We start from the raw sequence: 115,343 nt of genomic DNA, 5'->3' as shown, positions 1-115,343 counted from the left end.
CTGCTTGCGGTGTTAACGCTTTACCCGATTTCCCAGATACTGATAAATGCGTTTTCCTACGTTGACTACGCAGGTGCTGAACGCCAGTTTGTGGGGTTGGACAATTTTGCCGAATTGATCGACGACTGGTTCTTCATCGGAGCCGTCGAAAACACCTTGGTGTTCTCCGTCATGGCATCGTTTGTACAAGTAGGCTTGGGTTTGCTCCTTGCGGTATTGTTTGACCGGGAATTTCCCGTTAAGCGCTTTGCGCTGCCAATCGTCATTTATCCCATGATGTTGTCGACGCTGGTGTGTTCGGCGATCTGGCGGGCCTGGTATCACTATGATTTTGGTTTCTTGAACAACGCGCTTGTCAGTCTTGGGCTGTCACCGGTGGAGTGGTTGTTTGATCCAAGTCTGGCGTTGTTTTCCGTCATGCTGGTGGATGTCTGGCAATGGACGCCCATGTCCTTTCTGATCATTCTGGCCGGATTGCAGTCGGTTCCCGCCGATATTAAGGACGCAGCATTAACTGATGGTGCCAGTGGCTGGCGCCGCTTTCGCTATATCACTCTGCCGCTGGTCATGCCGCAGATCCTGCTGGCTTTGCTGCTGCGGTCGATTGATACCTTCAAGTTGTTTGACAAGGTGTATGCACTGACGGGTGGCGGTCCGGGCAATAGCACCAGCACCCTTTCTTTGTTTATTTACAAACAGGGATTCAAGTTTTTTAACCTGGGCCTGGCTTCGGCAGGAGCACTAATGATGCTCTTGATTGCCTGTCTATTGAGTGCGGTATATGCCTGGCGTTATGTGGGGGCAAAATCATGATCCGTCACATAAAGCCCTTGGCTTTCTACATGGGGCTGGTATTGGTACTGTTGTTCTTCCTTCTGCCAATCCTGTGGATGATAGGAACAGCGTTTACCCCATCCGGAGAATACATCAGCAATAGCCTGAGTCTGTTGCCCGAGCACCCGACGATGGAACACTTCCGTGCTCTATGGAAAGATGGTTTTCCTGAACGCCTGGCCAATACAATAGTTGTGGCGGTAGGGGCCACGTTTCTGGCTCTGGTATTCGGGTTTCTTGCCAGCTATGCGCTGGTAAGGTTTGACTTTCCGCGATATCTGGACCACTCGTTTCTGCTGCTGGTATTGATGATCAAAATGATGCCGCCGATTGTCGTGGCCATTCCCCTGTTTCAATTATTGAAAGGTATCGGCATGTTGGATAGTTCATTGGGGCTGATCCTGGTGTATCAGGTCTATACCCTGCCTTTCTGTATATGGATGCTGCTGAGTTTTGTGCGGGAAGTACCTCTCAGCCTGGAAGAGGCGGCCTGTCTCGATGGTACCAATCTACCGAAGCGGTTACTGTATATCGTGTTGCCGCTCTGTGCTCCCGGTTTGGCAGCAACCTTTATCTTTACCCTCATCATGGCGTGGAATGAGTTTCTTTTTGCGCTGTTGTATCTCTCTACCCCCAGCCATTTCACATTGCCTCTCTACGTATCGAACTTTATTACCGAGAACGAAACCTATTGGGGGCAACTGATGGGCATTGGTCTGTTGTCTTCTTTGCCGATGCTGTTTATGGCCGGATACGTACAGCGTTACCTTTTACGCGGCTTCACCATGCAAATGAAATAGGATTTTCCAGATGGCTTCAGTGACTTTGCAAAACCTTCGAAAACGATTCAAAAACCAGGAAGTGCTGCGGGGGATTGATCTGCAGATCAGAGACGGTGAGTTTCTGGTGCTGGTCGGCCCTTCCGGCTGTGGAAAATCCACCTTATTACGCATGATTGCCGGGCTGGATTCAACTTCAGAGGGCTGTATCAAAATTGGAGAGCGAAATGTTAGTCACGTGACTCCCGCCCAGCGAGAGATCGCTATGGTGTTTCAATCCTATGCGTTATATCCCCATATGACGGTCTGGGACAACATGGCCTTTGGCCTCAAAATGGCAGGGATTCCAAAAGAGGAGCAGGTATTACGGATACAGCAGGCCGTGGATATTCTGCAACTGCATCCCTATATACATCGCAAACCGGCTGAGCTGTCCGGAGGTCAGCGTCAGCGGGTCGCCATCGGTCGCGCAATTGTGCGGCAGCCGGAGGTTTTTCTGTTTGATGAGCCCTTGTCCAATCTCGATGCCAAATTGCGGGATCAGATGAGGGTTCAGCTGATGGAATTACATCAGCGGTTGGGAACGACCATGATCTACGTTACCCATGATCAGAAGGAAGCGATGACCATGGCTGATCGAATTGTGGTGATGCGACAGGGCGTGATTGAACAGATGGGAACGCCTTTGGAGCTGTACGAAAGACCGGCCAATCGATTTGTGGCCGGATTTATCGGCTCCCCGACAATGAATTTTGTCCCGGTCAAGATGAAACACCAGAACAATGGTGAATCGGTTGTCACCTTACCCTGGTCGCAAGATATCCGGCTTGGCACTTGGTCTGCTTCGGTCAATAAAGATGAGAGGCTGGAGCTTGGTATACGCCCGCAGGGAGTGTTGTTGGACGACAGCAGCCCCTATCGGATGCAGGTGGATGTCACCGAACCGCTTGGCAATATGGTGTATGTTCATGGCCGTATCAACGGTGTTCGCCTGGTGGTGGAAACCCAAAAGGCTCCCAATCCGGGAAGTCAGGTGGGGATTCACCTGAACGATGCGATGTGCCATCTGTTCGATGGTGAAGGACAGTGTTTGCGTCAGGCGATGGAGCATATACATGCAGCTTGAGATTGTCGGATCCGGTGAAGCCTATGATCGTTTTCGGGTGAATGCCTCCGTATTGGTTGAGGATCAGGAGTATTGTCTACTGATTGACTGTGGACCGACCGTTCCCCAGGCTCTGTGGCGTCGGCAGCTACCTTCTGATGCAGTGGATGCAATCTATCTCACCCATATTCATCCGGACCATGCCTCAGGTATTACGGCGTTACTTAATCAGTGGGCATCTGCGGGGCGTTGCAAGGATCTGGAGATTATCTGCCAGCCTGACCAGCAGTCTCACCTGCGCTGGATGGCCGATTATGCTGCCTGGCCGGAACGCTTGCCGTTCAGCATAGGATGGCATGATGCGACCCAATTAACCGAATTGGGCCCCTGGCTTATGCGGACTGCTCAAACCCGGCACAGCATAACCAACCTTGCGGTGAGGCTGGATCAGAAACCCCGTGCGAGCGGAATGCGTGGAGCGTTGTTTTATAGTGGCGATGGACGACCGACCATGGAAAGCGCTCAGCTAATGACTGGAAGTGTTCTGGCGATGCAGGAGTGCTTTGCCCATCAGGATCAGGGTGAATCCAGTCATCACGGTGATTTACCTGAGTGTCTGCGTTACCAGCGCCTGGCCGAGCCTCATCAATTATTGCTCTACCATATTCAGGATGGATTGCACGGGGTTATCAGCGAAGCCGTTCAACATCGAACGGGGGTGGCAGTTGCCCAGGATGGAGAGCGTTGGTGTTGTATTTCAGGGAAACGATTGGATCTAAAGGAAGAGAGCTATGCAGCGGGATGATATTGAATCTATCGTCAGGCAGGCTGGACAACTGGCGTTGGATTATTTTCACCGCAGAGGAAGCCTGACTGTTGAGATGAAACATCGTCAGGATCTGGTCAGTGAGGCGGACTGGGCTGTTGAACAGTTCCTGAGAGCGCGTATACGCGAGCTTTTCCCCCAGGACGCGATTCTCGGAGAAGAATATGGATTTGAACCGGTAGCTTCAGATATATCAGCCCCCTCAGTCTCCTTAGATCTATCAAAGCCATCTGAGTTTGGCCAACCGGAAAACGATGCTGTCTGGGTCATTGACCCCATTGACGGCACCACAAATTTTCTACGAGGCATTCCAGAGTTTGCGGTCACCCTATGCCGGGTGGTTCAAGGGGAACCTCAACAAGGGTACATCTATCAACCATCGAAAGATGAAATGCTCAGTGCTGTCTATCAGCAAGGGGCCTGGTTCAATGGTCAGCCCTATAGAATCAACCCGAACCCGGTGACACCAGAGACAGCGCTTCTCGGAATTGGATACGGACTGAAATCGGACTGTCCGGAGCGAGCAATTGCGATGCTAACCCAATGGACAGATGCCGGTTGTCTGAGTCGTCAGGTTGGATCGGCTGCTGTCGGTTTGTGTATGGCCATTCTTGGTCAGACGGATGGTTTCTATGAACCTTTCCTCAATAGTTGGGATGCATTGGCCGGACAATTGATTGCCGTTGAGACCGGCTTGAACAGTTCATCATTCCTGTGTGGTGAAAAGCTGATGACTGGAGGCGCGGTGTGGGTTTCCCGTCCGGAGTTATTTGATCTGGTCGTCTTGGAAAAGGGAAAAGGGAAAAGGGAAAAGGGAAAAGTGAAAAAGCCGATGTCTGAAATAAGAGAAGGGTGAGATACCTGAAAATAATAGAAGGGCGAAATAGGATAAGGGTTAAATAGATGCAGGACAGGCGAGTTACTTCAGAAGATGTTGCCCGGCTGGCGGGAGTTTCCCGTTCCGCTGTCTCCCGCACTTTTACCCCGGGGGCCAGTGTTTCCGACACGACCAGAGACCTTGTGGTGCAGGCTGCGAGGAAGTTGGGTTACCGACCCAACGCCCTGGCCCGTTCTCTGACCGGACAGCAGAGCGGTTTGGTGGCTGTCGTTATGGCGGAGTTTACCAATCCTTACCAGTCCCAGGTGTTTTATGCGTTAACCCAGGCGTTGCAGAAACTGGACAAGGTGCCCATGCTGGTAACGCCAGATGAGACCGGCGATATCAATAGCTCTATGCAATTGGTGGGGGCCTATCAAGTGGATAGCGCCATTATTGCGGCAGGCTCATTGTCCCTACAGGCCACCCAGATATGTCTGACCATGGGGATTCCCTCTGTCCTGATGGGGCGTGACGACCCCTATGGCAAAATCTGTTCGGTACAGACCGATAATGAAATGATCGGGCAACTGGCTGCTGATCATTTACTCGCTTGTGGGGCTACCCGACTGGGCTATATTGGCGGGCCTCCTGATGGGCAGGCTTCCCAGGAGCGGGAGAAAGGTTTCTTTGAGCAACTGCGGAGAAGGGGAAGTGATCCTCTGGGGTATTGTGACAATCCGGATTACAGTTACCAGAGCGGCTTTCAAAGTGCATTGGCATTGTTGAAGCGTTATCCGAATCTTGACGGATTATTTTGTGCCTGTGATGCATTGGCCTTTGGAGCCATGGATGCCTTGAGGCAACAGCGTGGCATACATATCCCGGAGGATATTCAGGTGGTCGGTGCGGACAACGTCCCTATGGCCGACTGGCCTGGTTATCAACTGACAACGATCAGCCAGCCGATTGAACTATTGACCCAGGCTGTGATGGAAAATCTGCAGACTATTCTGAGTCAGGGACAGTCACTGGCCCGCTCCCGCCGGATTATGCCCTGGCTGGTGGCGCGCGCCACCACCAGGTCTTAGCGGATAGTCTATCCGCAAAAATGCTCTACATCGAATTCCAGGCGTTCGATCCTGTCCTTGATTTTGCGCATTTCTGAAATGGTATAACCGCTGCGTTCTTTCTGCCGCTTTTTGAGCTTTTCTTTTTCCAGATGATACTGAGCCCGTTCACATTGGCGGGTGTTATCTTCTGCATGGGAAAAAGTACTGGAGAGTCCCAGTGATAAGGCAATAGCCAGTGATATACCAACGGGCAGTAATAGTGAGGTCTTCATGACGCACTCCTTTGCTAGATAATTGACTTTAAATCACGTTCATCCGTGGCGCGAGAGTGTAAGGTGTTTCTCTCTTCCAGGTCAAATGCCAGGCTTTAAGGTCTAATATCGGATTGAGACATTACGTTTAGAGGCGTCGCAGGAGCTGGCGTATCTGGTCTATATCATCTCGCCTGGTTGAAATTTCCGTCTATAAGCGCCGGGAGTCATGCCGGTGAGTCGCTTGAATAATCTGCGAAAAAACGCCGGGTCCTCGTATCCCACCTTCCAACTGATGGCATCTATGGCATCGCTTTTGGTTTCCAGCAGATACTTGGCGTTTTCAATCCTGAGCCTTTGAACGTAATTGATAGGGGATAACCCTGTGGCTTTCTGGAAACGGCGGCTGAAGGTGCGTACGGAAATACCGGAAACTGTTTGCACATGTTCAACCGGGTTGGGGTGTCGGCTGTTTTCGTGCAGCCATTGTTGGGCTGATTGAATAATGGCATCGCCGTGTTGGGAGTTGGCCTGAAATATCACGTAGGGCGCTTGCCCGTCACTGTGCGTATTGAGCAGAAAAAACTTGGCACAGGTCTGGGCGGCATGGGGGCCGGCATAGCGTGAGATCAGATAGATCAATAAGTCATGCCAGGCCGCTGAAGCGCCTGACATGATAATCCGGCTGTCGGCTCCAGTGGCAATCAGCACTTTGCTGATATTGAGCCTGACTTTAGGGAAATGAGTCATGAACAGTCTTTCAAAAGCCCAGTGTTGAGTGGCTTCATAACCGTCCAGCAATCCCGTTTCAGCCAGTAGCATTGCGCCGGTACAGGCAGAACAGATCAAGGTGCCTTGCCGGTGCATGCGGAGAATCCACTCGGTGAGATCCGGATACGGATTACCTGGCCATTCCGGAGTCAGCAGATACAGGGAGGGAATCAGCAACACATCTGTTTGTTTGACATCGCTAAGACGGGACTGCAATGGTAAGGGCATGCCCATGACATTCTTGATGACCTGTCCCGGCGCCTTTATATTTCTCCAGACTGCATCAGGTGAGACAACTCGTGGTTTAAAAGATACCGGACCGGGAACCATGTGGCCGAAGGAGCTGAGTACACCATGAAGACCCGTCAGGGCGGAGGCATCGACTTCCGGGGTTGCTACGAGGCTGATATCGATAATCTGCTTTGGGGACATTTTCCTTCTCCGAATGGCAAAAATGCCTCGGTTTTGCACATTCTGCCTCTTATCAGCGCCCATCACAAACGGCATTCTAAACCTTAAAACTCCCATCTAAAGGAAGGAGGTATTCGATGAATGCAACATTTTCAGGGCCCCCCGCAGAAATCTATGACCGGCATTTTGTTCCCGCACTTTTCGGACAATGGGGGCGTGTCATGGTACGTGAAGCGGGCATTTCCCCCGGTAATCTGGTATTGGATGTGGCTTGCGGCACCGGCGCACTGACCTGCCATGCGGCAGACAGTACAGGTGGGGGGCATCTGGTCACAGGACTCGATATTAATGAGGATATGCTGGCTGTTGCCCGTGATAAGAAACCCACAATAGATTGGCGACAAGGAAGCGCGGAAGAGTTGCCTTTTCAGGATGAGAGTTTTGATGTGGTGGTCAGTCAATTTGGATTTATGTTTTTTGAAAACCAAGTGACGGCATTGAAGGAAATGATGCGGGTTCTCAAACCTGGAGGGCGTCTTGCCGTGGCGGTGTGCGATGCTCTGGATCATTCGCCGGGGTATGCGGTTTTGGCTGAACTGTTAAGTCGCTTATTTGGTGAGGACATTGCGCAATCGTTCAGAGCACCGTTCAGTTGCGGAGACCGTTCGCTGCTGTTGGAACGTGCGGAGTCTGCTGGGATTCATGTGTCCCGTTACCCGGATTTGAACGTGGCTCGTCATGACGGGAAGGTCAGATTCCCCTCTGTCCAAGCGCTGGTCTCCACAGAGAGAGCCTGTGTCTGGACTTTAGGAGGGTTGCTCGATAGTGAACAGTTCGAACGTCTGGCAGAGGAGGCAGAAGAGTCATTTCAGCCATTCCTGGTCGCTGATGGTCAGGTGGAATTCAACATGCCGGTGCTGATTCTGAGTACCACCAAGTCCTGAGGCATCGTGAATCTTCATCGCAGAAAGATGGGCCGCAGGACAATGAGACTAGATAGATGAGCCGCAGGATGATGAAACGTAGAGAGATGAGCCCATCTCCATCAAGCGGCTTCGGGCCCGCTCAAACTCGAACTGAAGGCTGCCTTGGGTGTACAGCTCATGAAGAGGTACTTCACTGGTGAGAAAGAGTCTGACGCGCTGGTCATAAAGCTCGTCTATCAGGGCTATAAAACGGCGGGCGGCATCGTCACGGCGGGACAGCATGACTTCCCGTTCACCGGTTTCACCGGAACCGACACTGCCGTCTTCCGTCCCTCTGGCTTTAATGCGTTCGTAGGCCGGGCCACTCAACGGGGGGACATTCAAAAGCACCACGGTTTCAAACTGGTTGGCGATCTCCATATAGTCCAGATGACTTCGAGGGCCTTCACACAATTGTGTAAACTCAAAACAGATATGATGCCGGGTCCGTGAAATATAGGGAATCTCTCTGCCAAGAATTGAGATTGCCGTTGTCGTACCCTCTGAGGCCGGTAAGTCGTGGTGTTTCAGTAGCTGATCTCTGGTTGCTTGTGCCTGGACGGCATCATTGACGACGAAATAAATATCATCCAATGCTTGATGGCGTTCTCGATGATCCTGCTGTCCCGATAAATGAATGCTCCGGGTGTGGGCGCAGATTGCATCGATGGCAGGCAGAAACCGGGCTCGTTGCAATCCATCTTGATACAGATTTTCCGGGGGAGTATTGCTGGTAGCCACCAGTACGACTTTGAAACTGAACAGGTATTGCATGAGCCTGCCCAATAGCATGGCATCGCCGATATCTGAGACGAAAAATTCGTCAAAGCATAATACTTGATATTGCCGGGAGAGGTTTCGTGCAATGATCTTCAGCGGGTCCGCCTCGCCTTTGTACTGATTAAGCTGTTGATGGACCATGGCCATAAAATGGTGGAAGTGTAGGCGCAGACATTTCTCTGAATTCAGGGATTGAACGAAGAGATCCACGAGAAAAGTTTTCCCTCTACCGACCTTCCCCCACAGGTATAGCCCCTTTATAACGTTACCGGCAGGGCGAATGATACTTCGACGGTGGGAAAGGTGGTGCAATTCCTGGTAGAGCTGATCCAACGCTTTCAGTGCTTCTTCCTGAGCCGGATCGTCACTGACCGCGGCACTATTGACCAGGTCTCGGTATCTTTTTAGAGGGCTGTCAGAGGACACTTGCATAGATGAATCGTGGAAGGTAAGCCAGAAGCAGATGACAACAAGGGTCTGAGTGTAATCCTTATTGCCGTGTCTGTCCTGGCTTTTCTGTCGGCGCTGCCTATTGATCCTGTTATAACTTCACAATCAACTTGCCTTCATTGGCACCGGTAAACAGTAGGTTGATGCCCTCGATGGCGCTTTCCAACCCTTCCAGTACATGGCTGCGGTATTGGATTTGTCCTTTCATCAGATAAGCGCCAACTTTTTGGGATAGTTCTCCAAAGCGGTGAAACTGATCCGGCATGGCAAATCCCTGGATAGACAGACGCTTTTTCACCACGTGGACCCAGCTTGGACCTGCTGCCGGTGTTGTCGAGTTGTAATCTGAAATCACCCCACAAACCACAATACGACCGAAGGTGTTCATATTGGCAAAGGCCGCATGTTGGATTGGACCACCGGTGTTTTCGAAATAGATATCAATTCCGTTGGGAGCGGCTTCCCTGACAGCTGTTTCAAGATCGGCCGTTTTGTAATTGATGGCAGCATCAAAGCCCAATTCTTCTGTCAGCCAGCGACACTTCTCGTCGGAACCTGCAACTCCAATGACTCGTAATCCTTCCGCTTTGGCAATCTGACCGACAATGGAACCTACAGAGCCTGCTGCGCCTGAGACCAATAACGTTTCACCTGCTTTGGGTTTAGCGATTTCCATTAAACCGTGATAGGCAGTGACACCCGGAAGAGCCAATACGGAGAGAATCGCTTCCGCCGGTAATTCGGGGGGCATCAGGGAAACGCCCGTACCGTTGCTGACCAGATACTCGGTCCAGCCGAACATCCCGGCGACCTTTGCTCCGACTGGGAACTGATCATTCTTCGATTCAACCACCTCTCCCACACCGCTGGAGCGCATGATATCGCCCAGTTCTACCGGAGCGATGTAGCTGTCGGTGGCTGCACTCATCCATCCCCGCATGGCAGGATCCAGAGACATATGGGTCTGTTTGATCAGGATTTCTCCGTCCCGGATCTCGGATGTTTCCAGCTCCACAAGGGAAAAGTTATCGGGTTCAATATTGGTTTCCGGTCTTTTGACCAGTTTGACGGCTTTGTAATTCATAGAAGGCCTCAATGTGTGATTGACCATTTAAATCAGTTGTTGATACGTCGGTTAATTGATGCATAGCTTAATTATTGTCGGTACAAAAGATAAACATGCTAAAATTCAAATTACTTTTGCAAAAATGGCAATAATGAGGATCAAGGCAGGATTTGCTTTGGGAACCCGATAAGAAAAAGAAAAAGAAAAAGAAAAAGAAAAAGAGAGAGCCAAAGTGGCAGAGAAAGAAATAGGAAGCGAGAAATAAGAGAAAACAAAAAATAGAGGAGCCAGAAGATAGACAAACTCAAAGCCTTGCGCTTTTTTGATCATGTGGGGAGGTTCGGTAGTTTTACTGAGACTGCCCGGTTCTTTGATGTTCCGGTTTCTAGTGTGACCCGCCAGATCCAGTCTCTGGAGGAAGCATTGGGGGCCAGATTACTGCACCGGACGACACGCATGGTTCGTCTGACGGAGATTGGGGAAATCTACCAACAGCACTGCCGACAGGTATTGGGTAGCCTGGATAGTGCTGATGAGCTGGTATCGAATTACCAACTGGAGCCGTCAGGAACATTGCACATCAGCTGCAGCCTTTCATACGGTGAAAACAGAATTGCGCCACTTTTGCCTGAACTCCAGACCCAATACCCGAAAATTCTGATCGACCTGGACCTGACCGACAGGGTTGTCGACATCCACCGGGACAATGTCGATATTGCCATTCGGGCCGGTCGTATACCCGATGAACGGATCATTGCAAAACACATCGACGACAATAACTTCTCCCTGGTCGTGTCACCAGCTTATACCGCGAAGTATGGCACTCCGAAATCTGTGGCGGAGCTGGCGGACCATAAGGCAATTTTCTACCGTACCCAAGACCAGGTATTACATTGGCAGGTTCAGATGAATGGTCGTTGGCAGGCGGTTGTGGTGCAGCCGGCATTGATTACCAACTCTGCCAAAATTATGCGGCAATGGGCACAAAACGGGGAAGGAATGGCGCTTATGCCCAACTGGGCGATCAAAACAGGCTTGGTTGATGAACTCCAGGTTTTGCAATTGGATCACTCGTTACATGTTTCCCAGGCTCCGAACCTGGGAATCTACTTGCTCTATCAGAAGCCGAAGTATGTGGTGCCCAAGGTGAAAGCTGCAGTGGATTTTTTTGTTCACCATCTTTCCCAATCGGTTTAGGTCTTTTTCGTAGGAGGATTCGCCGGAATCCCAGTGGCTTGGCCCTTATAGATCGTCTGTTCGTTTTGATTAATAGGCACTGCTTTATGAAAAAGTTGTCAGGTTTTCGCCTGGACAAACACCTTGATTCGGGCCTATATAAGGATCAATAGCCCTAAGGTTTTGGAGAGTATCCATGTCCGAAGAATATGAAAAACTGCATCCCATTCTGACAGAGGTAACCAGGACTTTTACTCAGTTATATGAGCACCGTAAAGATGAATCGGCCCGCCAGAAGCTGATCAAGCTAGAACAGCTGCTGGAAGAAAAACTGGCCGAAATTCGCGGGGTGAAGGAAAAATTAGAAAAAGGATAGAGGACTGGGAAAGTCGCAAGTTGAAGCATAGTTACGCTTGTCTGCTCAAATAATCCTTGTCCAGTGATATCCAGGAGACGCTCCGCTGAACCTGTCGAGACTCATTGCTGAGTCTTCGACAAATCTGCGGAGCCTTCAAGAGGTTACGGCAGAGCACTCGACAGGTTATTGCGGCCAAAGACCACCGATGTCTCGTTACCCCTGATTCACCAGCTCAGCCGGAATCTCTGTCGACTTTCGCCGAACAAAGGAAAGCCTGGCGATGCACCCGATAAATACCACCGAGAAAATCAGTCGTGCCCAGAGCACGCCAGACAGATCAGCCCCCATCAACATCACCAGCATGGTATCTTCGATCACACTGTGACACACACCCAGAAAGCCCAGGGTCAGAAAGATATCCCGTTGGCTGATGTGGCCGGACTTGGCCTCCCGAATCAGCAAGCCCGCACCAAATGTCAGACCCAGAACGGTTCCGATGACAGTGACATTCGCTGCAGCTTTTCCGATGCCAAGAACCCGCAATACCGGAAACAGCAGAAAATGAATCAGGCGTTCAATGCCCAATAGTCTCAACAGTCGAAGAATTCCCAGGAGCGATAGAATGATCGGGAATATCCATAACAGGGTCTGAATTTGATTCAATGCCCATCCGCTAAAGCTGGTATCCAATGTTCCTTCGGGCCGCCACAGCATCACACTGGGTTCCTGCAGAATATCAAAATAGCGATAGCTCAGGTTGACCAGAGTTCCAAGCAACAAGGCTCCACCAATCCTGATGGTTAAGGTTGCCCGCCAGTTGACTCCTACCGTCTTGGCCACCGCACCCTCAATGGGTAATGAGTGAGCCAGAAGCATAAGACATCCCAAAACTGTAGCCTGGGCGATCGTCAGCGGCTGTTCCAGGGGTAGGTTGAAAAAAACCAGCATCCCGGTGTACATGTTGGTCAGCAGAGTGGCTGCCCAGACCAACCCTATGGTGTCTGGTAATCCAAGCAGCTGCATGAACGGGGACAGGAGCTGAGCCAGTATTTTCGTGCCACCCATCATGTCCAGCAGCTTGACAATAATCAGCGCGGGTACCATGACCTTAAGTAAGGTCCAATAGACTTTGGCCGTCTCAAGGAACAGTTGCCTGCCTTCCTGTCCCAGCCTTTTTAATACATTCGTCATTTCCAATAAGTCCTTTGTGACAAATCAATTGTGGGATAACCCGGGGTTCCTGATGAAGAAAAGTATTGCCAGCAAGGTTCACATTGTAGGAAAGTGACGGATAATAATTTCTCAAGAATGGCTATTTGTTTTATCAAAAATTTGTTTTTTTGCCTGAATTTGAAATTTTATTAACCAAGACCGGGTGCTGTTATCCATGACTCAGGATGAACCCATCAACTTCTGCAAGGATCTCAAGGTATTTCGATGATGTTGGATCGGATCGACCGCCGGATACTCAATCAACTGCAACTGGATTGCAGTCTCACCAATGTACAACTGGCAGAAATCGTCGGGTTATCTCCACCGGCGTGTTTAAAGAGGGTGAAGCGCCTGACGGATGAGGGCTACATAAGCAAGAAGGTCGCTCTCCTATCTCCCGAGCATTTTGGACCATCCCTACATATGGTGGTGGAAGTGGTGCTGGTCAGTGATCAGCGACATGTAAACCAGGAATTCGCAAAGCGGGTTCAAGCCTCTCCGGAGGTCAAACAATGCTATCAGGTCACCGGCGAAATAGATTTCGTCCTGATTGTGATGGTGCCCGACATGCCTGCCTATGAGGCATTTTGTGAGCAGGTGCTGTATGCGGATCCCAATATGAGGAAATTTCGAACGCTGATATCGATTCGAAGGGAGAAATTTGAAACCTCTATAGATGTCGGGGAAGTGTAGCCAATAGCCATTGACAGGTCTCGGCAGATTCTAGGGAAACTTCCACTGGTCCTGGGTTACCTATCAGACAAGAGGCATTCATCCTATCTTGTTCGAGGTAAGTAAAAATGGCGCTGACGATTAAAGAGTTCAATTCTGCTCTGGACGGTATTTCAGAACAGGAGCCAGGGACTCAGGTATCACAACTGTTGGAAAGCTACAGGCAGGAGTTCAATCGGCAGTATCAGGAACTGTCGAAGAACGGTGGAAATATAGACGCATTGCAGGAACTCCTCGAAATGATCATGGCTCAGCTCCGATCAATCCTTCGACAGGACTCCTGGTCCAACGCCGGCGGGCAGTCAGACAGTAACCCATCAAGTATTCAGGTTGGTGCTTCTAGTCATTCAGCCAATAGTGGAAATGCAGCTAATAGTGGAAATATAGGCGGACATACCCTGAATGCTGTGACGGAGCCATCGTCAGTATCTGGTCCGCCCCCGACAACTTCCAAAACCGCGTCGATTGACTCATCTTCATTCAGTACGACAATGCCCGAAGGACGGTTGTCTGAGGACGAAGGCAAGCAGTTGGCGGTACAGGTGATGAATCGGCTGATCAAAGAGTACGGGCTCACCCCGGAGCAGGCGGCAGGCATCGTTGGAAATCTCTACATGGAGAGTGCGGGAATGAATCCGCATGCGAATCAGTTCTCGCAGTTCTCAGGCGGTGCCTCAAATCCCGACGCCTTTGGTGATCCTTCCGGTGCCCGGGTTCAGGATAATACCGGTTATGGTTGGGCGCAGTGGGGTGAGTCGCGCAAGGATGGGCTGATCCAATACGCCAAAGCGAACAATATGGATCCCGGCAGTTCTGCCGCTAATCTGGGTTTTTTAATGCAGGAATTGTCCTCGCCATCAGAAGGTCAGGTTATCCAGAGTCTGAAGAAAACCGAATCAGTTGAGGAAGCCATGATGGTATTCCGCCGGGACTATGAGAGAGCGGCGGTCGGAGGAGCGGCGGATGGGGAACGTCTTAACAGCGCCCAAGATATTTATGAGCTTTACATGAACCAATATGGGTGAGCCCGCGGTTTATTTGCAGATGTAGAAATATCAGGAGGCTAGTTGCTGCAATAGGTTGGGTTTGCAGTTATCGGAACGAAAGTGGAAACTAATGCAATTGAAACTTCCCCCTGAGTTCAGGTAACCGATGTATGACCGATAGACCGATTCCCTTTGATAACACCTACATCCGCTTACCTGAGAAATTCTATAGCCAGGAAATACCCACTGCTGTCGCCGCCCCTAAACTGATCAGATCCAATCCCGAGCTGGCAGAGGATTTAGGTATTGATCCTGAGTGGTTTGCTTCTGATGACGTTGTCAGTGTGTTTTCCGGCAATGCTGTTCTTGACGGCTCACAACCCATTGCAACAGTCTACGCAGGACATCAGTTCGGTAACTGGAACCCCCAGTTGGGTGATGGCCGTGCCATTATGCTGGGAGAAGTGATTGGTAAGAATGGTCAGCGTTATGACATCCAGCTCAAGGGTTCCGGCCAGACCCCGTTTTCCCGTATGGGAGACGGGCGGTCACCGCTGGGGCCGGTGATTCGGGAATATATCGTCAGTGAAGCCATGGCGGCGTTAGGAATTCCCACCACCAGGAGTCTGGTGGCTGTCGTCACCGGTGAACCGGTGGTGCGGGAATCGGTGTTGCCCGGTGCGATACTGACCCGGGTTGCGCGCAGTCATATCCGGGTTGGCCACTTCCAGTATTTTTCCGCCCGTCAGGATCTGGAGGCAGTAAAGGCATTGGCGGACCATGTGATTGAGAGGGATTTTCCAGAAATCGGGGAAGCCAATCATCCTTATATTGAGTTGCTTGAGAAGTCGATCAGCCGCCAGGCGCAGCTTATTGCGCAGTGGCAATTGGTAGGGTTTATTCACGGCGTCATGAACACCGACAATATGCTGATCTGTGGCGACACCATCGATTACGGCCCATGTGCTTTCATGGACGAATATCATCCCAATACCTGTTTCAGTTCCATTGATCATGGCAAACGTTACGCTTATCAGAACCAGCCGGCGATTGCTCAGTGGAATCTCTCCTGGCTTGCCCAGGCATTACTGCCGTTATTGGATGAGGATTCTTCCATGGCCATAGAGATTGCTCGTGAGAAGCTGAATGACTTTGTAGATGAATATCAGTTGGCCTATATGGAAGGTCTGCACCGGAAATTCGGACTGACCGTGATGACACAGGAATCCGTCAAGTTGGCTGAGGACTTCCTCAAATTGATGACCAGAGAGGCGGCAGATTTCACGCTGACATTTCGCCATTTATCAGATATCGCAGCGGATAGCGCAACTCAGCCACCAGTAGATTACCAACTACCGGAAAGTTTCACCGACCTTCTGAATCAATGGAAAGATCTTCACGGGCAGGAGGATGGTTCTCAAGAAGAGATTCAGAAGCGTATGTATACCGTAAACCCCGTATACATACCCCGTAATCACCTGGTCGAAGATGCCATCAAAGCTGCCCAGCACAACGGAGACTTACGCCCCTTCCACCGTTTGGTCGATACCCTGGCTGACCCGTTTAATCATCACCCGGACAATAATGACCTGACCCGCCCACCCGAGCCCCATGAAGTCGTTCTGCAGACGTTTTGTGGGACCTGAAATTCTTCAGAGGAAGTATTACTTAGAAACAACGAACCTTAGCTTTGCCGGTGTGACCTTGAAAATCAGGGTGTCGCTAATCACCCGGCTTTCTCCAGCCAGTAATTCAAACTCCTCTTCATATGCCCCTGCCGAAGTACCGGTTTTTGCGAATAATAAGGGTTTTGATAGGTCACCGATGACAATCAACTTCCCTGAGGTATTTTCTACGCCGGTATTGGTGACTTTGACCTCAAAAAGGCACTGTTTTTTCAAGCATTCATATTTCGCTTGCTCAATGACAATGGGCTCATTATTGATAATCAGCCATCTTGCGCAGAGCAAAACTGCAATTGTGCCAAGGAATATTGCATAAAATGGAAGTCTTCCAATTTTTCTGAGTGATTGTGGTATCTGCATCTACAGCGACTTAATGATCCTCAAACACTGCTAACCATTGCCGCAATGCCTTATTCAATCCGTCTTTTTGCTTCTCGGACAGCCCTTCCAGCAATTCTGCCTCTGCGTTGACATGCTGTTCCACGGCCAGGTTGATGAGTTCCAGACCTTTATCCGTTAGGGATACGTAGACGCTTCGTCGGTCTTCTTCGCTGTGAATGCGTTTGATCAGGCCTTTATCTGCGAGCTTGTCCAGTCGGTTGGTCATCGCGCCTGAACTCAACATCATCGAGTTGAATAGTTGCGACGGTGTCAGGGTGAAGGGGTCACCGGAACGTCGAAGGGTGGCCAATACATCAAACTCACCGGGCTTCAGATCGAAATCCTGATGACACTTTTCAATGGCGCGCGACGTATATTTATAAATACGGGAGAAGCGTCCGATAATTTCCATGGGCTGCATTTCGAGATCTGGTCGTTCCTTGTTCCATTGGGCTGCAATGCTGTCTACAGAATCCTGGTCGGATGATTTCATAATGGTGTTCTTAGTTATCTTAAGGTGAAGATACTTTACCTGAGGTTTTTGTCGCTGTATAGTTGCTGAAAATATTGTCTTTATATGGAGATACTTTATATGAATATTATCATGGCAATGATGGTGACGTTCCTCTGGGGGACTACGGCCGCAGCCACTCATATAGGATTCATGGATTGGCCGCCTCTAGCTCTCGCTACCCTGAGAGCGCTTCCTGCAGGCCTGATTCTGTTGGCGTTGAAACCCACGTTACCCAAGCCGGAACAGTGGAAGCCTATCCTGGCCAATGCAGCAATCAACATCACCCTGTTTTTCTCCCTGGTGTTTCTGGTGGCGCAAAATCTTCCCGCGACGCTGGCGGCGGTGGGGATGTCGGCCACGCCGCTTGTGGCACTGGTGGTCACCATGCTGGTCAAGCGGACCTTGCCGAGTCTGCCTCAGGCGGCGGTTGCGCTGTTGTTGGTTGGCGTAACATCCACGCTGTTTAATCCTTCCAGCGAAGGGATTACGGTGATAGGGATTGCTTCCATGGTTTCAGCCATGCTGGTCATGATTATGGGGAGTATGTATCTCAAACATGCCATGCAGACTATTGATTGGTGGACCATGGTTGTCTGGCAATTGATTCTTGGGGGGCTGATGCTGCTTCCTCTCGGGGCGATCCAGTGGTGGATGAATGCGGACCTTTACGCGACTGCCTTCAGCTTTGATGCTGATCGGGTGTGGACCGGCCTGTGGCTGGTGCTGGCCAATACAGCTCTTGCCTATGCGGTCTTCATGTGGGTGCTGACTCGAATCAACGTCGTACAGTTTGCCTTTGCCAGTATTGCCAATCCGGTTGGAGGTATTATCGTGGGAGCCCTGCTGGTGCATGAACAGTTTTCAACTCAGGAGTATCTGTTAATGCTGCTGATGATTGGAGCTTCTCTGGTGGCACAAATGTTGTCGCAGGAGAGAAAACCTGCGCGACTTCCGGAGCCTGCGATAGAGTCATGAAATTCAACATTGTCAGGGCAGAGCGGCGACGAGAAAACGCTCCGCTCGAGGCAACCTTGTTTCGAGTCAATTTTCTTTCATTGGAGGCTGGTATCCAGCTTTCCGCTGAAGTAGTCTTTTGATGGTCGGGCGATCTTCGTGGTCGCCGTTTTTCTAATTTGTTAATACGAAACACGATAAATTAGAAACGCTATTAAGAACAAATCACTATAAAAATATCACTGTGCCTGCAGGGCCGGGGTCGAGTAGTACAACAAGAAATGTCCGGAATTTCCGGGTGAAACTTTATCGCTACTCCAGGGAACTATCATGAAGCCCAAGCGCCACTCTGCCTCTTCCAAATCCACCTCCATGCCTTCGGTTGCCTATCTGTGCATGGAGTTTGCCATTGATTCCAAAATTAAAACCTACGCCGGTGGGCTCGGCATACTCGCGGGTGATTATCTGAAAGGTGCCAAAGAGGGTAAGTACCCGATTATCGGTATCGGGCTGAAATGGAAACAAGGCTACACCTCTCAAACTGTCGATGGCAGTGGGAAGGTGGTGGACTCCTTTAAAAATCATCCCTATGACAAATTCGAAGATACTGGGAAAACCGTGACGGTTACGATACGTCAGCGGGAAGTTGTCTGCCGTATCTGGCATAGCAAGGCATTCGGCATGAGCGAATTGATCTTGCTGGACACGGATCACCCGGATAATCCCGACAGTCTGATTACCGGCCAATTGTATGGGTGGTTTGGCGAAGAACGGGTGGCTCAGGAAATCGTTCTGGGTATCGGGGGTGTCAGGGCGTTGCAGAAGCTTGGCAAGGAACCGGATGTTTATCACTTCAATGAAGGCCATGCGGTATTGGCAGCCCTGGAGTTGATTCGCCAGAAGCGCGAGAAAGGAATGTCTCTGTCTAAAGCCAGGGAGGCGACTCGAAAACAATGTGTGGTCACGACCCATACTCCGATCAAGGAAGGCAATGAGTCCCATCCCCATGAACTGTTGCAATACATGGGAGCCAATCTCGGTTTAAGCGTTGAGGAAATGCATGAGATAGGTGGTACGCCGTTCAATATGACGGTAGCGGCATTGCAATTATCCCGTGCGACGAATGCCGTTGCCCAACTGCATGCGGAAACGGCGGAAAAAATGTGGGAGGAGGTAAAGGATCGTCAGCCCATTATCGGCATAACCAATGGTATCCATCGTGGCACCTGGGTAGATCCCCGCATCCAGAAGGTGAAAGGGAACCCGGACAAGCTGTGGAAGCTACATTCCGAACTTAAGTCTGATCTTATCGAGTTTGTCAGAGCCCGAACCGGAGTCTCTCTGGATCAGGATAAATTACTGGTTGGCTTTGCCCGAAGAGCCGCACCCTATAAACGATCCAACCTGATTTTTTCCGCAGGCAAGAAAGTGAGGGACGCATTGAGTTCCGGCAAAATCCAGATTGTGTTCTCCGGTAAAGCGCACCCCAATGACGACAACGGTAAACGTATCGTTGAAGAAATTTATGGCTACTCCCAGACAATGAAGGATAGCGTGGTGTTTCTGCAGGATTATGATATGGAAATTGGGGCCATGTTGACCCGGGGTTGTGATATCTGGTTGAACAACCCCCGTCGTCCGCTGGAGGCCTGTGGTACATCAGGTATGAAAGCTGCCATGAACGGAGTATTGAACGTCAGTATTCTTGACGGCTGGTGGCCGGAGGCATGTGAGCATGGGCTGAATGGCTGGGCTATCGGTGATGAGCAGGTGGCGGCAACGGCAGACAAGAAAGCTGTGGAAAAACAGGACAAGCGAGATGCAAAATTCCTGGCCGATATACTGCTCAACGAGGTTGTGCCCACCTATTATCACGATATGGACCGCTGGATTACCATGATGCAGCAGAGCATCAAAACGGTGACACCGCAATTTGGGGTAGAGGCGATGCTGAAGAATTATTATAAGAAACTGTATAAGGCCTGATAGTATCGACGTATGCAAATGCACGGCAGAAACTCATATAGAATCTGCCGTGCAGTTCGCTCAAACTAACTTAGAAGCTTGTCTGCGACCAGTCAGGAACGGATTCCAGATAGAACTTCTGGTTGTCGCCACCATGACAACTCCAAATCTGCCATTGTTCTGAGGATTCGGCACTACCACCGGGAATGTCCATGCAGTGACTGCCACCGTTATCCAGATTTTGGAATCTGCCGGATTCATTAACCTGCCATTTCTCAGAATTACCACCATCACAATCCCATAAGTGCATATCATCACCGTTATCGGCAGACCCGGTATTGAAGTCTACACAATATTGGTTGTTGCCTTTGGGTCTTAGTTGACCTTCGGCAGAGTAGACAAAGCGTTGGTTACTTCCATTGCCACAATTCCAGGAAATCAGGTCGCTGCCGTTGGAGTACTGGGCGTTTTCTACGTCCAGGCAATATTGTGGAGCCACCATGGGTTTGATTTTGAAGTAGCCTGGCAAACCGCGGCGTTTTCCCACCAGAGGAATGGAGGATTGGGTCCAGGAAGGCGTTTGGCTCGGCGCATCAATATTCCAACTGATCACGGACACTCCATGGGCGACGGCGATCCAGTTTGCGGCATAGGACGTGTTGGAAAAGTCGCCGGCTGAGCCCCACAGATGCATGATTTGCTTATACTCAGCCGCACGGTTCGCCGTTATCTGATAGTGGTCACCGGCCTTCACGTTGCCACAAAAGAAGTAGGTGGAATTGGAAGCGCTGATGGAATCGATGGTACCGGAAAACTCATCGGCATCTGCGGTATCTATATCCGGACACAGGAAGGTTGCCTGGGCTCCCAGACGGCTCATTAGTGCGCTTTCCATGCGGTCGTTAACATCACCGATATGTCCACCGGTCAGCACGACGATCAGCTTTCCTTTAAGCTCTGAAACGGTCGGCCAGCCAACGTTTTTCAGGGTGTTTCTGTAGTTGGACTGGAAATGTGGGTTCAGATGATTGATCAGATCCTGGTATTTGTAAAAGCGTGCACCGAGCCGGCTGGTGAGGTAGTTCGAAATATACTCGTCAAGTTGCTCGACCTCGGAGGCATACCAGGCATTGAGAGGATCCCAACTGGCTTTCATGTCGACAAACAACACCAGAGGTTGGGCGTTGGTGTGTGAATTCATCCAACTGACAATATCGTCAAGGCAGTGACCTAACTGATCGTTCTGTGCCGCACTGCAATTCTGGTTCTGCGGAGAAGCTTCGTGTGAAACGTAAGGACCTTTGTCCCAGCTCTCCCAGTCACCGCGATCAATAATATCCAGTTCAAGTGTTCTGTACCCTTGATCAAGCCAACCGGTCAGGTTGTTGCCATGTTCAAAGGTGTTGTGTGGCTGAATGTAGTAAAGCTCATCGAATCGATGGCTGTCAGTGGCCGATTTGGCCTGATAGGGAGGGTAAAAGGTGTCTGCTGATACTGAATAACTGACTCCGAGTGCCATCAGGGCCGCAAACACCCTAGGGCAGATCTTGGGCATAATCCGTGTGAAAAACATGGTCTACCTCTGTAGATTCTCACATCAGACGAATAACGCCGCTGCTTTGGGCCCGTCACCCAGGTAATACCCGCTACTCAACGGCATTTCGCTGATGTCATTATTTTTTCCAATGCCCAGAACCTTCAGTATGAGATTACTCTTTGATACCGATGATCCTGGAATGAGCGGTGGCTGCCACGGTGTCATCATGAAAAAGTAACGTGACAACGCGGTGAAGACGGCTTGAAGGTTTTTAGTGCATGGGCGTGCATGGGCGTGCAAGGCCGTGGCAGCGGAAGCCGGCCCTACGTGGCCGATAACGAGACACTAAGTGGCGTAATTTGAGAACTGGTATTCAATGTCATGCAGAAAAATTAAACGTTGTTCAATAAACTTTGCAATTCTCCCGCCACCGGACTAGCCTATTTTTTAGTCAGCTGGGAGTACCTGTTGTCCCGCAAAGGTAACCTGATCAGGCAGTGGCGGAGTGGATGCTGGCCCCTCGAACAGTTCATATAAAGGACTTAACTAATAACAAAATAGAGGACGCCTGATATGCATGTTAAAACAAAAATAAAAATGCTATGTCTCGCCGGATGTATGACCAGTTCGCTGCAGGCGGCAGCTGAGCTGGGCGATTATTCCGCATGGACAACCTTTCTCAATCTGTTCTCGCCGCAATCGGCGAATAATCCTGTCACGTCGGATCAGCGTGACGCGGAGCAATACCCGCTGCTTTCCAATCCCAGTGGTTTTGATGACGGCTTCAGTCCGGGGAACTATCTGGCCTGGCAGACGGTGCAACTACACCCGGACACAGGTGCGGTCTGTGGTAATGGATCGCCCTACAAGTTCTTCGTTAACCGGGTGGCCCATACCAGCAATATGATTATCTACCTGGAAGGTGGTGGAGCCTGTTGGGATTATGAAAGCTGCACCGGCCAGACCGGTATCCGCGGAGCACGTAATCCCAACGGAGTTCCGGACGACTATATGAGTCTGAAGAATCCCGGTGCCAGCATGGTCTCGCCGTTGGTGGTACGTTTACATCCCTGGACCCGCACGGAAACCCAGGGCTGGAATATGGTCTATGTACCGTACTGTACCGGCGACACTTATACCGGGGACAAAGTGGCCGTCTACGAGGACCCGAAAGGAGAAGCAGACCCACTCGTTTGGCATCACAACGGCGTGAAGAACATGCGGGCGATAGTGTCCTGGCTGAAGGACAATATCGAAAAACCCGGGCAGATGCTGGTAACCGGCTGTAGTGCCGGTGGCACGGGAACCCTGGGGAACTATTATCCCATCAGGCGGGATATGGATCCCAGCAAAGGATATATGCTGAATGATTCCGGACCGATCTATCCCGCCCCGGTCACCGGGTCCACCAATGATTACCCCTCATTGCCTTTGCATAATCGCATTCGTGATGTGTGGGGACTGGACGGTGACGGTAACGGGCCTCTTTACTACCTCAAAGGCAAAATGCCCACCCTGGATCTGAATAACCTGGGAACATTGACCACCGCCCTGGCAGATACTTTCCCTAATGACCGTCTTGGTCACACCCAGTTTTGGGAAGATCTGAATTATTCGTCCTACTCTTATGAGCGGTTCTATCCGGATATCTATAACGACCCTGATGCGGACAGCCGTGCAGAGAAGATCCATCAACGCTGGTACAAGGATACCGGCAATCTGATGGCGTCCCTGAATGGCTATGATAACTTCGGTTATTACCTGCCAAGGTTCCGGGGGGTCAACGAAAGCCATTGCACCACCATCATCGAATTCAACAACTCAGATATCCAGGAAGAAGGACTGGAGCTGGAGAACTTCGTTGATAATGTGATCTCAGGCTCCGGCACCGTCATGGAAGCGTCGGAAGAGGATACGGTGACGGATCACAACAAAGGATTTAATTTGCTGTATTGGTTGTTGGATCAATTACTGTAGTTGATATGGGGCGGACGTACCTGTCCGCCCCTTTTTGTTGACTGTCCACTGCTTCTTTGTGGATTGGATGGGACAAGGATAGATCCAGAGCTAGGTCCTCAGGTATTCCATGAGGAACCCAACAAAAATTATTAACCAACCGATAATCGATATATTACTGGTCAGCTTCGAAGTTTCTGCATTTTCTTTCAGATCCTTAAGAAAGTAGGATGGAGAGAAGCTCCAACCGATGAAGACAATTCCCATCCCCAAGTTTACATAGCCAACCCTGTTAAAATCGCCATCCAGAAGATGACTGGAGCCGATGAGTGAGAAAATAAATCCAATAAACAGAAATAGAATCTGTATAAGAGCTTTATTTGATTTCTCGGAGGCTTTGGTTCTCTGCATATATTAATTATCCAAAGTCTTTGGTGGTCTAAGTTACTGGCGCTAAGAATAGAAACCCTTCCAATATTCATCATGTGTGCAGTTGAAGTCGTGAGGAGTTGTTTTTCTCAAGAATTCGTATCTTTCACCAAGTGCTTCATTTGCTTTATTCATTGTGCATTTCGCAAAATCCCGATACTGCCTGATAAACTCCAACTTTCGGTTTTCTGTTATTAGTTTATCCAGGTGTTGCCATGGGTCATCTTTTTGATCAAAGGCCGTTGTCGCTGTTGCTTGATGAAAACGCAATTGCCATTGTTCCGCGGATTTTGTCCAGAGCGATGATCTTAGAGTATGTCGAGTGAAGGTTTTATCTTTTTCAACGCGGGCGGACTTGTAGGTGAGTAGAGCTACGCCTGGCGAAAGTACTGACACTGTAAATTCCTGAGCCCAGATTGAGTGACTTGAACTTTCTAGGGTCAAGTGATGCATAATCTCAGGCTTTGTGTATGCCTGACCTGAGCGGCCGAACTCGATGAACTCCTCATGCAGCAAAGCCGTGAGGCGGTCAGAGTTCTTCCGAATCTCGGGCTGGTGAAGCTCAACTTCAAGAGATTTCAGTAAGAACAGGAGGTGGTTATTGATCATCTATGCCAATAGGACTTTATATAATTCGAATTTCTGCCAGAGCAAATATTGTGGCAGAAATTCGAATGAATAGAGAGTCCACCATGATAGAAACGTAAAGAATCTACTCTCTCTATTCAATCACTCCACCTTATAAATCTCACTCCTCAACGCCTGTAACCGCTGAGCCAGATACTTATCCCGGCTCAATCCGTCCGGGTAGTGAGACATTTTCATTACCTCTTTCACAATTTCAGCTTCCTGTTTTTTGTAGCTGACAAAGCGGGGATCGGGGTGGTCGCGGTATTCCTGCATTCTTGCTTCGCTGAGTTGTTTGTATTGCTCGATCAAGGCCTGACCTTGCTCTTTGGCTTGCTCGGGGTCGGGGGAGAATTTCAACGCAGCGAGTTGCAGTAGAAGGGCTTCGGCAGAAGTGACTTTCTTTTCCTGTTCCAGGACGTGAACTTCGGCCATCAGTTTATCGAACCGCTCCCGCCGTGTCTGATCGTCCAGCTCGTCAGCGTGTTGGATCAGGTCCCGCATTTCATCACGGGTGTGGAACAGTGACTGATATTCTTCCAGCTTTTCCAGAGCCTCTTTGGGTAGCTGTGAACCTTCCTGGGCTTTCGTTGACGGGCTTTTCTGGGTATCAGAGGATTGGGTATCCTGAGCGGCAATGGTGGAAACTTTAGCCCTGGTTGTGGATGGGGGGACACTGGCGGGTGTTTGCGGCTCCGAAGGGAGTAGGGTGTATGCGAGCCAGCTTGCAACCACCAGCACTGCAGTGGAAATCAAAATGCGGATTTTTGTGGTCATGAGCAGTTCCCTGTCTTATTTTTATTGAACTTACAGCTCCCATTCATTATTGCGATTTTTCCAGGTGCTTAACACAGGATTGGCTCACACTTTTGAAGCGTTTGCGTTCCCATTTTTATTCTTCCCCATAACATCCACCAGTTTCTGGTCCAGTGCCAGGATTTGTTTAGCCATGTTTTCCAACAGAATCAGGCAGGTGTGTGGCTGGCTGCGAATCAATGAGGTGAATTCATCCATTGAAACAGCCATCACGGTACATGGCCGTTCTGCAATAACCGTCGCTGTCCGCGGCGTTTGGGTCAAAGCCGCCATGGCACCGAAGATTTCACCGGCGCTGACTTGCCCAACTTCCTGTCCTTGAACGTAAACAACAGCACGGCCGCTGATCAGGTCATAGACCTCTTCTGCCGGGTCCCCTTCCTGGATGATGGTTTCACCTTGTTTATAGTTTTTGAAAGATGCTTTGGTTTCTGGGGCCGTATCAAGGCCATTGCAGCAAGCCTCGGCAAAAAATGCGGATAGCTGCAAAAGATAGTTCTTGAATTGCGTGGAGCCGGTCGCAACCTCTTTAAAGGTTTTCTTGTCGATACGTGATAGGGTGACCGGGGTGACAGCTCGTATCGTGGGAAGAGGGAACCCAGTTAAAACCTGGATACCGACCAAATCTCCTTTATCGAAACAGTAAACGGCGTTTCCTTCGGTGACAGCGTCCAACTCGCCACTTTCGACAAAGTACAGGTAGTCGCCTTCATATTCCCGATAAAGATTGTCAGTCTCGTCGATATCGATAGTTTCGCACACCATTTTTATCGTATTGAAAAGGTGTTGGCTGGCTTGGGTGACGTCGGAACCCAATGCGTTGAGTTTTTCTGAGAAGCCATCAAGAAATTGCATTGTTATATTCCTGTACAGATCAAGTTTATGGGCTGGTTATTGCTTCTCCATCAGCAGAAGGCCTTCCACATGAGTGTTGGCGTCGTCATATTTCTGCAGGTCAAAACCTCCGGCAAAGGCATCTCCCGGTTCTACGAAAATGCCGTTGACTCTTCCGGTGACACAATTGGTACAGTTGATCGAGCCGCTGATTTGTCCATCTAGGACATCCATCGAGGCCTGGGCGTTTTCATAGACACCGTCCATCTGGACTGTCCAGTTCTGGTTGACGGTCATGACATTCAATGCTCCATTGGTGATATCTCCGGAATCGAAATCTATATCAAAGGAACCCGTAACTCCTGTAACGGCACCATCGGAGCCGGTACCAAGAAAATCCGGTGTGGCGGCGAATGTGGCTGTGCCGGTGAGGTTAGCCGTGTTAGCTGCTTCGGCGGTTAACCAATAGACGGTTTCTTCTTTCTTTTCCAATAATGAGGGTTGGTTCGGGTCCTGATAGACATATACGGGATTACTGGGGGAAGCATTCCAGACCCCCCAGCTTATGTTGTTGTGTCCACCAACATTTGGATTAAAGTTGGACAGCACGGCCTCACCCCGTCGTGCCACTTCGTAGTTCCCGAGATTGGACGGGTCAATAAACTCTGGAGGTGGTACTGATCCACCTGTGTATTCCACGTCAGGCACCAGGAATACCGGCTCTCCATTGGCGTCGTAGACAATTTTCATGGTGCCGGACTGGATATAATCGATGCCTCCGAAACCATAGGTTCCGGTCATGATGCCGCCTAACGAGTTCGAAAGATCCGTGTCGGTTGCCGTTGAGCTGGTGGTATCGAAGAATACAATGCCGAACTGCAGGGTCTCATCATTGGTGGTCGTGTAGAACTCAAGTTTGCCCGGATTCATGGTGGACTCCCGCACCCCTATGGGTGCGCCGGAAATCGTCAGCTCATCCTCGATATCTGCAATCAGGCTATTGATGTCGGTAATGTTGTCCTGCAGGGTAATGACCACATCAGTGGGTACAGGCGTCGAGCCGGGTATGTCGTGGTAATATTGGAGGCCGAAGTTGACAGAGCCGGCAGTGGAGTAATCATATGACGCTGGTGCTTGCATCGAAATGATCGTGGCCAGAATGACTTCACCTGGACCGGTAATGACAGCTGACCCCAGTGTAGAAGTCGTACTGATCTGATTGAATTCGTCTATTGTCAGACGGGGGTCATCAAGTGATGCGGTGGTCAACGGGTCAGTGCCGGTGAGGACGTCTGTCAGGTCGGGGTTGGTTTCAGTGAAGTTCAGGTCTTCCGGCGGGTTCAGCTCATCAATGGGATTGGTGGTATCCAATGCAAGAACAGGTTCTTCCTCAAACTCCGTTTGATTGGTTTGTTCCTGCGTATCGGTGAACTCTGAATTGGTTGTGTCATTGGGGGGACGGCTGTCTTCGCTCAGATTGGACGTTTCTCCCCCTTCCATGGGGTCGCTATTGTCCGCGACAGTGGTTCCACCATCCGGATTTTCTCCCTCTGTTGTCGATTCCTGGTCAGAAGATTGCTCGTCGGAAGATTGCTGGTCTGAGGGAGGTGGATTGGTCGGCGCTCTGCGTGCCTGATTGCCTAGCAGAGGAAGGCCCTGTTGCAGTTGTTGTGGAGGCTCGGCCAGTCCTGTGGGTGTCTGGCCGGGGGAAATTTCCGCATAGCTGAAGGGAACGTCCTGGCCCAGGTTGAGCTGTCCGGCGGGATTTTCCAGTTTGATACCTCCTTGCCATACCGCGACCAGCAACTTTTGTCCGATGACTTCCAAGGCCTCATAATGCGTGCCGCGAATTCCAATACTGGCCGCGTTGGTGGAAACTTTATAAGTGTCACTGCTGCCTTTACCTATGGACCCAGTGATAGTTCGGAAACCTCCTTCCAGCAGCTTCATGACGGCAGCACCGCCTTTGGCGTCATCCCCAGCTTCATATTCTTCAATCTGGAAGCGGGTGTTCTCGCGGAGCGTCATGACGGCCTTATCGGTAAAGCGTAGCTGTACCATTGAATCGCTGCCGGTTGTTAGCGTATCGCCCACATAAATAATCGAACGCCGTGCCAGCTCTCTCGATTCCCCCTCGTTGTCGATGGCATTGGCTGAGCCTTTGGCCATGATGACCTTTGCCGCTTCAATATTAGCGGCTTCCACCTGTTGGCAAAGAATGATCAGGCTGACCAACAGCCAGGTTGAGCGGGTAATCAGTTGCACATACATGGCACAAAGTCCTCTTATGGCACTTTCTTTTGTCGCACTCTCTTTTATCGCACTTTCTGTGTCGCACATCTTTCGTATCGCGCTTGTCTCTTGTTTCTCGTTGCGCTTTTCTGGATCTATCAAAATTTCTTACGGATTCTGAATTCCCCTTTCCAACGGGAGTAATCATACAGATCCAGGTTGCTCATATTCTTGGTGTAAGCCAGGTCCGCGATAAGGCTGAGGTCCTGTCCGAATTTCCATTCACCCCCTGCAGTTGCCTGATACGAATCGTCACTGCGTGTTTCTCCGAACACAGGATGCTCCGCCTTGTAGTGGGCGAAGTAACCGGAAGCGCCAAGGTAAGGCGTCAGAGTGGAAGATGCCTGATAGCGAATCTTATAACCGACACTGTTGAAATCCTTGACCAGATAAGCTCCCCCGTCCGTTCGTGGATTTTCGGTGCCTGTAATAAAGGTCAGAATGTGAAGGAACTTGTCGTAAGGTGCCAGCACCGCGAGGCTGATCGCGGGCTGGTAGGCATTCAGTAATTCATTGGCAAAGGAGTCTTTGATGGAAATCCCTGTATAGAGATAGGTCAGGGCATGTTCGCCCCATTGCTCTTTCCACTGCCCAAATAATCCGGAGCTGCGCTGATAGTCCTCTGAATCAAGCAAAATATGTTGATAGAAAGGGCCGGCTTGAAGTTCACGGTTGGTCAGAGAATGTTTCCAGAATCCGGAGAGTCGAAAGGTGTCCAGATCGTAGTCACTGTTAACGAAATTGTGTTTGTGGCGACTATCAAAGGTGAGATTGGCGGAATTGATCTGTGAAAACGGATGGCCATAACTTAAGTTGGTTAAGACCGTGGCATAGCCGCTTTCTGATTCAAGAGCGGAATCAGGCAGTTCGAACAGGCCAATAAATCGCTCATTGGTGGCATTGTTGATGTTGCTGTCGTAACCGGAACCAATATCTATATAAGCGCTCCAGAGCTTCTGCTGTTCATCCTGCCGATCTTCAATAGCCCTCAGAAACCTGCTGATATTGGTTTTGACCGCAACAGGTGGTTGGTTGGCGAGTACCTGTTGAAATTGTTCTCTCGATTTATCGTATTGTTTTAACTGATACAGCGTGCGGGCATATTCCAGTCTAAATCTGTCCTGTTCAGGGTAGAGGGCGACCAGTCGTTCGAAGATGAATTGCGCCTCGGGATAATGTCGGGTTTCTAGCGCAGACAGCCCAAAATAGAAATCAAAGTTTGGATCTCCCTCCATCTCATCCAGATGTTCAGCGCCGAACTGATAGGCTTCCTCATACTTGGAGCTGGAGTACAACTCCTTCAGGCTGGTGTTAATTGAACTATGCTTTATTGAGTCTTGGGCAACACAGAACAAAGACCAGGTGGCTGTAACTATCACCAGCAGGAGGCGTAGCAGGCGAAATTGCGGCGAAGTGATCATCCCTTTAGCTATCCATGTAGAAAGCCTTCGATGCCATTAAGTCTAGAAAGGGTAGATGATTTTTCCAGCAACTCAGTGAAACTGTTCGTAGCCTGTATGTAATTGTTCTGGCAGTTCAGGTTAATGAAGGGTTGCAGGCCTCAAAGGGATACAGCTGGAGACTCCCGAAGGAGATAGCGGATATCAACATTTCAGCATTCTCTAAACACTTGCCGGTCGTGCTGATTGCTGTACTGATCATGATCTGGCAATTGACCACTCAGGTGGGCGACCGCTCTATCCTGAATCGCCTTGACTACATCTTTTACGATTGGCGCGCTCAACTGGGGGCTTTCTTCGCTCCTCACAACGTAGGCGATGATGTCGTACTTGTGGATATTGACGAAGACTCCATTCTCCATGAAGGGCGCTGGCCCTGGAGCCGAACCAAAATGGCAGACATGGTGGCGAAGTTGAAGGAAGCTGAAGCCACGGTGGTAGCGTTTGATGTTGTATTTTCCGAAGCTGAGTCGATCGATTTTCTCTCGCCGGAAAGCGTCAGCGTTCCTCTCAGTCAAGAGGAACGCGTCCTGTTGGAGCGACTCGCCAAGAACTGGCGTGCTGATGATTTTTTTGCTCGGCAGCTGATGACTCTGGATGCTGTGCTGGGATTTTTCCTGCACACCAATATCTCTGTACAGACAGGCGTTCTACCTGATTCGCTGGTATCACCACCACCCCATCATGTGCTAATACGGGCAGTCGGCCACACGGCACCATTACCCGTGTATCATGACGCAGCCGCCGCTTCGGGGTTTGTGACAACCTTTCCGGATGCTGACGGTGTTATCCGCCGTACACCACTTTTAATGGAGGAGAACGGCAAGGTATATCCATCCCTGGCATTGGCGGCTGCCATGGCCTATCTGCTGTTGGATGATATTGATACCAGCTTTGTTCCAGTGGGGGATATTGAGGCCCTGTCACAAATCACGTTAACTGATTTGCCGGTGAATACTGACGCTTTGGGAAGAGTGTTGATTCCGTATCAAAAAGGGAGAGGGCAGTTTCGTTATATTCCGGCATGGAAAGTTCTTGCGGGAGAGCTGAAAGCGGGAGAACTAAACGGAAAACTGGTATTTGTGGGGACCTCCGCCATCGGGCTGGCAGATCTGGTCAGTACCCCCTTCGAAACGTCATTCCCAGGGGTGGAAGTGCAGGGACTGGTGGCACAGTCATTACTTTCAGGCGTATTTCCGCACCGACCAGTATGGGAGCCCGGAGCCTTGTTGGTATTTCAAATCCTGTTTTTGTTCCTACTAATGTGGGTATTTGCCGATCGGCGACCGGTCGCCATGGTGCTGTGTTCCACCGTCATCAGCCTGTTACTGGTTGCAGGCAATACAGCCGTATGGAGCCGTGGCCATCTTGAGTTTCCGCTGGTGAGTACCCTGATCATCGTGCAAGTCATTTTCGGTTGGTATCTGGTGACCGGATTCATCAGCGAATTTGCCACTGAACGACGTCTCCGGGAAATGTTTGCACAGTATGTCCCGCCGGAACATATCAATCGAATGCTGGATAACCCCGAGCATTATTCGCTGGAAGGTGACAGCAAGGAACTGACGGTACTGTTTTCCGATATCAGAAGTTTTACCACGATATCGGAGCAACTTTCTGCCTCGCAGTTGAAGAATCTGTTGAACATTTATTTCACCCCGATCACCGAAGCCATCTTTCGTAATGACGGAACCATCGACAAATATGTGGGGGATATGGTGATGGCTTTCTGGGGGGCTCCGGTTGATGATCCACGTCACCGGGAAAAAGCCATTCTGACCGCCATGGAAATGCAGGCGATTACCCGGAAAATCTCTACGGTATTGTCCGTGGAAGGGCTACCCCATATCCGGGTAGGAGTAGGCCTCAATACCGGGGTGATGAACGTGGGGGATATGGGCTCCAAATACCGCAAGGCATATACCGTGCTGGGCGATGCGGTTAACCTGGGTTCCCGGCTTGAAGGGCTGACCAAGTTTTATGGGGTGGACATTCTGGTAGGCGAAAACACCATTGAAGGAGTGGAAAATATTGTCTTTCGATTCTGCGACCGCCTACAGGTCAAAGGCAAGGACGTCGCTATTGATGCTTATGAGCCATTGGGTGAAAAAAGCGGCCTGTCGATTGAGGTGATGGAGCGCTTGAAACAGTACCGTCAGGCTATCCAGTATTACCGGGAGAGGTGCTGGCAACAGGCGGATGACCTGCTGCATAAGCTACAACTGGAAGAACCTGATTGCCGACTGTACCAGCTATACCGGCAGCGGATTGAGCAACTGAGGAATACTTCCTTACCTGAAGACTGGGACGGTGTATTCCGTCACACAAGCAAATAGCAATGAAACAGTCTTTGTGGGCAGAGGCCTCAATCTATCATACCTGCAAGTTGTCGGGTCAGTTCGGTAGCTGAAATCTCCTGGCACCCGCTGACATTCTGGCCTGCCCATAAAGGTGAAAAATCTCCTGAGCCATTTCCCTCTGCTGCAGATCTCAATGGTGCCACAGCGGGTGCGGCCAAGGGAAATGGTGCCACTGAGGAGCTCATGGGGCCTGTTTCCCGCATGAATCTGTTCACAATTCCCCTGGCAGGCTTGCCGGAAAATACATTGGTCAGTGCTGTATGGCGGGCTCCCTCGGATTTCAAAGCCCGTCTGTGAATAGCGGTTGTTGTGGCCTCCGGGCATAACAGATAAGCCGTACCAACCTGAGCCCCAGCTGCCCCCATACCGAGTGCGGCAGAAACTCCCTGATTATTGGCGATACCACCCGCTGCAACCACTGGTACACGGACTGCATCAAGTATTTGCGGCAAAAGTGCATAACTTCCCATTTGAGTGGTGATGTCATCTGTAAGAAACATCCCCCGGTGGCCACCGGCTTCCAGTCCCTGGGCGATAATCACATCCACCTCTCGTTGTTCCAGCCACAGGGCTTCCTCAATGGTGGTGGCCGAAGCGAGAATCTTGGCTCCCCAACCTTTGACCTGGTCCAATAACCCTGGTTCAGGTAGTCCGAAATGAAAGCTGACTACAGGTGGGCGAAACGCTTTGAGGACATCAAGCGACTCCTGACTAAAGGGCAGTCTGCCGGGACCGGAAGGAATAGAGTCCGTATCAATGTTGAACTCCCGGTAATAAGGAGATAGGACATTTTTCCATTGCTGCTCTCGTTGAGGATTTGGCTTGGGAATCTGATGGCAGAAAAAATTCACATTGTAAGGACGATCTGTCGCCTGTCGGATGGCCTCCAGTTCTTTTCGCAAATTTTCGCTGGTCAGCATCGCGCAGGGGAGGGAACCCAAACCACCTGCGTTGGATACTGCAACTGCCAGTCGATGATCCTGAACTCCGGCCATGGGGGCTTGAATGATGGGAAGCTCAATCCCCAGCAGGTGTCGAATACTCATGGAAAATTCCCTCCAATGGACAAAAAGGTCATGTATCACAAGGACTCATGTTAGCGAAAAAAGTTCCTGTATCCACCATAACGGAGAGTCAGGGTGGCTGATATTTGGAATAGATTTCCTGAATGTGTCTGAAATGGCTGACATCAGTGTCCGGCCAATCGGACGTATCTGACAGGTTGTATTGGAGAGTATCCGAATATCCATACAGTCAGGCGAGATACTCTGATTTCCGGCACTGCAAAATCGTCGTGATAGTCATCTAATATGCTGAAATGTTTGGAATTAAATGTTCGTGGACGTCGGGTTGCTTTGGGCTGAGTCGATCACTGATCACTGATCACTGGGCATTGGCCCTTCTCACATCACAAGAACAAGAAGGATTGAGACATGCTACTCAGTACGACGACACGAACCTTGGTTATGGGTGTTTCTATTTCTCTACTGGCAGGATGCTATGAACTGAATACCCGGCCTGATTATCTGGTGGGTGACATGAAAGTTACCCACTACGATGGAGTGACTGATGATTTATTAACTGCCGGGCTCGGCGTCAGTGGGCTGCAGGGAGCGGCACCGTTACCAGCAGACCCGCTATATCCCACCGTCGAAGAGCTTCGGAGATTGGCGATATACAATAACTACCGTGCGTTGATGGATACGACGACGTCAGGAGGTTTTGGCCGTCTATATGGCCCGAATATCGCTGAAGGTAAGGTGCTCTCCAGTGGAGGAAAAATTCCCGGCAAAGAGTATCAGGTATTAACCGATGAAAGCGGACATGGGCAGAACGTCACTGTAATGGTTCAGATTCCTGACAGCTTTGATCCTGATAACGCCTGCATCATTTTGGCTGCATCGTCAGGATCACGCGGTGTTTATGGGGCCATTGGAACCGCCGGGGAGTGGGGGTTAAATCGGGGGTGTGCAGTGGCTTATACCGATAAAGGCACTGGAAACGGTATGCATGATCTGGATTCGGATCAGGTGACGTTGATGGATGGTACTCTTGCCACCGCAGACACTGCCGGCAACCTTGCGCAGTTCAGGGCAACTGATTCCTCTCTCGACGAATACAAGGCTGCCTATCCCCATCGTGTTGCCTATAAACATGCTCACAGCGGCTTTAACCCGGAGAAGGACTGGGGGCAGTTCGTGCTGCAGGCGGCGGAAGTGGCGCTGTATATACTCAACCTGCCTGAAAACTATGGCCGGCAGGTATCAGAGGATTATGTACTACGAACCCTGACGGCGGAGAATACATTGGTTATCGCTGCCAGTGTTTCCAACGGAGGCGGGGCCTCGTTGAGAGCCGCGGAGCAGGATCGGAAAGGTATCATCGATGCGGTAGTGGTATCGGAGCCCAATATCACACCAAAGGCGGAACTTGCAGCCCGGATATCCGTGAAGCAAGGGGATATGCTGTGGAACCATGTGGGGAGGAGCCTGATGGACTACACCTCTCTTCTCGATCTGCTTCAGCCCTGTGCAAGTGTCGGTGCAGACCCGTTTGCAGTCCCTGCGGGAAGTGAGGCGCGTTGTCTGGCTTTGGCTGAGGCCGGTTTGCTGCAGGGAAGTGATATGGCTGAATTGGTGGCGGATGCACGACAGCAATTGCGGGATTATGGATTGGTACCGGAGCAGGACTTCACCCAGCATGCGAACAATACTATTCAGGTTCCACAATCCATCAGTGTCACTTATGCAAATGCGTACGGACGCTTTGGCGTTTCTGACAACCTGTGTGAATTTTCCATGGCCTTTACCGATAGTACCGGCAGTCCCGCAGTCGCGACCCAAGCTCAGCTGGCAATGGTGTTCGCTGGCGGTAACGGGATTCCACCGACGGCAGGCGTTCAACTCATCGACAACAAAACGGATTTATTAGACCGGCTTTCAAGCTCAGATCAGAATCTGGCGGGCCACCTCTGTTTGCGACACTTGGTGACTTCCTCGTCGCCTGAGGCGAAACGGGTGGCAAGAGGCATCCGTTCAATTGAAGCCGATCCACGGAAACTAAAAGTGCCGACCATCATTGTTCACGGGCGGGCAGATGCGATCATTCCGGTGAATCATGCTTCCAGGCCTTACGTTGCCATTGCTGAAACGCAAAGGTCCTCTCAGAATAATCTTCATTATGTGGAAGTATTGAATGCCCACCACCTGGACGTCCTGAATGGACTGTTTCCCGGGTACCAGACACGCTATATCAGTCTGCACTATTATTTCTCCCAAGCTCTCGACATTATGTATTCCCATTTACGGGAAGGTGGTCCGTTACCGGAACATCAGGTGGTTCCTACCCTCCCGCGCAGTGCGACGACCGATAGTATCGAACTGACTAATCTTCCTCCCATTCAGGTAACTGCGTCGCCGGACTGTGTCATCCGGTTTGTGAATAACTCAGTCCGGATTCCCCAGGATTGCCGTTGAGTTTGTCCCGCTGAGCTGATCTGAAAGCCGCTTCTTATGCGGCTTTCAGTGTTTATCATTCTTCTTGTCTGTCGAGGAGACCTTAGCCGCCATGACTGGTCTCATTCCATCCGCGCTTGATACATATCATCCGTGCTCACGCATTCTCACTTCAAGCCGGAATATTTCCTTCTATACTTAACGTAAGTGCCTGATGAATAAAAATGAGATCACCGGCGGTAGGCATAATTCCAGCTTTACGTTCAGGGGTGGAGATGTCCGACAACATTCCTATGCAATTTGCCGAAGAGAACGGTGAGTTCCGCTCGGAGTATTCAGAGAAATCCTGGCATATCCTGATCGTGGACGATGATCAGGATGTTCACGAATCAACGGTCTTTGCCCTTCGCCAGGCCCGAATTCTTGATCGGCCACTGGCATTTGATCACGCCTACACGGCGGCAGAAGCCATTGAAAAGCTGCAGGAACGACAGGATTATGCGGTGATCCTGCTGGATGTGGTGATGGAAAGCGAGCATGCCGGGCTTGGGCTGGTCAAAATTATTCGCCAGGACATGGGCATCACCGATTCGCGTATAATCCTCCGAACAGGACAACCGGGTTACGCACCGGAGACCGAGGCAATCCGTGAATATGACATCAACGACTACAAGAATAAGGCTGAGCTGACTCAGGCCCGCCTTTACACCACACTGACCGCATCGATTCGCACCTATTCCCAGATCACGGCTCTGGATGCCAGCAAACAAGGTCTGGAAATGATCGTCAAAGCCTCCAGTGAGCTGATGTCACTGCGGGGGTTTCATGAGTTTGCCAGCGGCATCATTACCCAGATTACCGCTTTGTTGGGAATTGTTGGCGACAGCCTGGTGTGCCTCAGGAGCTTTCCCAACCACCACGGTGAGCGTCAGGAAGACGACCCTTCCGAAAGACATTTTACGGTGATTGCAGCATCCGGGCGTTTTGATCATAGCCTGAATCGTCATCTGCAGGACATCAGTGACGAAAATATGCGGCGGTTGCTAACAGATGCCATTCAACAGCAAGCCCATGTTGTGGCAGAACACGCTACCGCATTGTTTTTCGCCAACGCCAGTGGTGACGACATGCTGGTCTACGTGGAAATTCACCGTCCTCTGGAAGAAACGGAAAAACAACTACTGGAAGTCTTCAGCGCCAATATTTCCATATGTCTGGACAATGTGGTGATGGTCGAGCGGCTGCATCGCTACGCATATTACGATTCATTATTAGGTCTGCCAAATCGACTGTACTTTGCCAGCCAGATTGACGAAGCGATTGGGAAAGGCCGGAAATCCCTGCGCATTGTCTTGCTGGACATCGATGGCTTTAGTGAGATCAATGACACTATCGGCAGCAAGCTGGGAGACAGCCTGTTAAAGATGGTTGGCGATCGTTTATGTTTCGCCTTTGGGCCTGAAGTTCTGGTCACAAGAATGGCCGGTGATCAGTTCGGGTTGATCGGAGAGGAAGCTGATCTTTCTCCTGATCAGGTGAAAGGGATATTTATCGAGCCGTTTAACGTTGAGGGTAACGAGCAATTGATATCGGTGACCCAGGGATGTCTGTCACTGTCAGAGTCAGGTGATTCTGCCAATGAAGCGATAAAACGCGCGAGCATTGCACTGAAGAGGGCTAAGGAAACTGTTCGGGGTGACAGTGTCGAATTCACCCGGGAAATGGAAATCGCGACACAGCGCCGGGTCAAATTGCTCCAAAGTCTCAGAAAGGCTTTTGATTACCGGAACCTGTTTCTCGCCTATCAACCCCAGGTCAGTTTGCAGGATGGCCAGTTAGTAGGGTTGGAAGCGCTAATGCGCTGGCGTACGGACAGCGGAGATATGGTTCCCCCGGATGACTTTATTCCCACGGCAGAAACCTCCGGTCTGATTGTTCCACTGGGAGAATGGGCATTTGCCCAGGCTCTGGATGAACTGGGGCATCTCAGTAAAAAATTCGGAGTACGTGTGCGTATGGGAATTAATGTATCCCAGGTACAGTTCCGCCATCCCGGATTTATTGCATCCTTTGCCTCAGTGCTGGAAAAAGCCCAGGTGGACCCTGGCCTTATCGAGCTGGAGATCACAGAGTCGGTCACCATGCTGGATCAGGATAAAGTGAAAAAAATTCTGAACCAGTTAAAGACATTGGGATTGACGATTGCCATTGACGATTTCGGTACCGGTTTTTCATCACTGAGTTATTTGCAGGAACTGAATGTTGATCGGCTGAAGATCGACAAGTCTTTTGTCTCCAAACTTTCGCAGGAAAAGCAGAGCAAGAGTATTCCTGAAATGATCATTCGCCTGGGACAGCAGTTTGGATTGGACGTGATTGCTGAGGGAGTGGAGACCCGAGATCAGGCAGATCTCCTTGTACAAATGGGATGCCCGGAAGCACAAGGGTTTCTCTATGCCCGTCCAATGGACCCCGGAGGGACGGAACGCTGGATTGAAAAGCACCTGGGCAAGGCTAGCCCTTAATCACCATGACGAATGTGCAGGGCGAAAACTCGCAAGCTCAGGGTCGTATTCGCCGGGGCTGGTCGCTCAAGTCGATTCTGTCCTTACAATTCCTGGTTGTGGGTGCCTTACCGGTGGTGGTCACAGCGCTACTGATTCTTTTCTTGTACAGCCCTCAGGTCACCGAAAACTTTAAGCAGAATCATCTGGCGCTTTCCCGCGCGATTGCCGGACAGGTCGGGGAACGACTGGATAATGCCGCCAGTGATCTCCGGCTTCTGCTGTCGCTGATGGAGCGGGAGACCTCTCCTGCTATCCAGCAGCATCTGATGGATAGCTTTGCAGGTAGCGAGTCGATATATGAAGCTATTTATTGGACAGATAAAAATGGACGGGTGACATTTGTCGGTTTACCACCGGCACAGCGCGCTCACCGCTTGGATCTTATTGCCCGCAACCTTGGGGATGAGGAGTTTTTTACCAAGGCGATTGTGTCCGGAAAGCCTTTATGGTCAGAGATCTATATGTCGACAGTAGGGGAACGGCAATCCATTGCCTATGTGATCCCTACCAGTGAGGGGGCTTTAATTGGTGAAACGGCCGTTGATCAGTTACCGGGCCTGATTAAAGACATCGCCGCAAGACACCAATTTACCATCATGGTATTGGATCAGCATGGTCACTTGATCATCCGGTCAGATGCGGCGTTGAGTCCACTAAGAATTGATATGACCGGAAATGAACTGGTCAGGCGTGCCTTGCAAGGTGAATCTGTCAGTTTGCCTTTCTCGATTGACGAGCGCAGTCTTTTGGGGTCTGGAGTTGTTATGGATTCGCCGCCCTGGCTGGTGATTTCTGCGCAGGAACAAAGTGCGCTCGATGAAAGCCGGCAGCCTTTATACAGCTTTTTGGCAGCAGCGATGATTGTTGGGCTGATCGGTGCCGCGATCATGGCGAGTCTGGTTACCCGCTTCTTAAGCCAACGTTTTGAAGTGCATGCCGCACTGGCGCAGACTCTCGCCGACGGAACCTATCAACTGCCTGAACAGGCGCCAACCCGTGTTCGTGAGTTCGACAGACTGGGAACGGATCTAGTGTCTACAGCAAGAGCCATCGAGTTAAGGGAGCGGGAAATTCGCGCTCTGAACGCTGACCTTGAAAAGCGGGTTGAAGCCAGAACCCATGACCTGAGCCAGACCAATGCGGAACTGAAAAGCGCCCTGCGTAACTTAACCTACACCCAGTCTGAACTGGTGCGTTCGGAAAAGCTGGCGGCATTGGGTGCCATGGTGGCGGGGATTGCTCATGATCTGAATACTCCCATAGGTAATGCTCTGATGGCCGGCTCATCGCTGCAGGAAGAGCTTGGCCAGGTCAAGGAAGCGGCTCGTAGCGGTAGTCTGACCCGGACTCAATTTGATGACCTGTTGCAACATACTCACACCGGCACGGATATTATTGTCCGAAATCTGGAAAGAGCATCGGAACTGATTCGCAGCTTCAAACAGGTGGCGGTTGATCAATCCAGCTCCCAGCGTCGCCCTTTCGAATTGCGGCAGGTGCTGGAGGAAGTGATTACCACTTTGCGGCCCGTGCTACGAAAATCTGTGGCAGAAGTTCACCTGAATGTTCCTGCCACGATACAAATGGATAGTTACCCCGGACCTTTGGGGCAGGTGGTCACCAATATCATCCAAAACTCGTTAATTCATGGATTTGAAGGTAAGGAGAAAGGGAGCATTGATATTGATCTGATGACGGTCGATGAGGAGATGGTGGTTTTCAAAATAAGAGACGACGGTGTCGGTATTCCTGAGGATCGTCTAAAGAGTATTTTTGATCCCTTTTACACGACGAGAATGGGACGCGGTGGCTCCGGTTTGGGGTTGCATATTGTGCATAATCTTGTTCAGAACGTATTAAGAGGGAAAGTGAAAGTAACCAGCACGCCGGGAAAAGGCGTTTGTTTTACTATCGAACTGCCCAAGGTCATACATGGGAATCAAGTGTTGAATGTTTGACTTAGTGTGAACAGGCCTAAATACACCCGATAACTATCCACGGCGGGAATTTCTATGGCAAAGCTAGAATTTCAGGCGATCTCCAAGCATTCCGATCAACCGCTAGAGGTATTTCTGCCTAATCACCACAACGGCTATACCCCATTGGAGCCGGGCTCCTTCCTGGAGTTTGAGCATTCATCTTTCGAGCCGGTTCCCTGGTATGCCATGTTGAGGAACATTCGCATTGCTCATGGTAATCACCTCTCGGGACGAATCTGTCTGCAAGTGGACGAGGTCACCGGCATGGCGGATATCGTGGAAACCTAGGACCTCTACCGACTAATAGTTTCAGTGGCCTGATGGTAAACTCCCGCCCATTAATGCAGTTATCGGAATGAACCAGATGCCCAAACTGAAAAGTATCCATCATGTTGCCATCATCTGTCAGGACTACAGCAAGTCCAAACACTTTTATACTCAAATCCTCGAGCTACCGATCATTCGTGAAACCTACCGGGAAGCCCGAGACTCCTACAAACTTGACCTGGCCATCGGCGATCACTGCCAGATAGAATTATTTTCTTTCCCCGAACCCCCTCCACGCCCCAGCCGTCCTGAAGCCGCCGGCCTGCGCCACCTGGCATTTGCCGTCGACGACCTGAACCAGACCATCGCTCATCTGGAATCTCACGGAATAGAAGTCGAACCTGTCCGGGTAGACGAACTCACCGGAAAACGGTTTACGTTTTTTCAGGATCCGGATGAATTGCCGTTGGAGTTGTATGAGGCGTAGAGCGAATTTCTAATATGCAACTCCATAGCTATTTGTTACTAGACTATCTTTCAGATGCACCTTCACGCATAGCGCAACTGTGTTCGGATAATATTGAGTTGATTTTTAATTTGCCCGCGCATCGCTTGTCGTTTGAAGAGCTAATGAAAGAGTTGGACTCTCTATACAAAAATGGACTTATTGACACTTTCTATGATGAAGAAACAATAAAGAGTGGCATGCCCTCCGAACAATCAAAAGATTGCTTCATTGCTCTTACGGAAAAAGGGGGAGCTTGCTGGGAATCGAGATTTGAACCAGCTTGGGAAAGCTATCTGTCTATAGAAGAAAAGTATAATGAAAATGGTGAATTAAACATAAGAGTTGGATGTAGCTCAGAAGACCTTATTGAAAAAATTCTGTTGCCTATTCTTAAAGAAAGGCATTTTGAAATATCTCTTATGCGCCCATGGAGTGCGACATACTGGAAATTATTAGATATTGGTTATGTTGCATCACTTCGCGTGCCTGATAATACATTTGACGATAAATATTTTGTACAGCATTTAGGGGTATGGAGAAGAAACTGGGATTTCTCAAGCAATGATCTAAAGCTAAAATAAAAGTCAATTCTCCCCCTGAATAGAGGGTGTTCAAAACTCTGTGACTTGGCTGACACAGAGTTTTGAACACCCTCTCTTTAAGTCACTCGATAATCTCCTACACATCAATCTCAAGCCCCGTCTGAACCTGCTATGGCCTTGAAACGGATCAAGAAAGAGAGCATTCAGCGATTGACATTAGCTGTCCACGACCCTAAAATTATACTGTATAAAAATACAGTATTTGATATTGAGTGGAAGAGTTATCTGGTCATAATTATTTGCATCGTCGTCAATCGAAATTGTTGACTATTCGATGTCGTGCGTGTGAGAAGCTAGAGTGAAGAGAAATTAATTGGATGCAGATATCGCTTATTTCGAATAGTCGAACTGCTCGGATAAATAAGCTACGAATGCAAATAGATGAGAGTTTCTTTTAATAACTCTCCCGGAGATCGCCGAGTCGAGCTATGACGATAGCAGCGGGTTATGCTCCACAAACATTAAATCTGTGGCCATTAATCAAGGAAACAGGGAACATTTTTTTGGATAGAAGGACGAAATCATGATGATTAGAGTACCCACGATGGTTGGGGGGAGAGCTTCTGTACTTACCATCAACATAAGGAGAATTTTTTTCGGCACGCTATTACTGTTAGCTCCTGTAGCAGCTTGTGGCGCTGAAAATGTTAACCTTCCTGGTCGATATTTAACATATCAAGATGCCACAGCTGCGGTTAAAAGTATGCCGAAAGATTCGAGTTATGTCGGAGGTACTCGTACTTGGCATGGAGGCGTGGCTCTACGATATTTTGGGACTTACTATAATGGTCAAAGTATTACATATTGGGCCAGTTTTTACGTCGATGGCACAACTTCCTGTCCAGAGGGAGACCAGTTATATTCTGATAATTCCTGTCATCCCGAACCAGAAAATGAGCCACCTGTTGAGTGCGGTGGAACGAACCCTATCGATGTCTCTAATGGTGTAAAACATCAAAAGGAAGTGGACTATTTGGACGGGACCACCGGTTTGCTGACGTTTAGTCGAAACTATTCCAGTTCAATTGGCGGCTGGCGGGATAATCACACCTCCAGTATTGAAAAGATTAATGCAAACAATCAGATTCCGTTTGATGCCTTTCTCAAATTGACTGATAGTGAGGGCAGTCCCACTCTTTTTCTGGCTCGTGGGAATTCAGAAATCGGTATAACCTACGTATCGAATAGTCCTGTTCACAGCAGCATTAATATCGACGAATCAAACAGTAAATCTGTTATTGGTGAAGATGGTATTTCAAGAACTTATAACGATCTAGGCGCACTGATACGGACCGAAACGGTCGGGACAGGTGCATTTGCCAATTATACCTATGAGGGACAAGAGACTACTGTAACAGACTACTTGGGAAGAGAATTACACATTACCAGAGATAGCGAAGGTAATGTTATTGAAGTTGTCACCCCTGCTAATGTCACCATCAATTATGAATATACCAATGGCAATCTAATCTCGCTTTCCAGTTCCGCTGGCATATCCAAGCAATACCACTATGAAGATGACCGCTTTCCCCATGCTTTGACAGGTATTACTGACGAAAATAGCGTGCGGTTTGCAACATGGCGATATGATGAGCAAGGACGGGCTATCAGCTCAGAACATGCAGGGGGAATGGAAAAAGTCACACTGGCATTCAATGCCGACGAATCCACAACGGTGACCAATGAACTCGGGAAAGAGACAACCTACCATTTTGCTTCGTTGTATGGTCAGAATAAGCCAACCAAAGTTGAGGGACATGCGTCCGCTAATTGCATTGGGGCTAATTCTTTCTATACCTATGATTCCAAAGGATACAAGGATCTCGTAACGGATTGGGATGGAAATGTCACCGACTACGACCTCGATGACCGTGGTTTGGAAATCCGCCGCGTCGAAGCCAAAGGAACACCGGAAGAACGCATCATCGAAACTGAGTGGCATGCGAACTTTCGACTCCCCATCAAAATCACTGAGCCGGACCGGATCACCGAATTTTCCTATGACGATAGCGGCCGACTGCATACAAAGACTGTTAAGCCAGTGGTAATTAATTGAGTAGACAGTAACGCAGTTCCTCAGATGAATAAGCTGCACAACCAATTAATTTAGAAGAAACCATCGGTTCAGTTTTAGCTGGGCTTACCAAACCTGCGAAAAATATATAGGAAGTGTTCTGTAGTGAGCATAAAAAAACTTATAGCGCCTAATTTAACGCCTGCAACCAAATTGGCTGCAACCATTATCGTGCTATTTATATGTGGCGGTAGTTCACTTGCTTTTGCGGTAGAAGATATTGTTTTACCGGGAAAATATTTGGATTACAGTTCTGCCAGTAATGCGGTTGCTTCAATGCCTAAAGATAGGAGTTATGGAGGTGGTATATGCTGCGGCCATCATGAGCCCGGATATAAAAAAGCATATCGAAGCGTAAAGTATAATGGTCAAGCAATCTCCTATTATGCTTCGTTTTATTATCCCGAAAGAACTACATGCCCCAGTGGCACAGTAAAATATTCTGATAATTCCTGCCGGCCTAAACCAACCGATCCTCCACCACAGGCATGTGCCGGAAATCCGATAGGTATTGCCAATGGTATGAAGCACCAAACTGAAATTGATTACCTTGACAACCTCTCGGGGATACTCACCTTTACAAGGAGTTATTCGAGTTCAACCGGGGCTTGGAAGCATAGCTTATCCAGCCTGGTCAGCGCTTATAGTGCTGAGGGCAAGTTACCTTTTAGTGCATGGGTATGGTCAACGGATCACCAGGGCAATCAGTCACTTTACCTTGCCAGGGGTAACTCTGAAGATGGCGTCACCTATGTTTCCAATACTCCTGTTAGTGAGGGGCTTAGTGTTGATAGTGGAAGTGTCGTTAATATTGATGGAGAGGGTGGGATTCGTAGACAGTATAACGCTAACGGTGAGTTGATCCGGGCAGAACAGTTAAGCAGCGGGAACTATGTAACATACACCTACAATGAAAATGAGATTATAGCCAAAGATAATCATAATAGAACTCTGCGGATCGGGATTGACTCTGATGGAACTTTGCGGAGTTTGACTACACCAGATAACAGTACGTACACCTACACTTATGCGGGCGATAATTTGGTAGTTGCAGCTCACTCAAATGGCAGTTCACGAACCTACCACTATGAGGATGAAAGATTTCCCCATGCACTCACAGGTATTACTGATGAGAAAGGTGTTCGCTATGCCTCCTGGACTTATGATGACCAGGGGCGAGCCGTAACTTCTGAACACGCTGTTGGTATCGAGAAAGCTATTCTAGTGTTTAATGGTGATGGCTCAACTACCGTTACCAATGAATTGGGTAAACAAACCGTCTACCACTTCCAGTCCGTATATGGTCTGGATAAACCAACGTTTGTGGAGGGAAGCGCCTCTACAAACTGCTTGGCGGCTAATTCCTCCTATACCTATGACAGCAATGGCTATAAAGATCTGGTGACAGACTGGAAAGGCAATGTTACCGACTACGACCACAATGACCGCGGCTTGGAAACCCGTCGCATTGAAGCCAAAGGAACGCCGGAAGAACGCATCATTGAAACTGAATGGCATGCGGATTTTCATCTCCCTATAAAAATCACTGAGCCGGACCGAGTCACTGAATTTTCCTATGACGATAACGGCCGCTTGCGCTCAAAATCCATCAAACCTGTGACCATTAATTAGGGAAACAGGGAACGTTATTTATCAGATAGAAGGACGAACTCATGTTGATGAAGAAATCCATTTTGGCGACGGCCGTTGCCACGCTGTTGGTCAGCTCGCCAGGCTGGGCTGACCGCACCTGGAACTATACCTATAATGAATTGGGACTGATAGAGTCCACTGATGGTCCTCGTACCGATGCCACAGATATGACCAACTATGGCTATGACGCAGCGGGCTATTTGACCTCGGTCACTAATGCCTTGGGCCAGATTACTACCCTTAGTGATTACAACGGCAATGGCCTGCCTCAGAAGATTACTGATGCTAACGGCACTGAAACCCTGCTGGAATACAACTGGCGTGGTCAGGTCATCAAGCGCACTACCCAAAGTACCGCAGGAAATGCAGTGACCAGCTTTACCTATGACCCGGTAGGCCAGTTGACGCGGATTACCCTGCCAGATAATCGCTACTTGGATTACACCTATGATGGCGCCAGACGGTTGACTGGCGTGAGCAATGGCGCGGGCGAAAAGATCGTCTACGAACTGGACGCCATGGGCAACCGCACCAAAACCGAGATTAAGGACGGGGCGGATAACCTGTACAAACTGCAGACCCAGGTGTTCGATGAACTGGGGCGGATGATCAAGAGTATCGGCGCCGCCGGTCAGGAAACCCGATATGGTTACGACACAAACTCGAACCTCACCAGTATTACCGATCCAAGGTTGAACACCACGACACAGGCTTTCGACGCCCTGAACCGGTTAATCAAGATCACCGACGCGGATCTGAAGGACACCCAGTACACTTACGACAGTCAGAGCCGGATCAACAGTGTCACAAACCCCCGTGGCCTGACCACTACCTATGAATACAACTACGCTGGGGACAAGGTAAAAGAAATCAGTCCGGATACCGGCACTACGACGTTTACCCATGACGACGCAGGCAATGTCCTGACCCGTACCGACGCCCGTGGTGTAGTCACCGAATACAGCTACGATGCATTGAACCGTTTAACAGAGGTTCGCTATCCGGCCAATCCCGGTGAAAACATCCACTACAGCTATGATGACACCAGCAATGGTAATAAGGGTATTGGTCGCCTCACAGGTATCGCTGATCAGTCCGGGAGCATCGTCTACCGCTATGATGACCGTGGTAACTTGACCCAGGAAACTCGGGTGGTGGAAAGTCAGCCATATTCGACCCATTACTTCTATGATCTGGCTAATAAGCTGACCAGGGTCATCTATCCAAGTGGCCGGATAGTGCACTATGACTACAATACCCTGGGGCAGGTGAACCAGATACGGACCCAGGAGAATGATACTGCACCGATCCAGGTGGTGATTCAGGATGTCAGCTATCTGCCCTTTGGTCCTCTACAAAGCCTTACCTATGGTAACGGTGAAATCCGTACCGTCACCTACGACCAGGACTACCAGCTCACACATATCCAGAGTACGGTACTGGACCGTCAATACGGTTATGATACGGCAGGTAATATCGATGCGGTTACAGACCTCCTGGACAGCAGCAAAAACCAGACCTTCCAGTATGACGCATTAGCTCGCCTGACTCAGGCTAATGGTGCCTATGGTGCCCTGAACTACGACTACGACGCGGTGGGTAACCGGACCAGCCGGACCCAGCAGAATAACGGTCAGACTATTAGTGAAACCTACACCTATGCCAGCGACAGCAATCGTCTGTTACAGGTGAACAAGGATGACAACGGTACCTCAAGCACCCGTACCCTGTCATACAGTGACGCCGGCAATATCACGTTGGACAAAGATACCCAGCGGGAATTGGCTCTGACCTACAACCAGCAGAACCGTCTGCAGGAAGTGAGCAAGGACGGTCAGCCATTGGCGACCTACGTTCACAACGCGCTGGGACAACGAGTCATAAAAGTGGCCACCGACCCGACGGCTAACCAGCACTTCCATTACGATCAAAATGGTCTGTTGATAGCCGAATCTACGCCTATGGGCTCTATCACCAGAGAAACCATCTATCTCAATGGCGTACCCGTTGCAGTTGTTGTGGCTGAGAGTCTGAATACGGCTCCCAGTGAGATTATCATCGACAATACCAGCTCAGGAGTAACGGTCTCAGGAACTTGGAGCACCTCCACTTGGTCGGCAGATCGCATCGGTGAAAACTACCACTATGTGGCAGCTGGAAACCAACCTGCGCGTTTTACCTGGGATACTCCGGTGGCGCAAGGTCTGTATAGAGTGTACGCCTACTGGAACAGCGCGAACTCAAGGACTTCCCGCGCCGCCTATACGGTGACCACGACGACGGGACCGCAAACCGTCGAAGTTTCTCAGCAGACTGGCGGGGGGCAGTGGAACCTGTTGGGGACTTTTACCTTAGGTACTAACGCTGAGGTGTATTTAACCGATGAAACAGACGGTTACGTGATCGCAGATGCCATCAAACTAGAATCAGCAGAGTAAACGGGTAGGGATACATGAATAAGCTGTTCAAAACTATTATCAAAACATTCGTATTTTTCCTTCTGTTTCTCAATGCAGAAGCGTTTGCAGATAGCCAGATCTACTATATCCACACCGATCACCTGGGCACTCCCCAGGTGATGACGGATCAGAACCAGAATGTCGTATGGGATATTGATCAGACCCCTTTCGGGGAAACGGTCAATGAATCAGGAAGCGTTGTCCAGCCTATGCGGTTTCCGGGGCAATATTCTGATCCTGAAACTGGGTATAGTTATAACTACTATCGGGATTATGATCCGAGTTTGGGGCGATATGTTCAAAGTGATCCGATTGGGCTGCGAGGCGGGCTGAATACTTATGCTTATGTTGGCGGAAATCCAATATCCCGAATTGATCCAACTGGAGAGGTTTTGTTGTGCTTAGTGCCAGGGATTGGCTGGGCCGTATGCGGCTCTGCCGCAAGTGCAGCCGCAGCAGCTACTGTAGAAGCTTGCGCCTTGGTGGGGACTGCTGCTTATACTGCATATCAGACTGCAAAAGCTTGGGGGGCATATAATGAGTCAGACGGAGGCGATGTCAGTAATGATGAGGGAGATGATTCAGAGGCCTATGATGACTATTGGGACAGTCTGACAGATAGAGCGCCAGAGAGATCAAACCCTTACGATGTTATACCAAGGTATGATGAAAATGGTGATCTTAAAGGCGCTACCACTTATGATGAGAAAGGAAATAGGCACCAGCAACATGAATGGGGTGATAATGTCCGTCATGGGGAGGGCTACCACGATTATGATAACTCTGGGTCTAATGGTGGATTTGGTAAAGGCTCAAGAGGCGATCATATCAGTTACTAGGCGTACAATATGTATACATATGTTAAGGATACCAATGATATTGAAAACTTTCTAAGGGAAGTAAGTTATTTTCATGATGCTCTTGTAAAAGAGCTATCGTGTGCTGGTCGGGGGTTCGTGGACAAAAATTTGTTAATGTACGATGACCTAAATCCATCTGACTGCCGACTGGTCATTCAGCAGCAGTCAGATCAATCCCCTTGTACAGAGATTATATTTGAGAATATATCAAAACTAGTTTTTGAGCCCTCGGTAATATTAGAGCCAGAGCTAGTTTTTGAAAAATCTCGAATTGTCTTTAGCTTTACTTCAAGTCGGCGTTCAGTAATTCCTCAAATTGTTGCTGACTCCATGAAGTACAGAATTTTAGGTAAAGACGTACTTGGGCGTAATTTGCTTTACACAAACCCTATTCCAGTTGGAGACGCGTGCCCCCCAAAAGTTCTCAAGGATCATTGGGTTGAATGTACGAAGTGTGGTGAAGTCTGGGAATATGCTGCATTAGAGCGAGCTAATATCCAATGCGGAAAATGTGGTGCCGTATATACACTTGAAAATCAACGGACTTAGTAAGAGTTATGAGCAGCGCCCAAGGGAGTTCAAAAACTCTGGGATGGTAGAATAACGGGGTTGCGTCTTATAGTTTACATGCTCTTTTTAACAGCCCCAGCAGGTAGTGTTTGCTGGGGCTTTGCACTCCACCACCAGGATTGGGCAATGGGGTCGCGTCTTACAATTTACATTCTCTGGGGAGAATAACGAGGTCGCGTCTTACATATACCTTCCCGCTTCGAAAGTCCCGACACCCCCCCTGTCGGGCATTTAACTTAGATTGTATTGTCCCTATCCAACAACCGTCACTAAAGCCACTCCAGCCTCCACACTATTCCAAACACCCAACCTCATCTTGTTCATCAGCCTATTAACAAGTCATTATATCTCTTTACCGCCGGTCTCTGGTTAGCGACTAAGAGACCGCCGCGTAAATGTGTAATCAGGAAGCATAATTAAAGAATAATAGGATGAAGTATGAACAAATCATTTTTTTCGATAATACTGGGAGTACTACTGGTGACGCTGCAGTCACTGAGTTATGCGGCAACCGAGGCGGGGTTTACGATCCGTGCTGGGGATCAGGAGGTGCAGTGGACTAAGAGCCAATTATTGAATCATCCAGCCAGACAACGACTGACAATTCCCCTTCTCAACTATCCGAATGAAAGTTTTTCCGTTGAGGCTGTCCCACTCCCTGTGCTGTTACAGGAGATAGACCTTACAGATTCTTCCGTGCTGATTTTCACCTGCCTTGATGGGTACTCCGGAGTGCTGGAGAAGAAGTATCTTCTGAATGAAGATCCTAATGCTGCCCGCGCATATTTGGCGATAGAGCCTGACGATAAAAAGTGGCCGCCATTGCCGAAGAGTGCGAACCCCTCCAAGCTTAGTGCCGGCCCTTTTTATCTGGTGTGGAGTGGCCCTGAGAAATCGGCTATTCCTCCGGAGTTCTGGCCCTACCAGCTTAGCTCCCTGGATGTGGAGGATGACTTTGCCAGTTTGTTCCCGGCGTTATTGCCCTCAGGATATCTTGCCGCCAATGATCCCGCGCGAAAAGGGTTTCAGGTATACAAGGCACGGTGTATGCACTGCCACCAGATTAACGGGCAGGGGGCGGCAAATCTGGGGCCGGACCTCAATGAACCGATGAGTCCCACTGAATACTTCAACGAGACCGCATTGAAACAATTTATTAAAGACCCAACGTCGGTACGTCAGTGGTCCGATATGAAAATGGTGTGGGTGAAGGATAATATCTGGCAAGACGAGGAGATAGATAACCTCATTGCTTACCTGAAGCACATGGCGGATAGGAGGTCCGACATGAAACAGGCTGCCAATTGAAATCTGTGGTCTGAAACGATGTGACATAATGGAGGAGGCCTAAGGTTTGGTTACAGGCCTTCCTCCAGTACCTCTTCACTTACCAGTCGATATAACCCCTCTCTGGATTCCTTCAGATATTGGGTATACTTACCAGAATCCTTCAGCTGTTTAAGACCACGATTAAAGCGTTTCAGCCTTTCCGGGCTTTCTGGTTTCAATTTGGAAAACAGCATGTGCATGGTGGTCAGAGGTTTGAGGGGGTGGGGGTTATGGGTGATTTTGTTGGCTTTTTCACTGGGAAATATGTCGCGAAGCTGTGCATAGCCGGCTTCAACATCGGAAGGGAAGATATCAATCCTACCCGCCAGGAGTTTTCGCCAGTTCAACTCATCAGAGTGGACCCATTCGATTTTAAACTCCCCGCGTTCAGCAGCGGTGACAAACTCCGCACCGTAGTTGTAGCTGTTCGTTCCGCCAATAGTCAGCCCGCGAAGGTCTTTCAGCTTTTGCCACTCAAAAGGCTTGGATTTTAAGTGAAAGAAGACATAACCGTATTCCCCAATGGCATTGCTGTACAAATGATGGGCTTCCCGTTCAGGTTTGTGACTCCAGGCAAATGAGCCGTCGACCAACCCTTGTTCGGACATCAATATCGTGCGTTTCCAGGGGAAAAACTGGAACACCACCTCGTCGCCGGCGGTCTCAAAAGCTTCCCTGACAATCCGGGCTGTCACCCCGTAATGCTTTAGCTGAGGGGAGATATACGGAGGCCAGTCTCCGGTCGCGATTGTGAGTGTCTCAGCCTTTGCAGGCAAAGCGCTCAGAAAAAAGCTCAATAATCCCGCTAGTACAATACCTATTCGATCGATTAGCATCATAAGGGTGCTAAGCCTGGGGCTTAGAGGTTGGGAGTACGCCACTAAGTATAGGCTCTACAATGGGAAAATGTCTGAAACCGCTATAATTTGCCGCACTTTGGTCTGGCGAAGTCATTAACCTTTAGCAGTATTTCAGCAAATTTCCCTTGGTATATACCTCTATCAATGTCTTTATTTAATGGTTGCTATACTTGCTAAGGGCCTGATTGCCAGGAGTGTCATTGATGTCAGTACTACGTTTGGTTTTACTCCCGTGTTTAATCATGCTGTTGTCACGGACGGTAATGGCCGAAAAAGTTGAATTGATGATCGGTTTGACCACCTCCGGAGGCGGGCACTATTTCGTTGATTTGCTTGAACAATCCCTTAAAGCCCAGGGGTATGATGTATCTCTCAGAGTAATTGAGGAGTTACCCCAAAGCCGTGTTGTTTACATGGTCACTCACGGTGATTTGTCGCTTACCTGGCTTCTCCAGACCAAAGAGCGGGATGAAAGCCTGGTGCCTGTGCATGTAGGTCTCACAAACGGCCTTATAGGCCATAGAGTGCTACTAATCCCTCCAGAGGCTCAAAGCCTTTACGATCAGGTGAATTCACTCGCCGATTTTCGGACGCTTGGTAAAGTAGGGGTGTTCGGGAAAGACTGGTTTGATGTAAAAGTGTGGAAATACAACCAGTTGAAGTACTTTGAACGTGAAGGAAGCTGGGAGAAAGCTTATAAGCAGGTAGCTTCCGGCAATCGAGGGGTGGACTACTTTTCCCGGGGAATATTTGAAGTGGTGGAAGAAGCGGACCAACATCCATACCTGAAAATTGAAGAACACCTTCTGTTTGTCTATGACCGGGACTTCCTGTTCTACCTAAGCAGCAGTGCGGCACACTACAAGCAGATCATTGAAGAAAGTCTGATTGCGGCCAGGGATAGCGGTTTAATGCAGGCACTTATCAATAAACACTGGGAAACCTCTTTCGACAGATTGGCTCTTGATAAGCGCGTTCGACTCAACTTGAATACTCCCTCTGATTAACTCTGCAGGTCTTGTTACCTCTGAGAATATAAGTCTCTCCCTAGCGATAGAAAACAGCTATCTAAAAACTGTACGGCTTCAACTTTTACCTGATTCGATTGATTGGAGGAGGAATAAAGTGAACTTAATCGGTTTTTGTGCGTAATCAATGAGCTGATAGATTAACCTGCCCATGTTCGTTGAATTCTGATCAAGGAGTTTTGCTATATGATCATCCTTCACCATCTTAATAACTCACGTTCACAGCGCATACTCTGGATGCTGGAGGAGCTGGAGTTACCCTATGAAATCAAACGCTACGAACGAGATTCCAAAACCATGCTGGCGCCACCCAGTCTGCGTCAGGTTCATCCTTTGGGCAAATCGCCGATTATTTCTGATGGGGAAGTGACCATGGCGGAATCTGGCGCCATCATTGAATACCTGGGGCAGAAGTACGGTGATGGGCGGTTAATCCCTGAAACCGGCAGTGCCGACTATCGTCAATACATTTACTGGATGCACTACGCCGAGGGCTCGTTGATGCCTCCGCTGCTGCTAAGGCTGGTGTTTGAAGCCATTAAAAGTAAACCGCTACCGTTCTTTATTAAACCCGTCGCCAGGAAAATCGCCGACGAAACCACGCGACAGTTCATCGCTCCCCAGATAAAAACTCATTTTGACTACGTGGAAAAATTTCTGGGAGAACACGAGTGGATGGCGGGGCACAAGCTGACAGGGGCTGATATCCAGATGAGTTTCCCCTTGGAGGCTTCTGTGGCGAGGGGAGTGGCAGACAGTTATCCGAATATTACCGCCTATGTGAAACGCTTTCAGGAGAGGCCGGCCTATCAAAGAGCCCTTCAGGCAGGGGGGGATTACGATTATGCCTGATCTGGAGCGGCATCCCAGGGAGGGCTGTCTCCACCCAGCTGCTGCTGCAAAAAGTCGATGAATACTTTAACTTTGGCCGGTAAAAAGCGGCGTTGTGGAAAGACCGCGTATATGGCGTGTAGAGGAAGAGGATAAGCCTCCAGCAATGGGATCAGGGTGCCCGATACCAGATCAGGGCCGACGATGAATGTCGGCATTTGGCAGATACCGAGACCGGCCAGAAGCCCGTTCCGTATCGCTTCACTGTTGTTGACTTGGTAATTTCCTGACGGCTTTATTTTGATGGGACCTTCCGGTCCCTTAAAGGTCCACTCGCTGCCCCCGCGGAAATAGGAATAGGTCATACAATTATGATTCGCCAGATCCTGTGGGGTCATTGGCGAGCCGTGACGAGCAACATAGCCCGGTGAGGCGCAAAGGACGCTTCGACAGGGGGCGAGTCTGCGTTGGACCAGGCTGGAGTCGGGCATATGTCCGATGCGGATAGCCATGTCGAATCCTCCGTCGACCAGGTCCACCATACGGTCTTCCATGATCATATCCAGCTTGATGTCAGGGTTTTCCAACAAAAACTGAGGGACCACAGGGGCGATGTGAAGACGGCCAAAGACCATGGGGACATTAATGCGCAAGGTGCCTTGTGGGCGACCCTGAAGGCGGGTGATGGCGTCTTCCCCCTCACGGGCCAGGCCGAGAGCTCTTTGCGCATAGTCATAATATTGCTCCCCTGCTTCGGTGAGGCTTAGCCGACGGGTAGTGCGGTGCAACAGACGAACTCCGAGACCTTCCTCCAACTGGGAAATGCGTTTGCTGACAGCAGACTTGGTTATCCCCAATCGTTTTCCGGCACTGGAGAAGCTGCCGGATTCAATGACAGCAACAAATACGGGAATGGCAGAAAAATGTTCCATAGAATAATAGTCAACTAATTCTCAACAATAAGTTTCCGCTTGAATGGATTATCGGTCAATGAAAAACAATATAAAGTGCCGAAATAGCCATTTTAGAGCGGATATGAATTGATGAAATTGTCTGTTGATTGGGGGCTGGCGCTGAGTGCCGGCATGTTGTTGGCAGTGATGATCGATGTGAACAGCCTGTTGGCTGCTCACAGCTCACCCATGACAGCCTCGTGGATTGCCCATGGCCTTGGAGCGGTGGGGGCCTTCATTCTGGTTCTGGCTTTCAGAGCCAGGCAGCAGTGGCATTGCAGGGCGGAAGAACTTGAAAAGGCTGGACCGGATAAGAAAATCAACAGTCCTTTCTGGTCTTATCTTGGAGGAATTCCGGGAGCTTTTACGGTGGTTTTGGCTGCTGTGACAGTGAACAGTCCGATTGGGCTGTCAGGATCTCTTGCGTTGATGCTGGTTGGACAGGTTCTGTTTGGAATGCTGTGTGATTATTTCGGGCTATTTGGAATACCCAGAAGGCAGCCGGCATTGAAAGATCTGAAGGTGGTCGGCTGCACGCTATCCGGCTCCGGGTTGATTATATTTCTGGGGGCATGAAGGATGTTGGGATATATCGCATTAGCTTTGCTAAATGGGGCATTCATCGGTGCCAGTCGTGTCATAAATGGCCGCTTAGGACTGTCGACAGGAGCAATGGGTGCCTCCCTATGGAACCATGTGATCGGTTTTTTGTTTTTGGGGGTTATTCTGACTGTTATCGGGGCCTGGCAATTTGACGTCGATATTCTATTTCCTCAAAGCTATTTTGGATCGGTGTGGAATGCTCCTTACTATGCGTATTTCGGCGGGTTTATGGGAGCGCTGTTTGTCGCAATGAATAGTTTTGTATTGCCTCGTATCGGCGCAATTCAGACCACTGTACTGGTGGTTAGCGGGCAAATGCTTGCAGGAATTTTTTTGAATGCCAATATGGAGTCTTTGTCACTTATTTCGGGAAAAATGGTCGGAGTTCTATTAATTGTGACCGGAATATATATTGGAAGAAAATAGCCAACCTGATAAAGCTCGGAAAATGACCCGCCTAGTTCTCAAAATTGATACTCCCGCTAATTTACAAACCCTCATGATTTCAAATACCTGCTGACAACCCTACTATTTGTCTAATCCTAGTAGAAAAGGTCTATCCCGCGGGCTAGAGGACCTGGCCGATTTCAATAAATGAACTGCGTTAATAGAATGCCCGCTCTGTGGTCTAGCGCGCATACGCAACCCCACAATCAACTAATACAAAAAAGGACTGACTTATGTTTCGCAAGAAAGCAAGAGTTGGAGTATTCATAGGGACCGCGTTAGCTGCTCATATGGCGCAAGCCGGTCTCCCGCCAGTGAAAGGGACGTTGGATGACCGTCCTGTACATGCGTACGAACATGTTGTCTCATCACGGCAGCAAACGGAATTGCCGCCACCAGTGATGACTCCGGAAGAGTCCAAACAGACTCTGTTCCCCATGATGGCCTCCAAGCAAATTGTGGCTGACTGTGATTCCCAGGGGCTGTCGGCGCTATCAGGGTCAGCACTGGTCAGAGCGATCCAGCAAGTGGATACCAGCTGCATCAATGATCTGTTCCAGGCGCGTGGTACCCTGGCTCACGATCTCTTCCAGGAATCCAAGATGATTTCTGTTGCCCAGGGTATGGCCAGTGAAGCAAGTCGTTACCAGGGTAATAACTCTAATGGTATGGAGCAGCTGATTCTGTATCTGCGTGCGGGATACTTCGTGCAGTGGTATCACCAGGATGAAGTTGGAGAGTACGGTAACGGGCTCAAGCAGGCATCTGCAAGCGCAATTTCTGCCTTTATGGACCGTGCCATGGGCTTCCTTCACCTGCGGGAAAATGCACCGATCCTCGGTGAGGCGCTGACCTTGGTGGATAGCTCCGCGAATCAGGGAACCTTTGTATATGACACGGTAACCTGGCTGCAGCTTCTGCAGGACAGGGCGGAAGTTGAAGATGCTTATGCCCGTGCGATGAACAGCATTTTCACGATCTATTTCCGTGGCCATAACAATGAGGACTTCAAGGCGAAGGTATTTAACGATTCTCGAGTTCCGAGAGCTTTATACCAGCTTATTCTGGATCATGGGGCATGGCTCGATGGCGACAATAACTACCTGGTATTGAATGCGGCCCGGGAAATGGGACGCTTTATGCAATATGGCGGCATTGGACAGCAGGTGGGCGATTGGGTCGCTGATTTGTTGCAGGAGTATCCGCTGTCCTCGAACCCGAATATCTGGTCATTGTTGGCTGGGGCCGTGGAGCTTTACGACAAAGAGAACTGTGATAAGTACGATGCCTGTAATGTGAAGGACCGTGTAAAGGATGCGGTATTGAACATCTGGCACGACTGCAGCTCTACCATCAGAGTCAATACTCAGGCCATGACGGCTGCACAGTTGACCTCTGCCTGTGAAACGTTGGGCAAGAGAGAAGCCATATTCCATGACAAGCTGAATACCGGAAATCAGCCGGTGGCTGACGATTTCAACGACCAGTTGGAGTTAGTGGTCTTTAAGAGTAGCTCTGACTACAAGGACTTTGGTTGGTTGTTATTCGGTATTGATACCAACAATGGTGGCATGTACCTGGAAGGAAATCCGGCGGATCCGAATAACCAGGCGCGGTTTATCGCCTATCAGGCGAGTTATGCGCCGGGTGAACACCATGTATGGAACCTGGAACACGAATATACCCATTACCTCGACGGTCGCTTCGATCTTTATGGAGACTTCGAGACCGGTATGACGGTTCCCACTGTATGGTGGACGGAAGGTCTTGCGGAGTATGTCTCCAAGGAGCATGACAATCCGGCTGCGGAGGAACTGGCCAGAAAAGAAAAGGTCGCACTCTCAGAAATTCTGCATAACACCTACGACAGTGGTGTCGACAGAATCTATCGCTGGGGATACTGGGCCGCACGCTATATGCTGGAACAGCGCCCCTCTGACACCACCCAGATTCTGACCTGGTTCAGAGCCGGTGACTTTGAGAGTTTTGATGCATGGTTGAACTCCCTTGGCCAGCGCTATGACGCTCATTTCGCCCAATGGCTGGAAGCCGTTCTGAATGGTGACGACGGCGGAGATGATGGGGGCGATGACGGCGACGACGATGACGGTGATGATGGTGGAGACGACGGCGGTGATGACGGATCTGATGATCCTCGCGCATTGCAGCCAGGGAAGCCGAAACACCTGGATGCGGGAGCAGGAACTCAAGCCTACTACTACATGTTTGCCCCTCGTGGAACTGACCTGCTGCACCTGTTGACCAGAGGCGGTAATGGTGATGTTGAAGTCTATATCAAACACGATGGCTGGCCGACAACCTCTGACTATGACCAGAAGTCCGCATCAGGCAATGCGAACAACAGCTTGCAGGTATCTTCACCAGAAGGCGGAACCTACTACCATGTCTTGCTGACATCCAGCTCCGGCTACGACGATCTATGCGTCACCGTTGGATTGGATGAAGAGCCGACTGATTGCGGCGGCGGAAGCAGCTCTGATGATTCTGATCCTCAGCTGACATCGGATCAGGTCAGAAACGGTCTGTCCTCTGAGTATGGTGAGTATTTCTGGTTCTACGTCCCGGAAGGCTCTAATTATTTTGAGCTGTCGACCTGGGGTGGTTCAGGCAATGCGGATGTGTATGTGAGCAACTCCGGATGGCCCGATGCGAATAGCTACGATCAGCGCTCTAACCGTGGTGATAACTATGAAAAAGTTCTAGTGAATAACCCGGTTGGCGGCACCTATTACCATGTATGGGTGAAAGCCGAAGAAAGCTATGACAATCTCAGCCTGCGGTTGGTGCTGAGATAGTATTGAAACTCCGGTGGGGGAAACCCTGCCGGAGTCTTTTTGAAAGGTATGATTTTCAGGTGGTTTCCCGAAGAATAATCTGGGTTTCCAAAATTGATTTTTCCTCCAGCTTTCCTTCAATCAGCCTTCGTGCTGCTTCATGGCCTTTTTCAAGACATTGTTGATACACCGTCGTAACCGCGGGATGATAGGTTTCCGCTTCCGCTATCCCATCGAAGCCGGCGATTCGGATATCCTCGGGAATCCTGAGGCCTGATTTCAAAGCAACCCTGACAGCCGTTAAAGCGATCAAGTCACTCATGCAAAGCAATAATCGCGGTCGAGGGTGGTAGGCCAATACTTCTTTAACAGCCATTTCCGCATACTGGGGAAAGTTGAACGGAATGGTCCATATGCGTTCCACCGGTATTTCCTGCCCGGCATCTGAAGCCGCTTGCAGATAGCCCTGCAGTCTGCGTCGGCTGATGGATTCCGATTCACTCAACAGTTCTTCCGGGGTAATCCGGCAGACGCGGTCGGTTTCAATCAGGCGGAGTCCCAGAACAGCAATCTCCGTTTCATCACCGATCACAGACTGGGTGAGGTTATAAGCACCTCCGAAATTATCCACGTTGACCGAGCCGTAGGGCTCATGATCAAAGTCTACCGTGATCATCGGTTTATCAAGGATCGCAATGCGGTCAAAAATTTCGGGATCTCTGGGAGAGCCGTAAAAGATAAAGCCGTCAGCGAATCCTTCCATGTTGGTCTGAGGGCTGTTGGCATCATTGCCTGGAATCAACAGCAGGTTAAGATGATTCTGAGCCAGAATATCTGCCACACCTTCCAGGAACAGATTCGCTACCGGATCGGAAAAGCTATAGCTTAGCGAGTCGCTCAGAACCACGCAGATATTTCCTGTCTTCCCTTTGCGCAGCATACTCGCCGCCGCGTTGGGGCCATGATAGCCAAGCCGTTTGCATTCACTCAGAATACGTTCTCTGAGGCTTGCGGATAATTGATGTGGTTGGTTAAAGGCGTTGGATATGGTGGCAGGAGAAACCCCCAATATTTTGGCGATTTCCTTTTGGCTGATTTTTCGGGAATGCGGTTTAGTCATTTACCGTTACTTGGTTAGTAATCGTTGCTTCTTATAAGGCAGTGTAAGGGCCTGTCAAACAGTGATGGGTCATATACTGGTCGTAAAGATACTTTATGTGTCTCTGGTTTTACAGTCGGATCATTCATCCAATCTGAGTTTTCTGGAATTAAAAAAGGCAGGACACACATTGTGTTGTGGTCCTGCCAAGGCTTTTCCAGGAAGACTTTTATTAATGGATATGGCAGGTAATTATCAGAACCAGATCTCCATTTGAGCACCAAATAACCAGGTGCCGCCGTCATATGGCGTGTTGGCAAAAGTGTCTTCTTCGAGGGAGTCGCCGAATCCGTTCAGATCATCATCCCAATCGATATAGGAGGCCATGAAGCGGATTTCCGGACGGTTGAAGAAGCCGCTGTTGGTATCCAGTTTGAATGTGGGGGCCACAGTTACTTTGTAGAATCCGCCGGATGCTTTTTCAGATCCTTCTTTCAAATCCATGTATTGGTAGGTGGATTCGTACACCATTTCAAAATTCTGGGTCAGTTCGTTGGCCAGGCGTACGTTGAAGGATGCCCAGGTAGCTTCGTCTCCTTTGGCATAACGGTCGTCGCTGTTTTCCACAAACAGGGCTGGAGCAATGCGCCAGTCGTCGCTAAGGTCAGTGACCATGTAGGCAAATGCCCGGACTGTGCTGGCATCTTCTGTTACATCGCCTTTTGCGCCGATCGCTTTAGGCTCGCCACCCAGGCCTTCACCATAAATGACACCGGCTTTGGCAAAGCCGCTATCCAGATTCATATGATAGGCCAGAAGAGTATGAATACCGTTGGTGGCCAGATCACTGCCGGTCTCGTCATGGTCAGGAGAGGTCATGGCACTGAACATGAACTGCCAGTGATCGCCAAAAAAGTTGTTAACATTCAAAATGTAGTTTTCGATATCTGTGTTGGTTGACTCGACATCATCGAAATCCCGACCATACAAGGAGATGTGTGTCTTCCAGCTGTCCGTCGGCTTGACGTCATAAATGCCCGCACCAGTGCCGGACAAGAAGGTGATATCTGAGTCAAAAAAGTGGATATCGTAATTGTTTCGGTCGAATCGTTTGCCCGCCCAGAGCGTCGCGTCTCTGAACGCCCCATTGAAGCTTTTTAGATTGGATAGTTCTACGTAGGCCTGGCGAACGTTGATTTTGCTTTCATCAGAAGTCCATTCATTTTTGGTCTCAACGCCATCGGCCACCATCACGGTATACCTGGCCTTGCTGCCATCATCATGAACAATATTTTTGGACAGGGTGATTTCAACGTAAGTGTCATCTTCCAACCCAAGGCGCCCAACTGGGCCGTTATAGCGACCGGCTGGCGTCATATAGGGGCCAGTGCCCACTGCACCATGTTGCTTTTCATCAAATAGCAATCCGGAGCGAGCATAGCCGTGGAACTCAAAGGAGTCTGCGGTTGCTTTTGCTTCGGTTGATGTTTGTTCAGCCTTTTCCAGACGTTTCTCCAGTTCAGACATTTTGGCTTTTATGTCGGAAAGCTCGTCGGAAGCGGCTGTGGCTTGGAAAGCCATGGATGAAATGAGAGGGATGCTCAGCGCTAGTAGAGTCTTTTTCATCATCGTACCTATTAGATTTATTGTGTGGTTCTGTTCGGACGTTGTGTTCTTCCATCAAGGGAAGATGTGATGAAATTTAACTAAAACGATTTAGTTAAATCAACATTTTTCCTCATGTTTTGAGCTTTTGTTATCTGGGTAAGAGCTGCTGCTATTATTTATATTATTGATACATATAAATAAATTATATAAATCTGATTGGTGTTTGTTTTTCTAAAATATTTAGATAAAAGCTAAATATTTAGGTTTTTTAATCCTAGATGGCTTTGGAGATGGCTTTGGAGATGGGTTGGATGAGTCTCATGACGCAAGCAGGTATGATGGAAGCCAGAAAGAAACTGAAGCAATAAATTGAATCGCTAAAAACTGGTAAGTGCTATGAATCTGGAAATACGCCCCATGAAGTTGGAAGACTATGACGCGGTCATTCGTATCTGGAATGAATCGGAAGGGCTTACCATGCGTGACTCCGATTCGCGGGAGGCTATTGGTCGGTACCTGGCACGCAATCCGGGGATGAGTTTCGTGGCGATTTGGGGAAGCGAAGTTGTCGGAGGTGTTCTTGTCGGGACCGATGGACGCAGGGGTTATCTGCAACATCTGGCGGTGGCGGGTTCTTATCGTGGGAGAGGGATAGGCAGGCAATTGGTGGCGGCTGCCGTTGATGGTTTGAAAAAGGAAGGTATTGAGAAAACGCACTTGTTTGTGCATGCGGTGAATACCACGGCACAGAACTTTTATGAGGAATTAGGCTGGTTTGTGCGCGATGAAATTCGTATGTTTTCCTTTAATTCCGGCACTAACAGGAATATTTAGGGGACACGTTATGTCTGCCAATACCATTGCCATCAATCAGCAAATGCATCCGCTGGAGCCGCATGAACAGGTGTGGTTATTTGGCTATGGTTCGCTGATATACAAAGCGGACTTTCCGTTCATTGAAAGCCGCCCGGCGAGTATCCGCGGTTGGTCCAGGCGTTTCTGGCAGGGCTCCCATGATCATCGGGGAACCCCCGAAACGCCCGGGAGAGTGGCGACTCTGGTGGAAGAGGAAGGGGCAAGATGTGGTGGCCTGGCCTATCTAATTTCTGCAGACGTATTTGAGCATCTGGATTACCGGGAGAAAAACGGATATCTGCGTCTGACAACCGAAATGACATTTCGGGACGGTTCCTGTGTACAAGGATTGGTCTATATCGCCACTCAAGACAACGCAGCTTATTTGGGGCCTGCCTCAACTGAAGATATTGCCCGCCAGATTGCCCAATCCCACGGTCCCAGTGGATCCAACATGGATTACCTTCTGCACTTGGCCGATGCATTGAGGCTGCTGGAGGAAGACGACCCCCATGTTTTCGCCATTGAAAGGCTGCTGATGGATATGGAGCCTGTCCTGGGGCATTCATAGGGTCATTTCCCGAAAACTGACGATAAAACAATGCAAAGCTTTGGCCATTCCGGCTTTTGTGATAGTTTGGCGTTTTATCGTTTAGGTGGTTAGAATCCCCAGTCCGGGCCATACTTCACATTGGCTTTTTCGAAACCCCACATATTTTATTTACTAGTTTTTACTATAAGTTAGAGCAGGATGCTGGATACCGCAGTTGCCATTGAAACGCCGGAAGGCATTGATTTTGATCTTGTCCCAAGTGGTCCGATTGCCCGCGTACTCGCCTATCTGGCAGACCTGCTGATTCGCGGTGTTGTGATGATCGCGTTGAGTATTTTTCTGGGGTTACTGGGTGACTTTGGCGGTGGGCTGTACCTGGTATTTTATTTTTTCCTGGAATGGCTGTACCCCGTGGTTTTTGAAGTTACCCGTGGTGCCACTCCCGGTAAGATGTGGCTGGACCTGAAAGTTGTTCATGATGACGGTACACCCGTTACGTTATCTTCCTCCCTGCTAAGAAACCTCCTGAGAACGGCCGATTTTCTTCCTCTGTTTTATGCCACCGGCTTGATCAGCATGCTGTGCAACGATCAGTTCAAAAGGCTGGGTGATATTGCCGCCGGCACTTTGGTTGTCAGAATATCCAAACCCCGACAGCCGGCGCGACAGGAATTGCCTCCTCCATCTCTATCGCCGGTTCCCCTCAATCAGGCAGAACAAGCGGCAGTAATACAGTTCACTCTCCGTCACGATGTGTTGTCGAAGCCGCGTCAGGCGGAATTGGCGGGCATTTTAGAGTCTATGCTGCTGGGAATGCCGGGTGATACTCAGTCTGTAACATCGTCGACTGAAGAGGCGGACCAAAAGAATGTCTTCAAGCTACGTCAGATAGGGGCCTATCTGCTCGGGAATAATCAAGGGGCGAATGCTCAGAATCAGACAGCTCAATCGTCAGAGGCGACGTCATCATGAAGCAGGCGCTATTTGAGCAGCAACACCAATCCTTCTGGCAGGAATATGCAGAATTGGTGGATGCCCTGGAAAAGAAACAGACTTGCGATTTCAAGCGTTTTGTCCCTGCCTACCGGCGCCTTTGTCAACACATCGCCATAGCGCGTCACCGCGGCTATTCTCCACACCTGGTCGATTTTCTGAACCAATTGAACTGGCGTGGACACCAACTGCTGTATCAACGTCCCAGCATGACCTGGATTGGCTTGATGGGGTTTCTGCGCTTTGGTTTTCCCCAGGCGGTTAGAGCCCACGCGAAGGTGATATCTATTGCCAGTCTGCTAATGTACGGCCCTGCACTGGTTCTGATCGGCTTGATACTCTGGCAGCCGGACTGGGTCTATTCACTGCTGGATGCCCATGAAGTGGCCAGTTTTGAAGCCATGTACGATCCGGACTCCGAGCGTTTGGGTGAGGCCAGAGATGCTGAATCCAATGTTTATATGTTCGGTCATTATATTCAGAACAACATCAGCGTCGCTTTCCGGACCTTTGCCACCGGGATTGTTTTCACGCTGGGCAGTCTGTTTTTTCTGACATTAAACGGCGTATTTTTTGGTGCGGTGGCAGGACACCTGACACACATCGGCTATACAGAACCCTTCTGGACCTTTGTGGTGGCCCACAGTGCTTTTGAAGTGACGGCGATAACTTTTGCGGGGGCTGCGGGGATAAAAATCGGTTTTGCGTTGCTGGCTCCGGGGTTACAGTCTCGCCGCCAGGCCCTTCAGAAAGCTTCCCGGGAGGTGGTGCCGATTATCTACGGCACGATCCTGATGTTGGTGATCGCCGCATTTATAGAAGCGTTCTGGTCGTCAGACCATAGTTTCCCGCCCCTGGTGAAATACTCGGTGGGTGCGGTCATGTGGATACTGGTTTTGGCCTATTTTACCTGGGCGGGGAGATGGCGTGAATCCAGCTAATATCGTATTTCGTTTACGCTCCCGTGATCCCCATGAAGCCGTAGACCTGGGATTCAAATTTGCCCGCCGTTGGTGGCCTTTGCTGGTAAAGCTCTGGATATGTGTCACGCTCCTTCCGTTCATTCTGGGGCTGTTGATCTTTGATAATTCCGTCTGGGCTTTGGTGCTTCTATGGTGGTGGCTGCCGATATGGGAGCGGCCCCAGCTTTATGTGTTGAGCCGGGCGGTATTCGGTGAAGTGCCATCTCTAAAGCAGACCCTTAGGGCTTTTCCCGGCATGCTCTGGAAGCAGATTCTGCCGAGCCTGACCTGGCGCCGACTCAGCCCCAGTCGTTCATTTGACTTGCCCGTACAACAATTGGAAGGATTGACGGGCCGGCCACGGACAATGCGACTCTCCGTGCTGCATCGGGATGGAGCGGGATCGGTGGCTTTCTGGCTGACGATCGTTGGCGCAAGCGTCGCCATCCTGTTGATGTGCGGGCAGGTGTTACTGCTGTATATGCTGCTACCCGATACCGTCACTCTGAGCTGGAAAACACTGTTCGACATAGACCTGCTATGGGCCGTTACCGGATATCTGTCACTGTCTTTGCTTGGCCCCTTCTATGTAGCGGGAGGGTTCGGTCTCTATCTGAACCGCAGGGTGCTGCTGGAAGGGTGGGACCTGGAATTGGTTTTCCGGCAACTGGCAGAACGTTGTTCCCGGGGCGGGGAGCATTCAGCCGTATCCACAAAGCCATCCAGAATGTCTTCGGGAGGCATGGCAGCTCTGATGCTGGCGATTTGCCTTTTTGCTTCCGGTTATCCGGACCTGTCATGGGCTGAAACCGGCACCGATGCCGCTGACGATGGGCAGGAGTTGTATACCCCTGAGAAAGCTCAGGATGATATCCAACAGATTCTGTCAGGGCCGGAATTCCGCCGTAAAGATGTCACCAGGGTTCCGAAGCTATGGAAAGACTGGCTGGAATCGGACACTGGCAATGATGAAGGGGACATTGCCGCACCTCCTGACTGGATACTCTGGCTGGGGCAGAATCTGGCCAAAGTATTTCAGGCAGCTGCCTGGATAGCGATTATCCTGGTCATTCTTTATGTTCTATATCGCCACCGTGATGCGTTACTGGCGGCCGTCAGCCGTGGCAGTGTTGTTCGTGCCAGGCCCGCGCTGACTCGAGTCATGAACATGGATATTCGGGAAATTTCGCTTCCTGAATCGGTCTCCAAAGCCGCCCAGACGTTGTGGCAGCAGAAAAAATGCCGTGAAGCGATCGCGCTTTTGTATCGTGCTTCATTGTCCCGTCTGGTGAATCGCTTTCCTCTTCGATTGTCTCCCGGTGCGACAGAAGGAGATTGCCTGCAGGAAGTCCGACGGCTGAATAAAGAGGAGATTTCCAGTTATTTTGCGAAACTGACCCGCAGTTGGCAGGCAGTTGCTTATGCCCACCATATCCCTTCACAAACAGACTTTCAGGAGCTTTGCCAGGGGTGGGTAAGCTTGTTTGAGAGCGGCGGATTAGAGAATGTTGGTGGCGTCGACTCAAAAGCCCCGGAAACAGGGGAGCCACATGCGTCGTAGTCTGGTGATCTCGCTATTGGTCGTGGCTCTGTTGGCCCTGGGATATCTGGTCTACCGACAGATAGAGTGGGTAGATTATGAAAAGGATCTGGGACCGACTCAGGAAGCCCGCCGTGATCCCTATTTCGGAGCCAAGCTGTATCTGGACAAACTGAATATATCTCATGAGAGCAAACTTCATTTCAGGGACTTTGATGATCCCACTTGGGCTGACTCAAAGCCGCTCGAAGACACCGTCGTACTGGTGGATGCATACGGCTCCCTGTCGGAGGCGCGTGCGAAGGTGTTGCTGGATTGGGTTTCCCGGGGCGGCCATGTGATTGCTGCTGCCAGCAATCCATTCCTGGATGATCCCAGCGGTGTCGATGATCCCTTGTTTGAGTATTTTGGCGTAGAAGTCGAGCGCAATGATGACAGCGAATTGGATAGTGATGTCTGGGACGCGATTGGTGACCTGGGGCACCTTTCCGGATGGTCTGACAAAGATGTCTGTGAGTTTCTTCCCGCACAAACGAGTTTTTACTTTGAAGATTATGATGACTACGACGTCAAAGCCCATTTCCTGACTGCGGATATCCTCCAGGCGGATCCCGATGACGCATACTCCATGATCGGCTCGGACTATTATGATGGTTCACTGATGGTGCAGTTTGAGCATGGTGACGGACTGGTTACCTTTATGGTCAGCTTCTCAATGTGGCAAAACTGGGCCATAGGCTGTCTGGATCATGCCTATATATTCTGGCAGCTGGTACCGGGTGCCGGCGAAGTGACTTTTTATCGAAATCAGGACTTTCCCGGTCTGGGGAGTGTGATCTGGAAGTATTTCCACCTGAGTCTCGTGATTGCTTTGTTGCTGTTGGTGGGATGGCTATGGATGCGTGGTAGCCGGTTTGGGCCGGTTCGGGAATATCATCCCAGCCTTCCCAGGCAATTACTGGAACATATCGATGCCAGCGCACGCTTCCTGTGGCGTATGGACAAAGGCCAGACTCTGTTAAAAAACGGCCGGGATATGGTGTTGTCCGTGCTCCGCTATCGCTATCCGGAATTTCTCCAGATGGAGACTGAAGAACGTCTCAGGCATCTGGCGAAAGTGTTGCATATGACACCTGAAGAAATTGATCTGGCGCTATGGCGTGATATTCAGGGGAATACCCCTGACTTTGTACATGCCGTGCGTCTGTTGCAAATGATAAAGGAAAAACTATGACTGCTTCCCCCTCAGAAATGACGTTATCCGAAGCCGCCTCGCAACTGGCCCGTTTGCGGGATGCACTGAATACCGTATTAATTGGCCAGCAGTCCGTGGTGGAACAAACTCTCGTGGCTCTGCTGTCTGGAGGTCACGTATTGATCGAAGGCGTGCCAGGACTTGGTAAGACTCTTTTGGTACGGGCGTTGGCCAAAACCTTCCGAGGTAAATTCAGTCGGGTGCAGTTTACCCCGGATCTGATGCCCAGTGACGTTACCGGCCATTCCATGTATCACATGGAAAGCCAGTCCTTTAAAGTCAGACGTGGTCCAGCATTCACCAATTTGCTGCTGGCAGATGAAATCAACCGAGCGCCGGCGAAAACCCAGGCGGCGTTGCTGGAAGTCATGCAGGAAAAACAGGTAACCATTGATGGCAATTCCTTCCCGGTGCCGTCTCCATTTATGGTGCTGGCCACCCAGAACCCGATTGAGCAGGAAGGGACCTATCCTTTGCCGGAGGCGGAGTTGGACCGTTTCATCATGAAAGTGCTGATTGACTTCCCACAATCCGACGATGAAGCCTTGTTGGTGCAACAGGTCACTGATCCTGCTTTGGCCAGGAAAGATTATCTCGATCAGGTGGAAGTCATGTTTGACCCTGAAATCGTGAAGTCGTGGCAGAGATTGAGCTGGTCGATCCTGGCGGACAAGGAAGTGCTGGATTATGCGGTCAGGGTTTGTCGTGCGACCCGGGAATGGCCGGGAATTGCGAGGGGGGCAGGCCCACGGGGCAGTATTAATCTGGTCACCACCGCACGTGCCAGGGCTTTGATGGAAGGCCGTGATTTTATTGTGCCTGATGATATCAAGTCTTTGGCTGTTCCCGTCTTGAGACACAGAATTCAACTCTCTGCAGAACGGGAAATTGAAGGGGTTTCCACTGACCAGGTACTCAGAGAAGTGTTGGAGCAGACTCCGGCACCCCGTCGCTGACAGGTGATCCGGTGACCCAAAAAGTACAACCTTCACCGCGTCTACTACAGCTACTCATCCTGCTGCTGTTGCTCTCAGCCGGTTGGCAGGGCTGGCTCGTCTGGCAAAAAGTATCGAATCCTGAAGCCACTGCCGGTTTTTCTGACGGAGCTGTCAGTCTTCTGATTGCGGCAGGTGCTATTTTAGGGCTGGTGCTGCTTGGTGATTTGGTTTTGTCCTGGCGTCTGACCAGTTTGTCTGCGTCGCGCCGGCTGACCCATAACCTGGCCTTGGAGCGCTGGGTAACGGTCGGATTACGACTCTCTTCCTCTTATCCCCGACCGCTTAAAGTCCGCGTGTTTGATATGGTGCCGGAGGACTGTGAATATCGTCAGCTTCCGGAAACCATAGAGTTGTTGCCCGGCAGGGAAACCGAACTGAGTTATGATCTTCGTCCCCGTCGGCGTGGCCCTCTGCTTATAACCCAGTATGCCGTACAGGTATCCTCCGTCCTGGGACTTTGGAGGTTGAGTGCCAAGCCGGAGCTGGTGTCGGAGTCCAAGGTTTATCCTGATTTTGCTTCTCTGACCGGCCTGCAGCTGCTGGCCATTGATCACCAGACCAGCCAATTGGGGATCAAGCGCAAACCCCGTCGTGGAACCGGGCTGGATTTTCATCAGCTGAGAGAGTATCGGCAGGGAGACTCTCTGCGTCAGATCGACTGGAAAGCGACTTCCCGACGTCACCGTCTGATTTCAAGGGAATATCAGGATGAGCGGGACCAGCAGGTCATTCTCATGCTGGATGGTGGCCGTCGGATGCTGACCCAGGAGGGCTATACCACGCATTTTGACCATTGCCTGAATTGCTTGCTCATGCTGTCTCATGTAGCCCTAAGACAGGGAGATGCGGTTGCGATGATGAGCTTTGGCTCGGAGTTAAGGCATATTGCGCCGGTCAAAGGTACCGTGAACATCAATCGGATATTGAACCAGTTTTATGATCTGTATCCGGATAAATCTGCGCCGGATTATCTCCAGGCGGCTCAGGAGCTGATGCTTCGATATCGCAAGCGTTCGCTGGTTGTGCTTACCACTAATCTGCGCGAGGAAGATACGGATGATTTGATTGCGGCCTGCCGGCTACTGAAAAAACGTCACCTGGTTCTGCTGGCCAACCTTCGGGAAAGCAGTCTGGACCGTGTGATGGGGCAGCCGGTAGATCATTTTGATCAGGCGCTGCGTTTTGCCGGTGTCGTGGACTATATGGCCGAGCGGGAACGGTTGCAGAAGCTGCTCCGGGCTGAAGGGCTATTTCTGATCGACAGCACCCCAGATCATCTGACCCCGGAAGTGATCAACAGTTACTACGCAATAAAAGGCGCAGGATATCTCTAGCGGTAGTGGAGACGTTATTCGAACTGTGCCTGGAATGAAACACTTCCAGACCCTGCTATATTTAAGATCTATAACCTGCCTGTTCTATTGGTTAGCTTTGTAATTTGTCACATTTTGAGTCATCGGCCGTTCGCTAAACGGAAGAGTGTCTAAACTTGATTGTGTGTCTTATATGCGATAACCGATTTACCACCATTAAAAGGAGACTATGAGTGAGTACCGACAATCTATATCAAACCCCTGGCTCGAATGTTGTTGAGCCTAGTAGCGGTGGAGAACTGACTGACCCCCAAAAACGCCCAATCAGTGATGGTTGGACCTGGATTGCAGATGGCTTTGGCCTGTTTAAAACAGGTATTGGTGTCTGGATCGGCATGATCATCGCGTATTTCGTTCTGATCATGGTGATATCTATTATTCCTATTGTTAACTTCTTCGCAGCCTTGATCGTTCCGATTTTTATGGGGGGATTTATGGTGGCGGCGCGACATTCAGATGTTGCCGGAGGGCCTTCATTTAGCGATTTGTTTGCAGGTTTTAAGGAGCAGACTGGAAATCTGGTACTGTTGGGACTGATCCAACTGGGAATGTACATTCTGCTGATGATTGTGGCATTTGCGCTGTTTTTTGTCATCGGTGGCAGTGGCATGGCCGGTATGATGGCGGGGGGTGAGCCTGACCCATCACAGATACAAGCAATGGGATTCGGTTTTGTCCTGGTCTTTTTGATTATGCTCGGCATTTCCATACCATTGATGATGGCGGTATGGTTTTCCCCAGCATTGGTCATATTGAATGGCTTGGGTCCCTGGACAGCCTTTAAGCTCAGTTTCAAAGGCTGTCTGCGTAACGTTGTGCCTTTTTTATGGTATGGCGTTATTGCATTCGTTCTGCTTTTTATCGCCATGATCCCGCTACTTTTGGGGCTATTGGTCGTTGGGCCGGTGCTGACGGCGTCTATGTATACCGGCTATAAAGCCATCTTCCTGTCTGAGTAGAGTTCACTCTCAACAGGTTATCCACGCCCGTGCCAAGCACGGGCTATTTTTGCAGCTCTTCGTGCGACTTGTTTATCAGTAATTGTTGATCCAGTGGCTTAAATTCACTATCCCTAAGACCGGTGATGACGGATTTTCCCTGGTGATTCACCTTTAATTCGCCGTACTTCGCATCACTCAGTTCTCGCCCCGTACCTTCCTCAAAAAAGTAAGCGTCACTGGCCAGCTTTACGAGGGAACCTCTTACCCGGAAAAGCAGGGCGTGCTCATTTTGGGAAAGATCCGGAAAATCAGTGGTAATCCGTTGCAGTTGAGCGACCTGATTTTGGTCAAGGGTGACCACGGCATAGCCGTCTTGGGTGATGCTGGTATCCAACTGTCGTCCAATGTCTCTCGCCAGTCGGTAGCGCAGGCTCATATAGTCCCCCTGTAATAGCGAGCGGGGATCCCGGGGAGCCAGTTCCAGCAGCACCGTTGATCCAGTGGAAAGTATGCGTTCTTTTTGGAACACCAGGAAATTGACCAGAACCAGAATAGCCAGGAGGGTCGCCCACAATATTCTAATGCGAGTCATCATTGGCCTCCCTGAGCTGTATCTTTGTCGGTATTTGTATCGGTAATAGCATTTGTACCGGTAACAGCACTTGCATCGGTAAAAGCATCGGCATCGGTAAACCTGGTGATCAGCCGGCTTACCATCAGGGCTACCAATCCGGAACTTACCAACATGATGGATTTCATCAGCAGAGTGGTTTCAATGCCATAGAAAAATGCCGTGAGAAAGACCGTGAAGAAGGTGACTCCAAGTCCTTGCTGGAATCTGTGGCCATTCAATGTGCCGGTGAGAACCACCGTCAAAGACAGCAGTATTCCTGGAGCGTGGATTGTCGTAGCTCCAAGCAGAATGGTTCCGGCCAGAATAATGTATAACACCTCAGGTTTTCCTGATCCGGATAATTGAGGGAGAAATTTCCATTCGGAGAGGCATAACACTGCCAGAATGCCAAGCGTGGACACCCAGGGGGTGGGATAAAACACAAAATCAGCCTCCAGCTCAGGCAGGATGTATATGGTGGAAATCATAGTCCAGGCCATGGCTGATATCAGCAGTCCGTTGGCCACAGGAGGGAGTAGGGAATCAAGTAGAGGGTTGGCGTTATCGGTGTTTATTCGTCGAATTATGGACCTCTGGAGTTCCTCCCGGCTCAGCAGAACAAACGCCGCCAGCAGAGCGGGACTGATAAATGGAATGAGTGCCTGCAATTCCCATTTATACAGCAGAGGCATCAGAGCACAGTTGATAAACAATACTGACAGAAAACGGTGAACACGGTCTGGAAATCCAAACACCAGGAGGAAATTGAGGAATATCAGTGTTAACAGAGCGCTTTCCATATCGTCCCAGGGGGAAGACTCTGCCACGGCGTATCCGATCAACAACTGGCCGACCAGACTCACTGACAGGGAGACGTGCCGCAGAAAATCATGCTGCGTGGAATAACAGAGCGCAAGCGATCCGATCAGAAAAACGATGCCCAGCACCATGAAACCACCTTCGGTCATGCTAACGCTGATACCGACGATGAACGCCATAAACAGCCAACTGCCCAGCCAGGCACCTATCCCGACCAATGCTTTGATATACCAGGGTTGAGGGGAATGTTGTTCCAATAGGTTGGCGAGCTCCAGGCATTGTGAGGAGGACAATTCCTCCTGCAAACCATTAGCCTGCATTTGGGCGAGTAAGTCATGCAGGGAGGGCGACTTGGTCATTGGCCGGACTCCTGTTTACGACTGATATTATGTAGCCAAATGGCCGCCAGAGAGGTTTCCACGATAACCAGGAGTGAGAGAAACAGGGCAAAGTCTATGCTGAGCGGCCCAAATCGAGCGATGGCAGACGTGATCAGCAGAATCATGGATAGCGCGCATTCGGCAAGTATGAACAAATCAATAGCCTTGCTTTGGTAGTAGAACACCATAGAGGCAAGTGCCAGGGCAAAGATCAGCAGGACGATCGCTTCGTGTGGATTGGGCCGGTTGTATTCGAGGCTGCCGAAAATGATGGTCAGGCTGGCAGCGGTTATTACGGCCAAAATACCTGTGGCTGTTACCCTGGGAAGCCAGCGTACTTTCATCCACGGTCGTTTGGAGTCCTTCCCGGACAGATATTCCCAGACAGTTAGGAATATACCGTTAAGCAGTGTCAGGACGATGGCCAGGTAGAGGTCAGTTACACACAATGCCAGCCAGATCAGGGGGCCGAAGATTTTGGAAAATTCTCCAAGTGGTGGTCGGAAAATCTCCGTCCAGTAAAGGATTACCGTGAGATTGACTAATACAGCGAGGAGCATCCACAAGGCCGACTGCCTTCCGATAAGTACCCAGGGTAATATCAGGATGGACCACGCCATAAACAGGCCGTAGGGATCGGCCCCTGTCTGATAGGTCTGGCCGAATACCACCAGAAATGTGCCTACCAGAAACGCACTGGTGAACAGGAATACTTTTCCAGGAAGTGTCGTAATTCCTAAACGCCAGGCTGCAACGATTCCCCCCAGTATTCCGGTTTCAATCAGACCGAATTTGGCAAAGCGATGAAGGTCCGCCCAGTTAAAGGCAAAAAAGCTGGCAACGCCTGCGAGCATCAGTGCACAGCCAACGATTAACAGGAATCTGGAGCAACTAATCTGCCATTGGGTTCTGGTGGGTATGTGGCCTGACAAAACCAGCGCCTGATTCAACGTGTCCTGATTCCAGCCCAGTGCCCGTGACATCATAACAATTCTCTCTCTGGTTGCCTTATACCGGGCGAGTGATGCCGGTTCGCCGGGAGATTGATTTTCAGGTTGAGTCACGTCCGATTCCAATGGCTATTCCTTTCGCAGGTTGAAGATATTCACAAGCGTTTTATTCACAAAAGATTCATTTACATCCTATCAGCAGAATAAACCATTGCGGGAGTTCGTCCAGTGCAGCGTAGCACTGTCGATATTTCCGGGGTGTTCAGGTGAATAACGGATTGTGATAAAAAAGTGATACTTTCGTGATAATTTTCTCGAAAAAATCCCCTAGGCTGCTCTTCAGCAGTCTCTATTCAATTGAAGGAAATATGGGGAGAGCCTAATGAAAATAACTTCACTCACTACGGCAGCTTTGCTGCTGGCTTCCAGCAGTGTTTTTGCCGATGGCTACAGCTATAACCAGACCTATCGGGTAGTGGTGACCAATATCACCAAGGGAATCAGTTTTACTCCTTTATTGGCGGCAACGCACAAGTCTTCTGTGAGATATTTTGAACTTGGTCAGCCTGCCAGTGATGAAATTGCTTTGCTGGCTGAAGGTGGGGATACGGGACCACTGAGTGCTGTACTGGATGCACAGCCTTATAAGGTACATTCGACAACGGTGACTTCAGGATTGTTGGGGCCAGGCCAAAGTGTGGAGTTTGAAATCGAGTCGAGCAATCGATTCCGCTATCTGAGTTTTGCTGGAATGCTATTGCCTACGAACGATTCTTTTGTTGCTCTGAATGCGGTGCCTTTACCCTGGTTCCAGTCCAGTACCTATTTTGCCCGGGGATACGATGCCGGATCTGAAACTGACGACGAACTCTGTGTCAATATTCCCGGTCCTACCTGCGGAGGCGAAGGGGCCTCACCGGGAGCTACGGGGGAAGGCTATGTATACATCAGTCCGGGGATTCATGGCGAAGGGGATTTGTCACCGGCGGCCTACGACTGGCGTGATGCCGTTGCCAAGGTGACAATTACCCGAGTCCATTGATGTGTCGAATTAATGGCCTCTTACTTTCGGTGATAGAGCACTGTCCTGGTTACCAGGGCAGGCTCTCACCGTTGGAGTGACGGAACTCACCGGTATTATCCAGGCTCATTTCATCAATACGTTGGATCAGTCGGCCGGCTGAGATATCAGGTGTAATGTCGCCGGATAAACCCGTCATTTCGGTCGCGACATATCCAGGGTGAAGGAGGGCAACGACAACACCTTTGGAGCGCAGATCCATCGCCATGGATTTGCCTATCGCGTTAAGACCGGCTTTGGATGTACGGTAGCCGTAGTACCCTCCCGATGTATTGTCTGCGACAGAACCCATGCGGCTGGTAATCAGCGCAACTTTAGCGCCCGCGTGCAGATTTGGCAGTAGAGCTGAAGTGACTCGAAGCGGACCCAGGGTGTTGACTTCGAACTGCTGGCGGATATTGTCCCAGTCGGGGGTTTCCAGTGATTCGTGATGGAGAACCCCAGCATTGTTGACGAGGATATCGACAGGCTGATCTTCCAGGGCGCCACGTATGGCTGCCACACAGCTGTCTTTGGAAACATCCACTCCCTCAATCACTTTCACACCCAGCTTTTTCAGTTCTGCTGAGGCATTTCGGCAAAGTGCGATAACTTCATCTCCCCGGTCCGCAAACTGGCGGGCGAATTCCAGCCCGATACCCCGATTGGCACCGGTAATGACGACATAAGCCATGTGATTCCTCCTTTTGTTTTCAAAACACCTATCAGGCGTATCCAAAGACCTGGCAAACGTTCCCAAATACCTAGTAAGCGTTCCCAGAATACCTATCAAAAGAATACCTGTTCTGTCAGATTGCGCCAACCAGATGCATCAGGTGTTTTCCTGTAGAGTGTCTCCAGCATGTTCCCGGTTTGGATTGGCCAAACCAAAATCTTCCAGAATCGCATAGCAACAGGGGATCACGAACAGGACCAGTAATGTGGAACTGGCGATACCGAATACAATACTGGTGGCAAGGGGGATCAGTACCTGGGCCTGCAGACTGGTTTCAAATAATAATGGTGTCATACCTGCGATGGTGGTCAGGGACGTCAGCAGCACCGCCCGGAAACGGTCGTGACTGGCTTTGGCCGCCGCATCGTGCAGAGGCATGCCTTCTGCCACCCGGTGTTTGACAAACTCCACCAGCAGAATGGAATCATTGACGACCACCCCCGCCAAAGACACAAACCCCAGCAGTGACGGCATGGTCACATCCAGCCCCATCAGCCAATGCCCCCAGATTACGCCGATAAGGGCCAGCGGAATGTTCAGCATCACAATAATCGGCTCATAGTAAGAACGGAACTGGAAGCTCAACAGGACAAATATTCCGGCCAGTCCCATGAGCATGGCTTTCAGCATTGATGCCCGGGTCTCATTGCCTTCGGCCACTTCTCCTTTGAAATTGACAGTGATGTCCGGATAACGTTCGGAAAGTTGCGGCAGGAAGTTTTTCTGCAGATCTTTCAGTACGGCGTTGGTGTTATTAATCCGGCTGTCAATATCGCCCAGCACCGTGACGGTACGTTGATTATCGATCCGATGGATTCGCGAGTAGCTTCGCGTGGGAATAATTTCGGCCACATGGGATAGCGGCACAGCGACCCCGGTTTTGGGATGAATGATGGGGAAACGATCGAAATCGGATAATTGGTCTCTTGAAGCATCATCCAGTTCCACCACGACAGTATAGACTTCCTGACCCACGCTGGTCTCGATGACATCGCTACCCTGAAAACCAGCACGCAACTGAGAGGCAATCGTCTGGGCGTTCAGGCCCAGGCTATAAGCTCCCTCCTTCAAGTGAAGGGTGAACTCGGGTTTCCCTGGGCGGAGGTCATCCAACAAATTATTAACACCGGGGTAACCGGACAGCCAGTCCTGGATTTCGTGGGAGGCCCTCGACAGATTGTCCAGGTCAGGTCCTTTCAGGCGAATTTCGATTGCCCGGCCTGCCGGTCCGATGCTTGGCTCTTTGATGGCGATACTCCAGGCACCTTGAACGTCCCTGGCTTGTTCTATCCAGTCATGCTTGAGATCAATGATGGAGAAATTTCGGGCTTCTGCCGTTAAAACGTCCACGCTGATGGTCGCCAGGTGGGGGCCTGTTTCAAAGGCGTCGGCGTTGAGGCCGTAGTTGACGGTCACCGCCTTGATAATGTCCTCTCCCTGATTGTCGTTATAGGGCTTGGCAACGGTTTGCAGGCGCTGATTGAGGTCTTCTACCATCTCTTTGGTGACGGCCAATGGCGTGCCGGTGGGCATCAGAATACGAGCCTGCAGAATATCCCCTTCCACGGAAGGAAACGCGGAGAAAGGGATGATGCCCGATGCCAGCATGCTGACAGAAATGGCAAAGGTGGCGATCACTCCCCCCACAAAGACATAGCGTATGCGTATCAAAGCCGCAACCAGGCCATCAATCTTCTTACGGAAATGATCGAAACGCAGTTCGAAGGCTTCCCGCAATTTCGATGGTTTCTCGTTTTCGTGAGTGTGCATCGAATGATAAAGGTGGTGGGGCAGAATAAAGAATGCCTCGATCAGAGAGACCGTAATCACCGATATCAGCACGATGGGGATCACCACGAGTAGCTGGCCGATGTTGCCGGAGATGGTTAATAGACCGGCAAATACACACAGAGTGGTGAGGTAGGATGAGAATACGCCGGGCGCTACCATTTGAGTGCCGTCGATAACCGCCCTGAGTGCAGATTTCCCTTTATGCCGCTGGCTTCCGATACTTTCGCTGATGACGATTGCGTCATCCATCAATATCCCCAGCGCCAGTAGCAGCGCCACCATCGACAGCATGTTGATACTGATGCCCATATGCCCCAGAACAAAGGCGCTGGCCAGAAAGGACACCGGCAATCCCATGACAACCCAGAAGGCATAGCGGGTGCTGAAAAACATCCACATGACCGCAAATACCAGGATCAACCCCTGCCAGGCATTGGTGGAGAGCATGTTGATCCGGTCCTTGATGATACTGGTGAAGTCCTTGGTCAGATAGAGTTTGACCTCGGTGGGCAGGCGGTGTTTTTCCTGCTCGATAAACTGCTTGGTCTGCTCCAGAATATCTAGGCTGTCGTCCCGGGTGTTTTTGCTGATTTTAAGAAAGGCAGCGGGAACTCCGTTATAGGTGACCTGGGTGTCTTCGTTGTCGAAACCACTGTTGATGGTGGCAATATCCCCAAGTCGTACTTCGGCTCCGTCATTTCCCTGGATGACGATGAGTTCAGCCAACGCCTCTACGGTCCGTTTTTCATCATTGAAACGAATCTGGTATTTACGATTGTCGGTAGTCAGGTCTCCTGCCGGCATATCCAGGTTCTGTTGTCCCACCAGCCCGGCAATGTCCTGGAGACTCAGACCATATTGGCGCAGGTTGTATTGCGGTATCTGGATCTGAAATTCGCGTTCTCCGAATCCCTCAATATCCACCAGTGGAATCGAGGTCGTCTGCAAAATACGCTGTTTCACCTGTTCAGCCAGGGTTTTAAGTTCAGATCTGGGGAGTTCTGCCGTTACCGCGAGAGTGATGACTTCCTGGGTGCGCCCCTTTTCTTCGACGATAGGCAATTCACTGCTTTCAGGAAAGCTGTCAATACCGTCTACGGCAGTCTTAACATCATCGATAAATTTATCGAAGTTACCTTCCTCGAGCATCTTCAGTGTCATGATGGCGGTGGATTCCCGCGACTGGCAGCGCTTTTCCTCCATGAAACTGATCCCATCCATGGCATCTTCCAATGGCTTACAGATGGCCTGCTCGACATCAACGGGAGTTGCGCCAGGGTAGGGAACGGTTACCGTGACCTCGAATTCATCAATCTCAGGAAAAGTTTCCCGTTTGATATCCGGCAGGGTCACAATCCCGACCAGCATGAATAATCCCATCAGTAGATTGGCAGCAGTGGGATGAGCGGCAAAGAATCGGATCATGTTACTGCACCCATTGCTGGATCATTTGTTCGGTTTTGGTATCGTCGTAGGGTGATAGTTTCATTCCGTCAATGGCGGGAAACAGATCTGTCGTGACGACTTTCAACTCAGGGGCCAGTGCATTCTCCAAAAGCAGCATGTCACCTTGCACATAGCCCTTCAGGCTGATTCTTTGTAGTTGGTTATCTGACGTAACTACATATACCTGGCCCTCATGGACCGCAGAGCGGGGGACTACCTGGTAGGGGACTGGTTTGCCCCTGAGGTGAACTTCGGTGTACATGCCTTCCACCAGGGGAGGTTTAACGCCGGGTTTAATGTTCTTATAGGGATCCGCCACGGCGACGGTAGCTCCAATAGTTCGAGAGGATGGATCCAGATTATTGCTGATCTGCTCAACTTTTCCGGGCCAAATGTTGTCTTCGACACCGACCAGGCGGACACTGGCTGTCAATGCCAGTTGATCGAACAGACTCTGGCTTTGGGGCAGACCGTTCCAGGTGATGCTATCTTCCTGGATGCTGATTTCTCCGAAACTGTTGGCAAGCAGGCGAAAGTCGTCCAAAGCAAACTGGGCATTCACCTTCACCCTATCAATGGTCTGAGCTGAGAACAGTGAACTGCCAAGACTGACGTATTGATTCTCCTCGGTATTCAGAGCCGTAATCCGGGCAGTAAATGGCAGAGTGATATTCGTCCTGTCCAGATTACGCAACTGGGTTTCCACTTCAGCCTGGGACTTCTGAATCTGTGCATCCTGGACCCGGATATTGACTGGCAGGGTTTTGACCTGGTTCTCCAGGTTTTGTACTTCCTGCTGCTGTTGAATGAGCGCTGTGCGCTGTGAATCATAGGTGGATTTGGAGATGGAGCCTTTTTTCAGCAGAGCGGCATTGCGTTGTAGCTCTTTCTCGCTGATTTCCATTTTCTCCCGGGCCAGATTCAAATTGATGCGGGCATCTTCCAGTGCCAGCGTAAGCTCGTCCAGGTTAGCCTGACTTTGGGCCAGAGTGGCTTCTGCCTGTTTCAATGCAAGCTGGTAATCCTTGGCGTCAATGGTCAGCACCAGGGTGCCCGAAGGCAATACAGCGCCTTTTCTCAATTGGGGATGAACATAAGTCACCTTTCCGCTGACTTCCGCGCGAAGATCCAAAAGTACGTCTGGAGCCACTTCGCCATAGCCGACCACTTCTGGTTTGACCTCGTACGTCCTCACCGGGATTACCCCCACCTTTACACCACTGTCATCGGGTTCCTGATGCACCATCGGAGGACGCGACTTCACAATAGCGACAGCTGTGGCTATGCCCAATGCGATAACGACCGGTAACAGCCATCGTTTGGTTAATAGAGAAGAAGGGAGGTGGGAGTTGTTCATTGGTTGTCTCCGCCGACGCCGAACAGAAATAAGTTGTAGATATGTTGAGCCCAAGCCTCACCGGCGAGATCTTCGTCACTGATCGTCCAGGCGGCTTCTCTTACCGGCTTGGCCACAAAGGGAGTAATAAGCATGGTCATTAAGGAAAATGCAGCCCATTTGGGGTCTAGATCTTTGCGCAGCAAGCCCAGGTCCTGCTGTGCGCTTAAAATGCTGGGCAGCAGCTTGGCCATACGCCGGGGCAGGATATCGATAAACCTCCGCTGCATCTCACCATTTCGGGTTAACACTTCATCAACCAGCAATCGCGAGATGTGGGGGGATTCGGAAAATATCTTCAGCAGTGTCTGGATAAAAGCCAGGAGAGGATTACTGCTGGTTAATGCTTTTTGCAGTTGCACCAGTTCTCGGTCTGCATGGGCTTCAAACATTGCCATGAACAGACCCTCTTTGTTTCCGAAATAGTAGCTGACCATTGCGGACTGGGTGCCGGCTTTCTCTGCTACCTCCCGGATAGTAATACTGCGATAACTTTTGGACTTTAGAAGTTCTGAGGCAGCATTGATTAACTGGTTCTTACGCATTTCCTGTAGTCCGGGATCACTCGGTCTACCACGGCTTTTAGATTTCGACATATTTAGTTAATCAGTTGATCAATTAAATGCGCATGGTACTGGTTCGGGATAAAAAATCAACAGTTTTATTTTGAGTGCCGGCTATAAACCCAGTTCAGGAATCTGACGACACCGTGCAGGACCAGTTCGCTTCGTAATGAGGGGAACAGGTCAAAGGCATGTTGTGCGCCTGGCAGTTCAACAAAGGCTACCGGCTGTGTTGACGCTTTTCTCAATTCGTCGGCAAACATGCGGGTCTCGCGGGGGGATACCAATGTGTCTTTATCCCCCTGCAAAAGCATAAATGGGGGAGCGTGGGGGCCAATATGTGTGATGGGTGAGGCTAATCGGTACAGATCAGGGTTATCGGACTTGGAAGTTTTAAGGATGGAATCCTGCAAAATGTCATGCAAGCCAGTGTGAGTCTGCAGTTTTCGATCATCCATGAAATCGTAGATACCATAGAAGCTGACACATCCCTGAACTGAACTCTCAAAGTCCTCGAATCCGGGCTGGAACTCGGGCAGGTTCGGTGTGAGTGCGAGTAGGGCGCTCAGATGACCACCAGCAGAACCGCCGGTGGCGATAATGAAATCAGGGTTACCGCCATATTCTGTAATATGCTGTTTCACCCATTGCAGGGCACGCTTGCAATCGATGATGTGGTCAGGAAAGGTTGCCTTAGGGCTGAGCCGGTAGTCGATACTGACGCATACCCACCCCTGTTCAGCCAGATAGTTCATCAAGGGAAGCGCTTGTTCATTTTTGCTACCCATGCGATAGGTCCAGGCTCCACCATGAATCTGAAATAGAACCGGACACTGCTTCGGCATATCACGTGGATGTCGAATGTCGAGCTTGAGACGCATGCCGCTCACTTCGTGGTAGACAATATTCCTGACAGTGGTGATTTCTGGTGATCGAAAGGCTTGGTGAGGGAATACAAGGCGCTTCCAGTCCAGGTTGTCGGTAAGAGCATTTTTCAGATGGGGAGAAATATCATTCAGATAGGAATCGCCCAAGCCCTGTTTCAGCCCTTCTTCAATATGGTCTTTGGCAGTGTCGGATGCCATATAGTAATACCCCATCGCTCCCCAGGATCCGATGAGTAGCGCTAAGGCCAATACGCCTCCAAACCCGGTAACGGTTCCTGTGTAAACAAAGAACAGAGTGATGATCACTTGCATGACCAGATGATGCAGAGCCAATTCGCCTACCAGTAGCCCGCTCAGAAAACTGATGGCAGCCCCGTATTTCTGGGTTTGTATCGGACGATAAAGGTTATAGCTGAACCAGGCGCTTAACAGGGCAAAACCTAAAAACCAGGGCATTATCCACTCCGGGATGAGGGCTGTGAGTCGATTGTAAAAGGCAGTAAATTAGCAGCACTGGGAGTTATTCGCCAAGCGGTATGAGAATAAATTGATCAGGCAAAAGCCCCAATGCGAGCAGTAATAGACGAGCAATAAATAGACGAGCAGTAACAGAAGTGTTCTTGAGTAAGTTTGCCTGCTGGAGGTAAATAGCAGTAAAAGGGAATGGGATGTATAGGAAATGTGAAATGTCGAAGAAAGGAAATTGACGGGGCAAACATCCTTGTTGCACCCGACGCAATACTAAATCCTTTAAGGCCCAGCCCTGTGGCATGCGTCTTCCATGCGAGCATCCTTGCCGTCAGTCCCTGATTGTCATCCCTGAGTGCTTTCGTCTATGAATGCTTTCTTCCCTGAACTGTCTACTTCCGTGAGTTCCCTGAATCCTTTGATTCCTTTTGCGTCCCTGCAGGATGAATATTAGGCAATCAGGGGCAAAGGAAAAAGTCTACATTTCCTTAATACATGTAGGATATTTCCTACAGGGGATAAGCATCCGTCTGCTTGTTGGCTATAAGCCTGTATACGGTGGCCTGTCAGCTAATTGATAAAACATTGATCCAGGCAAAATTCCGGAGTCTGATTTCCTGTATAAATAGGAAAAAATAAAGATAAAAGGAGTGCCGGTATGAAAACCGTCATCAGCATCAGTCTGGGGACCTCGGAAGAGGACTACGAATTTACAACGGAGTTTTTGGGGCAAGCGTTCCAGGTTAAGCGCATCGGTGTGGACAACGACATCGACAAGGCCAGGGAACTGATCGACAAGTGGCAGTCCGGCTGTGAGGCTATTGCCCTGGAGGGGATCAGGGATCATCAACATGTCGGGCCATTTGAACTCCAGCAAAAACTGATCAAGGAGTTTGAAAGTCTCAGCCAAGGGGCTCCTGTTACCAGCGGTACGAGGCTCCGTGAAATATTGCAGGAATGGACCGTACGCCACGTTCAGAATACCCAGAAAGGGTATTTTAATAACTGCAACGTACTGATTTTCAGCGGAATGAATCATTACCGCACGGCCAGGGTGCTGGCCGAATTTACAGAGAATCTGAGGTTTGCAGACCCTGTGTTGCAGATGGGCATCCCAAAATTTCTTGGATCATTCGGTGCCCTTGAACTGTTTGCCCAAGGCAGCCATCAGCTGCTGCGATGGACCCCGCCTCAAGTATTGTCTCCGTCTTTATCGCCGGTGAAGGAATGGAATCAGTTCATTATGCGCAAGGCGCTGCAGAAAGCTGACATGGTGGTAGCAGGATATGAAGAGCTGGAGCCTTATGGACTGGAAGAGCTGGCCGGCAAAACCGTTCTGACCTCAGCTGTCTCTGATGTGCGGCTGCAGACATTAGGCGATAAAGGGGTGGATATCGTTCTGGATTATGCCCCCCAGCCATTTGACCAGACCGTCAGTATCGTTGTTCTGGAAGCCATGATCCTGGCAGCCCTTGAGAGAGGACGGCAGGAAATTACGGATGATGATTTTCTGGAAATTATTACCAATCTTGGACTTGAGCCAAGAGTCTTGTATCCCCATGGATTCAAAAGAAAAAGCCGGTTTGCCTTTGTCATTCACCCATTGTCCCAACAGTACTTTCGAAAGGCCAAACCTCTGGATCTGGTGACCAAGGTCGCGTCTCCAGGGGCCATGAATGTACTGGAAAAAATTATGGCCTACGCGCCGCCGATAAAATATTCGAAAGTGACAGGCATTGAGTCTCCCACCGGAGCCCAGGCGGAAGGATGGCTGATTACGGTGGGGGGAACGCCGAAAGAGATCATGTCTCATGGCCCGGAGTTTACCTATCGCAGGCTTTTGGCAGCAGCTGAGATGGCCAAAAAACTGGGAGCTCAGATCATGGGGCTCGGTGCGTTCACAAAAGTCGTTGGAGATGCGGGAATCACCGTAGCCAAACGAGCGCCCCTGCCGATCACAACGGGCAATAGTTATAGTGCTTCCGGGGCTCTGTGGGCGGCTCATGATGCCATGAAAAAACTGGGTTTGGTGAAAGTGGGAGCCACAGGGAAAATGGCCGGAAAGGCTATGGTTGTCGGTGCAACCGGCGCGATAGGTTCGGTTTGTGCCCGGTTGTTGGCCAAAGCAGCGGAAGAAGTTTATCTGGTATCGCCGGAGGCGGGTAAATTGCTGGCGCTGAAAGAGGATATCGAGCTAGAAACTCCGGGGACTGTGGTTCATGTCATGGCCCACACGGATAAATACCTTCCCGAAATGGATATGGTGGTTACGGCTACCTCGGGAGCGGGCAAGAAAATTCTGGATATCATGCAGGTGAAACCGGGATGCGTGATCACGGATGTGGCTCGTCCTCTGGATATTCCGGCAGAAGATGTGGCCAAGCGCCCAGATGTTCTTGTGATCGAGTCAGGGGAAATTCGTCTGCCGGGAGATGTCAAAATGAAGAACATTGGCCTGACAAAAAACGTGGTTTATGCCTGCCTTGCAGAGACGATTGTTCTGGCGTTGGAGGGGCGGTATGAGAATTTCACGCTGGGACGCAATATTGAATGGGAAAAGGTCCGCGAAATTTATAAATTGGGTTTGAAACACGGTATGCAGTTGGCGTCAATCTCTGGTGTGAATGGTGTCTATACTGACGAGGACCTGCAAAGAGTCCGTCAATTAGCATTGGAGAAACGTGCAAAAGCAGTGAAAACCACGCGTCGACGAGTGGCGGGATAATCCGAGTAGGAGATGAATGCGGAACAGTGAATAAGATAATCTGTAATTTCACTGTTTCGCCTATCAAAAAAAGCATTTTCATCTATCAATAACAAAATATCAGATATATCTGCTATCTGTACGATATATAATCAGCACCCAAGTTCAAAAAATAAGAATAAATACGTATGTTGATCATTGGACTACCTAAAGAAAGATCTAACGAGTTTCGTGTAGGCCTGACCCCTGCCAGAGTGAAAGAACTCTCCAGCCAGGGACACAAAGTGGTCGTGGAATGCGGTGCTGGACAGGCAGCAGATATTTCCGATCAGGAGTACGAAGCTGCCGGAGCTTACCTGGTGGAACAGGTAGAGCACGTTTTCGAGATCGCACATCTTATTGTCAAGATCATAGAGCCCCAGGGGACGGAACTGGATATGTTACGTCAGGGGCAGGTGATATTGGCTTATCCTAATGAGGTCACTGAGGCGACATCCACCCGGAATGTTGTGATTTCAGGGCTCTCCTATGTTGCTTATGAAGCACCTTCAAAATATCGCGGATGGTTTCCATTTTTTCGTTCTGAAAACTTTTCCAGCTCTCCTATGTTTATGGATTCCAGTCTCAATGTTCCGGCCTGACGCCTTCTGATCTGAAGCCCTTCCACTATTCTGAAGTCCTTCCACTATATTTAGTTCGGGTTACCAACTTCCAGCTTCAGGTTGCTTACATTTTGTCCAGATGACCAGCATCTGGTCATTCGTTTTCCGCTGAGGCTGAGATGCTTTCTGCCGTTTCCCTTTTCTCCGGAGGCTTAACGTGCGTGATGCCGGACGCATGTGATTGCCCTATTTGCTAAAAGGTTGGCTTCACCCAAATGACCTATTTTGGAGTTTTGTTATACATCCTGTGACCCTTCCTACATTTTTGCGACTGGTCTCTTGGGTCTGTATGCCTCCCTCGTTATGTTGTCGGATGAAAAATAAACGATGTTCAATTTAGCTGTGAATAACTACCTCTTGGAATATAAACATAATAAACGGGGCAATTTTCATGTTTCCTATCTTCTCAAGGCTGAGCAGTTTCATTCTGCTGACAGTCTTTTGCGCTTTGGTCCAGGCCAATGATGTAGAAGACTTCACCAATAGCTGGGCTCATCAGGCTCTCTCTTATCAACGTATACTGGACATGGGGCAGCCATTGGGGCGCGCCAGTTTTCAGTACACCCACAATAGTTACAACTCCAAAGCCTATGCCAATCTCGGCAGCTATTGGGATCCCAACCACATATACAGCCTGGTAGATCAGCTGGACATGGGGATCAGAGCGATTGAGTTGGATGTGCACGATACCTACGGGGATCTGTTGCTATGTCACGGGACCGATGACCATACCGGCTGCTCGGCATTTGATCGTCGATTCGAGGACGGTATCAAGGAAGTGGCCACTTGGCTTCAACAACCAGGTAACCGGATGGAGGTTCTGATCATCTATCTCGAAGAGCACGTAGATGGAAATTATGATGCGGTTGTCGATGTACTGGACAGACATCTTGGGACACTAATCTATAAGCCCGGAAGTTGTAGCACATTGCCGATGAATATCAGTAAGGCAGATGTGCTGAATGCCGGGAAACAAGTCATGTTAATTGGTGGAAACTGTGGCAGCACGCGATGGGCACAGACTGTGTATAACTATGGATTCCCCACTAATAACGATCATTTTCACCCGTATCCGGACTGCAATACTGACAAGTACTCCAACGATTTTGTGAGAAACAACCTGGTCAGGATTTATGAGGACAGCACTCAGCTGTCAGAGGTTTTTGGAGATCCTCCCCAGGATATTACGCCAGAGCTGATGGCACAGGGGATGGAGTGCAATCTCGGCATTATTGGCCTGGATCAATTGAAAGCCTTTGATTCACGTTTGATTGCGGCTATCTGGAGCTGGAACGAAAACGAACCCAATGACTGGGGAGGGAGCGAGGATTGTGCAGAACAATGGGGCAATGGCCGCTTTAATGATGCCAGTTGTAGCGATTCCAAGCCTTTTGCCTGTTACAACGCAACAAGCGGCCAGTGGCAGGTCACCCAGACCAGCGCGACTTGGGAATATGGTGCATACATGTGCCAGCAGGAATTTGGCGCGGACTTCGATTTTGATGTCCCTAAAAATGGATACGACAATCGATTGCTCCGAAATGCCAAGGAAGCACTTGGCTTCGATAGGGTTTGGGTAAATTATGCTGACCGCGACCAGGAGGGTAACTGGCTTCCCGGAGATTTTCCCCTGGTGACACCGCCGGCAGATAGCGGAGAAATTCAGTGGCGCAAATTACGCAACGATAAAGGGAAATGCCTGGATCTTGAGGATCGGGCGACGTCCAATGGCACTGAGATACATCAGTGGTCCTGCCATGGCGCAGACAGCCAGTTATGGTGGCAGGATCAGTTCGGTCGCATTCACAATAAGAGTGCACCGGACAAATGTGTCGATGTGTCTGGCGCGGGTACCAGTGAAGGAACCCGAATTCATCTCTGGTCCTGTCATGACGGTGCCAACCAGGTTTGGTTACGTGGCACCAGTAATTCTTTCCGTATTTCCAATGCACCTAGCATGGCATTGGATATCAAAGATCCTTTCTGGGGAAATGGCATGCGGGCTCATCTATGGACTTTCCATGGAGGAAAATCACAACGCTGGAGCTGGGACTGAGTTTCCTTATAGGTTCTAAACACCAACCTGCTCCACGCTAAAGTGGAGCAGGTTGCACTTCTTCTTGGTCATCATCCCGACAGATTCGTAACATCCCCTTTAAGTGTTTTAGCGCCTTGCTGTCTGCCTGTTTCTTGGATAAAAACTCCGACCTTGTCTATTCTCTATGATTAAAGATATCGCGAACGGATATTCAACTGTTACGAGTATCGGGTCGTTGTTTATCTATCCGGAGACAGTTGATGAAAATAAAGACCAAACTACTCACCGCGTTTCTTGTTACCACTCTGTTACCCGTTCTTATCGTTGCGATCATTACAGTCCGCAATGTCACTACCCAGGCAGAAAAGCAGTTTCTTGATGCCAGTAATCTGGACATCTCCATTATCGACCAATCGTTTCAGAACTTTTTTGATGTCATTGGGTATACGGTAGCTTTCATGGCTGACTATCCCGCCGTGAGTGATACCAATTCCGGAGGTCTCACCACCTATTTCGCTGAAGGGAAGAAACCGTCCCAGGTGGCGATGCAAAATGGTGGTCGGGAACAGCGCTTATTTGAACTCTTCAGCGCTATTGGCGAGAACAATCCCATGTTGGGTTATGTCTATATGGGAGACAAGCAAGGTGGTTACCTTGAGTGGCCCGGAACGGCTGACTACAGCAATTGGGATCCTCGAAAGCGGCCATGGTTTGATATGGGGCGTGATGCGAATTATCAATTGGTTCGCCGGGATGGCTACTATTATGAGCCGGACGATGCGGTATATGTCTCTGTTCTTAAAGGGTTTCGTAACAGTCAGAATGACTTTGAAGGCGTGGTTGCCATTGATGTGTCTCTAAAAGCTCTGACGGATATGGTCCAGCAGATCAAATTTGGCGAAACCGGCTATGTGATGATCGTCGAAGGAAGTGGCAATATTCTGGTAGACGGAGGTAATCCCAAGAATAACTTTAAAGCGCTCAACAGCATGGATGGCGATTACTTTGCCATGATCGATAAAACCGAATCGGGGATTATCGAGTTTGAGATCGACGGCGTGGAATATATGGCAAATGTCTACTATTCCAACGAGCTGAACTGGAAATTCGTCGGTTTGATGGAAAAAAGTGAAATTTTTGCCGGTGCCAAAGATGTCACTATGACGACCGCACTAGTCAGCTTGATTCTGGTAGTGCTGTTTGGATTTGCCGGCGTGTATATCGCTAACCGGATTGTCACGCCGATCAACTCGGTGAAGGACAATCTGAAGACTATCGCCGAAGGGGAGGGTGATCTAACCACCCGTATTAGTGTTGATTCCAGTGATGAAGCCGGTGAGCTGGCGCAATGGTTTAATCAGTTCATTGAGTCCACGCAGAACATGATTCAGGCTATCAAGAGCACTTCCATCAACATGGATGAGGTGTCGGTGAATACAAACGGCAGTGCCACAGAAATGGCCGCCGCCTCTGCTCATCAACGTTCTTCTATCGAGCAGATTGCCACCGCGGTAACAGAGATGGCTTCTGCGGCCAATGAAGTGGCAAAGAACTGTGTCGATACTGCGTCAGTCTCCGAAGAAGGATTGTCCGCCACCAAGGTAGGCAAAGATATAATCAATCGTAGTGCTGCCAGCGTCGAAGAATTGGGAAGGAGTATTACGTCGTCCAATACTGTGATTTTGGAGCTGGAGAAAGAAACCGGCAATATCAACAACATTCTTTCAACTATTCAGGATATTGCCGAACAAACCAACCTTCTTGCGCTGAATGCTGCAATAGAAGCCGCCCGTGCGGGAGAACAGGGACGTGGCTTTGCGGTGGTGGCAGACGAAGTGCGAAGTCTGGCTAAACGCACGCAGGATTCTACTGAAGAAATCAATAAGATCCTCACTCAACTGGTTCAGCGTACTAAAGATGTATCTGCCACGATGGAGCGCAGTTCCAAAGAATCTGAAGCTGCCGTGTCGTTATCGGCAGAAGTGCTCCAGGCGTTTGAGAGTATTGAGTCGGCTGTGGAGCAGATTCGCGATATGACGACACAGACGGCCAGTGCGACGGAGGAGCAACACCTGGTGACTGAAGACATTAACCAGAATATCGTGACGATCAATGAATCTGCCAACCAGGTATCGGATATTTCCAGTCAGGTAGAGTCCTTGTGTGCCAAGCAGACTGAGCTAAGTCAGCAGCTCACCCAACTGGTCTCCAGGTTTCGTACAGAATAGCGGGCCGACTCTATGCTTCTATCAGCCCGTTCAGTTCATCCATTTTCTTCTCTATGCCGTCTAATTCGTTTTCCCGGCCGAGTTCTTCCAGTTGTTTTTTCAGAGCATCGATCTGCTTGTTAAGCTCAGGAAGAATTCGGGTTTCATAGTCTTTACGCATCTTTTCGCTGAGGTCCCCTGCTTGCTCTTTTAGCTGGTTCAGCTCTTCTTCCAGGTAAGCCATTTGCTGCTCAAGGGTTTCCTCTTTCCAGTTTTTCCAGCTGCTTTGGATACTGTTTGAAAGTGACTCAACAGCACTATTGAACTGATTCTGGAATTTTTGGCTCATGCCGGTGATACGGTTGCTGCCCTTGATGACCTGTCCTTCCTCAATCATGGGGTGAGCACCAGGTTCATCATTGTCTACAAGTTCGACAATCTTATTTGAGCTGGAATCTTCGCTGATATAAAAAAATGCAGATTGGTTTGCCAAATGACGATATTGGTCAGCCATTTCCACGCCGACCAGGAAGGTTCCCTGGTCGGTATATTCTATGTTCTTTACAGTGCCTATGGTTTCCTCTTCGTGGGTTAAAGGCGCGCCTTTCCTGAGACCTTCAACATCCTGATATTCAATCTGGAATGCCAGACCACCTGTCTGGCAGGCGACCAGGATGAATGCAATCGGCAAAAATAAGAGTTTGGATATTCGTAACATTGATGGATTTCCAATATTTACAAAACAGGCTTGAACTAAGTCTTGCTGTTCGATTATAAAAACGTCCCGCTGTGGATGTAGCTGTATTTTGTCGGGATGAAAGTTAATAGGCAACAGGCTGTCCTGAAACAGAGTGATGGATGACTGCCTGGAAAGGAAGATAATGTCAGAGTACGAAATAATTGATGCCATCTGCGATAAGGTTAATCCCTTGTTGTTCTTGCTCACCACTGGATTGTTGATCAACGATCTGTACAGCCGGACTTTTCCTAAAGCCAGGGCACGGATCGGGTTTCTATTAGGTGGATTGGTGCTGGTCTACGGATTTCTGTATCTGGATAACCAGTTTCTGATATGGGCTTCGTTTGGAGGGGATTACAGTACTCATACCGCATTTGCCATTGCGATGGGCGTCTCAATCAGCATCACTACCCGGATGACCAAGTGGATTATTGGGGCATTGTTGCTTTATTCACTCGTGATGCTCTACCAGGGGTATCACTCAATTCTTGATATTGTCACCACCAGCATTATCGTGGGATTGCCGCTTATCTTAGTCAGGCTATTGATCGATTCCAGGAATCTCTCCCAGGGAGTCGAACAGATACCTGACAGGTCATATTAGATAGTGATGCTCAGCAAACTAGTTGATTGCCGAAAAATTGGGAAATGGCTCATTGCCTTAACTTTTGAGTTTTTCCTTCGCTGAAATTCCGTGAATCCAGTTTACCAGCAAGTCAAAAAATCCCTCTGCAAAGGCATCTTCACCTTCGAGCAGGTAATTGAGTTGTGCCATTGTGGTCCATTGAGAGGTTGTCTGGAAATTATAGGAATCGGCCTTAAGCATGCTGTGAGTGGCATTTGGTAACAACGATAGTTGATACTCTTGATGTCCTGTCGTGTTAAATGCTTTGGTGATAGCCGCCAAACTCTCTCTTACGTCAACGTTGAGGTCGCTGTCTCCGAATATTCCCAGAAATGGTACTTTTATTTGAGCCAGCCCGAGTTCCATATCCACCTTCAGATTGCGGGCAACGAACTGGTAGCGGGATTGGCTCATAGGTTCGGCGTAGGCACCCGAGGGAGGGGGGTTGTGCTCCATAAAGGCCAAATACTCGTTGTAGGGGGCCTGTGGTAAGAGGATATCCTGGATAACGCGCCTCTCGTACTGTCGAACGGTGTCAATCTGGTCATTGCTGAAACCGCTATGCAGCATGCGTTGTTGCTGTAGATACTCGGATTGGCGCTGCCAGTTAACGGCCACACCTACCGCAATCATAAAATCGTAATCGGCTTTATTTTCCGCTAATTGAGACAAGACCCAACCACCTTGGGAAAAGCCGAGGACGCCGATGTTACCGACTTTTTCCTGATGTTTAAGTAACGATATTGCTTGTGCAGCTTCATTTGCCCGATCTGCCATTGTCTGTTCGAGCCAGTGTCCGCTTGATTGACCCACTCCAGCTTTGTCCCAACTGAAGCTGGCGATGCCATTTCTCAAAAGGTTATTCATAATCGGGATATAACCCCCGTCGGCGAAACGATCTGTTGGTCCATCACCGTGTATAAAAACTACGACCGGAAAAGGCCCATTTCCCTCGGGCAGAAGTAAAGTGGCAGACAGATGGTCATCCTGATGTGGGAACTGCAGATCTATACGTTCAGCATCATGCAGCTCATGCTGATCCAGGACATCAAGGGCCAATGCACTGGATAGGATGAGGGCTGAAACTATTCCAATAGCGGCTTTGATGGATGTATTCATGAGTCTTTCCAGGTTAATGATGATGGGTGACCGCCGCCTGGATTAATGCTGATTGGCAAATAGCTTCCAGCGAAGGACTAAGGTGATTCAGTCATTGAGAAATACCTCATCATCCTGCCGGATGGAGCCTGGAACGGTTACTTCTACATATCTGCCAAAGTAGCAGTTGCCCCCATTGACCAGTTGTTTGAGCAAGTATGGGGCATCGTGAAGACCGTTTTGTGCCAGTGATACCATCCGGCATCGCTCCGTCTGATGCGATATTTTTAACTGAGTCGATCCTATGGTAAGTGTTTTCCCATTAAGATTTTCTTCAGATAAATCGATCTCTGATTCAATCACCAAGTTGGGTCGGAACCGGCATATGTCTATTTCAGCTAAATTAGCCCGTAACAGATCGCCGGTGGTAATGACATGAACCGGGCCGTCATCAAAATGGGAAATATCCGCTTCCCTGGAAAGGGAGAGAGGTTGGCCAAAGTAATTGGTTAATGAACTTTCCAGCAGGTTTGACTCTGAACTAATGACATGTCCATCGGGAAACTCGATAAACACTTCATCCTTCTTTATGAAAGCCTTAAGGGCCAGGAGTCCATCGATTCGGGTAAATCGTCTGGTATTTTTACCACTGCCAAATTTGCCTTGTGGGTTTTGGATTGCAAAAAGACGATCCTGCTCAAGTCCCCTGAGGTTCAAGTGCGCCTCTGGCAACGACTCCCCCTGTAGGGACTTGACCGGATAACGATGGAGAGATCTGATGGTTCCAATTTTCATTTCAATCTGGCGGGCATGACACTGTTTGACAGATGCTACTCATCAGAAAGTTTGGAGGATGCTTGCGGGTCTGTGCTGGTGGGCAACATACAGTTGAGGCAGGTAAGCGTTGTATTGATAACGACGGTATTACGTGCACTATCAGAACGATGGGATTGCCATTCTATGAAGGCATTTTGACCACAATGTCTGCAGCATTGCAGAGAGGGGTTGTCCATAACGATTTGTCCTTGTACGAAATGTATCATGGCTACAATTTGTAGCCATGATAGGTGGTCCAGTGTTTGCGAGTCAACCCCGGGCTAACTTACATGACGCTTCAACTCCACCAGCCGCTGGGCTCAGCATCTCTTCGCTTCCAGTCATTGATATGACTCATTGCCTGTTGGATCACGACACGTGGCAAGGAAGAGCCTTTATTCCCAGAGTTGTAGTCGGCGGAACTAAACCCAACATTTTTTGTGAAAGTGACTTCAGCCAGAGCTTTCATCCTATCGGATATTTTGTTGGCGTCTCCACTTGTTTTACTGGGTGTGATATTGACCGTCGGAATTCCGAGAAAAGCTCCGAAGTCCATGCCCCCGCTCATCATTCCAACGGAGGCGAAAACTCCCAATTTCTGGGCTGTGCTCAAAAGTGCGCCTTGCTTGACATAGGATTCGTCATTTTCATAGTAACCTCTCTGGAGGTCGACGAGATTTAAGGCTCTGGCTATAGGCTTAGTTGGTTTGTCGCCAGCTAGCACCGGAACAAGTCCTGCTCTTTTTATCTCAGTGGTTAGTTGTTTAAGGGCGTCTTCTGACATGCCTCGTCCACCTTCGTGATTTTTGCGAACCCAAACGAGAACTTTATCTTTCTTGTATCCTTTTCCGAACAACTTGGATATTTCTCCTGCGGCTTCTGAATCACTTCCGGGTTGGCAGACTCTGCGGAACGCATCTCGTATTCCTATTCGCATAGTTGTTGACGAACCCTTATCAGAAAGCAGTTGGTAAATGGTTTCAGTGGTTTTTCCCGGTACCAGATCATCGCTGGATTGAGATTTGGCTTGGAAGGCTTGGACACCAAACTTTGCGAGAAAACGTCTTGCCTGCTCTACACTGATTTTTTCTTCCCTTGGATCTGCAGGAATGATTTTGACAACCATGCTCTGATTCTTAATAGACATAGCTGCTGCCAATGCAGCTATATGGAGGACTTCGCCAAATTCATTCGTCCCAACAAATGCTTTCATTTCCATATTTTTTTCCATCTCGTCTTCAAATGACTGAACTATCAGGACATAAGGCGCTGTTTGTTCTCTAAACCCGTCATTTTGTTCTCTTAACTCATCATAAACTGTGAGCCATTCACGATAGAATCCTTACCGGCCATATGACTAATGCTTGCCGAGTCTCCTGATACTGTTCTCTGGTATCGCAGGTAGATGACATGCAAGCTAGGTATGGACAGACTGTCAGATCTGAATATCAAGCAGATGAACGCTCTCCCTGTTTGCATATTGTCCTAGACTCTTGCGGGAAATAGCCAATTGAGAGCAAACCAATACCCTGGCTTCAATTACGAAAGTCATTCAACAAGGAGTAAGTGATGAGAATTGAAATAAACGATGATATCGCCCAGCAGTGCAATCTCGACGAGAAAGAAGCATTAGAGCTTCTGGCTATTGCTGTGTACAAAGCTAAAGGTCTGACTGGATCAGTGGCGGGTAAAATATTGGGGATGAATGAGTTCGACTTCCATAGTTTTCTGATTTCCCGAAATGAGACCGTGAACTATGAGAGTGACAATTCCCTCAATGCGCGTAAGAACAATAACCTGTTTGGTCGATGAAGAATCGTTACCAGTAACGACTGTGTGAAGGTGGGCAGTAGCGTTGTATCGGTGAGAGCTACTTGGATGACGGTTCGTCCAGCTCTGACAGAATCTTTGACGCCAAGCCTGCTTTGTCTTCCTTGAGTGCCTGCAAAAACCACTTTGGGGTGTTTGTCAGGGAGTCATACCGACCGCTCCAGGCAGTAATTTCCAGCATGACGGGCAGCAAATCTTTGCCTTTTTGAGTCAGACTGTAAATAAACTTGGAGCGGTTATTCGGGTCTATTGTTTTGTTTATGACGCCTCTTTCTTCAAGTCGCTGCAAGCGATCAGCCAGAATGTTGGTGGATATCTTTTCCTCTGAGGCCAGAAAATCTCCATAGTGGCGTTTACCCTTGAACATCAGGTCGCGTATTACCAATAGCGTCCATTTGTCGCCAAATGTCTCTAAGATAAAGTTGATAGGGCAGTTTGATCTGCAATCTTTTGAATTGAATTCCATGTGGGCATTATCGTTAAAAGTACTTGTAAAATACAAGTTGTTCCTGTTACGGTAATTCTACTTGCAAAATGCAAGCTGCTTGGTTTGATAACAAGTGCTTTCTCCACGTGATGAGTTAAGCGTTAATTGAGGACAGGAAGTATGAAGCGAAACAGACGGGCAATATTTGTTCTGACGTTGCTACCGATGGCATTTTTCCTGGCTTTTACCTATTGGTATCAAGGTATTAGTGAGCCACTTACAGCAGAGGAAGTTTCCCGCTACATGAATATCATTGAGTCCCAACCTCAGAACCCGGGAGGCAGGCACAAAATACCAGCGCTGCGTGACTTTCTGGAAAATGATGATGGGAAGCCGTTCTATACCGTCAACCTATATAAGTATTTTGATCAGGCAACATATCAGGATGCTCAAATGTCAAACGTCACGGGGCGTGAGGCATTTGATCGGTTTACCCGAGTAATGGTGCCTCTACTTATCCAACATGCATCGCATCCAATCTTTGGCAGTAACCAGATGCTGGAAACTCTGACCGGTTGGGACAGACTTGTGATTGTACGTTATCGGAGCAGAAGGGATATTGCTGATATATTTGCAAGCTCTGAGTTCGCAGAAGCCAGCAAACATAAATGGGCGGCCTTGGAAAAAAATGAACGTATGCTAGTGCAAGGGGTACATATCCCAGAGCTGTTTATTGCTGCGATAGCGATCACTATCGTCTGGAGTCTGGTTGCTTTTTGTATTCGGGGCTCGGGAGTTCGAATTGCTTTGAGAACATCAGGTGGGGTTAACTAAACTGCTATTAGGCGTCTGTTTTACCCTGAGGACAAATAATTTAGCAGTCTCGCGATAATAGCATGCGGGATAGAAGGAACTATAACAGCCCAATCATATCTCATAGAACACCGCATATATGGAGTGCCTCAATAGTTATTGAGGGGGCATTTCAATAACCTGCAGTTTCAACGTATTGCTCTTGAGGCTCTTAATGTCACCTGATTCCAGTTGTTGATAAACCTTGGCCCTATCTATCGGCACAGTTTCAAGTTTCAGCACACGATCAATAGTGGCTTTAGCCTCGTCAGTTTCCCCCATTAACTGCCATTGATTGGCAATTTCGATTCGCTTGTTGACGACATCCGGGTGCTTCTCTCCCTTGATAAGAAGGTCATTTGTCAGGCTGGTGCGAAGATCAATAACAGATTTCAGTTGCAGCACCTTAGACTCGGTCTGGGGATTGATAACTTTTACATTTTGCAGGGTTCTCTTGGCGGGTAGAACTGCGTCCAGTTTCAGATAGTCCTGTGTGGCCCGTAGGTATAAGGGCTGGGCCTTTTCTGTTTGTTGGCGACAACCTGTTTGTTGGGACGGTAACTGGCAGGAGTAACCGTCCGCCAGAAGCTGGGCTAACTGGGGTTGAGGATCATCTTTACCGGTATCGCTACTGCGAAGGTCTGCGGTTCTTAAGGCATGAGTGAGTTGAAACTCTGCACTGCGGACACCTGTGGCATTCTCCGAAAATATACCCAAGTCCGCATACATTTTTCCCATGATGGAGTGATGACGTTGGATAGCTTCGAGATCATTGATTTTGTATGCCTGCGCCTTACTGAAAAACAGCGCTTGTTCAACCCGGGTAAAGGTTTCTCCCCGTGGATCCAAGCGGGATTTATAAAGCCATTGGATACGGGCCAGATCTGTGAGTAATTCCAGAGATACCGCCCAGTGGCCTTTCAGTTCACTGGAATCATAGGTGTATGAAGGGGGGGCAAACTGCAGAGCGGCCTGCCAGATTGCATTGGCCCCGTTGATATCATTGTTTAACAGGCGATTGTGCCCTTCGCTCCAGGCAGCAATGCTAAATGCCCAGGTGCGCAGTAGTGTATCGTTCCACCAACCGTCTTGACGATATTCCAGCAGGGTTAGATCACCAATCCTGACTTCTTCGGGCGTTAGGCCTAAAAAAGGCTCCCTTAATCGTGCGACTAATTCTCTGAATTCGGGATTTAGTCTTAAATCTATTGTCTGTTCGATTACGCTGGAGGTAAGTGCGCGCTCTTTTCCCAGCCAGGCCACCCAATTTATCGCGGCGTTTTCCCATTGCTGTGGTGATACTTTGTTTCTGGATGACAAAATAGCTTCATACAACTGCCGACGTATGGAGACGTTTTCAGTCGTTTCAGCCAGTACTTCAAGGCGCTTAGCGACTTCCTCATTGGGTGATTGTCTGAAGCTGGAAATCAGGCCGTTCAAAGTGCGTTGACCGGGCTCCAGCTCATAGGACCGGTAATAATAGGAAAATGCACGTTGGCTATTCCCCTCGTCGAGGTAAAGTCCGGCGATCATCTGGGCCACTTTGGCCATTCGCGAACGATCGTCCAGGCGTTGCAATAATCGAAGCAAGCGTTCCAGTTGCTGGCGGTCCTCCAGCTGTTCCAGGGTCAGAATCAGGTTATCAATGGTGGCCAGGTGTTGGGGATGCCTCTCCAAAATGGCGAGATATTCCTCCCGGGCTCGTTGTAAAAAGCTCTCTCGATGATCTTTGTCTTTTTCCGCATGTCGGGTGTAAGTCCATGCCCGGGAGAATCTTACTTTGTCCAGACAGTTGTTGACGTCACTTGTTTGTTGGCAGTCTCTCTCTGCGCCAAGCAGGATTCTCTCGGTGGCTCTCCAGTTTTCCTGGTCAACCTGCTCCTGTAGTACCTTTTCGAAGGCATATGAAGGATTGGGTATCAGCCAAAGGGGAGTTAGCAAAAGAGAAATCAGCAAGGGGAGGGGGGGCTGTTTCATTATTCTCCTCCTTCCGTAAAGGACACCAACTCAGGCGGAGTCTCAACCAGAGAGGGCTCGCATTCAGCTTCATAACTGATGACATAGACCGCTATCACCCGTGCATTCTCCGGTGCTGACATTAACTCGTCTACATCTTCAGTGGCTTTGGTAAAGGTGCTGACTTCGTCACCGGATGTCCGACGTTTGACTTCTGCGGTAAATTTTTCCTCGAATCCTTCCTGTGGCACGATACTCTCAACAATGACTTTATTGTGTGGTGCCATACACAGTGATTGGCGTGAGTGGTCAATGATCCAGCCACTGTTCTTTGCGGTCGTTCCGGGTTTGAAATGAGCCTTCTCGGTAAAACTGACCTGACTCAACATATCTCTGACAATGTTGCTATGGTAGCGACTGTGGATATCATTGCTGAGTTTTTCGGCAATGGTCTCGGGGGTATCCACCCCATTAAGATTCGACGCTGAATCCCGGAACAGCCAATGCATTGAGCCCTGCGTGCTCGCATTGTTTTTATGGAACTCCAGGAATACGTAATAATCCAGTACGCTGGCTACGTCGCCGGACCTGACAAGACCTGGAGTCGGGTGGTCGATACGAAATGTCAGTGTATGGAGCGCTGGTTGCGTTGAGGGAACGAACGAGAAATACCTGATCTTGTCGCTGAGAGCACTTACCAATGAGGCTTCTACCAATTGCTTGGCCGTGCTGGAAGCTTCATTGCCTAGCGCAATCATATATGACTCGCCCAGAATCAGCTCAATACGGACTTGTTTCTCCGGATCACCCAGCGCCTGAGTCGAGCCAATGACATAAAGCAGGGCCAGTAGTATTGATCGTTGAAATATCGGGGCCATGACTAAGGTCTCCCATTGGTAGATCTATATATTCAATTCTGGTGACTTTGCCTACAACGCCAGATACAAAGACAGACTTATCAATATTGGTCACTAAAGCACACAATATCCGGTCGGGACCTAACGCTGCTGTTTCAAGTTTCTTAGGATTGCGCCAGCGTTTCATCAGTATGGCGATTTCCTGTTCTCCCAACCCCTGTGCCGCTGATTCCAATTGCCATTCACTACGTAGTTCCCCCGGCTGGTTTCTTCTCGGTCCCAGATACCACGCATGATTCCCCTGATCTTCTGCTATCAGGGTAAAACCAACATTGTTTTTCTCATAGAGCTGAAACCAACCGCCGCTTCCAAGCACGGGGTAGCTGGTGACATTCGGTCGAAAAAGCACTGTCGGGGTGGCGATCAAGTCATGGTCTGGAACGACCAAAGCGCCAAAAAAGGGTTGTACCTGAATCGTCGTTGGAAGAAATCCATCGATGGATAATTTATGTTCAGGGGCAAAGGGATTGATCCATAGATGGATGTCGCGGACTTTTTCTGGAGAAGTCGCTCCAGTCACTTGCCGATCAGGGAAAGCCAAAGAAGCCAGAACAAAGTCTCTCTGGCCTTCTGCCGTGGCGTCAATGCTGATGGTTGAGAAAGTTGCCGCGAGGAGGGTGCCACCTATATACAGCGTTGCTATTACACTGTTGCTAAGATGGGTGGTGATGAAATTCCGGAAATAGCCTTTAACCCCTTCGGTAATGGACTCCCGTTTGTCCTTTCCCAGAAGAAAGTCAATGACTCCAACACACCAGAGGCTGCCTAACGGAACTCCCATCAACAGGGACAGATCGTTACCGCTCACGCCACTTCGGAAATGTCGGCTGAGCCACAGATCGACCATTGCGACCCAGACTGACAGCAGTACCACTCGAACGAGAAGGCTTGTTCCCAAATTGCCGTTTCCCCTGTCGTATATACGGAAAGTTTATACTTCGTATGGAGGGGCTCCAGGACTGCAGACTTCATTTCCAGTGCAATATTGTTACGCTGGAAATTACTCCGGAATCGAATCTCCTGTTTAAAAATTAGACTATATCACGCTATGGGTAAAATCTATGCCGATAGCTGTAAACGTACTTCCATTAATGCAAAACCGAGAAGATTAAGACCTCGCCATTGATAAGGATTTTCAACTGCGGGATGATCCATTGCCAATCCTACCCCCCAGATTTTATCCACAGGGCTTGCTTCCACCAGAATTCTGTCCCCTGTATTGAGAAGAAACTCTTTTAATTCCGCATTTTGGCCAAATTTTAATAAATTGGCTTTTACTACGATATCAAACCTGTGATGTTCCCAAACTGAGTTTTCAAACCCCTGCACCTCACGGCCTAACTTTTTAGCCTCTCCAGGATTGTCTGCTAGCAAGATTTTCTGTTCAGCATTGGAATCTCCAAAAAGTCTGGCTTTTTCGGCCATCATAAAATGTTCTGCTGTTAGGTAAGCGATTCCTTTTTGTGTAAAAGGGGAGTCGTACCACTGACTGAAGCAAGTCTTGGTTATTCTGGTTTCAGATTTCTGGTGGCCCCAGAAAAGCACATATTTAACCGGGTTGCCGTGACTAACGTAGTCAATCAGTTCTTCTCTGTTTCTGATACTGGGGATCATTTTAATTACCGCTAAGTCTCGTTAGGTACAGGCCCTTCGGAGAAGGCTTTTTTTGTGCAATATTGCAGTTATTGAATTCGGGATGTCAGCTATTTTCCCCAGATTCCACCACTTGTTGCCCCAACGCACTTTTATCTGAGCAGTAACTCCACTGGCAGGCATTGGTCTCTTTTACCGTATCCGGAGCTTCCTTTTCGACCATTGAGCGGGTGAGGTGATTGGCACGATACACCGCTGTTCCCATTGCCAGAGTGCCGAACATCACGCCACCGGCTATTTCCCCTATGAGAACTCCGACCGCACCGAACTGATTGGAAAGTAAGGCAACAAAAGGAATCGTTCCGAGGAATGCTCTGGAAAAATTGAATAAGGTGGCCAGATAGGCTGAGTTGGTATTATTAAAACTGGCGTTAGCTACGAATAGTAGTCCATTGAAGAAGAATCCGGGGGCAATCCATAGGCAATACTGATTGATCAGATGACGGGCGTCTCCGCTGGCGTCGAATGACGAGATAATAAAGTCACTCAAGAAAAACAGGATTGCCCATACCACCATGACATAACCGGCGATAAACTTGGAAGCGTCTCCCAGCGTGTGACGGACGCGGTAATAGTCACCCGCGCCCATGTTCTGACCAATAATGGGACCTACAGCGCCTGACAGGGCAAATAGACCACAAAATGCCACCGGTACGATCCTGCCGATAATCGCTGCGCCTGCGACGGCATCATCTCCGAACTCAGCCATCGTTTTCATAACGTAGCTACTGCCCACCGGTGTTGCCAGATTGGTGAGCATCGCCGGGCCGGAAACCGTCGCCAGGGATCGTATATCCGTCCACCACTCAGACCAGTTGGGAGAGGTTATTAGCCCATGGCGCATAATGACATAGGTTCCGGCGATCCCCAGGATCACAAATCTGGCAATAAACGAAGACCATGCCGCGCCGGCGATATCCATATCCAGGCCGAAAATCAGAATGGGGTCCAGTATGGCATTGGCAACGCCTCCTGCCGCGATAGCATACATAGAGCGACGTGGATCACCGGCTGCCCGCAAGGCACTCGCCAGACCCATCGACATTGCCAGAATCGGAGTGGAGGGCAACAATATATGCGTATATACAATGGCCAACTCAAGGGTGCGGCCGTCGGCACCGAGGAAGCGCAGTAACGTGTCACTTTCCAGCCATACCGGAATCACCACCGCCAGGCTAAACAAAAAGCTGAAGATCAGGGTATGGACACAATATTGGCGTGCTTTCTCCAGCCGTTGTTGGCCCAACGACTGTGAAACTTTTGCCCCCATGCCAATGGAAAGAGCGATACTGATCGCCGTAAGAAAAAACAGTAGAGTCCCCGCAAAGCCAACGGCAGCGGCCAACTCCTGCTGACCGAGAAGGCTTAGGAAATACATATCTACCAGGTCTACCAGGAACAGGCTTAACAGGCCCACGGTACTGGATAGTGTCATGACCAGTATGTGGCGCATGATTGAGCCTTGAGTGAATACGGCCTGCATCAAAGGTTCCTTGCGGCAATGAATAGAAAAGATAGCGCTCTAGATTAACAGCTAATTGAGATATTGGAACAGTTGATAAAGGTCGAAGGTAACTTCGGGAGAGGGGGTAACCGGCGGCAGGGGAATGAGAGAATCACTCGGCGCAAAGAACCGAGTGATTCGGTATGTACATTAGAAGCTCAGACGAGCGCCTGCGCTGATCAGGAACATATCAGAGGTTCCGGTTTTATCTTCATCCCCGGCATCCAATACGTAGTCCATTTGCCCAACCAGACCGAGATTTTTGGTCAGTGGAACGTGTACGCCAGCGCTACCCATGGCTGAGAAACCGGTACCATCAACACTATAGGTTCCGCCAGGTCCAGAGGCAGAGATATCTACCTGGGTCAGAGCAAATCCAGCCTTGCCATAGAATTCAGCGTACTGTGTTGGGAGTATCAGGCCGCCCATACCATACAGTGCTGTTACTTCTGCTTTTGCCGTAACGTCTGCGGACAGAATTTCTCTTAAGTCGTAGCTGGTTTCGCCAAAGTTAATGAAACCGAACTCGACAAAGCCCTGACGATTCAGTTGGTAGCCAAACGCCAGACGCAAACCGGTGTCTTTATCGTCGCAGATGTCGTTATCGATATCGTCGCAACCGTCAATAGCCGTCGCGGAGCCAATAGTGGCTTCCACGTAAGGGTGCGGCTTGAAGGCTTCAGGAGCTGCTTGGGTATTTGTGTCGTCTGCATACACAAAAGGTGTGAGGAGAGCCAAAGAGGCAAGAGAAAGGTACTTCTTCATTTGATTAACCTTAGTACAACTATTGATGTCGGTAGATACCGGGATGGGGACGAGGGATTCGCCCCTGAAAAAAGCGGGGGATTCTACGAAAAATATGGGGCTATGCCTATAAACTTTCGTTTAGTTGAGCGTATTTTCTGCCTGATCGACGCAATTTTTGATCATTATTCCTCAAATTCTGATTTGTGTAGACGGCGTAGATTGTCAATCTCCCATCTTAGTTGCTTGATTTCATCCAGTAAGTCCAGGCACATGGCGATTCCCGGCAGGTTAACGTCCAAATCTCTTTGCAGGCGTCTGGCGCGCTGTAGACGGGCCAGGGAGCGAGATTCAAAGATGAGTACTTTATCTTTTCGTGTCGGCTCCAATACTCCCAAATCCACCAGCTCAAGTATAAAGTCGGGACTGACGCCCGCACGGTCGCTGAGCTCACCTAGGGTGAATGAGTAGGTCACATCAATTTTTATTTCCCGGGCCATGTCTCAGACTCCCATTTTCTCTCTTGGGTTATAGCTTTTCTCATGCTCTGCCAGCTTGGCGTACAGATCCTCTGCCTCTTTGGAGTGTTTGGGAGGAACGGCAATTTGCAGAATGACAATTTGATCCCCCTGAGCTGTTCCCTTCAGACCTTTGCCCTTCAGTCTGAGTTTTTGCCCCTGGACTGCCCCCTTGGGAATCTTCAGGTTTACTTTACCTGATAATGTCGGCACTACCACCTGTGCTCCCAGCGCGGCTTCCCAGGGAGTAATTGGAAGCGAGATCAATATATCGCTTCCCTGGACACTGAATACCGGGTGTGGAGCCAATTCAATTTCCAGGAAGAGGTCCCCGTTTTCAGCTCCTCCGATACCAGGAGCGCCTTGGCCTCGCAGGCGGATATGTTGACCAGAGGTCATTCCGGCAGGAATCTTAACATTCAGGGTTTTGCGTTTGTGGGAGATCATCCCGCGCTCATCCACTTCGGGAATATTTACAGTGATTTGCTTGCTCCCGCCGCTATAGGCTTCTTCCAGAAACAGTGGCAGCTTATGATGAATGTCATCGCCTCGCATCTGGAACCCATATTGGCGTCCCCCATGGCTATAACGCCGATGAGCTGTGCCACTGTGTCCGAAAATGGCTTCAAAGAAATCGCTGAAATGCTGTGGGTCTGCGTCCGTGAACCCCCCGGATGAAAAGTGGGAGGCGGACTCCCATCCTGGCGGTGGCTGGAAGTTACCATCGCGGCTGAAAGCGCCCATTTTTCGGAGTTGATCGTATTCGGCGCGCTTTTCGGGGTCCTTTAAAACTTCATAAGCCTCCCCAAGCTCTTTGAATCTGGTTTCGGCATCCGTTTCTTTGCTCACATCCGGATGATACTTGCGCGCAAGTTTTCGGTAAGACTTTTTAATTTCCTCAGCGCTGGCAGACTCTTTGACGCCGAGAATCTTGTAGTAATCTTTATACTCCATCTGATCTTGGCCCTCTGATAAGGTTGGATGCCGTATATCACTATAGCGGCTGTCCCCGCAGGAAAATTGCTATGAATCAGATATATTGGCGATCCCGGACTTTTCAAGTCTGATCTGATATCCCGGGTTTTGACTGGTGATCCTCCCAGGCAGCCCCTACAATGTCGCTCTTTATTGAATCCTTATTGTTAAACGACTTCATCGCAGGGTGTACGTTATATGCTGAGCTACCAGCACGCTTACCATGCCGGTAATTTTGCCGATGTCCATAAACACTGGTTGTTGGTGTTGCTGCTGGAGGCGTTGAGCCGGAAGGACAAGCCCTGGTGTTATCTGGATACTCACGCCGGCCGGGGAATTTATTCACTTGATTCAGCGATGGCGATGAAAACCGCTGAATGGCGTGAAGGAGTGGCCCGGCTGTTGGAAACCTCCGGGAGCGCACCGGAAAGTGTGCAGAGCTATCTTAGAATCGTGCAGAGCTATCTTAGGATCGTACAGAGCAATCTCAGGACCGTGACGGAAGATGTCTCGTATGCCCGGGAGATTCATATGTATCCGGGCTCCCCTGAGTTTGCCAGAAGATTGATGCGTCAGAATGATAGAGAAGTGCTCTGTGAGTTGCATCCTCAGGAAATTGAGCATCTCAAAAAACACTTTCACAAATATGATAATGTCCACCTGCATTTCCGCGATGGCTTCGAAGGGGTTTTTGCGATGGTCCCGCCTCCTGAAAAACGAGGCCTGGTGCTGATTGACCCCAGCTATGAGTTGAAGCAGGATTATCAACGCATCCCGGCTTATCTGGAAAAATTGCATAAACGCTGGGCGGGCGCCACGGTAGCGATCTGGTATCCGGTGTTGACTGATGAACGCCACCAAACCCTGCTGAAAGGAGTCCGCGAGAGCGCTTTGGACAATGTTCTGCGTAGTGAGATACGTAGAAAAAGTGAGATACGTAAAAAAGAAGCCAATAAAGGGATGGTAGGGAGCGGAATGTTGATATTGAATCCGCCCTGGAAAGTTGATCTGGCGATCACATCGGGCTGGTCATACCTGGTAAACAGCCTTCAGCTGGATGACCAGCAGTCAGTGGCAGTAGATTGGCTAAAGCCTGAAAAAAGCACCTGATTACAATGCGCTGATCGTCAGCTTAGGCTCATGCATGCCGCAAACCAATATGTAGTAGGGAATATGATACAAGATAATACAAAGGAAAAATGGACCCGGGAGGGCCGGATACTGATTACCGGTGCCGGACAGCGAGTCGGACTGCATTGTCTGCGCCGTTTGCTGGAGCAAGGCGAGCAGGTGGCAATGACCTACCATACCGAGCGACCTGTGATAAACGAATTGCGGGAGCAAGGCGTTATTTGCCTTCAAGCGGATCTGTCCAGCCCGGATTCTGTGGAACAGCTGGCAACACGTATTCGGGATGAGGTCGGCCCATTGCGTGCCCTGATTCACAATGCCTCAGCCTGGTTGCCGGATCGGGAAGAGAATACCGATTATGCTTCTGTCATGCAGGATATGATGCAGATTCACATGATGGCGCCGTATCTGCTGAATATGAGGTGCCGGGAGCTTCTACTTCAGGGGCGTTTACCCTGGTCGGATATTATCCACATCACCGATTATGTTGTGGAAAAAGGGAGTGACAATCATATTGCCTACGCCGCTTCCAAGGCCGGAATGGCGAATATGAGCCGATCTTTTGCGAAACGCTTTTCCCCGGAGATCAAAGTGAATACCATTGCTCCTTCATTGTTGATGTTCAATGAAGGCGACTCGGAAGAATACCGACAAAAGACCCTGAAGAAATCAGTCATGGGCGTAGAGCCAGGGCCTGATGTTGTGTATCAGGCTTTATGCTTTTTAATGGACAACGCCTATATGACCGGGCGTGAAATCAATTTGGATGGCGGTCGCCACATTCGTTAGTTGAGGAAATTCGATGTTAGATAAATTGGCTGAACATTACCGGGCCATTATTGAAGGTCTGGGCGAAGATGCCAACCGGGAAGGGTTGGTCGACACGCCGATGCGCGCTGCCAAAGCTATGCAGTTTCTCTGTAAGGGCTATGATCAGGATCTGGAAACGATTGTAAACGGGGCAGTATTTGAGTCCGATACAGACGAGATGGTGATGGTGAAGGACATCGAGCTGTACTCCATGTGTGAACATCACATGTTGCCGTTTATCGGCCGCTGCCACATTGCCTACCTGCCCAGAGGCAGGGTGTTGGGTCTTTCCAAGTTTGCCCGTATCGTGGATATGTATGCTCGTCGTATGCAGATTCAGGAAAATCTGACCAAGCAGATCGCTGAAGCGGTGCAATCGGTCACCAATGCCCGCGGTGTTGGGGTGATTATCGAGGCTCGTCACATGTGTATGATGATGAGAGGTGTGGAAAAGCAGAACTCTTCCATGGTGTCATCCGTCATGCTGGGTAGTATGCGTAATGATATATCCACCCGGGCTGAGTTTTTGAATCTTGCCAAGGGAAGTGCTGGTTTATAAGCAAGCCCCTCTTTAGCCTGTTGAAAGCCATGGTTCCACGTAGGTTGCTGTGGTTTCGACAGGCTCAATCTGATCATTGAATATCAACATCAGGTCGCATTGAGCCCGCCGAGGGTTTACATCAATCCTTTTACTTCTGTAACTCGACTTCTCCACTGACGGTGACAGTCACCGTTTGAGTGCCTGCCTCAACGGCTGCAGGTGCAGCTTCCATGGACATCATTGCGCCGCGAGCCTGATTCATACGTGGGTAGAACGGCTCCTGGTTGGTTGAGATGTTAATGTTAGTGATCTTGTAGGAATCAGACTTCAATGTTTGGGAAACAATATCCGCCCGCTTATTGAAGGCTCCCAGTGCTTCTACGATCAGCTCGTTTTCCTTTTCGTTACGCAGATCATCCGATGCATCATAGTTCATTGAGCTGACGGAGAGCTTTTCCTGGAGTTCGCCGGTCAGGCTGGCCAGAGCTTCAATGTTTTGGCTTTCCAGTTGTAGCTGTTGCTCCACCTTCCAGGCGACAATGCGCTGATCCCGGTAAACAGGATTGGTGCGATAGCCAAGTGTCTGGACTTTAACCCCTTCGACCTTGTTGGCTTTTTTCAATGCCCAGGTCATGGCGTCATTCACCTGGCGAGAGGCGGTTGTGGAATCCTTTTCCTGGGCATGGGCGTATAGTTCCACCGTCAAGGTATCATTAGCCAACTCACCTGTGGCGTTAGCACTGAGGTTAATACGGTTGTAGTGGACTTGGACGTCGTCGGCCCAGGCAAAACTGGTGACGAGCAGAAGCAATGCAATCCTGATGAGCATGAAGTGTCTCCTTGAATCAGCTTGGATAACTCGATATATGGCAGACAAGTTTGCCATGCAGGCTATTATTGGCAAGCATCATTCGCCGGCATTAAGGCGATTTAATTGAACGGAATATTTTGGAACAGTTTCGAGGAGGCAAAAAAAACCGCGTTAAAAAACGCGGTAATGTGCACTTTCATCAGGCTGGAGTATTAAGGGATCTCGTCAACAGTAGTAGATGCTGTCCAGGTACTCGCACAACGCAAGAATATTGGCTTGTTCCTGTTCATCGTTTGGAACACATACTTTCCATTCGTCATCATACATGTGAGTTGCTCCCATTAAATAAAAGGTCTGAAAAAATCAAGGACCTTGGAAAGCCTAAACAGTAGAAGGTCACTGCTTACGATTTAAATTCTAGTCCTACCTGATGAAACGGGCTTGACCTCCTGTGTTAAGGTTTTGACAATCTGTTGCAATCTTTGGTCATCGTTGTGAAGGTTCTAGTCCATATGGCATATAAAGACGTCTGGCATTCTGACAACCTGTCATTAAGGTGAATAATTGATGACTTACCCTCTCTGATACAGCAAGCTATAGTTAATGTACGAATAACTGTTAAAGAACAATAAGCAGCTAAAGTACGGAAGCAGGCATCAAGGTTGAAAAAATCCTGCGATTTCAGCAGTACCAAATTCGTCCAGGAGCCTTTGCGGATATAAATTCGTGTGGCTTCTCGTTTGCCGGGATAGCACTTATTACAAAATACTGCTGACAAAATAGTTCCTATAACAAGAATTTAGGGCATCAGTAATCTGGTGCCCTGTGTAGTAAATCGAGTCCGATAATATATGGATCAACCGACAGTCTCCGGATCCTCTGTTAAAGCACTATGCCATTGGCTGTCTGAGCGCGAAGTTCAGATGGAGTCAATTTTGCGTGCCGAAGGGATCGATCCCGCCTTGCTGGATGAACAGGATACCCGGATCAGCCTGGAATCCTTTAACCGCCTGTGGGATGCGGCTCGACAGAAGCTGGAAAACCCGGCGGTGGGGCTTCATGTGGGAGAGTGTGTTGATTCCAGCCGAATGGGCGTTATCGGACATATTGTGTTCAATAACCGTACCCTGGGTCAGGCGCTGCAGCAGTATGAACGACTGTCGGCTCTGGTGAATGAAGGGGTAATTACCAAAGTACGGGTCGAGGGAGATGAGGCCATTATCGAGTATTACTGTGATGATGGTCTGTATCACGCATCCAACATGGAGAGACTGCTAGCCCTGGCGGTTACCCGAGCCCGGAAATATGTGAGTGAAAAAATTTATCTGACTCGGGTTGGTTTTTCTCACTCCGCTCCGGAATACAAAGAGGAATATGAGCGGATTTTCCAATGTGAGGTGAATTTTGATCAGCCCTATTGCTATATGGCCTTCCATGCTGATTTTCTTGAATTTGAATTGCCTCACCGGAACCCTTATCTGCATCAGGCACTTACCCGCCAAGTGGAAGCCCTGTTACAGAAAATGTCTCTGCGCCGTTCAGTCAGCCATAAAGTCAAAGGAATCGTCGCGCGGCGTCTGTCACGGGGGGATATAGATGCTGGAAGGGTGGCAGAGAAGCTGAACATGTCACGGCATACCCTGTATAGGAAACTGAAACAGGAAAATAATTCTTTTCAGGAGTTGGTGGAGCAGGTCAGGAAAGAAAAGGCGCTGGATTATCTGCAAAAGAAAAAGTATTCGTTGAGCGAAATAGCCTTTCTGTTGGGGTTCTCAGAATTAAGTGCTTTCAGTAGGGCCTTCAAACGTTGGACTGGTGAAAGCCCCGCCCAGTTCAGGAATCAAAAACAGTCCGTCACCACAAATCAGTCTTTGAAAAAAGAATAGTCTTTAAACAGAGGCAATTTCTACATAAGAGCTAACCTCTATTAAGATCTATTTTCTAAATAGAATCTAGCTTCTGAACAGGGATAGATAGATTCTTCCATGACATTGTTATCAATGTCTTCTATCTCCTTTTCATCACGCTGGCCAGCAATGCCAGCAGTGCACTCACGAGAGTTCCTGCTACAAAAACCAATAGCGCCATATGGCTGTCAAAACGGTTTTGGAAGGTCATTGTTGGGGCCATTCTCAGCATCCAGTCCATATCCGGCAATGTAACCGTGTTCTGATATTGCCATCGACGGTCTTCGGCCAACAGATTGGTTTGGTTTGGAGGCTCCGGATTCAAGGTGATAAAAGGGTCACTGGAAAATCGTCCCAGATCGTAAATAGAAACGGACAGACCACGCAGCTGCGCCTGGGTCTGGAAATTCTGTAATAGAACTCCCAGGTCGATGGAGACGGCATAAATGGTGTCTTTTCTTGGAATCAGGTAGATGGTCTCCGCCTGACCAGCCTGAAGCGACTGCTTGCTATGTTGTGGGGATAGCATCTGGGGGTTGTGATTTGCCAGGATCCGTAACAGGGTGTCCTGAGCCTGGTCTTCTTCGAGATAGCTGTACCGTGGTTCCAGGCGGGCCAGTGTCTCAGGCAGAGAAATCGCGATCGGGCCAAGGGGGGAAGTCTGCAGTATTTCGATGCTGCTGATTTCTTTAGCGCCCTGAATCAAAGTGCCGATGGTGTCGGATTCTGCCCGTATAAGTTCGGAAGCGAGTTGGGCATGAAAGCGTGCCGATTCCATTTCCCGCTCAAGTTGCCGCTGCAGGGAGCCGGCTTCCCGGATGAATGAGGCATAGGCTTGGCTGTGGTTATTCCTGGTGACCAGATAGGTGGCTGAACCGGTCAAAATCAAACCGGCGATTAATATGGCCAGTGCCGCCCAGGAATTTACAAAGCCTGTCTGTCGGCCATGGATGGTGTTTGTCGTCAAAGTCAGATCCGTATGTTAGGGATGTTCGGCTGGTGATTTCCGTTCTGGCGTCGGTTTTGAACTTTGAAACAAATATAGGCGGTCCGGGGAGAATTTTCTAACGACCTGTTGGCACAGTCATTAATGTGCCGGTTGATGCCATTGTCGATAGATAAATGAAACCAGGAACATGAAAAATGCAGACATCACGACGGATGGTCCGGTTGGAGTATCCTGCCACCAGGACATGGAAAGGCCCGTCAATACAGCAATCACCCCCACCATTGCCGCAAGCATGGCCATTCGTTCCGGCGTGTTGGCATAAAACCTTGCCGTAGCTGCGGGAATAATCAGCAGACTGGTAACAAGTAGCACTCCCACAACTTTCATAGCTAATGCAATGACAAGGGACATCATCAACATCAGGCAGATGCGTGTCTTTTGAGTGTTGATACCTTCAACAGCAGCCAGTTCTTCATGCAGGGTGGTCAATAGCAATGCCCGCCAGAGTCGGTGCAAGGCAAGTAATACGGCGATAACTCCGGCGAATATCCAGCCCACGTCAGTAAAGGTCAGTGCGAGCAGGTCGCCGAACAGGTATCCCATTAAATCTATCTGTAATCGAGGCATAAAGCTAAGGGCAACGAGCCCTAGAGAAAGTGAACTGTGGGCCAGGATGCCAAGTAGTGTATCGGTGGCGATTTGACGCTGGCTTTGCATAAAACCGAGAAGCAGCGCCATAAGCGCGCATCCGATCACAATGCCGAGCGTGGTGTTAATCTCCAAAATCAGGCCAAGAACGACACCCAACAGTGCGGAATGGGCGAGTGTGTCACCAAAGTAGGACATGCGTCGCCACACGACGAAACATCCTAGTGGGCCGGTGATAAGAGCGAGGCCGATACCTCCGAGCAAAGCAGGTAATAATATCTCAAGCATGGCTATGTTTCGTGCACTCGCTTCCTTCGGCGATGGTGCCGTCGGTGTGATGATGGTGATCGTGATGATGGTGGTAGACCGCCAGAGACCTGGCGGCCTGATTGCCGAACAAATGGATGAACGCCGGGTCGTTGGATACGGTTTCTGGATGTCCGGCACAGCAGACATGCCGGTTAAGGCAGAGAACCTGATCTGTAGCCGCCATGACCAGATGCAGATCATGGGAGATCAGAAGGGTACCGCACTTTAGTTCATCCCGCAGGCTCCGAATCAATTGATAAAACTCGGCTTGGCCGGTGACATCCACACCTTGTGCAGGTTCATCCAAAACCAGCAGTTGAGGTTGAATCTGGATGGCCCGGGCAAGCAATACCCGCTGCATTTCGCCACCAGAGAGCGTCGACAAAGGTTGATTGGCCAGTTGGCTCACATCAACCCGTGCCAAAGCCTGTTGCCAATTGGCTGCGTTATCCGCCAACTGCAGGAAACGCTTGACGGTCATCGGCAGTGAGGGATCTACATGGAACTTCTGAGGGACATAGCCAACCCGGAGACCGGGCTGTCTTACCAGTAATCCGGACGTCGGTTTGATCAATCCCAGAATCAGTTTGGCCAGGGTCGATTTCCCCGCTCCATTAGGACCAATAACCGTAATGATCTCGCCGGGGTTGATGTCTATCTGTATGCGTTCCAGAAGAACTTGCCCGTCGATGCTGATGGAAATGTCCTGCAAGCGGACCAGTGGTGTTTGTGTCACGCTTCCGCCTTACAGCGGGGGCACAGTCCGCTGACTTCGAGTGTCATGTTATCTACAGTAAACCCTTGTTTTCCTGCCAGTGCCTGAATGCTTTCCTCCAGCTCAGCAGAGGTTAACTCCTGCGCCTTGGAGCACTTGCGGCAAATCAGGAAGCTGCCTTGATGACCATGTTCCGGGGCGATGCAGCCGATAAAGGCATTCAGTGAGGCGAGTCTGTGGACCAGATTGTGTTCCTGCAGAAATTCAAGTGCCCGATATACGGTTGGCGGCGCAGAATTGCGACCTTCCTCATTAAACTTGGCGAGTATCTCGTAGGCTCCCACGGGTGTGTGGGATTGCCATATCAATTCGAGAACCCGCAGTCGGGTATCCGTCAGCCGCAGCCCCTGGTTTCTGCATAGCTCTTTTGCAGTTTCCAGAGCGTCCTGGATGCAGCGCTTATGATCATGCTGGCTGAATACGGTCGTTTCGGTCATGTCGTCCTGGATTGCACCAAAGTCTTGAGGAATACTGGGGTAAACTGCTGATGCTACATTATAACGTTTCACTCTCCAAGGTGTCTTCCCTTCAAGAGAGCCGACGGGCAAATATCCAGCGGAGGGAAGGTGTGCGAAGAGGGGAAACATGTGATGAAAATTCGAAGTGTCGCTAAAAGTTGATAAATATATGTAAACTTACCTATAAAATCACTGCAAACATTCACAAAAGGGTCTAGAATTACCGTCAATTCACTAAAATAACAAAGTGTCCAAAAGCCTCCTGTGCGTCGAGTCAGTTGGAATGGACCCTGATACAACGATGCCGGGAATCTAAAGGGATCTATAAAGGCGGCAGGGAAATCGTTAGCGCTGAGTCTCATTGTCGAGGGTTTAACCCCCTTAAGCGAAATGAGGCTAAAACAATGATAAATTCTCTGAAGCTCAGTTTTCTTTCCTGTGCTCTTCTATCTGTCTTTTCGATATCTGCCGGCGCAGCCAGTGATCCCGAGCTGCTGTTGTGGATTGGTTCTGACAAAGGATTCAACGGTGTGGCGGAAGTCGGCCGTCGCTTTGAGGCCGAAACCGGTATATCGGTCAGAGTGGAAACTCCTGACAGCCTGACGACCAAGTTTGATCGCCTGGCGCCCACAGCGCAGGGGCCGGATATTGTGATATGGGCCCATGACCGTTTTGGACCCTGGATCAACGAAGGCTTCCTTGAGCCTGTTACCCCCTCTGTTACAATGCGCAACAGCGTAGCCCCCTTTACCTGGGATGCTTTGACTGTCGGTGATCGCATCTATGGGTTTCCCATCGCCATTGAAGCTGTGAGTCTTATATACAACAAAGCACTGGTCAGCACTCCTCCAAAAACATTGAAAGACGTGGAACAGTTGGACCGGCAGTTGGCAAAGCAGAGCAAGAAAGCTTTGGTTTGGGACTTTAACAATACCTATTTCACCTGGCCCATCATTGCTGCGACCGGAGCATATAGCTTTGGTAAGGAAGACGGTATTTATGATCTCACTGATGTGGGGTTTGATAATGCTGGAGCCAGCCGGGCGATTGACAGTATCCGAGGTCTGATTGAGCGCAAAATAGTGCCGGGGGATGCTAATTACGGGTCAATGATGGACGGTTTCAAAAGCGGCAATGTGGCGATGATTATTAACGGACCCTGGGCCTGGAATGAGATCAGGGAATCAGGCATTGAGTTTGGTGTCGATTACATACCTTCTGTGGAGGCTTCCAAGCCCGGCAAGCCTTTTGTGGGAGTTCTGTCTGCCGCGATTAATGTGGCCAGCCAGAAGAAGGAAGCCGCACAAAAATTCCTGGAAGACTATCTCCTGACATATGAAGGCCTGAAGGTAGTGAATGCTGACAAACCCTTAGGGGCTGTGGCTAATATTCGATTGATGAAAGAACTGGCGAGGGACCCCCTGATATTTCATACATTCGAGAGTGCAGAAAAGGGGGAGTTGATGCCGGATCTGCCTGAAATGAAACGATTCTGGAGTTTGTTCAGTACCAAGCTGCCTCAGATGCTTAAAGGCGAGGCCGATATTTCTCCGACTCTGGCCGATATTGCCGGGCGGTTACGAAAGTTGGATGAACTGAAAGGCTGGCGTCGTCGCCACTATCTGGCTGATATCAATTAGGCTGGAGGGTTGTGGGGGCGGACCTGTATGTCCGCCCTGGACTGACTTCTTTATAAATGCACTTAATAGCTGGAGACGGCCTTCACGGCCAACTCTTCCAGTTTTTCGAGCTTGGGAATAAAGGCTTCCTCACCGCTGATTCTTACGGCGGCCTGGTCTGCAAAGCTCAAAGCAACTTCGTCACGCTCTGTAATCTCTTCCTTGGTCACCTTCATCAATCGAGGTAACCCCTCAGTTACAAAGGCAATGAACGGCAGATTCCCGTGATGTTCACCGATGGTATTGGTGACTGCAATCCGAGCCTGCTGGGAAGGAGCAGGAGCGGCCCCTTGATCGTTCGCTGCATCGTACGAAATGACGGGCAAACGTATTCCCCGCCAGCGGATGTAGCCCAAAAACCATTCAGGGCTTCCAGTCGTTTTCTCAGGCTGCTGAAAATCAACAATTTCAGCCACGCTGGCGTTTGGAAGTAGCAACTGCCGGTCCTTGACAGGAATCAGCAGGCAGGAAATTTGGTTTGGTGTTTGCGCCATCTGGATATCCTCAGTCGCAGTATCGAATTCAATTAAACACGTATTTATAACAATTTTGGGCAGAATAGTACGCCAATGTCTGGCTCTCTTTCTGTCTCATTAACCTTTCGTTCTGCTTAAGCTTCCGTTCTGCCAAGAGCCCTTAACTTATTAGGAGTCCTCAACTTATCAGGAGTCTTTAACTTATTAGGAGCCTTCAAGCTATTATCAGTCTTCAACCTATTCACAGTCTCAGCCCAATTAGGAATCTCTACCGATCAACCGTCTCATCCTATACCCCGGCGGCGCTTGGAAAGTTCCTCAAGCTCAATCGTTTTAACCAACTTATCAGCAAGCTGTACAGGAGTTCCCCGGAACTCTACGCAGCCGGTGTCGGCGACAGAATCCGGCATGGAACTATTCGCGCAGGATTCCGAGGTCTGTGTCCAAATCCTGCTGCCGTATGCTTTTAATAGTGGCCCCGCAATGGCTCCATCGTTACCCATGCCACTAAACAGGATGGCATGGACTTTAGATCCATAGTAGTTAGCGACGTTCAGCATCACCTGATCTATCGACGGTCCATAAGGGCCGGGCCATTCATGCTCTTGGAAGAACATGGCACCGTCTTCATCAAATGTGACTTCCTGATCCACGGGCATGATCACCACTTCACCGTTGTGCAGGCTGTTTCCATGATGGGCCTCCGACAATTTAACGGTGGCATGCCGACCCAGTACCCTGACCAGGACGTTCGCCGAATTCTGGTCAATATGCTGTGCGTAGACATAGGCAGCTGGAAGTCCCACAGGAAGGCAGTCTAAGAAGCCTTTGACCGCTGCCGGCCCCCCAAGAGAGGCGCCCAGTATGACTACCCTCTCCACTGGATCCGATGCGGTGGCCGGGCGGATGTGGTGGGGTAGGGGAATGGCCTGTGGATTCCTGTTGATCAGGGAGTCCAGATCATTCAGCGTTTCAACATGCTCTGACAGAGTTTCCGGTTCGCCAACCAGTTCAACCAGCTTACTGTAAAGTCGGCGTTCCCATTTTGCGTATTCC

The 115,343-nt window shown here is 49.7% G+C and carries 103 protein-coding genes (2 of these 103 running past the window's edge); 55 read left to right on the top strand and 48 right to left on the bottom strand.

The features are described from left to right. The 6 genes in view from BTA51_RS02365 to BTA51_RS02340 are tightly spaced (at most 47 nt apart) and all read left to right on the top strand, a layout consistent with a single transcriptional unit that may run on beyond the window. Positions 1–813, top strand: partial view of a carbohydrate ABC transporter permease gene (locus BTA51_RS02365; protein ID WP_094705778.1) — the 3' portion only. Its footprint begins 54 nt before the window's first position; only the last 813 of its 867 coding nucleotides appear in the window; its start codon lies beyond the left edge, outside the window; the stop codon is at positions 811–813. After that, complete coding sequence (locus BTA51_RS02360; RefSeq protein ID WP_094705777.1) at positions 810–1,634, top strand: carbohydrate ABC transporter permease; 825 nt, start codon at positions 810–812, stop codon at positions 1,632–1,634. Before BTA51_RS02365 ends, BTA51_RS02360 begins: the two co-directional genes overlap by 4 nt. A 10-nt stretch (positions 1,635–1,644) precedes the next feature. Next, positions 1,645–2,739: an ABC transporter ATP-binding protein gene (locus BTA51_RS02355; RefSeq protein ID WP_094705776.1), complete on the top strand. Its 1,095-nt coding sequence runs from the start codon at positions 1,645–1,647 to the stop codon at positions 2,737–2,739. Then, positions 2,729–3,523 (top strand): MBL fold metallo-hydrolase, encoded by a 795-nt coding sequence (locus BTA51_RS02350; protein WP_168188023.1) that lies wholly within the window; start codon positions 2,729–2,731, stop codon positions 3,521–3,523. The genes BTA51_RS02355 and BTA51_RS02350 overlap by 11 nt, the downstream gene beginning before the upstream one ends. Further along, a complete protein-coding gene (locus BTA51_RS02345; RefSeq protein WP_094705774.1) occupies positions 3,510–4,400 on the top strand; it encodes an inositol monophosphatase family protein in 891 nt (296 codons plus the stop codon). Before BTA51_RS02350 ends, BTA51_RS02345 begins: the two co-directional genes overlap by 14 nt. Positions 4,401–4,447: 47 nt before the next feature. Then, positions 4,448–5,452 carry a LacI family DNA-binding transcriptional regulator gene (locus BTA51_RS02340; RefSeq protein WP_094705773.1) on the top strand — a complete coding sequence of 335 codons (1,005 nt, stop codon included), beginning with the start codon at positions 4,448–4,450 and terminating at the stop codon, positions 5,450–5,452. Positions 5,453–5,460: 8 nt separating this feature from the next. Here BTA51_RS02340 and BTA51_RS02335 read toward each other — a convergent pair whose 3' ends face one another. Then, positions 5,461–5,706: a hypothetical protein gene (locus tag BTA51_RS02335; RefSeq protein ID WP_094705772.1), complete on the bottom strand. Its 246-nt coding sequence runs from the start codon at positions 5,704–5,706 to the stop codon at positions 5,461–5,463. 159 nt (positions 5,707–5,865) lie between these two features. Continuing rightward, positions 5,866–6,888, bottom strand: a complete 1,023-nt coding sequence (locus tag BTA51_RS02330) for a GlxA family transcriptional regulator (protein ID WP_168188022.1) — start codon at positions 6,886–6,888, stop codon at positions 5,866–5,868. 116 nt (positions 6,889–7,004) lie between these two features. On the opposite strand from BTA51_RS02330, the gene BTA51_RS02325 reads away from it, so the two are divergent. Next, positions 7,005–7,811: a class I SAM-dependent methyltransferase gene (locus tag BTA51_RS02325; protein ID WP_094705770.1), complete on the top strand. Its 807-nt coding sequence runs from the start codon at positions 7,005–7,007 to the stop codon at positions 7,809–7,811. 48 nt (positions 7,812–7,859) lie between these two features. On the opposite strand, the gene zapE is transcribed toward BTA51_RS02325, so the two are convergent. From zapE to BTA51_RS02310, 3 genes are all read right to left on the bottom strand, one after another. Then, complete coding sequence (zapE, locus tag BTA51_RS02320) at positions 7,860–9,044, bottom strand: cell division protein ZapE (RefSeq protein WP_094705769.1); 1,185 nt, start codon at positions 9,042–9,044, stop codon at positions 7,860–7,862. Between the two features lie 109 nt (positions 9,045–9,153). Beyond that, entirely contained in the window at positions 9,154–10,146 is a 993-nt protein-coding gene (locus BTA51_RS02315; RefSeq protein ID WP_094705768.1) for an NADP-dependent oxidoreductase, read from the bottom strand. 105 nt (positions 10,147–10,251) lie between these two features. Beyond that, a complete protein-coding gene (locus BTA51_RS02310; protein WP_094705767.1) occupies positions 10,252–10,458 on the bottom strand; it encodes a hypothetical protein in 207 nt (68 codons plus the stop codon). Here BTA51_RS02310 and BTA51_RS02305 point away from each other — a divergent pair, their 5' ends adjacent. After that, positions 10,459–11,325, top strand: a complete 867-nt coding sequence (locus tag BTA51_RS02305) for a LysR family transcriptional regulator (protein WP_246840903.1) — start codon at positions 10,459–10,461, stop codon at positions 11,323–11,325. A gap of 175 nt (positions 11,326–11,500) precedes the next feature. Then, the gene (locus BTA51_RS02300) at positions 11,501–11,680 is read left to right on the top strand and encodes a hypothetical protein (protein WP_094705765.1); all 180 of its coding nucleotides are present in this window, start codon (positions 11,501–11,503) and stop codon (positions 11,678–11,680) included. A 195-nt stretch (positions 11,681–11,875) separates the two neighbouring features. Here the strand turns inward: BTA51_RS02300 and BTA51_RS02295 are convergent, their stop codons facing one another. Beyond that, positions 11,876–12,853, bottom strand: a complete 978-nt coding sequence (locus BTA51_RS02295) for a hypothetical protein (RefSeq protein ID WP_094705764.1) — start codon at positions 12,851–12,853, stop codon at positions 11,876–11,878. 246 nt (positions 12,854–13,099) lie between these two features. Between BTA51_RS02295 and BTA51_RS02290 the strand changes: the two genes are divergently transcribed. From BTA51_RS02290 to BTA51_RS02280, 3 genes are all read left to right on the top strand, one after another. Continuing rightward, entirely contained in the window at positions 13,100–13,567 is a 468-nt protein-coding gene (locus BTA51_RS02290; RefSeq protein WP_168188021.1) for an Lrp/AsnC family transcriptional regulator, read from the top strand. A 107-nt stretch (positions 13,568–13,674) separates the two neighbouring features. After that, positions 13,675–14,631 (top strand): phage tail tip lysozyme, encoded by a 957-nt coding sequence (locus BTA51_RS02285; protein ID WP_094705763.1) that lies wholly within the window; start codon positions 13,675–13,677, stop codon positions 14,629–14,631. Between the two features lie 131 nt (positions 14,632–14,762). Further along, on the top strand, positions 14,763–16,238 hold the full coding sequence (locus tag BTA51_RS02280) for a YdiU family protein (RefSeq protein ID WP_094705762.1): 1,476 nt from the start codon (positions 14,763–14,765) through the stop codon (positions 16,236–16,238). Between the two features lie 18 nt (positions 16,239–16,256). On the opposite strand, the gene BTA51_RS02275 is transcribed toward BTA51_RS02280, so the two are convergent. Next, positions 16,257–16,637: a hypothetical protein gene (locus tag BTA51_RS02275; protein ID WP_094705761.1), complete on the bottom strand. Its 381-nt coding sequence runs from the start codon at positions 16,635–16,637 to the stop codon at positions 16,257–16,259. A 10-nt stretch (positions 16,638–16,647) separates the two neighbouring features. Next, a complete protein-coding gene (locus tag BTA51_RS02270) occupies positions 16,648–17,151 on the bottom strand; it encodes a MarR family winged helix-turn-helix transcriptional regulator (RefSeq protein WP_094705760.1) in 504 nt (167 codons plus the stop codon). Between the two features lie 99 nt (positions 17,152–17,250). Between BTA51_RS02270 and BTA51_RS02265 the strand changes: the two genes are divergently transcribed. Both BTA51_RS02265 and glgP read left to right on the top strand, forming a co-directional pair. Beyond that, the gene (locus BTA51_RS02265) at positions 17,251–18,147 is read left to right on the top strand and encodes a DMT family transporter (protein ID WP_168188020.1); all 897 of its coding nucleotides are present in this window, start codon (positions 17,251–17,253) and stop codon (positions 18,145–18,147) included. 309 nt (positions 18,148–18,456) lie between these two features. Next, positions 18,457–20,112, top strand: coding sequence for an alpha-glucan family phosphorylase (gene glgP, locus BTA51_RS02260; RefSeq protein ID WP_094705758.1), 1,656 nt, complete (start codon positions 18,457–18,459; stop codon positions 20,110–20,112). 70 nt (positions 20,113–20,182) lie between these two features. Here glgP and BTA51_RS02255 read toward each other — a convergent pair whose 3' ends face one another. Then, entirely contained in the window at positions 20,183–21,646 is a 1,464-nt protein-coding gene (locus tag BTA51_RS02255; protein ID WP_246840886.1) for a ricin-type beta-trefoil lectin domain protein, read from the bottom strand. A 555-nt stretch (positions 21,647–22,201) separates the two neighbouring features. Here BTA51_RS02255 and BTA51_RS02250 point away from each other — a divergent pair. Further along, positions 22,202–23,605 (top strand): pectin acetylesterase-family hydrolase, encoded by a 1,404-nt coding sequence (locus BTA51_RS02250; RefSeq protein ID WP_094705756.1) that lies wholly within the window; start codon positions 22,202–22,204, stop codon positions 23,603–23,605. 432 nt (positions 23,606–24,037) lie between these two features. On the opposite strand, the gene BTA51_RS02240 is transcribed toward BTA51_RS02250, so the two are convergent. From BTA51_RS02240 to BTA51_RS02220, 5 genes are all read right to left on the bottom strand, one after another. Beyond that, positions 24,038–24,622 (bottom strand): DUF4440 domain-containing protein, encoded by a 585-nt coding sequence (locus tag BTA51_RS02240; protein ID WP_094705754.1) that lies wholly within the window; start codon positions 24,620–24,622, stop codon positions 24,038–24,040. Between the two features lie 120 nt (positions 24,623–24,742). Continuing rightward, on the bottom strand, positions 24,743–25,417 hold the full coding sequence (locus BTA51_RS02235; protein WP_094705753.1) for a hypothetical protein: 675 nt from the start codon (positions 25,415–25,417) through the stop codon (positions 24,743–24,745). Positions 25,418–25,501: 84 nt separating this feature from the next. Next, positions 25,502–26,311: a cyclic nucleotide-binding domain-containing protein gene (locus tag BTA51_RS02230; RefSeq protein ID WP_094705752.1), complete on the bottom strand. Its 810-nt coding sequence runs from the start codon at positions 26,309–26,311 to the stop codon at positions 25,502–25,504. Positions 26,312–26,347: 36 nt separating this feature from the next. Then, complete coding sequence (locus tag BTA51_RS02225; RefSeq protein ID WP_094705751.1) at positions 26,348–28,561, bottom strand: FecR domain-containing protein; 2,214 nt, start codon at positions 28,559–28,561, stop codon at positions 26,348–26,350. 119 nt (positions 28,562–28,680) lie between these two features. Beyond that, positions 28,681–30,003 carry a M48 family metallopeptidase gene (locus tag BTA51_RS02220; RefSeq protein WP_094705750.1) on the bottom strand — a complete coding sequence of 441 codons (1,323 nt, stop codon included), beginning with the start codon at positions 30,001–30,003 and terminating at the stop codon, positions 28,681–28,683. 131 nt (positions 30,004–30,134) lie between these two features. Here BTA51_RS02220 and BTA51_RS02215 point away from each other — a divergent pair, with 131 nt between their 5' ends. Then, on the top strand, positions 30,135–32,378 hold the full coding sequence (locus BTA51_RS02215) for a CHASE2 domain-containing protein (RefSeq protein ID WP_246840885.1): 2,244 nt from the start codon (positions 30,135–30,137) through the stop codon (positions 32,376–32,378). A 29-nt stretch (positions 32,379–32,407) separates the two neighbouring features. Here the strand turns inward: BTA51_RS02215 and BTA51_RS02210 are convergent, their stop codons facing one another. Further along, on the bottom strand, positions 32,408–33,448 hold the full coding sequence (locus BTA51_RS02210; protein WP_094705749.1) for a nitronate monooxygenase family protein: 1,041 nt from the start codon (positions 33,446–33,448) through the stop codon (positions 32,408–32,410). 387 nt (positions 33,449–33,835) lie between these two features. On the opposite strand from BTA51_RS02210, the gene BTA51_RS02205 reads away from it, so the two are divergent. From BTA51_RS02205 to BTA51_RS02145, 12 genes are all read left to right on the top strand, one after another. After that, positions 33,836–35,878 carry a 3-hydroxybutyrate oligomer hydrolase family protein gene (locus tag BTA51_RS02205; RefSeq protein ID WP_094705748.1) on the top strand — a complete coding sequence of 681 codons (2,043 nt, stop codon included), beginning with the start codon at positions 33,836–33,838 and terminating at the stop codon, positions 35,876–35,878. Between the two features lie 254 nt (positions 35,879–36,132). Beyond that, positions 36,133–38,382 (top strand): EAL domain-containing protein, encoded by a 2,250-nt coding sequence (locus tag BTA51_RS02200; protein WP_168188019.1) that lies wholly within the window; start codon positions 36,133–36,135, stop codon positions 38,380–38,382. A gap of 5 nt (positions 38,383–38,387) precedes the next feature. Continuing rightward, a complete protein-coding gene (locus BTA51_RS02195) occupies positions 38,388–40,382 on the top strand; it encodes an ATP-binding protein (protein ID WP_094705746.1) in 1,995 nt (664 codons plus the stop codon). A 54-nt stretch (positions 40,383–40,436) separates the two neighbouring features. Continuing rightward, positions 40,437–40,691 (top strand): hypothetical protein, encoded by a 255-nt coding sequence (locus tag BTA51_RS02190; protein ID WP_094705745.1) that lies wholly within the window; start codon positions 40,437–40,439, stop codon positions 40,689–40,691. Between the two features lie 76 nt (positions 40,692–40,767). Beyond that, a complete protein-coding gene (locus BTA51_RS02185) occupies positions 40,768–41,157 on the top strand; it encodes a VOC family protein (RefSeq protein ID WP_094705744.1) in 390 nt (129 codons plus the stop codon). Between the two features lie 143 nt (positions 41,158–41,300). Then, a complete protein-coding gene (locus tag BTA51_RS02180) occupies positions 41,301–41,759 on the top strand; it encodes a hypothetical protein (protein WP_168188018.1) in 459 nt (152 codons plus the stop codon). 544 nt (positions 41,760–42,303) lie between these two features. Beyond that, a complete protein-coding gene (locus BTA51_RS30615) occupies positions 42,304–43,836 on the top strand; it encodes an RHS repeat protein (RefSeq protein WP_141215514.1) in 1,533 nt (510 codons plus the stop codon). A gap of 123 nt (positions 43,837–43,959) precedes the next feature. Continuing rightward, positions 43,960–45,486 (top strand): RHS repeat protein, encoded by a 1,527-nt coding sequence (locus BTA51_RS02165; protein WP_094705740.1) that lies wholly within the window; start codon positions 43,960–43,962, stop codon positions 45,484–45,486. A gap of 47 nt (positions 45,487–45,533) precedes the next feature. After that, positions 45,534–47,945, top strand: coding sequence for a hypothetical protein (locus BTA51_RS02160; RefSeq protein WP_210404744.1), 2,412 nt, complete (start codon positions 45,534–45,536; stop codon positions 47,943–47,945). A gap of 14 nt (positions 47,946–47,959) precedes the next feature. Continuing rightward, a complete protein-coding gene (locus BTA51_RS02155) occupies positions 47,960–48,805 on the top strand; it encodes an RHS repeat-associated core domain-containing protein (RefSeq protein WP_094705738.1) in 846 nt (281 codons plus the stop codon). A gap of 9 nt (positions 48,806–48,814) precedes the next feature. Further along, the gene (locus tag BTA51_RS02150) at positions 48,815–49,375 is read left to right on the top strand and encodes a hypothetical protein (RefSeq protein ID WP_094705737.1); all 561 of its coding nucleotides are present in this window, start codon (positions 48,815–48,817) and stop codon (positions 49,373–49,375) included. A gap of 459 nt (positions 49,376–49,834) precedes the next feature. Then, on the top strand, positions 49,835–50,704 hold the full coding sequence (locus BTA51_RS02145; RefSeq protein ID WP_094705736.1) for a cytochrome c: 870 nt from the start codon (positions 49,835–49,837) through the stop codon (positions 50,702–50,704). A gap of 50 nt (positions 50,705–50,754) precedes the next feature. On the opposite strand, the gene BTA51_RS02140 is transcribed toward BTA51_RS02145, so the two are convergent. After that, positions 50,755–51,564: an ABC transporter substrate-binding protein gene (locus tag BTA51_RS02140; RefSeq protein ID WP_094705735.1), complete on the bottom strand. Its 810-nt coding sequence runs from the start codon at positions 51,562–51,564 to the stop codon at positions 50,755–50,757. A 224-nt stretch (positions 51,565–51,788) separates the two neighbouring features. Between BTA51_RS02140 and BTA51_RS02135 the strand changes: the two genes are divergently transcribed. Further along, the gene (locus tag BTA51_RS02135) at positions 51,789–52,592 is read left to right on the top strand and encodes a hypothetical protein (RefSeq protein WP_141215513.1); all 804 of its coding nucleotides are present in this window, start codon (positions 51,789–51,791) and stop codon (positions 52,590–52,592) included. Between the two features lie 207 nt (positions 52,593–52,799). Beyond that, a complete protein-coding gene (locus BTA51_RS02130) occupies positions 52,800–53,465 on the top strand; it encodes a glutathione S-transferase family protein (RefSeq protein ID WP_094705733.1) in 666 nt (221 codons plus the stop codon). Here BTA51_RS02130 and BTA51_RS02125 read toward each other — a convergent pair. Further along, positions 53,456–54,376 (bottom strand): LysR family transcriptional regulator, encoded by a 921-nt coding sequence (locus BTA51_RS02125; protein WP_094705732.1) that lies wholly within the window; start codon positions 54,374–54,376, stop codon positions 53,456–53,458. The genes BTA51_RS02130 and BTA51_RS02125 overlap by 10 nt on opposite strands. Before the next feature lie 111 nt (positions 54,377–54,487). Between BTA51_RS02125 and BTA51_RS02120 the strand changes: the two genes are divergently transcribed. The 3 genes from BTA51_RS02120 (at position 54,488) to BTA51_RS02110 (ending at position 58,263) form a co-directional block, all read left to right on the top strand. Beyond that, positions 54,488–54,973, top strand: a complete 486-nt coding sequence (locus tag BTA51_RS02120; RefSeq protein WP_094705731.1) for a DMT family transporter — start codon at positions 54,488–54,490, stop codon at positions 54,971–54,973. A gap of 3 nt (positions 54,974–54,976) precedes the next feature. Continuing rightward, the gene (locus BTA51_RS02115) at positions 54,977–55,426 is read left to right on the top strand and encodes a DMT family transporter (RefSeq protein WP_094705730.1); all 450 of its coding nucleotides are present in this window, start codon (positions 54,977–54,979) and stop codon (positions 55,424–55,426) included. Positions 55,427–55,680: 254 nt separating this feature from the next. After that, a complete protein-coding gene (locus BTA51_RS02110; RefSeq protein ID WP_094705729.1) occupies positions 55,681–58,263 on the top strand; it encodes a M9 family metallopeptidase in 2,583 nt (860 codons plus the stop codon). A 55-nt stretch (positions 58,264–58,318) separates the two neighbouring features. Here the strand turns inward: BTA51_RS02110 and BTA51_RS02105 are convergent, their stop codons facing one another. Further along, positions 58,319–59,362: a LacI family DNA-binding transcriptional regulator gene (locus tag BTA51_RS02105; protein ID WP_094705728.1), complete on the bottom strand. Its 1,044-nt coding sequence runs from the start codon at positions 59,360–59,362 to the stop codon at positions 58,319–58,321. Positions 59,363–59,596: 234 nt separating this feature from the next. Beyond that, the gene (locus BTA51_RS02100; protein WP_246840884.1) at positions 59,597–60,970 is read right to left on the bottom strand and encodes a carbohydrate porin; all 1,374 of its coding nucleotides are present in this window, start codon (positions 60,968–60,970) and stop codon (positions 59,597–59,599) included. 375 nt (positions 60,971–61,345) lie between these two features. Between BTA51_RS02100 and BTA51_RS02095 the strand changes: the two genes are divergently transcribed. The 9 genes from BTA51_RS02095 (at position 61,346) to BTA51_RS02055 (ending at position 70,437) form a co-directional block, all read left to right on the top strand. Further along, on the top strand, positions 61,346–61,783 hold the full coding sequence (locus tag BTA51_RS02095) for a GNAT family N-acetyltransferase (RefSeq protein ID WP_094705726.1): 438 nt from the start codon (positions 61,346–61,348) through the stop codon (positions 61,781–61,783). 10 nt (positions 61,784–61,793) lie between these two features. Next, positions 61,794–62,375: a gamma-glutamylcyclotransferase gene (locus BTA51_RS02090; RefSeq protein WP_094705725.1), complete on the top strand. Its 582-nt coding sequence runs from the start codon at positions 61,794–61,796 to the stop codon at positions 62,373–62,375. A gap of 180 nt (positions 62,376–62,555) precedes the next feature. Then, positions 62,556–63,329 carry an RDD family protein gene (locus BTA51_RS02085; RefSeq protein ID WP_094705724.1) on the top strand — a complete coding sequence of 258 codons (774 nt, stop codon included), beginning with the start codon at positions 62,556–62,558 and terminating at the stop codon, positions 63,327–63,329. Beyond that, a complete protein-coding gene (locus BTA51_RS02080) occupies positions 63,326–64,291 on the top strand; it encodes a stage II sporulation protein M (RefSeq protein WP_094705723.1) in 966 nt (321 codons plus the stop codon). Before BTA51_RS02085 ends, BTA51_RS02080 begins: the two co-directional genes overlap by 4 nt. Next, on the top strand, positions 64,278–65,873 hold the full coding sequence (locus BTA51_RS02075; RefSeq protein ID WP_094705722.1) for a DUF4129 domain-containing protein: 1,596 nt from the start codon (positions 64,278–64,280) through the stop codon (positions 65,871–65,873). The genes BTA51_RS02080 and BTA51_RS02075 overlap by 14 nt, the downstream gene beginning before the upstream one ends. Further along, positions 65,863–67,086 (top strand): DUF4350 domain-containing protein, encoded by a 1,224-nt coding sequence (locus tag BTA51_RS02070; RefSeq protein ID WP_094705721.1) that lies wholly within the window; start codon positions 65,863–65,865, stop codon positions 67,084–67,086. The genes BTA51_RS02075 and BTA51_RS02070 overlap by 11 nt, the downstream gene beginning before the upstream one ends. Next, complete coding sequence (locus tag BTA51_RS02065) at positions 67,083–68,063, top strand: MoxR family ATPase (protein WP_094705720.1); 981 nt, start codon at positions 67,083–67,085, stop codon at positions 68,061–68,063. The genes BTA51_RS02070 and BTA51_RS02065 overlap by 4 nt, the downstream gene beginning before the upstream one ends. A gap of 11 nt (positions 68,064–68,074) precedes the next feature. Further along, on the top strand, positions 68,075–69,439 hold the full coding sequence (locus tag BTA51_RS02060) for a DUF58 domain-containing protein (protein ID WP_094705719.1): 1,365 nt from the start codon (positions 68,075–68,077) through the stop codon (positions 69,437–69,439). A 212-nt stretch (positions 69,440–69,651) separates the two neighbouring features. Beyond that, on the top strand, positions 69,652–70,437 hold the full coding sequence (locus BTA51_RS02055; protein ID WP_094705718.1) for a BPSS1780 family membrane protein: 786 nt from the start codon (positions 69,652–69,654) through the stop codon (positions 70,435–70,437). 43 nt (positions 70,438–70,480) lie between these two features. Here the strand turns inward: BTA51_RS02055 and BTA51_RS02050 are convergent, their stop codons facing one another. Genes BTA51_RS02050 through BTA51_RS02040 form a run of 3 tightly spaced genes read right to left on the bottom strand, consistent with a single transcriptional unit; the run spans position 70,481 to position 73,295 of the window. Continuing rightward, positions 70,481–71,014, bottom strand: coding sequence for a GDYXXLXY domain-containing protein (locus tag BTA51_RS02050; protein WP_094705717.1), 534 nt, complete (start codon positions 71,012–71,014; stop codon positions 70,481–70,483). Beyond that, on the bottom strand, positions 71,011–72,210 hold the full coding sequence (locus BTA51_RS02045; RefSeq protein ID WP_094705716.1) for a DUF4401 domain-containing protein: 1,200 nt from the start codon (positions 72,208–72,210) through the stop codon (positions 71,011–71,013). The genes BTA51_RS02050 and BTA51_RS02045 overlap by 4 nt, the downstream gene beginning before the upstream one ends. Continuing rightward, positions 72,207–73,295, bottom strand: coding sequence for a DUF2157 domain-containing protein (locus tag BTA51_RS02040; protein WP_141215512.1), 1,089 nt, complete (start codon positions 73,293–73,295; stop codon positions 72,207–72,209). Before BTA51_RS02040 ends, BTA51_RS02045 begins: the two co-directional genes overlap by 4 nt. Positions 73,296–73,563: 268 nt before the next feature. On the opposite strand from BTA51_RS02040, the gene BTA51_RS02035 reads away from it, so the two are divergent. Beyond that, a complete protein-coding gene (locus BTA51_RS02035; RefSeq protein ID WP_094705714.1) occupies positions 73,564–74,223 on the top strand; it encodes a spondin domain-containing protein in 660 nt (219 codons plus the stop codon). Positions 74,224–74,272: 49 nt separating this feature from the next. Here the strand turns inward: BTA51_RS02035 and BTA51_RS02030 are convergent, their stop codons facing one another. The 6 genes from BTA51_RS02030 to BTA51_RS02005 all read right to left on the bottom strand — a co-directional run bounded on the left by BTA51_RS02030 (position 74,273) and on the right by BTA51_RS02005 (position 81,832). Next, on the bottom strand, positions 74,273–74,935 hold the full coding sequence (locus tag BTA51_RS02030) for an SDR family oxidoreductase (RefSeq protein WP_094705713.1): 663 nt from the start codon (positions 74,933–74,935) through the stop codon (positions 74,273–74,275). Between the two features lie 138 nt (positions 74,936–75,073). Then, a complete protein-coding gene (locus BTA51_RS02025) occupies positions 75,074–78,193 on the bottom strand; it encodes an efflux RND transporter permease subunit (RefSeq protein ID WP_094705712.1) in 3,120 nt (1,039 codons plus the stop codon). Position 78,194: 1 nt separating this feature from the next. Then, positions 78,195–79,571 (bottom strand): efflux RND transporter periplasmic adaptor subunit, encoded by a 1,377-nt coding sequence (locus tag BTA51_RS02020; RefSeq protein WP_094705711.1) that lies wholly within the window; start codon positions 79,569–79,571, stop codon positions 78,195–78,197. Then, positions 79,568–80,206 (bottom strand): TetR/AcrR family transcriptional regulator, encoded by a 639-nt coding sequence (locus BTA51_RS02015; RefSeq protein ID WP_094705710.1) that lies wholly within the window; start codon positions 80,204–80,206, stop codon positions 79,568–79,570. The genes BTA51_RS02020 and BTA51_RS02015 overlap by 4 nt, the downstream gene beginning before the upstream one ends. Before the next feature lie 65 nt (positions 80,207–80,271). After that, positions 80,272–81,516, bottom strand: coding sequence for an alpha/beta hydrolase (locus tag BTA51_RS02010; RefSeq protein WP_094705709.1), 1,245 nt, complete (start codon positions 81,514–81,516; stop codon positions 80,272–80,274). Positions 81,517–81,580: 64 nt separating this feature from the next. Then, positions 81,581–81,832: a hypothetical protein gene (locus tag BTA51_RS02005; protein ID WP_094705708.1), complete on the bottom strand. Its 252-nt coding sequence runs from the start codon at positions 81,830–81,832 to the stop codon at positions 81,581–81,583. 354 nt (positions 81,833–82,186) lie between these two features. Here BTA51_RS02005 and BTA51_RS02000 point away from each other — a divergent pair, with 354 nt between their 5' ends. The 4 genes from BTA51_RS02000 (at position 82,187) to BTA51_RS01985 (ending at position 89,160) form a co-directional block, all read left to right on the top strand. Next, positions 82,187–84,253: a dehydrogenase gene (locus BTA51_RS02000; RefSeq protein ID WP_094705707.1), complete on the top strand. Its 2,067-nt coding sequence runs from the start codon at positions 82,187–82,189 to the stop codon at positions 84,251–84,253. Between the two features lie 167 nt (positions 84,254–84,420). Then, the gene (locus tag BTA51_RS01995) at positions 84,421–84,873 is read left to right on the top strand and encodes a hypothetical protein (RefSeq protein WP_094705706.1); all 453 of its coding nucleotides are present in this window, start codon (positions 84,421–84,423) and stop codon (positions 84,871–84,873) included. A gap of 412 nt (positions 84,874–85,285) precedes the next feature. After that, entirely contained in the window at positions 85,286–86,950 is a 1,665-nt protein-coding gene (locus BTA51_RS01990) for a phosphatidylinositol-specific phospholipase C domain-containing protein (protein WP_094705705.1), read from the top strand. A 242-nt stretch (positions 86,951–87,192) separates the two neighbouring features. Continuing rightward, entirely contained in the window at positions 87,193–89,160 is a 1,968-nt protein-coding gene (locus BTA51_RS01985) for a methyl-accepting chemotaxis protein (protein WP_094705704.1), read from the top strand. A gap of 10 nt (positions 89,161–89,170) precedes the next feature. On the opposite strand, the gene BTA51_RS01980 is transcribed toward BTA51_RS01985, so the two are convergent. Further along, positions 89,171–89,857 (bottom strand): hypothetical protein, encoded by a 687-nt coding sequence (locus BTA51_RS01980; protein WP_141215511.1) that lies wholly within the window; start codon positions 89,855–89,857, stop codon positions 89,171–89,173. A gap of 163 nt (positions 89,858–90,020) precedes the next feature. On the opposite strand from BTA51_RS01980, the gene BTA51_RS01975 reads away from it, so the two are divergent. Next, positions 90,021–90,482 (top strand): hypothetical protein, encoded by a 462-nt coding sequence (locus tag BTA51_RS01975; RefSeq protein ID WP_094705702.1) that lies wholly within the window; start codon positions 90,021–90,023, stop codon positions 90,480–90,482. A gap of 57 nt (positions 90,483–90,539) precedes the next feature. On the opposite strand, the gene BTA51_RS01970 is transcribed toward BTA51_RS01975, so the two are convergent. The 3 genes from BTA51_RS01970 to BTA51_RS01960 all read right to left on the bottom strand — a co-directional run bounded on the left by BTA51_RS01970 (position 90,540) and on the right by BTA51_RS01960 (position 93,636). After that, the gene (locus tag BTA51_RS01970) at positions 90,540–91,622 is read right to left on the bottom strand and encodes a S9 family peptidase (protein ID WP_094705701.1); all 1,083 of its coding nucleotides are present in this window, start codon (positions 91,620–91,622) and stop codon (positions 90,540–90,542) included. An 87-nt stretch (positions 91,623–91,709) separates the two neighbouring features. Next, the gene (locus BTA51_RS01965) at positions 91,710–92,396 is read right to left on the bottom strand and encodes an MOSC domain-containing protein (protein WP_094705700.1); all 687 of its coding nucleotides are present in this window, start codon (positions 92,394–92,396) and stop codon (positions 91,710–91,712) included. A 319-nt stretch (positions 92,397–92,715) separates the two neighbouring features. Further along, positions 92,716–93,636, bottom strand: a complete 921-nt coding sequence (locus tag BTA51_RS01960; RefSeq protein WP_094705699.1) for a hypothetical protein — start codon at positions 93,634–93,636, stop codon at positions 92,716–92,718. Between the two features lie 350 nt (positions 93,637–93,986). Between BTA51_RS01960 and BTA51_RS01955 the strand changes: the two genes are divergently transcribed. Beyond that, positions 93,987–94,229, top strand: coding sequence for a UPF0175 family protein (locus BTA51_RS01955; protein ID WP_094705698.1), 243 nt, complete (start codon positions 93,987–93,989; stop codon positions 94,227–94,229). Between the two features lie 58 nt (positions 94,230–94,287). Here the strand turns inward: BTA51_RS01955 and BTA51_RS01950 are convergent, their stop codons facing one another. Continuing rightward, positions 94,288–94,713, bottom strand: a complete 426-nt coding sequence (locus tag BTA51_RS01950; protein ID WP_094706040.1) for a helix-turn-helix domain-containing protein — start codon at positions 94,711–94,713, stop codon at positions 94,288–94,290. Positions 94,714–94,854: 141 nt separating this feature from the next. Between BTA51_RS01950 and BTA51_RS01945 the strand changes: the two genes are divergently transcribed. Then, on the top strand, positions 94,855–95,508 hold the full coding sequence (locus tag BTA51_RS01945) for a DUF1330 domain-containing protein (RefSeq protein WP_094705697.1): 654 nt from the start codon (positions 94,855–94,857) through the stop codon (positions 95,506–95,508). A gap of 135 nt (positions 95,509–95,643) precedes the next feature. Here BTA51_RS01945 and BTA51_RS01940 read toward each other — a convergent pair whose 3' ends face one another. The 8 genes from BTA51_RS01940 to BTA51_RS01905 all read right to left on the bottom strand — a co-directional run bounded on the left by BTA51_RS01940 (position 95,644) and on the right by BTA51_RS01905 (position 103,772). Then, the gene (locus BTA51_RS01940) at positions 95,644–97,503 is read right to left on the bottom strand and encodes a hypothetical protein (RefSeq protein WP_094705696.1); all 1,860 of its coding nucleotides are present in this window, start codon (positions 97,501–97,503) and stop codon (positions 95,644–95,646) included. After that, on the bottom strand, positions 97,503–98,360 hold the full coding sequence (locus tag BTA51_RS01935) for a hypothetical protein (RefSeq protein ID WP_094705695.1): 858 nt from the start codon (positions 98,358–98,360) through the stop codon (positions 97,503–97,505). The genes BTA51_RS01940 and BTA51_RS01935 overlap by 1 nt, the downstream gene beginning before the upstream one ends. Continuing rightward, positions 98,287–99,297, bottom strand: a complete 1,011-nt coding sequence (locus BTA51_RS01930) for a hypothetical protein (RefSeq protein WP_141215510.1) — start codon at positions 99,295–99,297, stop codon at positions 98,287–98,289. The genes BTA51_RS01935 and BTA51_RS01930 overlap by 74 nt, the downstream gene beginning before the upstream one ends. 161 nt (positions 99,298–99,458) lie before the next feature. Continuing rightward, on the bottom strand, positions 99,459–100,013 hold the full coding sequence (locus BTA51_RS01925; RefSeq protein ID WP_094705693.1) for an NADAR family protein: 555 nt from the start codon (positions 100,011–100,013) through the stop codon (positions 99,459–99,461). A gap of 85 nt (positions 100,014–100,098) precedes the next feature. Further along, positions 100,099–101,535 (bottom strand): MATE family efflux transporter, encoded by a 1,437-nt coding sequence (locus BTA51_RS01920; RefSeq protein WP_094705692.1) that lies wholly within the window; start codon positions 101,533–101,535, stop codon positions 100,099–100,101. 171 nt (positions 101,536–101,706) lie between these two features. Continuing rightward, on the bottom strand, positions 101,707–102,321 hold the full coding sequence (locus tag BTA51_RS01915) for an outer membrane protein (protein ID WP_094705691.1): 615 nt from the start codon (positions 102,319–102,321) through the stop codon (positions 101,707–101,709). Between the two features lie 164 nt (positions 102,322–102,485). Further along, positions 102,486–102,800: a chaperone modulator CbpM gene (locus BTA51_RS01910; protein ID WP_094705690.1), complete on the bottom strand. Its 315-nt coding sequence runs from the start codon at positions 102,798–102,800 to the stop codon at positions 102,486–102,488. A gap of 3 nt (positions 102,801–102,803) precedes the next feature. Further along, a complete protein-coding gene (locus BTA51_RS01905) occupies positions 102,804–103,772 on the bottom strand; it encodes a DnaJ C-terminal domain-containing protein (protein ID WP_094705689.1) in 969 nt (322 codons plus the stop codon). Between the two features lie 219 nt (positions 103,773–103,991). On the opposite strand from BTA51_RS01905, the gene BTA51_RS01900 reads away from it, so the two are divergent. The 3 genes from BTA51_RS01900 (at position 103,992) to folE (ending at position 106,293) form a co-directional block, all read left to right on the top strand. Then, positions 103,992–104,903: a 23S rRNA (adenine(2030)-N(6))-methyltransferase RlmJ gene (locus BTA51_RS01900; RefSeq protein ID WP_094705688.1), complete on the top strand. Its 912-nt coding sequence runs from the start codon at positions 103,992–103,994 to the stop codon at positions 104,901–104,903. Between the two features lie 63 nt (positions 104,904–104,966). After that, entirely contained in the window at positions 104,967–105,713 is a 747-nt protein-coding gene (folM, locus tag BTA51_RS01895; protein WP_094705687.1) for a dihydromonapterin reductase, read from the top strand. 13 nt (positions 105,714–105,726) lie between these two features. Further along, positions 105,727–106,293: a GTP cyclohydrolase I FolE gene (gene folE, locus BTA51_RS01890; RefSeq protein WP_094705686.1), complete on the top strand. Its 567-nt coding sequence runs from the start codon at positions 105,727–105,729 to the stop codon at positions 106,291–106,293. A gap of 130 nt (positions 106,294–106,423) precedes the next feature. On the opposite strand, the gene BTA51_RS01885 is transcribed toward folE, so the two are convergent. Further along, positions 106,424–107,104, bottom strand: a complete 681-nt coding sequence (locus tag BTA51_RS01885) for an SIMPL domain-containing protein (protein ID WP_168188017.1) — start codon at positions 107,102–107,104, stop codon at positions 106,424–106,426. A gap of 833 nt (positions 107,105–107,937) precedes the next feature. Between BTA51_RS01885 and BTA51_RS01880 the strand changes: the two genes are divergently transcribed. Continuing rightward, on the top strand, positions 107,938–108,972 hold the full coding sequence (locus tag BTA51_RS01880) for an AraC family transcriptional regulator (RefSeq protein WP_094705684.1): 1,035 nt from the start codon (positions 107,938–107,940) through the stop codon (positions 108,970–108,972). Positions 108,973–109,093: 121 nt separating this feature from the next. On the opposite strand, the gene BTA51_RS01875 is transcribed toward BTA51_RS01880, so the two are convergent. The 4 genes from BTA51_RS01875 to BTA51_RS01860 all read right to left on the bottom strand — a co-directional run bounded on the left by BTA51_RS01875 (position 109,094) and on the right by BTA51_RS01860 (position 112,111). Next, entirely contained in the window at positions 109,094–109,960 is an 867-nt protein-coding gene (locus BTA51_RS01875; protein WP_094705683.1) for a hypothetical protein, read from the bottom strand. 120 nt (positions 109,961–110,080) lie between these two features. Continuing rightward, a complete protein-coding gene (znuB, locus tag BTA51_RS01870) occupies positions 110,081–110,878 on the bottom strand; it encodes a zinc ABC transporter permease subunit ZnuB (protein ID WP_094705682.1) in 798 nt (265 codons plus the stop codon). After that, complete coding sequence (znuC, locus tag BTA51_RS01865; RefSeq protein ID WP_094705681.1) at positions 110,871–111,635, bottom strand: zinc ABC transporter ATP-binding protein ZnuC; 765 nt, start codon at positions 111,633–111,635, stop codon at positions 110,871–110,873. Before znuC ends, znuB begins: the two co-directional genes overlap by 8 nt. After that, the gene (locus BTA51_RS01860) at positions 111,632–112,111 is read right to left on the bottom strand and encodes a Fur family transcriptional regulator (RefSeq protein WP_094706039.1); all 480 of its coding nucleotides are present in this window, start codon (positions 112,109–112,111) and stop codon (positions 111,632–111,634) included. The genes znuC and BTA51_RS01860 overlap by 4 nt, the downstream gene beginning before the upstream one ends. A gap of 425 nt (positions 112,112–112,536) precedes the next feature. Here BTA51_RS01860 and malE point away from each other — a divergent pair, with 425 nt between their 5' ends. Next, positions 112,537–113,772, top strand: a complete 1,236-nt coding sequence (gene malE, locus BTA51_RS01855) for a maltose/maltodextrin ABC transporter substrate-binding protein MalE (RefSeq protein WP_094705680.1) — start codon at positions 112,537–112,539, stop codon at positions 113,770–113,772. Positions 113,773–113,834: 62 nt separating this feature from the next. Here the strand turns inward: malE and BTA51_RS01850 are convergent, their stop codons facing one another. Both BTA51_RS01850 and BTA51_RS01845 read right to left on the bottom strand, forming a co-directional pair. Next, the gene (locus BTA51_RS01850; protein ID WP_094705679.1) at positions 113,835–114,305 is read right to left on the bottom strand and encodes a chemotaxis protein CheW; all 471 of its coding nucleotides are present in this window, start codon (positions 114,303–114,305) and stop codon (positions 113,835–113,837) included. A gap of 266 nt (positions 114,306–114,571) precedes the next feature. Further along, positions 114,572–115,343: the 3' portion of a chemotaxis protein CheB gene (locus BTA51_RS01845; protein WP_094705678.1), read on the bottom strand. 278 nt of this gene lie beyond the right edge of the window; the window shows 772 of its 1,050 coding nt (coding positions 279–1,050); its start codon lies beyond the right edge, outside the window; it ends in the stop codon at positions 114,572–114,574.

Source organism: Hahella sp. CCB-MM4, from assembly GCF_002260525.1.
Lineage (GTDB): Bacteria > Pseudomonadota > Gammaproteobacteria > Pseudomonadales > Oleiphilaceae > Hahella.
This window is presented reverse-complemented; position numbering and strand designations above follow the sequence as displayed.

Bases quoted from the DNA above. Each gene is read 5' to 3' on its own strand.
- BTA51_RS02020 (WP_094705711.1), bottom strand. From the start codon at position 79,571: ATGAACAACTCCCACCTCCCTTCTTCTCTATTAACCAAACGATGGCTG.
- BTA51_RS01955 (WP_094705698.1), top strand. From the start codon at position 93,987: ATGAGAATTGAAATAAACGATGATATCGCCCAGCAGTGCAATCTCGAC.
- BTA51_RS02005 (WP_094705708.1), bottom strand. From the start codon at position 81,832: ATGCCACAGGGCTGGGCCTTAAAGGATTTAGTATTGCGTCGGGTGCAA.
- BTA51_RS02105 (WP_094705728.1), bottom strand. From the start codon at position 59,362: ATGACTAAACCGCATTCCCGAAAAATCAGCCAAAAGGAAATCGCCAAA.
- BTA51_RS02125 (WP_094705732.1), bottom strand. From the start codon at position 54,376: ATGGAACATTTTTCTGCCATTCCCGTATTTGTTGCTGTCATTGAATCC.
- BTA51_RS02300 (WP_094705765.1), top strand. From the start codon at position 11,501: ATGTCCGAAGAATATGAAAAACTGCATCCCATTCTGACAGAGGTAACC.
- BTA51_RS02315 (WP_094705768.1), bottom strand. From the start codon at position 10,146: ATGAATTACAAAGCCGTCAAACTGGTCAAAAGACCGGAAACCAATATT.
- BTA51_RS01940 (WP_094705696.1), bottom strand. From the start codon at position 97,503: ATGAAACAGCCCCCCCTCCCCTTGCTGATTTCTCTTTTGCTAACTCCC.
- BTA51_RS02290 (WP_168188021.1), top strand. From the start codon at position 13,100: ATGATGTTGGATCGGATCGACCGCCGGATACTCAATCAACTGCAACTG.
- BTA51_RS02100 (WP_246840884.1), bottom strand. From the start codon at position 60,970: ATGATGAAAAAGACTCTACTAGCGCTGAGCATCCCTCTCATTTCATCC.
- BTA51_RS02325 (WP_094705770.1), top strand. From the start codon at position 7,005: ATGAATGCAACATTTTCAGGGCCCCCCGCAGAAATCTATGACCGGCAT.
- folE (WP_094705686.1), top strand. From the start codon at position 105,727: ATGTTAGATAAATTGGCTGAACATTACCGGGCCATTATTGAAGGTCTG.
- BTA51_RS02130 (WP_094705733.1), top strand. From the start codon at position 52,800: ATGATCATCCTTCACCATCTTAATAACTCACGTTCACAGCGCATACTC.
- BTA51_RS02185 (WP_094705744.1), top strand. From the start codon at position 40,768: ATGCCCAAACTGAAAAGTATCCATCATGTTGCCATCATCTGTCAGGAC.
- BTA51_RS02110 (WP_094705729.1), top strand. From the start codon at position 55,681: ATGTTTCGCAAGAAAGCAAGAGTTGGAGTATTCATAGGGACCGCGTTA.
- BTA51_RS02270 (WP_094705760.1), bottom strand. From the start codon at position 17,151: ATGAAATCATCCGACCAGGATTCTGTAGACAGCATTGCAGCCCAATGG.
- BTA51_RS01925 (WP_094705693.1), bottom strand. From the start codon at position 100,013: ATGATCCCCAGTATCAGAAACAGAGAAGAACTGATTGACTACGTTAGT.
- BTA51_RS02220 (WP_094705750.1), bottom strand. From the start codon at position 30,003: ATGATCACTTCGCCGCAATTTCGCCTGCTACGCCTCCTGCTGGTGATA.
- BTA51_RS02120 (WP_094705731.1), top strand. From the start codon at position 54,488: ATGAAATTGTCTGTTGATTGGGGGCTGGCGCTGAGTGCCGGCATGTTG.
- BTA51_RS02340 (WP_094705773.1), top strand. From the start codon at position 4,448: ATGCAGGACAGGCGAGTTACTTCAGAAGATGTTGCCCGGCTGGCGGGA.
- BTA51_RS01960 (WP_094705699.1), bottom strand. From the start codon at position 93,636: ATGGAAATGAAAGCATTTGTTGGGACGAATGAATTTGGCGAAGTCCTC.
- glgP (WP_094705758.1), top strand. From the start codon at position 18,457: ATGAAGCCCAAGCGCCACTCTGCCTCTTCCAAATCCACCTCCATGCCT.
- BTA51_RS02015 (WP_094705710.1), bottom strand. From the start codon at position 80,206: ATGTCGAAATCTAAAAGCCGTGGTAGACCGAGTGATCCCGGACTACAG.
- BTA51_RS02030 (WP_094705713.1), bottom strand. From the start codon at position 74,935: ATGGCTTATGTCGTCATTACCGGTGCCAATCGGGGTATCGGGCTGGAA.
- BTA51_RS01970 (WP_094705701.1), bottom strand. From the start codon at position 91,622: ATGAATACATCCATCAAAGCCGCTATTGGAATAGTTTCAGCCCTCATC.
- BTA51_RS02330 (WP_168188022.1), bottom strand. From the start codon at position 6,888: ATGTCCCCAAAGCAGATTATCGATATCAGCCTCGTAGCAACCCCGGAA.
- BTA51_RS02025 (WP_094705712.1), bottom strand. From the start codon at position 78,193: ATGATCCGATTCTTTGCCGCTCATCCCACTGCTGCCAATCTACTGATG.
- BTA51_RS02255 (WP_246840886.1), bottom strand. From the start codon at position 21,646: ATGCCCAAGATCTGCCCTAGGGTGTTTGCGGCCCTGATGGCACTCGGA.
- BTA51_RS02190 (WP_094705745.1), top strand. From the start codon at position 40,437: ATGGCAAAGCTAGAATTTCAGGCGATCTCCAAGCATTCCGATCAACCG.
- BTA51_RS01965 (WP_094705700.1), bottom strand. From the start codon at position 92,396: ATGAAAATTGGAACCATCAGATCTCTCCATCGTTATCCGGTCAAGTCC.
- BTA51_RS01980 (WP_141215511.1), bottom strand. From the start codon at position 89,857: ATGTTACGAATATCCAAACTCTTATTTTTGCCGATTGCATTCATCCTG.
- BTA51_RS01880 (WP_094705684.1), top strand. From the start codon at position 107,938: ATGGATCAACCGACAGTCTCCGGATCCTCTGTTAAAGCACTATGCCAT.
- BTA51_RS02310 (WP_094705767.1), bottom strand. From the start codon at position 10,458: ATGATCAAAAAAGCGCAAGGCTTTGAGTTTGTCTATCTTCTGGCTCCT.
- BTA51_RS02155 (WP_094705738.1), top strand. From the start codon at position 47,960: ATGAATAAGCTGTTCAAAACTATTATCAAAACATTCGTATTTTTCCTT.
- BTA51_RS02045 (WP_094705716.1), bottom strand. From the start codon at position 72,210: ATGACCAAGTCGCCCTCCCTGCATGACTTACTCGCCCAAATGCAGGCT.
- BTA51_RS02160 (WP_210404744.1), top strand. From the start codon at position 45,534: ATGAAGAAATCCATTTTGGCGACGGCCGTTGCCACGCTGTTGGTCAGC.
- BTA51_RS02225 (WP_094705751.1), bottom strand. From the start codon at position 28,561: ATGTATGTGCAACTGATTACCCGCTCAACCTGGCTGTTGGTCAGCCTG.
- BTA51_RS02295 (WP_094705764.1), bottom strand. From the start codon at position 12,853: ATGACGAATGTATTAAAAAGGCTGGGACAGGAAGGCAGGCAACTGTTC.
- BTA51_RS02080 (WP_094705723.1), top strand. From the start codon at position 63,326: ATGAAGCAGGCGCTATTTGAGCAGCAACACCAATCCTTCTGGCAGGAA.
- BTA51_RS02145 (WP_094705736.1), top strand. From the start codon at position 49,835: ATGAACAAATCATTTTTTTCGATAATACTGGGAGTACTACTGGTGACG.
- BTA51_RS01900 (WP_094705688.1), top strand. From the start codon at position 103,992: ATGCTGAGCTACCAGCACGCTTACCATGCCGGTAATTTTGCCGATGTC.
- BTA51_RS02010 (WP_094705709.1), bottom strand. From the start codon at position 81,516: ATGCCCTGGTTTTTAGGTTTTGCCCTGTTAAGCGCCTGGTTCAGCTAT.
- BTA51_RS02250 (WP_094705756.1), top strand. From the start codon at position 22,202: ATGCATGTTAAAACAAAAATAAAAATGCTATGTCTCGCCGGATGTATG.
- BTA51_RS02095 (WP_094705726.1), top strand. From the start codon at position 61,346: ATGAATCTGGAAATACGCCCCATGAAGTTGGAAGACTATGACGCGGTC.
- BTA51_RS02090 (WP_094705725.1), top strand. From the start codon at position 61,794: ATGTCTGCCAATACCATTGCCATCAATCAGCAAATGCATCCGCTGGAG.
- BTA51_RS01860 (WP_094706039.1), bottom strand. From the start codon at position 112,111: ATGACCGAAACGACCGTATTCAGCCAGCATGATCATAAGCGCTGCATC.
- BTA51_RS02035 (WP_094705714.1), top strand. From the start codon at position 73,564: ATGAAAATAACTTCACTCACTACGGCAGCTTTGCTGCTGGCTTCCAGC.
- BTA51_RS02195 (WP_094705746.1), top strand. From the start codon at position 38,388: ATGACGAATGTGCAGGGCGAAAACTCGCAAGCTCAGGGTCGTATTCGC.
- BTA51_RS02285 (WP_094705763.1), top strand. From the start codon at position 13,675: ATGGCGCTGACGATTAAAGAGTTCAATTCTGCTCTGGACGGTATTTCA.
- BTA51_RS01990 (WP_094705705.1), top strand. From the start codon at position 85,286: ATGTTTCCTATCTTCTCAAGGCTGAGCAGTTTCATTCTGCTGACAGTC.
- BTA51_RS01915 (WP_094705691.1), bottom strand. From the start codon at position 102,321: ATGAAGAAGTACCTTTCTCTTGCCTCTTTGGCTCTCCTCACACCTTTT.
- BTA51_RS02345 (WP_094705774.1), top strand. From the start codon at position 3,510: ATGCAGCGGGATGATATTGAATCTATCGTCAGGCAGGCTGGACAACTG.
- BTA51_RS01885 (WP_168188017.1), bottom strand. From the start codon at position 107,104: ATGCTCATCAGGATTGCATTGCTTCTGCTCGTCACCAGTTTTGCCTGG.
- BTA51_RS01850 (WP_094705679.1), bottom strand. From the start codon at position 114,305: ATGGCGCAAACACCAAACCAAATTTCCTGCCTGCTGATTCCTGTCAAG.
- BTA51_RS01935 (WP_094705695.1), bottom strand. From the start codon at position 98,360: ATGGCCCCGATATTTCAACGATCAATACTACTGGCCCTGCTTTATGTC.
- BTA51_RS02275 (WP_094705761.1), bottom strand. From the start codon at position 16,637: ATGCAGATACCACAATCACTCAGAAAAATTGGAAGACTTCCATTTTAT.
- BTA51_RS02230 (WP_094705752.1), bottom strand. From the start codon at position 26,311: ATGCAATTTCTTGATGGCTTCTCAGAAAAACTCAACGCATTGGGTTCC.
- BTA51_RS01920 (WP_094705692.1), bottom strand. From the start codon at position 101,535: ATGCAGGCCGTATTCACTCAAGGCTCAATCATGCGCCACATACTGGTC.
- BTA51_RS30615 (WP_141215514.1), top strand. From the start codon at position 42,304: ATGATGATTAGAGTACCCACGATGGTTGGGGGGAGAGCTTCTGTACTT.
- BTA51_RS02235 (WP_094705753.1), bottom strand. From the start codon at position 25,417: ATGACCACAAAAATCCGCATTTTGATTTCCACTGCAGTGCTGGTGGTT.
- BTA51_RS01950 (WP_094706040.1), bottom strand. From the start codon at position 94,713: ATGGAATTCAATTCAAAAGATTGCAGATCAAACTGCCCTATCAACTTT.
- BTA51_RS02205 (WP_094705748.1), top strand. From the start codon at position 33,836: ATGCTACTCAGTACGACGACACGAACCTTGGTTATGGGTGTTTCTATT.
- BTA51_RS02240 (WP_094705754.1), bottom strand. From the start codon at position 24,622: ATGATCAATAACCACCTCCTGTTCTTACTGAAATCTCTTGAAGTTGAG.
- BTA51_RS02085 (WP_094705724.1), top strand. From the start codon at position 62,556: ATGCTGGATACCGCAGTTGCCATTGAAACGCCGGAAGGCATTGATTTT.
- BTA51_RS02050 (WP_094705717.1), bottom strand. From the start codon at position 71,014: ATGATGACTCGCATTAGAATATTGTGGGCGACCCTCCTGGCTATTCTG.
- BTA51_RS02210 (WP_094705749.1), bottom strand. From the start codon at position 33,448: ATGAGTATTCGACACCTGCTGGGGATTGAGCTTCCCATCATTCAAGCC.
- BTA51_RS01995 (WP_094705706.1), top strand. From the start codon at position 84,421: ATGTTGATCATTGGACTACCTAAAGAAAGATCTAACGAGTTTCGTGTA.
- BTA51_RS02135 (WP_141215513.1), top strand. From the start codon at position 51,789: ATGTCAGTACTACGTTTGGTTTTACTCCCGTGTTTAATCATGCTGTTG.
- folM (WP_094705687.1), top strand. From the start codon at position 104,967: ATGATACAAGATAATACAAAGGAAAAATGGACCCGGGAGGGCCGGATA.
- BTA51_RS02065 (WP_094705720.1), top strand. From the start codon at position 67,083: ATGACTGCTTCCCCCTCAGAAATGACGTTATCCGAAGCCGCCTCGCAA.
- BTA51_RS01905 (WP_094705689.1), bottom strand. From the start codon at position 103,772: ATGGAGTATAAAGATTACTACAAGATTCTCGGCGTCAAAGAGTCTGCC.
- BTA51_RS02265 (WP_168188020.1), top strand. From the start codon at position 17,251: ATGAATATTATCATGGCAATGATGGTGACGTTCCTCTGGGGGACTACG.
- BTA51_RS02350 (WP_168188023.1), top strand. From the start codon at position 2,729: ATGCAGCTTGAGATTGTCGGATCCGGTGAAGCCTATGATCGTTTTCGG.
- BTA51_RS02150 (WP_094705737.1), top strand. From the start codon at position 48,815: ATGTATACATATGTTAAGGATACCAATGATATTGAAAACTTTCTAAGG.
- BTA51_RS02335 (WP_094705772.1), bottom strand. From the start codon at position 5,706: ATGAAGACCTCACTATTACTGCCCGTTGGTATATCACTGGCTATTGCC.
- BTA51_RS02070 (WP_094705721.1), top strand. From the start codon at position 65,863: ATGCGTCGTAGTCTGGTGATCTCGCTATTGGTCGTGGCTCTGTTGGCC.
- malE (WP_094705680.1), top strand. From the start codon at position 112,537: ATGATAAATTCTCTGAAGCTCAGTTTTCTTTCCTGTGCTCTTCTATCT.
- znuB (WP_094705682.1), bottom strand. From the start codon at position 110,878: ATGCTTGAGATATTATTACCTGCTTTGCTCGGAGGTATCGGCCTCGCT.
- BTA51_RS01910 (WP_094705690.1), bottom strand. From the start codon at position 102,800: ATGGCCCGGGAAATAAAAATTGATGTGACCTACTCATTCACCCTAGGT.
- BTA51_RS02180 (WP_168188018.1), top strand. From the start codon at position 41,301: ATGAAAGAGTTGGACTCTCTATACAAAAATGGACTTATTGACACTTTC.
- BTA51_RS01975 (WP_094705702.1), top strand. From the start codon at position 90,021: ATGTCAGAGTACGAAATAATTGATGCCATCTGCGATAAGGTTAATCCC.
- BTA51_RS02360 (WP_094705777.1), top strand. From the start codon at position 810: ATGATCCGTCACATAAAGCCCTTGGCTTTCTACATGGGGCTGGTATTG.
- BTA51_RS02140 (WP_094705735.1), bottom strand. From the start codon at position 51,564: ATGATGCTAATCGATCGAATAGGTATTGTACTAGCGGGATTATTGAGC.
- BTA51_RS01945 (WP_094705697.1), top strand. From the start codon at position 94,855: ATGAAGCGAAACAGACGGGCAATATTTGTTCTGACGTTGCTACCGATG.
- BTA51_RS02115 (WP_094705730.1), top strand. From the start codon at position 54,977: ATGTTGGGATATATCGCATTAGCTTTGCTAAATGGGGCATTCATCGGT.
- BTA51_RS02000 (WP_094705707.1), top strand. From the start codon at position 82,187: ATGAAAACCGTCATCAGCATCAGTCTGGGGACCTCGGAAGAGGACTAC.
- BTA51_RS02280 (WP_094705762.1), top strand. From the start codon at position 14,763: ATGACCGATAGACCGATTCCCTTTGATAACACCTACATCCGCTTACCT.
- BTA51_RS02200 (WP_168188019.1), top strand. From the start codon at position 36,133: ATGTCCGACAACATTCCTATGCAATTTGCCGAAGAGAACGGTGAGTTC.
- BTA51_RS02355 (WP_094705776.1), top strand. From the start codon at position 1,645: ATGGCTTCAGTGACTTTGCAAAACCTTCGAAAACGATTCAAAAACCAG.
- zapE (WP_094705769.1), bottom strand. From the start codon at position 9,044: ATGCAAGTGTCCTCTGACAGCCCTCTAAAAAGATACCGAGACCTGGTC.
- BTA51_RS01985 (WP_094705704.1), top strand. From the start codon at position 87,193: ATGAAAATAAAGACCAAACTACTCACCGCGTTTCTTGTTACCACTCTG.